We start from the raw sequence: 110394 nt of genomic DNA on the forward strand, positions 1-110394 counted from the left end.
TGGAGCGCAACCACGCGCCCACGAGCCAGGCCATCGCGGCCGGACTGCTCTCCATGTAGGGGCACGCGGCCAGTGCCTGCTCGCCTTCGCAGCGTTCGGCAGAAAAGCCATCTTGTGGTAACCGGCCAGTGATCCCATCTTGAGGCCAGAGGCCAAGGCGCTGACCATGATGTCCATCTAAGTTTGATGGACGCCTATGCATGTCAACAGGAAGCCGCGCCGTCGGCACAGCGAAGAATTCAAGGCACGCGTGATGGCCGCGTGTTCGGTCCCCGGTGCGTCGGTGGCGGCGGTGGCGCAGTCGTTCGGCGTGAACGACAACCTTGTTCACCAGTGGCGCCGAGGTCGTGGCTTCTCTGTCGATTCACGCGTCGCTACTGCGCCCGTACTGACAACGGCGTGTGCACCGGACTTCGTTGCGTTGGCGATGCCGGCCACGTTGCCCGCGCCGGCAGAACTTCCTCCTGCTCCAGCTGCGCCGGTGCACGTCGAGAAGATCCAGTTGGAACTCAAGCGCGGCACGCTCGCGGTGAGCGTGGCGTGGCCGCTGTCGGCGGCGGCGGACTGCGCCGCTTGGCTGCGCGAGTTGCTGCGATGATCCGCATCGATGCCTTGTGGCTATGCACCCAGCCGCTGGACATGCGCTGCGGTGCCGAGCGCCTGATGGCGCACGTCGTGCACGCCATGGGCAGCGCCCGTGCGCATCACGGGTATCTCTTCGCCAATGGGCGCGCCACGCGCGTGAAGCTGCTCGTGCACGACGGCTTTGGCGTTTGGTGCGCTGCCAGGCGACTGAACTCCGGCCGGTTCATCTGGCCGCGCGAGATCGACGGTACGGCGCCGCTGGCGTTGACGCAGGTGCAGTTCGATGCGCTGGTGGTAGGGCTGCCTTGGCAGCGGCTGCCCGAGATGAGCGTGATCACGCGGCTGTAAGTCGCGGCGTCAAGGACTTTGAAGGCGAGTCTCGCCGTCGCAGGAGCCGCACGGCGCGTTGACAGCACAACCCCCAGTGGCATGAGGCCGGCAGGACTTGCATGATTCACCCCCATGCCAGCCCTGCACGATCTCAAGGACGAGGACCTTCAAGGTCTCGCACCCGAGGCCGTCACGGCACTTGCTCAGCAGATGCTGCAGCGCATTCGCCAGCAGGCACATGAGATCCAGTTCAAGGACGCCAAGATCGAGAAGATCATGTTCCAGCTGGCGCAGCTGAAGGCGTGGAAGTTCGGTGCGAAGACTGAGGCGATGAACGCCGAGCAACGTCGCTTGTTCGAGGAGACCGTTGCCGAGGACGAGGCCAGTCTGCAGGCGCAGCTCGGTCAGCTGCGCGGTGCGACGCCGTCACCCGAGACCACGGGAGAGAACAACGACAACAAGCGCAAGCCGCGTCGTCGTCCGCTGCCTGAGCACCTGCGCCGTGTGGAACACCACCACGAGCCCGAGGACACGAGCTGCCCGAGTTCCGAGATCGAAGCCGTCCTCGCTGCGCCCGATCGGACGACGTGGCTCGGCCGGCGCGATCACACATTGCTGCTGCTCGCGACCCAGACCGGCTTGCGCCTCTCCGAACTGATCGGCTTGAGCAGAGAAGCCATTCATCTCGGTACCGGTGCGCATGTGCGGTGTGTGGGCAAGGGCCGCAAGGAGCGATGTACCCCATTGACAAGATACGCCCGGATCGCGCTTCAGGCGTGGCTCAATGAACCCGCGCGCCGCGATGCCAAAGTCTTATTTCCCAGCTTGCATGGCGGTCAGCTCAGCCCGGACAGCGTTCAATCGTTGCTGGCTAAGCATGTAGGCGTCGCCAGCAAGACATGTTCATCGCTGGCAACCAAGCGGGTATCACCGCACGTCCTGAGGCACAGCGCCGCAATGGAACTCCTACAGGCGGGAGTCGACAGTTCGGTGATCGCGTTGTGGCTCGGTCATGAATCGATCGAGACCACGCAGACCTACCTTCATGCCCACCTCGGCCTCAAAGAGGCAGCGCTCGCGAAGCTCGAGCCGTACAAGCAGCACAAGCGACTTCGATTCCGCCCTGACGATCACGTGCTCGCCTTTCTCGAGGCACTGTGAGCGGTCAAACTATGCCGACTGGATCAACTGCAGCTTTCAGTGCATCCGGGGAGAAGCAAGGCCGCTCGGCATAGTTCGGCGGTCGGCATAGTCGGCCCTATGCCGCACGCGGCATAGGGCTGACTGCACCAGGCTCATCACTACGGCGACGCGCTGGCCCGCCAACTCGCTGCTGCAGAAGAGCCATGCTTTCCTGTTATGTGCAACTGTACAGTGAGCGTCCAGTCCGACCATCTTGACCGGCCGCACGCGGGTCACTTGGACTGCAGCTGTGCTCCGACGTAGGCCACACACTCCACGAGGCTGAGGGCGGCCAGCAGCAAGAACTTCTCGGCGTCAGTTCTCACGCGCAACAGATCGTGCTCGCCGAGATAGCCGTACACGAACGCAAGCAGGTAGCGCTCAGGGTGGTCGACGCAGGACTTCGTGATCATCTGCTCGACGAGGGCTGGCGGCACGCCTTCGGTGAACTCCATCGTCGCCGTCAGCCGCCGCAAGGAGGTTTCCTGGACGTCTTCAGAGATCGTCGGCACGGCGTGCCCGCAGTGCTTCATGGCCTGGAAGGCGACCAGCAGAACGTGGATGGGCACTTCAAGCTGCAGCATGTCGACCCCGTAGCGAGGCAACACAAGGATGGAGGCCAGCAGGTTGGGCTGCTGGACGTGGATTTCGTCAGCCAGATCAACCTTCTGCTGCGCGCTCATGCGGTCGACGTCGATGTTCGCCCGGACCATCACGGTCTGCGTGAGCAAGGTCATGGTGCTGCGTCGCACGCGGGCTGCCATCGGTGCGGCAGCAAGTCCTCGATCTGGCTGGCGCGCTGCGTCGGCAGGCGCTGCAGCACGTCGCGCAGGTAGGCCCAGGGTCGTGGCCGTTCAGGCGCGCCGACTGCACCAGGCTCATCACGATGGCCGCTCGCTGGCCGGCCAGTTCGCTGCCCACGAACATCCATGCCCGGCGACCCATCGCCCACGGTTTGATTTGGCGCTCCAGGTGGTTGTTGTCGATGGCGACCGCGCCGTCGTTCAGGTGGCGCGTCAGCGCGGTCCAGTGCCCCAGCGTGTAGTCGATGGCCTTGGCCGTCGGGCCGCCGTCGGCCACCAGCCTGCGCTCCAGTTGCAGCCAGTGCTTGAGCTCTTCCCACAGCGGCCTGGCGAGCTGCTGGCGTTGTGCCCGGCGATCATCGTCGCTGAGGTCTTGGAGCTGCGCCTCGACGCCATAGATGCGCGCGAAGCGACGCACCGCCTCCAGGCCCACCACGCTGGTGCCGTCGTGCGTCAACTCTTCGAAGTTGCGGCGCGCGTGCGCGGCGCAGGCGGCGCCCAGGCGGTCCGGATACAGCCGGGGATCGACCACAGTCTCGTAGGCGCTGTAGCGGTCACTCAGCAGCGTGCCCGACCATCGTCTGCCGTGTCTCTCTCGGCCTCCCAGGAAGGCCAGCGGGTACTGCGCCCCGCGTCCCGGGCAGAACTCGTAGATCACCCCAGGCACCTTGTCGTGCCAGCTTCTGGCGTAGGCCCAGACGTAGGCTCTTCGCGTCTTGCCCGCGCCTGGGTCCAGCAGGGACACGGGTGTCTCATCGGCGTGCAGCACCGCACAGCTGAGGATGAAGCGCCTGTGCGCCTCGTGCAGCGGCTGCAGCGCCGCGCCGGCCTGGCCGGTGATGGACGCCAGCGTGGAGCGCGGTGTGTGCACGCCGCTGCGGGCGTTGATGGTCGTTTGCCGGTAGTACGGCATGTGGTCCACGAAGCGGCTGATCAGCGTGTGCGCGACGAAGCCGCTGGCAGCGATACCGCCTTCGATGACCTCTGCCACGCTGGGCGCCTGGCGCAGCACCTGGCAGCAGCGGCAGGCCCACTTGCCATAGATGTGGCGGTGCACGAAGAACTCGGCCGGCACGATGTCCAGGCGCTCGCTGACCTCCTGGCCGATGCGCGTCATCGGGCGCCCGCAGCCGGGCTCCAGGCAGTCGGTGCGCTCGGGCTCGTGGTGGTGTTCGACACGGCGCAAGTGATCGGGGAACGGGTTGCGGCGCGGCCGGCGCGAGGGCGCCTTGGTCGTTGTGTCCGAGGCTGCTGCGGCGGCCGCAGCCGCGGCGGCTTCACGCCGAAGCCGCTCGAGCTGCTCGCGCAGGCCCGCCTCGTCCTCGGCCAGCGTCTCCTCGAACAGGCGGCGCTGCTCGGCGTTCATGGCCTCGGACTTGGCGCCGAACTTCCAGCGCTTGAGCCTGGCCAGCTCGAAGGTGATCTTCTCGATCTTGGCCTCGCGCAGGGCGATCTCGCGGTCCTTGCGCTGCAGCAGCGCGTCGCGCTCGGCGAGCGCCTGGTCGCGCTGCGCAAGGACACGGCCATGCTCGGCCAGTTGCTGCTGCTGGTCTTGCACCCGCTGGAGCAGCTGAGCAACCAGCGCAGCTGTCTCGGCGGACAGTCCCGAAGGATTCGCTACAGGAAGATCACGCGCACCAAGCATGCGTTGAATGATGCCAGTGCACGCCGATGCCAACATCGGCACATCCCCCGTCAACGCTTGGGGCAGGTGGCGTTGGCGTTGGCGCCGGCTCCTCAGGCTCGCGTGATGACGCTCAGCTCGGGAAGCCGCTGCCAGGGCAGGCCCAGGACCAAGGCGTCGAACTGCGCAGGTGTGAGCGACAGCAAAGGCGTCGCATCGGTCGTGCTGGGCCAGACGAAGCGCCCCGCGTTGAGCCGGCGCGCCGCGCACCACACGCCGAAGCCGTCGTGCACCAGCAGCTTGACACGCGTGCCGCGGGCGTTCGCGAACAGGTAGCCATGGTGCGCCTGCGCTGCGCCGAAGACTTGCACAACGCGCGCCAACAGGCGCTCGGCGCCGGCGCGCATGTCGATAGGGTCTGCGGCCAGCCACATCGCGTCGATGCGGATCATCGAAGCAACTCGCGCATCCAGGCCGCGCACTCGCTTGCGGCGCTCGCCGGCCAGGTCACGGTGACCGCGATCGGCCCACGTCGCAGCTCGATGCGAACGTCCGGGCTATGAGCCGGCTGCACTGGTGGCGGCAAGCTGACCGGGACGAACACTGTCTTGGCTTCTTGCGCCTTGGGGCCCTCGACGGTGGTCGCGCTGACGACGGTGGTTGCCGAGTTCATCTCTGCGTCGCGAACCCATCGGCGCAGCAGATTCGCGTTGACGCCGTGGGCCATTGCCACCGCCGCCATCGACATGCCCGGCTGCATGCAGCTGGCCACAGCGTTTGCCTTGAATTCGTCGCTGTGAATGCGACGTCGCCGGCGTGTGCCGGCTTGCTGATCGGGGATAGTGCTCACGTGTCCACCAAGAGTTGTTGATGGGGACTAGGCTCCTATGCTCCGAGCAGGCTTTCAAGATGGTTGGACTGGACGCTCACACTGTACATAACATGCAGCGGTATGGGTGCCGGCGGACGGGCCACAGAAGCAGGAATGGCCTTTTCAGGCTGCCATTGCCACTTGGTTCGCTACCCCTCCTGCCTTGGCACGCATGCCGAGTGGGGCCACCACGCCTAACTGCTATTTCAATATTTCAAAAATTCCGTATGCCCTGCTTCGTCGACTAGATATCTCGACGATGGGTTTCTTCTTCATGTGAAATTCATCGTCTATTTGCGCAACACTCTCAGGTATATCATTGGCAAATCTAGAAAGGAACAATGATGCGGCGTTTGAAGCCAATATAATCGAAATTGGATCGATTTTCCTGCGCTCTAATTCTCGTTTTCCGCTTAACATTCGCTCCAGTGGCCTTTGCTGGTCGAGGCGGCATCCGCACAGAAGCAGCACGTCGTGCAGATCAGGCGCATTCCAGGCCGCGCAAAAGAACGCGAGCGGGTCAGTTTTAATTCGCGCAGCTGTTAGGTGCATCAAAGTTTGGTCTACAAGTCGCTTGCGAGGCCGAAAAAGGGATTCGCAACCCGTAACCGCTTCGAAGAGTGATTGACTAAAAATGGCATAACCCTCGGAGAGTGGGCGTGTAATGTCTTCCCCCGCTGTGCGCCCGCAAAGCTTGCACCGTTCAAGGTCCTCGGTCGAAAAACCTCCTTTCGTTGATCCAAATTGTGGTCCGCAATGGGCACAAGTATCCTGAATAGGGGAGTCATGCCAAGCACAATGAAGCACGCCTCTGAATTGATGCAACACACGAGAATATGCAAATCCGTAATGTTCTAAGTCTTCTGCCACGCAAAAGACGCATCTTCGTTCTGATCGTGAAAAATTCTTTGACCTGTTTCCCCAGCCTTTGTCTTGTTGAAATCTGCTAATAAAAGCATCTTCGTCTGCCTCGGCAATCAGTATGCGATTGATCGTTGCGGCGGCATGACGCAGACCGTTCCCTCGCTTTATCGGGAAAGAGCCGCTAAGCTTCTCGACATTTTTTATTATTGATCTTCGAGGGTGCTTAAATCGTCCTTCCGGCTCGATATGGTTGTGCAGAGCAAATGTGGCCGCGCAAATGGAATGGGAAGTGGCGAACAAAGGATACGCTGGCGTCATATCGAAGAAGTATGTAAATTGCGGTCGATATAAGAGAGTTATTATAGGTCCTGCTAATGCGCTAATGCGCTAATGCGCTAATGCGCTAATGCGCCAATGCGCTAATGCGATGTCGAAGCGTGGTGCTCAATTGCCTTTTTACGCATGCTTCGACGTGATTCTTCGGCCATCCAATTACGTTGTAACCACGCTATGGGCTGATCGCCCCATTTCATAAGTGCGTCGATGTTGTGATCGGCATAGGCAGCGCCGAGTGCGTGCAACGGTCTCATCGCTGCGGATCCCCACGCTAGTGAAAGATCCACTTGCTCCACACGTTTTGCAGAGCGCCTCAAGGCGCTGATGAGACACTCGCGCCGATATGTAGTCAGAACGTCGAGAATCGCACCAGTTCGTTGAAAAAGCAGTCCAACAAGGTCGGCTGCCGGAATTTCGTCAGGCTCGGAAAAAATCGTCCAAGACCAAATCTGAGGGACCAAAACTTGCGACCAATCCTTGTCGTCAACTGCATAAGCCGGGTAAAAATCGAAAATTCCCCCTTGAGAAAAACGTCGCAAATCTTGCGAAAATTCAAGAACTTTTTGCATTCCCAAAGGATTTCCAACCAAGACAACGGGAATTCCAGCATTCAATAGCCGCAAAAATGTACTGACAAATTCTTTTCCCAGCACTGGAGAGGAGACGTTCCTTTCTTGGATCTCTTCTATGATTATCAGCCCGCATCTATGGATCGAAAGAATATGAAGCAAAAGCAACAACATCGGCCCATTCTTCGTGCGCTCTTTAAACAAAGCTATGTAATTGGTTCCAAGTAGACGATCAATCTCACGAATAATGGTTAAATACAACGTTCGTCGATTAGCATCGTCAGGCATAAAAACTCGGAGCCAAACGAGTTGCTTTAGGCTGAGCCAGCCGCACGCCTCGTTTTCTCCATGTTCTATCACTTGCGGCAACTGCCGAGTGATGCACTCAAGTGAGCGGGTTTTTGAAACGCCCGTAGGTCCTTGCACAATGGCGCCGGCCGCTCCTTCAGTGAGCTTTGGGAGTTCCTCAAGGTCATCCGTCAGATTGGTTTTTTTCGTAAGGCGCGCCATTTCAAATAGATGCCTACGATTCTCTCCAACTCGAGGGTCGCGTGTTCGCAGCGACTTTCGAAGCATGCTCTGCAGGCGCATGGCGACATCGGCGGCCGCTGTTGAAGGGACATAGAGGTCTTTGACGAGTTCTGCGTGGCTTTCCATCAAAATCGAGGGGAGCTTGAAATGCTTTAATGGATCTTCGCCAAGAGATTGATACCACTCGCTATGGGTACGCTCTTGAGGTAATCCTCGCAGTAGCGGATTTTCGTTATCGTGCACGCCTAAGTCGATTCTAATGTTCACGGGTAATTCAGACATTGAAGTTGTAGACGCAGTGCTCTATTTCCGGCCCGCGGCGCGAAGTTCGTCCATCAAGGCTTCCGCAGCTTCTGCGGCTTCGACGGCCGCCTGACTGCTCAGTGTGAAGGGCTTAGGCTCGTATGCGCCTCCAAATTGCTCGGCGGAAACTGCCGAATCTGCGCTCGCAGCGATCCGCGAAGACGGTTTTTTCTTCGTGCGGGCAAATTCGGGATTCAGTCCGAGGTTTTCATAGCGAGCCGCCTCAAGCTCGCGCGCTTTTCCCTCTGTCTTGCTTAACGCGGGCGACTTTGTGTTGCCGGCAGCCGCTTCGTTTTCTTGCGCCGCTTTCCGGGCTTTCGTTGCATCACGATTCGCCTTGCGGTTGTCCACGATCCGATGCACATCTTGTTCATCGAGATTTTCTTTAAGCGGTTCCACTAAATCTTTGTCCGAATCCGTCATAAGCAAGTGCTCACAAAGCGTCAGTTCGTTCGCGAGCGAGTCGTTCGTGCGCCGTTCCAGACAACGGAGTTGCGCGTCTCTAAAAAAGAAAATTCGAGACAAATCGTTTGGATCTATCATGGCCTCGATGTAATCGCTTTTGCCAAAAGAATCCTCGCAATAGCCAGACTCAATAAGCCATTCGCTCGAATAGACAAGTCCTTTGATTAAGCGTTCGTGGTGCCCGAATCGCGGATCAAAGAGGTAGACGCCGTCACGGTGGAGTACAGCCTCAAGTCGAGGCAAGCATTGGCTGCGCAAATCATCAAGATTTTGGGGCTCGCTTGCTGCGTATCCTCGGTTAACGTGCCACTCGTAAATGGCGCGTCGCGTTGGTTGAACATTTTCCTGTCGCATTTCGACCGTTAAAAGATGGGGAACTGGGACCTCATTGTTATGCCGCAGAATGCTGCGAATAACAAACTCCATATTGGTAAAATGTGTCCTACTGGCACTCTTGTTTTTATCCGGTTCACCACGACCTCTTTTCTTCCCTAGTGTTGAGCCGACATTTTGATGATCCGCGTGAGCATGCGCGCTGCGATGATGTGCCTCGAGCAATCCCTTCGAGGAGCCAGAATAGGATCGTACAAATTCAATTGTGACTTCAGCTGTGTTCAATGTCCTAATGCCGTTCATGCTTTTGAGTTCGCCGTTGTCGGCGCGAACTCGTTTTGCCACGCGGTGGTGCCACTCTCCTTCAACAATTGAAACGTTGTGGCGGGCGCAAAATTCGATCTTCGGAGTTCCTGCGTTATTGAGTGCCAAAAGCGACGTTAGGGTGCTAGGCGACTCGAAGCCTGAATACACCCCGAAGATATACTCAGTTTTGACGTCAAATACCACCGTTCGCCACGTGCTTGGGAGGACATCGTTGATGTTGAATCTAGACACTGGCGTTTGATCCTCGCTCGTGCTATCAATCAAAACGAGCTGCCCGGCCAACACTACGTTGTCTTTCGCTGTGCCACGTAGAGCACGGCGGCACTCCTTAAAGACACGTTCGCCCATATTGACGCGCGTTGCGTCTGCCTTTTCTTTAAGAGCGGCACTACGAAACTGTCGGAACGACGGTCGCATCAGCTGAGGCGCCAGCAAAAAACGTTCTCCGGTTTCCTTCACAGCTTCATTCCCAGGCCAGTGATCGAGACATGTGAGAAGGTAGGCTCGGCGCTCGGATACTCCCGCCTTCTTGTAGGTCCGCCAACCGCGTGCAAGCCAACGTCTATCCTGTGCAGTGCATTTGTAGCCGTTATTTGTTGACTTTCCACGACGAACGGCGTCTCGCTGTCTGCCAGGTTTGGTTTTGAAATTTTTCTCTGCGCCTTTTCCTCCGCGAATTCCAAAGGCCGGCAGATGAGCATTTCGGTGATCATTGCCAAGGAAATGCCGAAGCACTGCCTGCGTAAGTTTGCGACGAGAAATGCCGATGGCTTTCGCCTGCTGAGCAACGATCTCGTTAAACAGGCCGCACTCCAAAAGTTCGTACGCCCCCTGATCTTTAAAGATTGGCTCAATCCATAGCTTGTGCAGTTCGCGGTACTCCAACCAACCTTTTAAATTTGTACGAGAACCTACTATGTTCGATTTTGAGATCCCAGTCGCTAGCTCTTCTTCGCTAACGTACCAGTGGACCGGCTGCACGAATTCCACGAATGAATAATCTTGTGGCAAACTACTGAGCGAAATGCGCCTCGGCATGCGCAGTGCATGGTCTAAAACAGGCTTCGCGGAGAAATTCGCCCCATCTGGCTTCGCACGATTGTCGCCAGCTTTTTCTGGGCTCCGCCGCGGTGGTGGAAAAGGCAAATACCATAAAGCGTTATCGTCAGGCACGATAAGAATAACTCGTCCTTCGTCGTGATAGCCAACGTCTTTAAAGTACCTCAGCACTGATCCCATAATTGGAAGTTTCATACGTTAGAGTAATTCGTTTCGCAGTTTGGACTTGACCATCCGCGTATCGATTTGCAGCAGGCGGGACATCACAATGGGTTTTTCCATATCTATATCAATTCGACCACACCAAGCTGCAGCGCGGAAATATGTTTCCCGATCTTTCTCGTCGAGTCGAGTGAGGCGTGCAGCATGCTCCTTTGCGTCGCTCACAGTTGCTTCATGTGCCACATCCATAAACGCGCTGCCGTAGTCGAGGAATCGGGACGAGTCTTTCAAGGTGAGGTATTCGCTTCGTAGTGGGCATAGAGCATCTAAATTCGCGGCCAAAACCCCGTTGAAATGACTGCCATCGATAACCACGTGCTTTCCGCCGACACTATGGCTGTAAAGCTGCTCCATCAATATTCGTTCTTTCATGCGCTCCCGATTCGGAGCGGACTCCAGCAAGCCGCGCGGTTTGCAACTCCAGTGGATGAGGCGGTTAGTCGACCAGTGGCCAGTGCCCAAGGTAAAATCGATCGTCGCAACGAACGGAATTTTTGTTCCTGGGTAAACTCCGTGGTTGATGCCGGCATCTTTGGCGATCTCGAGGAGTCCGGGCACTGTCCCAAGTTGCCGATCGAGGTCAGGATTTATTCCCGAAGCTGGATGCCGGTGTGGATAGGGCCAGGCGGGATGCTGCTCCCGTACCTCGGTGACTCCTAGCCATACAGCTACATTCGCGGTCGTGTGCTCTAGACCGGAGAGCAGTTGAAGCGCGCGGGTATGCAACGGGTTGGGCCAAGAGTACTGATTGGATACAGGTGAAGATGCCCTCCGCCGAATGCGGATCCACGATTGGTATGTTTCCATTCGCCCCGAGCCGCACCCATTGGCAATGCTCGAGTCGAGTTTTTTTTGGCTCATCGCGCGACTCATGCGAAGAGACCTTTCCACTTGTGCGGAGCAACAGGAGCCTCCCCTGCTTGCCCAGAGAAAAAATGGGTGCGCGCGGTCTGATGGGCGATTACCAAATTGCCACGCACGCAGACGACACAGCGAAGCTGATGTTTCATAGATAAGCTGCTCGGACGCAAAATTAGAGAAAACGATGCGCCGGTGATTCCAAAAGGCGAGCATCGGCCTTGACCCGTGCCGCTTGGGCAGCTAACCTATGGGTGTCTACTCCGTTTCGGTTATGCCGTGCGGGCAAGAGCCATCAGACTCGCGAGGGTTTGATGGTTTTTGTTTTTTTAAGTTTTCAGTCTGTTTTTCACTCCCTTTGAATCAGATCTTGTCTTTCTGAAGTGAAAAATTAGTATGGCTCTTCAGCCGGCTGACTGGTTTTGGAGTTTCGGACTACATCGCTCCTCAGCCAGTGCCCGACATCTTTAGTCGACCAAGCAGTTATATTCTGAGAGATTTTCTGAGGGGCGGGAAAGGTCCCCGCTCTCACTTTTCTCCATAAAGTGGAGTGCGAAAATGGGAGGCGCTGCAATAGTGTTTTCTCTCTTATGTAGGCTCTGTCCGGGAATTGCGACTTTTCGGATGTACCGGAACTAGAAAAACTTCTTCCGCACGCGACACAGAAATCGTCGCCGTAGATGAGTGCTGGGTGAGTCGTTGACATGCGCTGGTACGGGGTGAAACAACCTGCAGTGTCAGCTGGTTTTATCTGACATCAAAATTTTTTTGCTTGTCGAAAAGTTTTGCTTGGCAGGGTAGTTACTTTGCCTGGCAAAGTTGTCGTCAAAGTGCTGAACGCTCTTCCATCTCGTCGAACTCCTTGAGATATTTCAATACTGTTGATCGTGCCAGCGCGCCGCCTTCTTGAAGCAACAAAGCGTAGATTTGGTCTGCCGCGGCACTACGTGACTTGTAGGCGGAGCTTCTGTACAGAGCGTGGATTCGTCGACGCTGGGGCAGGTAGATCGCCGCGCGGGCCTCTGCCCCTGCTTGGGCGGCCAACTTTCTTTCCTGTTTGTGACTCGTCCCAGCAACCGCCAATGTGCTCGCACGGCAGATTTCGCCGGCGATTTCCATCAGCTGTTCGAATTGAGGTACAAGACCGACAACGTATTCGGCCCATGCTCGCCGAAGGACTTCGGGAGAACGTTTATGCCCGAAATCGGTTTCTGGTGCCGCCAGGACCATGTACTCTCCGATCCCACCGCCCATTCGAAGGTGCAACTGTCCCTTCCACAGTGCTAGGACAGCCAGCATTTCGGAGTTCGTAGCGGGTCGATCCTTCACATCAATCTGATCAACCGTCTGGATCCACAGGTTCAAATCGCCTGCCTGCCAGCGCAGATGGTATGCGCGCTCCGCTAATGTCGGTTGTCCCTCGCCATTGGTGTCGATTTCTTCTAGACTGCACCGAAGAATCTCGATGGCCGATAGCTGAAGCTTTTCCTCTATAAAACACGCAACCCGATGAAGCTTTTCAAGCGAAAAATCGCCGATGACCTTGACGGCGCTTTTGAGAGCCTGCTGCGCTTCGAAGCCATAACCAATTACATATAATCCTTTCCTATCAGGCCGAATGTTTTCGAGCAATGATGGGGTCGAATGCAGCAGGCTCTGCAACTCTTGCTGTGCTTGCCGCTCCTGCTCAATCAACGTTGGGTTAATAAAAAAATCTTGGTAGTGAGACTGAGGCAAAACACCCCCCCGAGGCAGGAACTAAAAAATCAAAAACTATTTGATGAGCGGCCCGTCATTGCCAATTGAATGAAAGCTGTACTTGAGTGCTCGGGCTACGGCTTGGTGGAAGGGCGTTTTCTAAAGCCTCCGGCGCGTGGATTCGAAGCCACCTGAAGTGCAGCGCGCAGGCCGACATAATTTCCAATCTGCCGTAGTGAGGATGATTCTGCACAACCTGCTTGAGCGTGGAAAGCGAATGTTCGAGTCGCCGAGCCCGTTTGTAGTATGTCCAATGTGCGACAAGCGCCTTGTCCTTTCTTAACCAATGGGTGATCTCATACTCGGTCAAAGTGACTTCCTTTAAAATCTGTGTTTTAAGGTCGCAAGTTTCAAAAGCGTCGTACAGCGCTTGCGGCGCCCTTGTAAGCCTCGGAGTCAAAATTGCAGGGGGAAAAAGTTCAGCCAACGGTAAGCGCGTCGCGGCATGCGAATACTCATCCTCTAAATTACCTCGTTGGGTCGCTCCAATCCAGGCAAAAGCCATTGCCCACGGCAGCGGGTTGTATTGCGCAGTTTTAAACAGAGGGCTCAGCCAGTTTCTTTGATTAACCCACGCGACGTCAACCGCGGGCAAATCGCTAAAATATGCGCTTGCAAGGGCTGCCAAATGCTTGGATTCATCGGTGCGAAGCTTTATTTCGCTTCGACAAAATCCTGCTGCTCGACACCGACTCCTAAGCATCACTTGCAAAACGGTAGTGTCTAGGGCGTTTTTTCCGACGATCCATGAAATGACTTCATAAAGTCTATGGAGTTTTAGAAAATTCTCTGTAGAAACCACATCTAATTTCGCGTCGGCTGCAAAGTACTCCGGAAGAGCCCATCCGACGTTACGACTATTCTGTTCAATATGAGACAGTATTGAGAAGTGCAAATCACACACCCATACGCCTGGATATTGATGGGAAGTTCTCCAGTAGGTGAAATGGCTGCGGGCTAGGCTCTCATCCACGCATCTTGGGCACCATTTCAAGAGCCGAGCACTCTCGGGGCTGCAGTTCAAGCCGGATGCCGCTCGACTCGCGGCCGAGTTGCTCGAGAGCTTGCACGCGCTTAAGAGTTCACGGCGTCGCACCTCGGGTAGAAGCGGAATGTAAGCACCCAGCAGGCTCCGAAATCGAAGAGTGGATTCGTGGGTTGGAATTACCCCCTTCGATGCGAGCGTGAGGCTAGATAGAGCGGAGGGCACAGCAACGTGCCTGGCCTCCCGGCGGCCGAACAGGTGCGCATCCAGCGAAGGCTCGCCAGACCCGTTTGCATGAAGCACGAGGCGCGCGTATATGCTGTAGATGGTCTCGTCGTCGAAAACGGAGGGAAAGAACGCCGCAGGCATGACTGCATTCGCGTTGGCTAGGTCACCGCTCGTGCAAGCTCGGACGCGCTGTCGTTGTGAGCGAAGGATGGGTTCTGCGGGGCGCTCTTGAGCACGGCGGGGCAGGAGCCGTCGACGCCAGCGAGCGACTTGTCGCCGCCTTCCTTCACAAAATCGAGCAAGCGAGTGAAGCGCAAGCCCTTGCGCACGTCAGTGTCCAAGATCAGTTCGGCCCCGCCCGGATACGCCTCGATGTCGCGCACAAGGATGAGCAGGTGGCTAGTGATGTCGTCTGTCGATTTCGTTGCGCTGCACAGGCCAATGGCCTCTTTCTCGGGATGGGTGATCATCGCGTCAGCGTAACCGCGAAGTGCGGACGTCGCTGAGAACAGGGTTGCACGCGTATGAAGGCAGGCACCGGCCGGGCGGTTTTGTGAATCGTCGCCGTGCTGTCGCACAATAGCCGATCGGCTGCGGTCTGCGTAGTCGCAGAGGCTGCCAGCACGGCAGCAGCTGCCAGAAGCACACAGAACCCAGCCGACTTCGCGGCGAGATCGCAAGAGAAACGAACCGCGTCGGCAGCGAACCAGAGCATGTTTTCAGATTCGGGAGTGGGTAACGGATCGTAGCGGGCTCACGGTCGCTTAAACCGCTTCGCCAGCAGCGCTCCTTTCCGCTTCCCTTTGATCCAGTCCGTGCCGCGCATACCTGCCCGGTAGGCACCGTCCAATCGCTTCATTCGAGTGAGCTTTCGTTCTTCAAGTAGCGAGCGCCTTTGAACTTCTTCAAGTTCGGTCCGCGTCGCACGTTGTTCATCAGGCGCCAGAACCACTGGCGCGGAATCTTGCCCGTAATCGACGGCGGGTAGTCGTAGCGATACATGTCATCAGGCTCCCGCTGGATGGACGCATCGAAGGTGGGCTGAAGGTAAGTCTGCAGGCCCCATCGGATGTTGTTTAGCAACTCGGCAAGCCACGTGCTGTAGTAGAGAAAATAGTTCTCGGCCAAGTGGTTGCGAAAGTCATCAAGAGCCAGAGGCAACATCTCATCGTCGACTTGGTACCCGTGATCCTTGAGCGCTGAGGCAGCGATCCCTGAAACGCCCGTTAACCGCGACAGGTTGTGCTTTGAATGATTGCCGGAGATCGTGATGAGAACAAGGTTGGAGATCGACAACTTCGCCTGCAGGTCGAGGGTCGGGAGCCACAGGCTGACCGTCGGCTTGGCATCCAGCCACTCCTCGAGCTCGATCACCGCTCGTGCAAGCTCGGACGCGCTGCCGTTGTGATCAAAGGATGGGTTCTGCGCGGCGCTCTTGAGGACAGCGAGGCAAGAACCGCTAACGCCAGTGAGCGACTTGTCGCCGCCTTCTTTCACAAAATCGAGCAAGCGAATGAGGAACAAGTCCTTGTGCACGCCAGTGTCGAAGATCAGCTCGGCCTCGCCTGGATACGCCTTGACGTCGCGCACGTGGAAGATCAGGTGATTGGCGATGTCGTCGATCGCTTCCATTGCGATGCATAGGCCAATGGCCTCCTTTTCGGGATGGGTGGTCATCGCGTCAGCGTAACCGCGAAGCGCGGCCGTCGCTGAGCACTGGGTCCAGTCGTCCAAGAAGAGGCGGGGCAAGCCCAGACGTTGGTTAGAGAGTCATCCAACCGATGTCCGTGCTGTTGATTCAACGACTTCGACAGCGACCGAAACACCGCCGATGGCGCGTCGACATGGTCAACCTCACCAACGACTCAGCGTCAAGCATCCCTCCGATGCATCGTGTGTGCGAGCTGACGATCAAAATATTGTGAGAGCACACAGTGATCGCGAGTTATTCTGTATTGCTAATCGCTATACAAGCGAGCCCAGCCGGCCCAGTGCGTGGGCCCGGCGATCAAGCAGGCAACGAGGAGATCAATGGCCGCAGAGAAGAACGTATCCGTGAGCTTCCGAGTCACCCCCGAGTTCAAGTCTCTTTTGGAACTGGCGGCAATGCGCGAGCAGCGTAGCCAAACCAACCTGTTGGAGCGGCTGCTCTTCGACCACTGTCGCAAGCAAGGCATCGCAGCTCCCGTTGCCAGCAAATTGGTGACGCGCGAGAAGGCAGGTGCGTGAGATGAGTGCAGCCGACCTGATGAAGAAGTTGCTCGACTACGTTCTCGAGCAAGCCAAGACCGTCGATCCGAAAGCTTTCAAGCTGGCCGGACACGCCGGGTTCTTAAAGGGGTACGCCGACCTGCAAGGCCTGCCTGGCGTCGACTTCGACGTGCAGGAGGATGGCGACCACATCTGGCTCAAAACGGCCCGGCTGGAAGCACATCCACCACCGGCACTTCCGCCGCTCGCATTGCTGGGCGCTTCGAAGGCAACTCAACCGCCCATCATCGTGAGCGCGGCACCCCATGGGACCCGGCCAAACATCGATGAGGCTGCGTTCCAGCGCCTTGTGGCCCTTCTGCCGCCCGCTCAGCCCGAGAAACTGGCCGAACGCGAAGAATTCATTGACATCAACCGCTCGAAGCTCGTGAGTGCCCTCAACCAGTACGTCCCGCTCTGGGAAGCCTGGGCTGAAGGTGAAAAGCCCCGGCGCCGGACCATCTCGCTCTATGGCGACCTCTTCGCCCTAAAGCACCAGTTGGAAGCAGAAGAGACCGCCAAACCGCAGGAGCTCGTCTGGGGCCTTGGCGTTTCGGCTTGGAAGCTTAGCTACGCCGCGCGCCTTCAAACGTCCATCATCGACTTCCAATACCCGCTCATCACCCAGGCCATGGAGATTGGCATGGATGACCGCACACTGGCATTGGAAGTTCGACCCCGCTCGGTCGGCCCGCAGTTCTCTTTCGATGCCTTCGCGGCATGCCAATTGATGAGCGCACCGGAAGTCGAGAAGGCCGCGCGCGAGGCCTTGGTCAAGGGTGCGGACCGTCCAGTCAGCCCATTCGATCCGGGCAGCTTCGAACATCTGCTCAAGCTCATTGCCGGAAACCTGCACGACAAGGGGCGCTACGAGCAGAACTTCGAGGGTTTTCCCAAGGCCAACGATGAGCTTGTGGTCACCGACGCATGGGTTCTCCTGTCCCGCCCGAAATCCGTCAACTTCTTGCAGGAGGACATCGAGCGCCTCAAAACACGCCTGACACCGGACGTCTCGATTCCGCTTGGACCACTGGCACTCGTGACACCGCCCTCAGACGATCCATCGACGCACGCCTCGTCTGCGTTTCGCGGGCTCTCTGGCACGTCCGGTGGTCACGGCGCCACCGGCAAGGTGCAGGAGCTGTTCTTCCCCCTGCCCTACAACCACGAGCAAGTCACCATCGTCGAGCAGCTTGAGCGCGCTGCGGGGGTCACGGTTCAGGGGCCGCCCGGCACTGGCAAGACGCACACGATCGCGAACATCGTTTGCCATTACCTGGCCACGGGCCGCAAGGTGTTGGTGACCTCCAAGGGCGAGCAAGCACTCGAGGTGCTTCAGTCGAAGATTCCCGAGATGATCCGGCCGTTGACGGTCGCGCTCCTCTCCGGGGACCGCGAGGGCATGCGCCAGTTTCAGGGCTCCATCGAAGCCATCATTCACAACGTCTCGCAGCTCAACCTTGAAGTGGTTCGAGATCAGATTCGCAATGAGCACAGTGGCATCGACCGCGCGCATTCCGAGCTCGCAACCATCGACCGCCGCGTGGACACCATCGCGATGGCGCAACTCTCCGACATCGAAGTCGATGGGATAGGCATGCGGGCCCAAAAGATGGCGGAGCTCGTCATCTCTGGCGAAGAGAAGCACGCTTGGTTCGACGACGTGCTGTCGCTCGACCCGGCCCATGCGCCCCCTATCGACGCGGGGGTGGCGGCCCAGACGCGCGAAGCTCGCCGCCGGCTCGGCAAGGACCTTGGCTACGCGCTCTCCCGCATCCCGGCGAGCGTGAACATGTTGGCGGCCGAGCAGGTCTCTCAGCTGCACGACGCGCTGGTGAGCCTTCGTCAGATTGAAGCGGCGGAGGCGGACGGTGGCCTTCTGGCGTTGCGCGCCATGACGCCCGACGTCCTGGAAGATGCCCGCAAGTTGCTGAGCAAGGTCGAGTCGGCTCGCCAGCTGGCGCACGAACTTGAAGAGACAGGCGAGATGTGGACTCGCGAGCTCCGCAAGAAATGCGGACAGGCCACGTTTGCCAGCGAGCGCGCGGCTTTCGAGGCCCTCTTTGGTGACATTGACAAACTGGTCGCAGCGCGCGCTGAACTCCTGAAGACGCCCATCGATGTGCCCGAACTCGCACTCGCCTCGGCCAAGGTCCGGGAAGCTGTGCAACGCGCGGCGGAGACCGGCAAGCCATTCGGCCTCATGAGCTTCGGCGGTGGCGACGTCAAGGAACTGGTCGCAGGCATTCGCGTCAGCGGTCTTGTGCCATCTTCCGTCGAGCACTGGAAGCACGTGCAGCGCTACCTCGTCCTCCACGAACAGATCCTTTCATTCGGGGTGCGCTGGAACCAGGTCGCAGACCTTCTGTCTCTGCCCAGCCTCCAGGGCGGCGTGGTCGCGCTGCGCCAGGTCGAGCTGGTCACCACGATGGCACGCAAGGTCCACACGCTCGCGACCGTCTACGACGGCCATACGCCCGGCCTTGGAGAACGCGTTTTTGCGAAGCCGCCGACGGCCCAATTGCTCGGAACGTCCAGTCAGCTCGGAGAAGTGCAACAGCACCTGCGAAGCCACCTGACCCGCGTCGAGCTGGCGAGGGCTGCGACCACGTTGGTCATTCTCCAGGAAAAACTGGCAGGCACCACCGGGGCGGTGGCGGACGCGTTGCGAGAGTTTGTCGACAAGGACCTGGGCAATGTCGCCATGCCAGGCGAGCGCGCCACGGCCCGCTACGCCGAACTCGTGGGCGAAATCCGTCGCGTCGAAGCTTTGGTGCATGACCTCGCTCTGGTCAACGACGTGTCCGACCGCCTTGAGCAAGCCGGCGCCGCGAAGTTGTCGGTGCGTGTTCGCAGCCAATTGGTCGATGCATCCGGGGAGGATTTGGCGCTGCCGGTCGGCTGGCGCGAGGCCTGGACCTGGTCCCGTGTGCGGGCCCACCTCGATGCCATCGAGTCGCGCGAAGAGCTGCGCACCCTTGCTGCGCGACGGCGTGACCTCGAAGCGGGCCTGGCGCGTCTCTACGAAAGCGTGGTCTCGAAGTCGGCCTGGCTGTCGACAAAGCTGAGCGCATCGCCGAAGGTGCTGGCGGCACTTGGCAAGTACAGCACCGCGATGCGGCGCATCGGCCAAGGCACGGGCCCCAACGCGACCCGATACCGCCGTGATGCTCAAGCGGCCATGATGGAAGCCCAAGGTGCCATCCCCTGCTGGGTGATGAGCCACTCGAAAGTCTCCGAAACCTTGCCGGCGCACCTTGGCGCGTTCGATCTGGTCATCGTCGACGAGGCCAGCCAGTCCGACTTGTGGGCGCTGCCCGCGGTGCTGCGAGGCAAGAAGATTCTGGTGGTGGGCGACGACAAGCAGGTCTCGCCGGATGGCGGGTTCATCTCGTCGGTCCGCATTCAGGAGCTGCGCGACCGGTTTCTGAGCGAGCAGCCCTACGCTGCGGTTCTAACGCCGGAGATGTCGCTGTACGACATCGCGTCGGCCGTGTTCGCTTCCAACAAGGTGATGCTGCGAGAGCACTTCCGCTGCGTGCCGCCCATCATTGGCTACAGCAACACGTTCTACGACCATCAGATTCAACCCTTGCGCATCCCGAAGGCGTCGGAACGCATCGACCCGCCACTCGTGGACATCTTCGTTCCTGGTGGAACGCGCGGCGCGAAAGCCGAGAACATGATGGAAGCCGAGTGCATTGTTGAGGAAATCGCCGCCATCGTGGCCAACCCTCAACTGGTTGGCCGGACCATCGGTGTCGTCTCGATGCTCGGTCTCGAGCAGGCCAAACGCATCGACTCGATGGTGCGCCAGCGCATGGATGCCAAGGAGCTCATGCGCCGGAAGTTTGACGTCGGCGATGCCCGCCTCTTCCAGGGCAGCGAGCGCGACATCATGTTTCTGTCGATGGTCGTGGGCCAGGAGGGCGCCAAGGCGGTTTCGGGCAATGCCTTCGAACAGCGATTCAACGTCGCGGCGAGCCGGGCGCGCGACCGGATGTACCTTGTGCGCTCGGTGCAGATGGCAGACCTTTCACACTTGGACTTGCGTCGCGGGCTGCTGGAGCATTTCAGCAAACCGGATGCAGGGCCGCAAATGGAGGGAGATGCCAAGTCGCTCATCGACCTGTGCGAGTCGGGCTTCGAGAAGCAGGTCTATTCTGAGCTCTACAGCCGCGGTTACCGCGTGGTCCCGCAGGTGAAGGCTGGTGCGTTCCGCATCGACATGGTCGTTGAGAGCGCCGATGACGCTCGCTTGGCGATCGAGTGCGATGGCGACGAGTATCACGGGCCTGATCGGTGGCAGGCCGACATGGGTCGCCAGCGGGTCCTGGAACGCGCGGGCTGGACCTTCTGGCGCTGCTTCGCGTCGGCTTGGTCCCTGCAACGCGAAGCCATCGTCGAAGAATTGCTGGCAAGGCTGAGTGCAATGGGCATCGAGCCGCTTGGCAAGCTGGAGCGCGTGCCGTCCCTGGTTGAGTATCGGGAATGGCGCCCGGCGGAGTTCGCAAAGACAGCGGAAGGCGCATCCGCGGACGCTTTGGAGGATGCCATTGCAGCGGCATTGACTACGCCAGACATGAACACGGGGGCCGTCGCGGACAGCATATCGCTCAAGGCCTGAACGACAGCATGTGGTGGGGCGGATCGCGTTGCGGCGACGGTCCACGCGCACGGTACATAACGAAGGTTCCTGGAAGGGGAGATCGGCGTGGGATTCAAATTCATTCACACAGCGGACATTCACCTTGACAGCCCGCTCCGCGGGCTGAGTGCCTACGAGAATGCACCCGCAGAGCGTCTGCGCAATGTTTCGCGCGAAGCACTCAAGGAACTGGTGACCAGGGCCATCGATGAAGAGGTCTCCTTCGTCGTGATCTCCGGTGACCTCTACGACGGCGACTGGCGGGACTACAACACGGGCATCTTTTTCGCCGGCCAGATGGGTCGGTTGGCGAAGGCCAACATCCGTGTGTTTCTGCTGCATGGCAACCACGATGCGGAGAGCGAGATGACAAGGAAGCTCGCACTTCCCTCCAACGTCACGGTGTTCTCTTCGAAATCGGCGCACGTTCACAAGATTGACGATTTCAAGGTCGCGCTGCACGGACAGAGCTTTGCCAATCGCGCCGTGCTCGAGAACCTGGCCTCGGGTTACAAGCCGAAAGTGGACGGCTACTACAACATCGGAATGCTGCATACCGCGCTCGAAGGGTATGTGGCCCACCCGACCTACGCGCCATGCACGATCAATGAACTGCACGGGAAGGGCTACGACTATTGGGCGCTCGGCCATGTTCACGATTACCAGATGTGGGAAGGTGCTTCGACCATCGTGTTTCCTGGCAATCTTCAGGGTCGGCATGTGCGTGAGACGGGTCGCAAGGGTGCCGTGTGCGTCTCGGTCGACGATGCGGGGCATGCCACTGTCGACCGGCTTTACCTCGACATCCTGCGCTGGGAAAAGCTCGGGGTGGACGTCGGCGCGTGCGCCAACATCGACGAGGTCGCTCACGCGGTGGGAGCGGGACTGACGGGCCTGCTGGAGGCGGACAGCGTTCCGCGCGCCGTGCGCGTCGTCCTTGAAGGACAGACCCGGCTCCACGGCGCGCTTGTCGGCGCACCGGCCTTGGTGCGCGCACAGGTTTTGGCGCAGGTCGAGGCCATCGATCCGGAGCAGTTCTGGATCGAGAAAGTGAGGGTCGCGACCACCGCGATGGACGCGCCCGCGCCGGGGGAGTCTCGCGAGGCGATGGCCGATTTGCAAGCCATCTTTGCCGAGGCGAGTTCCGACCCCGACTTCATGGCGCACCTACAGCAGCAGCTGCAGCCGTTCCTGAACAAAGTTTCCGACGAAATGAACGAGGACGTGCCGCTGCTGGAACTCGCGCGTCAGAAGCGCTTTTCGGAAATGGTCCTGGAGGTCGCGCCCGCGCTTCTCTCCCAGTTGAACGCAAAGGGGTTGTGATGCGACTGGCCGAACTCGATCTGCTTGCCTACGGCAAATTCACCGACACGAAGCTGCCGTTCCCCAAGGCCGAGCACGACTTCCACATCGTCATCGGCCCGAACGAGGCCGGGAAGTCCACCGTACGCCGCGCCATCACCGAGCTGCTCTTCGGCATGGAGGTGCGCTCCCCACTGGGCTTCAAGCATGCGCAGAGTGACCTGCGACTGGCTGGCGTGCTCGAGGGCGGACCGTCCAGACTCGCCTTCATCCGCACCAAGCAGCAAAAGTCATTGCGCTCGATGTCCGACGAGGTGCTCCAGGAAAGCTATCTGGCAGGCACTCTCGGCGCATTGACCCAGGAAACCTTCGAAGAGCTGCACTGCCTGGACCATGGAAGATTGCTCAGGGGCGGACAAGGCATCGTCGACCCGAAGAACTCCGTCAGCCAGATCCTGTTCCAGGCGGCCTCGGGCCTCGAGGACTTCGCCGTCATCCGCGAGGCCCTCGGGGAACGCGCCAGCGCGCTCTTTGCCAAGACAGGAAAAAACAATCGGTTCGCCAAGGCCTCGGAAAAATTCACCTCCGCGCATCGAACGCTGAGGGAAGTGCAGGTGCGCACCAAGGTATGGGTCGACACGCGAGAAGCGCTGCAGGCCGCAGAGGATGCGCTTGAGAGTGAGCGCGACAGAAGACGAGCTCTGGAACTGCAACGAACGGCCTGGGATCGGGCAAGGCGCCTGGCACACCTGATCTCGGCCCTGGATCAGTTGCAGGCCGAGGACGCGCAACGCGGCGAGGTGACTGTCTTTGCGCCAGGTGCGAGGGAGGTGCTCGAGAGCGGCATCGAGCAGATCAACGCGGCGTCGGCCACCCATTTGACCCGCGAGGAAGATGCCATCCGGGCGCAGACGGCTTTCGATGGGATAGACACCAACGAGGACATCCTCCAGGAATCCGCTTTGATCACCCGGCTGGGCGCCCTGTGCGGCCTGCATCCCAACCACGCCCGCGACCTCCCGCTGCGCCGTGCGGAAGTCAACGCTTGGTTGGCCGACATCATCGAGCGCAGCGAGCAGTTTGGCTGGGGGGTGAGCGAAGCCGAGGTGCGCGCCAGTCTTCCGCAGGACAAAGTCGTGCGATCGATCGATGCGCTCCTGAAGAGCCGTGGTGCCTACGTGGCGGAGGAGCGCGCAGCGCGCGACACCCTGGCGGAGCGCCAGACAACGGTTGATACATTGAAGGAGAAGCTTGCCGCGTCCGCAAGCCAGGGCCCAGATGCGCTGCTCGTGGAGTCCCTCGAGATGGCGCTCCCGTTCAAAGCGAGCGACGCGAACTTGAAAGCTTTGGCGGCCGCCGCGCAGAGCGCACGGACCCTTGCGCGCAACGCCTTGACGAGCTTGGGAAGGCCTGCGCTCACCGAAGACCTCCTCCGGTCGCTGCGCCTTCCGTCCCTTGAGCGCGTGAACGCCTACCGTCAGGGCCGGCAGGATGTGGCTCAGGCCTTGGAGCTCGGGCGATCCCTCGCAACGCAGAGTCAGACCACCGCGGACGGCATTGCGCTGAGCCTGAAACAGTTTGAGCGCTCGCACCAGGTTGTGACCGTCGCACAAGTGTCGGACGCCCGCCGCGATCGGGATCACCATTGGGCCGGCATCAAGGCGGGAAGCTTGTCGCTCACCGAAGGCGCACCTCGGCTGGACACTGCCATTCGGCTGGCCGACGAGTTGGGCGACTCTCGCACACGATCCGAAGCCGACGCTGCGGAGGTGCAGGCCCTGCGCGACCAGATCGAACGGGCAACGCAGGAGCAGGCCCGGCACGACGGCGTCGTCGAACAGAAGGGCATCGAACTCGACGCGCTCGATGCACGATGGCGCGAGACCGCCGCCGCCATGGGCCTTGAGGGCATGGAGCTCGACGATCTCCCTGAATGGCTCAGCCTGAGGGATGCCGCCTTGCGCGCGGCCGACACGGCCGAGCAGAAAAAAGGGGAATGCGACGACGCGCAGGAGGCTGCGCGTCTGGCCCAGGAGGCACTTGCCCAAGCCGTGAGCGCTGCGGGTCTCGTCGTGACCGGCGCCTCAGGCATCGCAGCGCTTTGCGCAATCGCGGACAACCACGTCCAGGCTGCGAACGTCAATCGCACGCGTCGTCTGGATCTGCAGCAGCAGCTGGAAAGCGCGGAGACGGCGTTGCGGGTCGCCACGACGGCCAAAGAAGCGAAGGGGCAGGCCCTGCTCGAATGGAACACGAAATGGGAAGCGACGCTCGCCCGTGCCAATCTCACTGGCCTCGGTGGCGACATCGGCGAAGCCGAGGCCGCCATCCGGGCTTGCGAGTTCATTCGCCAGCGCATGGAGCGGGTCGACACGATGCGGTTGGAGCGAATCGAAACGATGGAGGCCGACCTGCGCACAATGCAAGAGGCTGCTGCGACTCTGACCGAGAAGATGGCTCCGGAACTGGCAGGAAACGCGCCTGAGGAGGTGTTCGGCATCCTGAATGCGAGGCTCGAGGAGGCGAAGCGGGGGGCGGATCGCAAGTCGCATGCGCAGAAATACCTCGACGACGCCTTGCGTCGCCGCGACGACGCGAACTCGGATCTGCTGCAGGCCAGACGGAGTCTGGCGCCTTTGCTCGGTATCGCGGGCGTCGATGAGCCGAAGCTTGCGCTGCCCCTGATTGAGCGATGGGAGACAAGCAACAAACAGCAGGCGGAGATCAGCCGAATCCAGAAAGAAATCGATTCGCACTCCGACGGCCTGCCGCTCTCAAAAATTCGACAGGAGGTCGCCAGTCATCCGGCCGACCAGGCGGCCGATCAGGTCCTGCGCTTGAAGGACCTGCTCAGCGATTCCGATCTCAAGCTCACGTCGCTCGTAACGAGCCAGATCCAGGCGAGGGCCGCATTCGACACGATCAACGGCGGCGACAAAGCAGCCGTTGCCGAAGCCGAGCGGCACGAAGCATTGGCCGAGATGTCGGAAGTGAGTGAGGAGTACCTGCAGCTTGCAACCGCAGGCAGCTTGCTGAAGTGGGCGGTGGACCGCTACCGCGACCGGAAGCAAGGGCCGCTTTTGGACCAGGCCAGCGAAATTTTCAGGGACCTGACGCTCGGTGCCTTCCAGAAGCTGCGTGTCGATTTTGAGCAGACGCCTCCAGCCCTCGTCGCCTACAGGCCGAACTCGCTGGCGGTCAAGGTTTCTGGCCTGAGCGACGGGACGCGAGACCAGCTCTTCCTGGCGCTGAGGATTGCCGCGCTGGAGCTTCAGTCGGATCAAGGAACACCGGTCCCCTTCATCGCGGACGACCTCTTCATCAACTTCGATGACAGGCGATCGCAGGCGGGTCTGGAGGCCCTGTTCGCTCTCTCGGCCAGCACCCAAGTGATCTTCCTTAGCCATCAGGAACACCTGCTGCCGGTGGTCCAAAAGCTGTTTCCGCAAGCGAATCTGCTCCAGTTGAGCGCCGATGAGGTTGCTGCGTAATGTGCGGTACGAAATGACGACGGCTCAAAAGCGGCGGCGACCGGCCAGGAGGGTGCAATGTTCATCAAACGATTTCTGACTGGCCTGTTCGGTGGCCGCTCACAACGGCCGAACTCGCCGGCGAATCTCTCTGCAAACCCCTCCGGTGGAACGGCGTCAACTCGGCCGGCGGCGCGACCGAAAAAGACTGACCGTGACACCCGCTTCGATCACTCCGTGTTGACGGTCGGCTCGCTGCGCTTCGTCGGGCAAGGTGTCCGTTCGCCCAACAAGCGGTGGGTGGTTGGCTGTTCAGACCGCTTGCCTGGCATGAACGCACGCCTCGATGAACTCGACGGATCTGCCGTGCTCGTGGACTACTTAGAAGACCGCATCCTGGCGAGGTTGACAGGGCTGTATCGTCCAATGGACGCTGCGGTGGCAGACGATGGCACGTTCGTGGTGAACGACGCCAACTTCGGCAACCGGTTGAGCGCCGAGGTTCAGGCATTCGACGTCAAGGGGCGCAAGCTGTTCGGACGGAAATACAAAGCCAACGTCTTCAACCTGGCCATTTCTAAGTGCGGACGCTACGCCGTTGTCCAAACAGCCAACGCCGACAACCAAGACGGTCACCTGCTCGAGTTGTTCGACTTGCAGGCAGGAGGCCCCATGTTCTCGCGCACCCCGGCGACGGGCTGGGCAGACCAGTACAGCTTCGTTGTCGACGACCGCGGCAACTTGAAGCATCTGACAGTTGTCCACAATGACATCGGTCGCTTCAACTATTCGCCAGAGGGAGAGTTCCTTGAGGCCGCCGCCTATCAGAATGCTCGCCTGAAAAAGGGAGCGCCGGAGATGCGTATTTATGCGGCCAAGGAGGCGCAAAAGGCTGACCCCGAGAACCACCAACTTGCGCAGGAACTGATCGCTGTCCTCGATGCTGCGCTGGGTGAGCTGACCATCGATCGCACAGACTATCGTGCGATCGGACTGCGTGTGAAGGGCGAAGCCATGGAGTTGACAGGTCGGCCGGGTGACGCTCTTGCTGCTTACGCAGAGGCCGTGAAACTGAATCCAAAAATAGGTGTGGCCAAACGGCTTGCTGCGCTGAAGAAGGGAATGCCGTGATCAGGAAGCGCTATGAGGGGCCCGTCGAGCGTTCGCTAGTACCCATCCGAGATGCTGCGCAGGACGCTCGAGCCGAGCGCAAGATCGCAACAGAGCCTCTTCTGATGGACGCGCGCTGGGTGACGGGCTGAATGGGACCAAGCTTTTGCCTTTATAGAGATTTGGCTCTCAGGGCTTCATGGCCTGCTCCGCTTCAGCTACGAGATGCGCTGCCCCCGAGTTCATCTGCACCTCATGTTCATCGCGCAAGCGTTTGAAGAGGAAATCGAAGACCAGTGGATTGCGCTTCCGCCCATCAAAAATCTCTCCTTGCAAAGCTCGTGACTCATTTTCTAGCGTACGGTCGTCTGCTCCGCTGAGCGCGGCCTTCCAGGATTTCTCTGCGCACGCGCGGAGAATGTCCAGCCTGTTGGCGGCCTCACGGTTGTCGCTCCATTGTTGATAGGCTTGCTTTAAAGTCGACAACATGGGGAACAGCACAATCAAGATCAACTCATTGACCGAAAGCTTTGCAAAGACGCCCAGGGCAAGGACGACGAGGAAACTCGTGAGCAGAATTCCGCCCATGACGGACGCGTATTTGCGGCGCTGCTCGGCATCCCACCAGCAGTTCGTGCGCTGACAGATTAGACGGGCCATTGGCATGGGCAGGCTGCCCACCACCACCGAGTACCAGTCCTCCAGCGACGTCATCGTGTGGGCGATCTTTTGATAGCGGGCAGACTGTCGGATCACGTTTTCATGCGGCTCCTGGCTGCCCACTCGCGTTGCATCCCAACTCAGGTTCAACACCTCGCAGTCGAAGCGTTCCTGGATTCGGGCACCGGATTCACGAAGACGTTTTTGCTTTGGTGTGAAGTACGCGAGATCGAGCACAAGGACGATCACTCCCCACAGCGCAACAATGATCTTCCAGTCGGGCACGAAGATGCTCACCATGGCCGTCGCTGCTGCCAGTGGCCCAATCAGCACCAGTTGGAAAGCCAGCAAGCACTTGGCGTCCGAATAAGTTTGCCGTTGCGCGCTGAGTAGCTGCAGTGAATACCGCTCGTTCTGCTTCGTGATGATCTGGTTCATGCGATCCCTCTGCTCCCATTGTTTTTGACTGACGTAGTTCAATTTGGCGGCGTCACCGCCACCGCTTCTTCTTCGGCACTGGATGCTCGCCGCCGCCCGCCCACTGGTCGGTCACGAGCCACTCTTCAAAATAATTCAGCCACTCGCTGGTCCACGCGATGTAGGTCTCCAGCAGTCGCATGTGAGAAGACCATTCGCTCTTGCGAGGGAGCCAGAGGCAGAGCTTGGTGCCACCACCATCGTGTCGGTAGATGTGCGGAAGCGTTCGTCCATCTGACAGTTCGAGCAGATTGGGCGACAGGATGAACATTTCCGGGAAGCCAGTCCGCGTCATCACCAGCAGGCATTGATATTGACGGGAGAAGGCCGTCGGCGAGATCGCAAACCGGAAGCGCAGCTCGCGACCTTGAACCAGTTGCACTTGCGCATCGGGAAAGCGTAGCGCCCGCAGCTCGTAAGCCCGCTCGGGCAGGGTCGGCGCCGGCATGCTCGGTCTGCGACCCATCAATCACCGAAATTGGTGTGGGCGCGGCTCGGTGTGGAAATCGCAGCAGATCCGCCAGCGATGAAGACAGCCTGGCCCGACGTCCTCTTTTCCTCGCGCCGTGCGGCGTTGTCCTCGAGCACCGCGTTCTTTGCACGGTCTCCGAATGCGCGTTCGGCAGCCTTGGCAATGACGTCGAGGCCGGCGCTTTGATCGATGGCATCAACGAGGGCGGTCAGGTCCGTCTGCAGGCGTTCGTGCCAAGCATCGAACGCCTTCTGCTTGGAGCTCGTGTCCATGCAACCTGCCAGGTTGTCGTTCAGGGCGGTCGGGTTGCTGAGATACCAAAACTCCCTGCCTTCAGGCAACTGGAGGCGCTGGAAAAGCTTGGGCATCAGCGACACCATGTCCAGCAGCAGGTCCATGGGGCCATCGTGTGGCTTGGGCGCTTCAATCGCGTAGGCATTGGCGACAAGGGTCGTGAGGAAACTCGAGGGCGGTGCCAGATCCAACGTGCCCGAGGGTGCACCGAACCGAATGTTGCGATTGATCTTGGTGAGCTGCACCAGACGCGACAGCAGGCGGCCAAAAACTTCGTCCGCATCAGGCAGCGGCACCAGTTCGGACTTTCGCATCGAGTCGAATGTCATGTGCATCGCGGTGGAGCGTTCGAACGCCGGCGAGATCTGCGCGATGAGGTCGAAGGCTTTGCAGTACCCACGCGGGTTGGTTGAGATGTAGCGCTGCAGGTCGCGGTCGGGGATGCTTGCGTGCGTGTCGCCGTGCATCACCACCTGCGAGGGGTCGTCGATGATCGGCGCGAAGTCGGCCGTCATGCCACCGGCGTAGGTCAGCGTGACGCACCGTTCGTGTCGCTTGATTTCCAGACCGTGCCGGTCGGCGTAGCGCTTCAACGCGACGTAGAGGTGTTCAATGAGGAGTGCGGGGCCGGTCGAGCCACTGTAGCGGCGCATGCCGGCTGCTTCCAGGCAGGCGGCCAAGTCGATGTCGTAGCCGGTCCGGCATGCGTCAATGGGTCGAACCATCGTTCCGAGCTGCCGGGAGCCGTGCGCATGAACCCGGTACAGCAAGCCATCGAATTCCGGGCAAGTCGCCAGGTAGTCGCCTGTGCTCCCGTAGGCTCGGTCGAGCTCCTCGAGTTGGGTGGTGGTCGGCTCGTAGACCCGCGCGATCTTCTCGGCGAGGTAGAAGAATTTCGCAGACGCCGCATCGGAAAAACGGCGGCGGGTCGGAAGCTGGGGAAGATCGCGTTGCATGTGTAGGTCTCCGTGCGAGGGGGTGGAGACCGCAAGCGCCGGTCCTTCCCGCCCGCGTTAGTTGCTGGGTTTTTCCTTGCGAACGCCCTTGAACGGTTCGCCGTCTGCCTTCTGGTCCATGAAGCGCCCGGAGTCCGAATCGCGCTTGGTCCAGACCTGGTTGGTCGGGTTGAACACTTGGGAGCGGTCTTTCACCGCGCCGACGCGAGCGTCGTCACCGATCGGTTTGTTCTTCGCCATGGAAGCTCCTGTTGCTGTAATGCCTAAATCTTAGGCGATCATTTTGGGTATGTCAACGGATCTTAGTGGTTCTGTATTCTGATCGAATATGATTGCCCCATGCCATACCTCGATCAAGAAGCGCGTCGCCGTGAGGTCGACGAAATTCCGCGCACTCAACGTGAGCGTCTGGCATTCATCGACTTCCAGCTCTACTTTTTGGGTGAGCTTCGGCGACAGGACCTGATCGATCGATTCGAGTCCGGACCCGCCGGTGCAACGCGCGACATCGCTCAGTACAAGGAGATCGCCTCCGAAAACCTGGAGCTCGACAAGGCAGCGAAGCTCTATCGACCTACCAAAGCCTTTGAGCCGCTTTTTGACCACGCGCCCCAGCGCGTGCTGACAGCGCTTTCGCAGGGCTTTGGTCAAGGTCTTGATGCGCAGTCGCAACCCATGGTGCGATGCGAATACCCGACTGCGTTGAATCTGCCAGCGGCTTCCGTGATCGCGCCGATCACCCGGGCGATCCGTCTGGGGAAGGCTGTGCGGCTCCACTACACCTCCGTCGCAAGTGGCCGGACCCTCAAGGAACTGGTACCTCTGGCACTGGTCGACATCGGTCTGATGTGGCAGGTGAGGGCGTTCGACCGGAAGCATCGCCAGTTTCGAGACTACGTACTCACGCGCATGCAAGATCCCAAGGTGCTGGATGACCGCCCTGTGCTCAAGGAAGAGACCGTAGAGCAAGACGTGCTGTGGAATCGTGTCATCGAGCTGGAACTGGTCACGCACCCGAATCATCCAAGATCTGAAATCGTCGAGATGGACTACCCAATGGTGGACGGTATGCTTAAGGTACGAGTGCGCGCTGCGCACTCGGGCTACATGCTCCGACGCTGGTGCGTGGACTGTTCTCCAGACCACAGCCTTGCCGCTCGCGATTTTCCACTGTGGCTCAAAGAACCGTTGGATTTGTACGGGAGCGAAGCCGAGCTTGCTCCCGGCTATGTCGATCCTCGCGCAGGCAACGGAAAAAAGATTCGCGCAATGTAGGGGATGATTGGGTTGAGGCAGTTTCGCAACCGGCCAACAACGTAGATTGTCGAGCGAGCCAGCTCGCAACGCAGCGATAGTTGCAGTGGCCAACTCATTGTGCGAGCCTTGGCGCATGGACATCGAACACCTCCTGCGCCGATCCGATGAACTCGACGACACCATCGTTCGAATGCTCGAGCTCGACCGGTACCCCGAACACGGTGAAGATGCGGAAAAATTGGCACTCAGCGTCACTGCCGCGTCTCTCTCAATCGACCACGCACGCGCGCTGCGATCGCTGATTGCCGACGGGTTTGTCTCGTCGGCGGTGCCCCTGATGCGACTTCAGTTTGAATCGACAACGCGCTCGGCATGGCTTCTGTTTGCAGCTTCAGATGGGCAAGTGGCCTTGGCGGCGGCGCCGCTCAGCACAGCGGGTGACGAAGCTGCACGAAAGCTGCCGGCAGCGCGAGAAATGATCAAACAGCTGCGTGGCGCCTCGATTGCCGTGCCGGCCGCTGCGCCACCTGCAGCGATGTTGGGCCGGTTCGAGGACATGCAGCGGCATGCCTTGAACTCCTTCGTCCATGTCGGCGTGCATGCACTGCGACGCCATCAAGACGGCTTTCCGGTGCAGCTGGTCTGCCAACTGATCGAATGCTCAAACGGCCTTGTTACGATCGCTGCGATGATGTTGGCAATACTGACCGGGGACCGTGTTCTGGCAGCTCGGATGAACCGCGTGCATGTCGGATTTGAGGACTGTCTCACGCCATTACTGCCATCCTACTGAAGCCTAAAGCGGCGCTTCCCAGGGAGTGTTGGCACAATCATCCGAACAACAAGACGACACGCGAACTACCTTTACCCAGTCAGTGCTTTGCGGCATGACTCAACGCTTAGGGTAGGAATTGGATGCATTATTTCAATCGCTAGGATCTGCGGGGAGCAGTGAGCGAATGCAAGTATCCTTGCCTTTTTACCGAGAGGAATCTCAGCAATGGCAAAGAAGACATTCATTGAAGTTCAGAAGCAAATTGAACAACTTCAGAAAGAGGCTGAACTGCTACGCAAACAAGAGGCCCACGAAGTCTTGGCGAGGATCAAGGAGGCGATCGCTGTCTATGGATTTACTGCCGCCGAACTCGGTTTCGAGGGGGGTGCTGGAAAGCGGTCTGCTAGGCCGGTCAAGAGCCCGAAGCGTGGTCTTAAGGCAAGCGGGAAAGCTGCGACGACTGCGGCTGCGAAGTTTCGTGATCAGAACGGCAACATCTGGAGCGGCCGTGGTCCGCGGCCAGCATGGTTTAAGGCCGCGCTTGAAGCAGGCAAAGCCCCAGAGGACTTTCTCGCCAAGTAAATCTCGTCTCCCGCGCACTTTGTACCAAGCCCTGGGTTGAGTCTCGATGGTCGAGACCGATGATGCGAAGAGTGCCTCCGGCTTCGTCGAGAAGACTTGCTCTGCGATTTGAGGAAGGCCGAGGAGCGACCGCCAGAGCAACCTGCTTCAATGGTTGGACGCAGGACGATAGAGACTTCGATCAATCGTCACGAGAGAAAGGACCTATAACTTTTCCTTCTGGATCTTGAAGAGCTCAAGTGACTCGATTGGGGTCCCGGAAAGAGAACTTATGCGCAATGTACTTCGCCGAATTCTCGATGTACGGGAACACGGTGCTTTCGTTGATATTCAGCTGATCCAGTTGCTTCAAGACGGCGCCCTTGTTCTTGACCGAAATCCGCTGCACAGAAATCTCGGGGCTACCGCCTTCGTCCAGGGTGGCGTCGGAGCCGAATAGAAGGAATGCACCCGACTGGAAGGCAATCCGGTTATTGGTGTGCTTGCCCTTGACGCATACGATAGAGCGGAGGTGCTTTGGCTCCAGCCGCGGCTCGAAGAAAGGCTTCTCTTCTTTGACGAAATGAAGGAGCTGCTTTACAGGCTGAAGCTTGTTGAACTTGCGAACATCCAGGCTGCTGAAGTCCAACGCGTCTTTGGAAGACTTTGGCAGTCTGGTCAAATTGGCGATGCAACTCGCGGTATCGGAATCGAAGTACTTGATTTTCTCGCGCTCCATCGAGAAGACGATAACTTCACCGTCTTGGTCAAGGTTACTCTTGCAAGCAAAGTACAAGGCAATCAGAGGGTTCGAAGTGATGTCTAGCAAGCGCGTCGGCAGCGAATAGTGCTGCATCCGCACAAGCCGGTCTAGCGTGTAGACATCGCCTTGGAAGTCGATTGAATTCGAAACCAACAGCTCCCGATACATCCGATCTTCGGCGTCCCGGTACATGTAGTTCCCGTGCTCGTCCTTGCGAAGAATGGATGGCTCAAGGCGGTACTTGGTTCTGTTTGAATGGCCGCGGTAGAACACTTCCTTGCCACCATGGTTCAGCCCCAGGACGTGGCCGATAAATGCTCCCACGGTGTCGGCCTGAAAAGGGGCGTCGGCCGGTGGAGGAAGATCTGTCTTGGCAACCTTGGGCGTGGCGGCGGCCTGCAGGCCGATGCCAGCATGTGTCAACGCCTGATTAAGGTCTTCGTCCTTGATGGCCCAGTGGGTACGGTTCAGCTCCCACGTTCGAATATCAAGTGCGGCTTGGAGTGGCTTGATAGCGTCAAAAGGGATAGGCGGAACGGCCGGATCGAACTCAGGCGCAACGAAGAGCAGGCGACCATCGTTGCGCAGCTTGACGCTTTTCAAGCGGCCGACCCGCATCGGCTCATTAGTGCCCTCATACGCAAAGAGACAAGGCAGACTCAGCAACGTCTCGATTTGCGCCGCCTTCAGCTCACGAAAGCTAGCCGCAATGTCGTCGCTCGTGTATTCGAGAAACCTGCTGCGTTCGTACTCGTAGCCCGGCTGGTCCCAAGCGCCCTCAGCGGAGGTGACAAGAAAGTTGAACATCTATTTAGCGAAGGAGAGTTGGGAGCACTGTAAACGCTGGTGCCGGTGCTGAGAGCCGGGACGACGAGGGCTGCGACAGCGCAACAAACTCCGGCGGCGACTCTTGATAGCCGCATTGCAGGCGCAAGTTGCCCCGATGGAGCCTCTACGGATCAGCGAAGCAACCGAGCGGGGCGAGCAACGCGCCGCTCGGTTGGTCTGCTCACCTGCGGCGGAAAGCGTGGGCCGTTGAAAGATGCGTCCAGCGTGTCGACCCACACAGCGGTGGTTACGTCTACATAAAGGACTTGCGAAAGGCCCAAAAATACGGTTGCTCGGTCGACCGCATGACTATAGTTGACGACTCTCCGGAAAAGGTAGCCCGACAGCAGCGCAATCATCTGCAAATTGCTCCTTTCGAGGGGCAAGCCGGTGACCGAGAACTTCTTTCACTTAGTGACCAGCTTCTCGCTCGACGCAGAGGGACCGCCCAATGACTGCCTTCGCGGACAAGCTTGTTACCGCCCGCGCCCGGGGCGTTCAAGATGGAGCGGCCAGCCCGTTATGCGCAATGCATTCGTGCCGCGTTGGAGACAAGGTGCCCAAGCAGCGAGTCTGGTTGCTGTCGCCAAAACTCGTCGAGCAAATCAAGCGCCCCGGAGGTTCTTGCAGGATCGCGCATTGATGGCTGCCACCTTCAAAAGTATTGAGTAAACGTCTAACCCTACTGTTTCGGCAGTTGGGCAGTAAGCAATGGGATGAACGCCCTCGCAGGCCGCATTGTCGGGCGAACAGCCTTTGGGGGACATCGAACGCGTCAGCTCGGCATCCGCGATACGTGCCAGCCATCCCGGCCATCGATAGTGGGCACCGCGAGCCGAATGCACAACAGGCCGGTTGCTGATGTCGATCGTCTCGATAGCGACATCCAGCATCGTGTTCACGAGCTGCGCGTCCGGGCGCATGCTGATCGTCCAACTGACCACCTTGCCATCGAAGCAGTCGATCACAGGCGACAGATACACCTTGCCTGCCGGAATGTGGAACTCCGAGATGTCGGTGAGCCATTTCTCGTTGGGAGCACCAGCGGTGAAGTCGCGGTTGACGAGGTTCTCTGGCGCTGGACTGATCTCGCCCAGATAGGAGCCATGCCGACGCCGCTTGGGCGTCGCGGCGACCAAGCGAGAAGTGCTTCATTAACCATCGCGAGGCTCGGGCGCAGCCGGTGATCCGCGGGTGTTGGATTCCGCCGATTACTGATCCTGGATGGACAGAGAGCAAGCCCAATAAGAGTCCTTCTTCGTGGCGAGCGCTTGAAACTTTTTCACCAGGACGGCTGCCGGAGATTTTTTAGTTGGCGTGTTCTGGTGCGCCGATTTCAGTTTTCTGGCATTCCCGCCTAGGTCGGGCTCAAGCAGCAAATCTTCCAAATCGGTATTTCATTTGGCGGTTCATCGGTGACTACGGTCCGTCGACCGATAACCGCAAGATGTTGCATCAGCCCAAAGTCGAGACCGTTTGACCGCACGGCGCTTCGCTCACGCTGAGTTTGGGTCCGTCGAAAGCCGCATGGGGCCGTGGGTTGCTAACCGCACTTTGTTGGAAAGGACCATCGCGGGCTTCCTTGACCTCGGTTTCCGCCAGGCCGACCAGCGTGAAGCTGGGCAGACCGTTGGCCAGATGCACCTCGACCGTGACACTGGCCGCTTCCAGCCCCAGCAAGGCTCGGCCCTGCACCAAAGACAAACTCATTTCTCTCCCTGTCCCCAAGATGGTGCAACCATCTTTGGTGTGTCCGCGGTGGTGCGATGCCGGTGAAAGCTGCAACCGCTCGAAACAAGCGTTGTAACGATTTGGCTCACAAAGCGACGCTCGCGAGTCGCATGGGGCACAGGTATTTGTGCAGTTTGGCACGCTCCCTGCTTTGAGCCTCTCAGGTCCAACAACACACTTGCGAGGAGTTTCCCGATGACGCACCGTACCGCCGCCAAGGCGATGATCGTTCTGGCCACTGCATTGACCGCTTCGGGCGCAGCCCTGGCACAGGCAACGACCGACGCCGCCGCGGCCGCGCCCGCCCCGGATCTCACGGGCAACATCTCGCTGACCACGAACTACAAGTTCCGCGGCCAGGACCAGGACATGCTGGGCAAGAACGACTACGCCAAGACCAAGGCCTTCAAGCCGGCCATCCAGGGCGGCTTCGACTACGCCTTCGGCAGCAGCGGCTTCTACGTGGGCAACTGGAACTCCAGCGTCAACTGGCAGAAGGGCAACAGCATCGAGAGCGACCTGTACGGCGGCTACAAGTTCAAGGCCGGCCCGCTGGACATGGACGTGGGCGCGCTCACCTACATCTACCCGGGCAACTCGGCGGGCAACACCACCGAGCTGTACGTTGCCGGCACCTATGCCAACGAGACCTTCGGCTCGTTCACGGCCAAGTACTCGCACACCGTGTCGAAGGACTACTTCGGCTACGCAGGCAACAAGGCCGGCTCGGGCCTGAAGGGCACCAACACCGGCTACCTGAACCTGTCGTACAGCAAGGAAATCGTGCCCAAGGTCACGCTGAAGGCTGCGGTGGGCTACACCAACATGTCCAGCGACATCCGCAGCCTGGGCTACAAGAGCTACGTGGACTACAACGTGGGCGCGAGCTACGACTTCGGCAACGGCCTGTCGTTGACCGGCTCGGTGCAGGGCGCCAACAAGCAGAGCTCGTACCTCGCGGTGGCCAACCCGGGCGTCGACCTCGGCTTCGGCCCCATCGGCCAGACGACCTACTCGCCGAACAAGGCGCGCTTCATCCTCACGCTCACGAAGACGCTGTAAGCGACAGAACAACGAGGCGCGGCCCAAGCTGCCGCACCGTTTCATTTCCATCCAAAGGAGAAAACTCATGAAGCTGGTCACAGCCATCATCAAACCGTTCAAGCTCGACGAAGTGCGCGAAGCACTGTCGGCCATCGGCGTGCAGGGGATCACCGTCACCGAAGTGAAGGGCTTCGGCCGCCAGAAGGGCCACACCGAGCTCTACCGCGGCGCGGAGTACGTGGTCGACTTCCTGCCCAAGGTCAAGATCGAGGCGGCCGTCTCCGACGACCTCGTCGACCGCGTGATCGAAGCCGTCGAAGGTGCAGCCCGCACCGGCAAGATCGGCGACGGCAAGATCTTTGTCTACAACCTCGAACAGGTCGTTCGCATCCGCACCGGCGAAACGGGCCGCGAAGCCCTCTGATCGAGTCCTGGCCCGAAAGAACAACGACTATGAAAAAACTGCTTGTCTCTCTTGCGCTCGGCTTGAGCGTGCTCGCCGCCGGTACTTCCGGCTTCGCACAGACCCCGGCAGCGCCTGCTGCCGATGCACCCGCCGCAACGGCTCCCGCAGCTGCTGCGGCAGCACCCGCTGCGGCCCCGGCCGCCGATGCGGCAGCTCCGGCCGCGGCAGCGCCCGCAGCCGCGCCCGCCGCGGCCCCGGCACCGAAGATCGACTCCGGCGACACCGCCTGGATGCTGACTTCGACCCTCCTCGTGATCCTGATGACCATCCCCGGCCTCGCGCTGTTCTACGGCGGCCTGGGCCGCTCGAAGAACATGCTGTCGGTGCTGATGCAGGTCTTCGTGATCTTCTCGCTGATCAGCATCCTGTGGGCCGTGTACGGCTACAGCCTGGCCTTCTCTGGTGACGGCAACTTCTTCGGCACCTTCGACAAGATCTTCATGAAGGGCATCACGCAGGAGACCTTCGGCGCGCTGACCACGATTCCCGAATACGTGTTCGTCGCCTTCCAGGGCACCTTCGCGGCCATCACCGTGGCGCTGATCGTCGGCGCCTTCGCGGAACGCGCCAAGTTCTCGGCCGTGCTGCTGTTCTCGGTGCTGTGGTTCACCTTCAGCTATGTGCCGATCGCCCACATCGTGTGGGGCGGCGGCCTGCTGGGCAAGGACGGCGCGCTGGACTTCGCCGGCGGCACCGTGGTGCACATCAACGCCGGTGTGGCCGGCCTCGTGGGTGCCTACATGGTCGGCAAGCGCGTCGGCTACGGCAAGGAAGCCTTCACGCCTCACTCGCTCACGCTCACCATGGTCGGCGCCTCGCTGCTGTGGGTCGGCTGGTTCGGCTTCAACGCCGGCTCGGCGGGTGCCGCCAACGCGCTGGCCGGCCTGGCCTTCATCAACACGGTGCTCGCCACCGCTGCCGCCGCGCTGTCGTGGATCCTGGGCGAGAGCCTGCACAAGGGCAAGGCCTCGATGCTGGGCGCCGCGTCCGGTGCTGTTGCCGGCCTCGTGGCTGTCACGCCCGCCGCCGGTTTCGTCGGCCCGATGGGTTCGATCGTGCTGGGCCTGCTGGCCGGCCTGGTCTGCCTGTGGGGCGTGGGTGGCCTGAAGCGCATGCTGGGTGCGGACGACGCATTCGACGTGTTCGGCGTGCACGGCGTGGGCGGTATCCTGGGTGCCATCCTGACCGGCGTGTTCGCTGCCAAGGGCCTGGGCGGCACCGGCGGCGCGACGCCCGACACCTTCTCGATGGGCGCGCAAGTCTGGATCCAGATCAAGAGCGTGGCGCTCACGGTCGTGTGGTCCGGCGTGGTGGCCTTCATCGCCTACAAGATCGCCGACCTGACCCTCGGCCTGCGTGTGTCGGAAGAAGAAGAGCGCGAAGGCCTCGACATCTCCTCGCACGGCGAAACCGCATACAACAGGTAAACCCCAAGCCCCCTTGCAGGGGGCGGCACCTGCGGCTCGGCGAAGCCGGTTCCGCGGTGCTTACCGACTGACTGAAAAAAGTTTTTCAAGCGAGGTCTCCTTTGGATGTTCAGCCCGCAAGCGCTCCGGCGCCGGCGGGCTTTTTTTTGCCCGTCGGGAGCACAATCGGCCCACCATGTGGACCTCCATCGAAGACAGCCTCTGCGAGCTCGGCGAATCGCCGTTCTGGCACCCTCAGGAACGATCGCTCTACTGGCTCGACATTCCGGGCCGCGCCGTGCTGCGAACGCGCGGCGACATCGGAACGCCGGACGCCACCGTCGAGCGCTGGGCGCTGCCCACCGAGCCCGGCTGCATGGCGCCGGCGCGCCGCGGCGGCCTGGTGATCGCGCTGCGCGACGGCATCTACCGCGCGCGGGAATGGGGCGGCCCGCTGGTCGCGATGGCGCGCGTGGAGCACGACGTGCGCACCATGCGCTTCAACGACGGCAAGTGCGACGCGCTGGGCCGCTTCTGGGGCGGCTCGCTCAACGAGGCGAAAGACCGCGCCAACGCCGCGCTCTACTGCCTCGACGCGCGCAGCGACACCGGCATCTCGCCCACCATCACGCAAATGGCCAACCAGGCCACCACCGCCAACGGCCTGGCTTTCTCGCCCGACGCCCGCACGCTCTACTGGGCCGACACCGCGGCCCATGTGGTGCATGCGTGGGACTGGGACGCCGAGGCCAATTCGCTCTCGCACGCCCGCGTGTTCCAGCAGTTCGGCGCCAAGCCCGAAGGCTGGACGCCCGCGTCGCCGCTGCACTACGACGGCCGCCCCGACGGCGCCACCATCGACGCGCAGGGTCACTACTGGGTGGCCATGTTCGAAGGCGCGCAGCTGCTGCGCTTTTCTCCCTCGGGCGAACGCGTGGCTTCGGTCGCGGTGCCGGTGCAGTGCCCGACCATGCCCTGCTTCGGCGGCGACGACCTGAAGACCCTGTTCGTCACCAGCGCCCGCAAGGGCCGGCCGGCCGACGAGATCGCGCAGCGCCCGGCTTCGGGCATGGTGATCGCGATGCGGGTCGACACGCCGGGCCTGCCCGTGAGCTTCTTCGAAGACTGAAGGCGAAAAAGAGGGTTTCCAGCCGCGCATGGCTCTGCAACACATTCCGCCGATCCAGTGCCTGCTGACCTTCGAGGCCGTGGCGCGGCTGCGGCATGCGGGCCGCGCGGCCGACGAGCTGTGCGTCACGCCCAGCGCCGTGAGCCACCGCATCCGCCAGCTCGAGGCGCATGTGGGCTTCAAGCTGTTCGGTCGCAGCGACTTCAGCCTCACGGCCGACGGCGCGGCCTATCTCGCGAACGTGCGCACCGGCCTCGCGGCGCTGCAGGCCACGCCGCTGGGCGCCAATGCGGCCCAGCGCGCGACGCGCCTGCGCATTGCCGTCACGCCGACCTTCAGCCGCCAGTTCCTGATGCCCCGCCTGGAGCTGTTCCGCAACATCTACCCCGACATCGAGCTGGTGCTGCAGGTGTCGATCCCGCTGCTCGACGTGACGGCCGAACAGGCCGACCTGGAAGTGCGCTACGGCCCCGGCGGGTACGCCGACTGCGAGCATCGCCTGGTGCTCGAGGAGCAGGTGGTGCCCGCCTGCAGCCCGAGCTATCTCAACGAGTTCGGCCCGTTCCAGGGCTTTCGCAGCGCGGCCGAAATTGAGGGCGCGCGGCTGATCCGCAGCCCGCTGGAGCCCTGGGGCACCTGGTTCGCGAGCTGCGGGCTCGACCAGCCCGAGCCGCACGTCGGCTCGCAGTTCAACGACCTGGGGCTGGTGTACGACGCCGCCGCCAGCGGCTTCGGCGTGGCGCTGGTGCGGCAGAAGATGGGCGCGGCGTGGTTCGAATCGGGGCGGCTGGTGGCGCTGTCCGACCAGGCGGTGCCCTCGCCGCACCGGCACTACATCTGCTGGCAGCCGGGCACGCTGGAGCGCTGGGAGTGCGCTGCCTTTGCCGACTGGCTCGAACAGAGCCTGCGCTGACCGGCCGGACTCGCGAATTTCTCTCAAGCACCCGGCAAAAAACCATCAACCCGGGGCGGCGGGAATGTCCGTAGAGTGCGGTACACCCGAGACATCCGCGAACAGAAGAAAAGAAAGGGCCCGCCGATGAACGCGCCGCTCACCCCCACGCAACACGATTCGCTACAGAAAACGGAGCGCCAGTCCCATGTGGTCCGCGCGCTGCAGGTGCACCTGCCCACACACGCGCTGATCTGGCACGACGAAGACACCACGCCCTACGAGTGCGACGGCCTCACCGCCTACCGCGCCCGCCCGCTGGTGGTGGCCTTGCCCGAGACCGAGGCGCAGGTCGCCGCCGTGCTCAAGACCTGCCACCAGCTCGGCGTGCCCGTGGTGGCGCGCGGCGCGGGTACCGGGCTCTCGGGCGGCGCCATGCCGCACACCATGGGCGTCACGATGTCGCTCGCCAAGTTCAACCGCATCCTGAAGATCGATCCGGTGAGCCGCACGGCGGTGGTGCAGTGCGGCGTGCGCAACCTCGCCATCAGCGAGGCGGCCGCGCCCTTCAACCTCTACTACGCGCCCGATCCTTCGAGCCAGATCGCCTGCACCATCGGCGGCAACGTGGCCGAGAACTCGGGCGGCGTGCACTGCCTCAAGTACGGCCTGACGCTGCACAACGTGCTGCGCGTGCGCGGCTTCACGGCCGAGGGCGAGGCGATCGAATTCGGCGGCGACGCGCTCGACGCGCCAGGGCTCGACCTGCTGGCGCTGGTCATCGGCAGCGAGGGCATGCTGGCCGTGACCACCGAGGTGACCGTCAAGCTCGTGCCCAAGCCGCAGCTCGCGCGCTGCATCATGGCCAGCTTCGACGATGTGCGAAAGGCCGGCGACGCGGTGGCGGCGGTGATCGCGGCGGGCATCATCCCGGCGGGGCTGGAGATGATGGACAAGCCCATGACCGCCGCGGTCGAAGACTTCGTGCGCGCGGGCTACGACCTCGATGCCGCCGCCATCCTGCTGTGCGAATCGGACGGCACGCCCGAGGAGGTGGAAGAAGAAATCGGCCGAATGACCGCCGTGCTGCGCGGCTGCGGCGCCACCGCCATCACGTGCAGCAACAGCGAAGAGGAGCGCATGAAGTTCTGGAGCGGGCGCAAGAACGCGTTCCCCGCCTCGGGCCGCATCAGCCCGGACTACATGTGCCTCGACTCGACGATTCCGCGCAAGCGGCTCGCCGACATCCTGCTGGCGATCCAGGAAATGGAGAAAAAGTACGACCTGCGCTGCTGCAACGTGTTCCACGCGGGCGACGGCAACCTGCACCCGCTGGTGCTGTTCGACGCCAACGACCCCGACGAGCTGCACCGCTGCGAGCTCTTCGGCGCCGACATCCTGGAGACCAGTGTCGCGATGGGCGGCACGGTGTCGGGCGAGCATGGCGTGGGCGTGGAAAAGCTCAACAGCATGTGCGTTCAATTCACGGCGGCGGAGAACGAGCAGATGTTCGGGGTGAAGCGTGCGTTCGATCCCGAGGGAATGTTGAACCCCGGCAAGGTGATTCCCACGTTGCAGCGATGTGCCGAGTACGGCAAGCAGGTGGTGCGCGGGGGGAAGTTGTCGCATCCCGATCTGCCGAGGTTCTGATGGCGATGGGCAACGACACCGCACTCCACCAGATAGTCGAGCGCATCCATGCGGCCACGACCGACGCCACGGCCCTGCGCATTCGCGGTGGTGGCACGAAGGACTTCTACGGCGAAGCACCGCAAGGCGAGTTGCTCGACACGCGCTCGCTCACCGGCATCACGAGCTACGAACCGAGCGAACTGGTCGTCACCGTGCGCGCCGGCACGCCGCTCGCCGAACTCGAAGCGGCACTTGCCGAGAAAGGCCAGTGCCTGCCTTTCGAGCCGCCTCGCTTCGGCGACGGCAACGGCACCGTCGGCGGGATGGTCGCGGCGGGGCTCAGCGGGCCCGCGCGAGCCAGCGTGGGTGCCGTGCGCGACTACGTGCTCGGCGCCACGCTCGTCAACGGACGCGGCGAGGTGCTGAGCTTCGGCGGGCAGGTGATGAAGAACGTCGCGGGTTATGACGTGTCGCGCGTGCTCGCGGGTTCGCTGGGCACGCTGGGCGTGATCGCGGAGGTGAGCCTCAAGGTGCTGCCGGTTCCGCCGGCCGAGGTCACGCTCGAATTCGCCTGCGGCCAGGCCGATGCGCTGCGGCTGCTCAACGAATGGGGTGGCCGGCCGCTGCCGCTGAATGCGAGCTGCTGGTTCGAATACGCCGGCGCGGGCGCGTTGTACCTGCGGTTGCGGGGCGCGGTCGCTGCCGTGGAAGCCGCGTGCGCGCATCTCGGCGGCGAGCGCAAGGACAACACACGCGCGGCCGCCGACTGGCAATCGCTGCGCGACCAGCAGCTGCCATGGTTTGCTACCGATGAAGGCGGCGATGCGCTGTGGCGCCTCTCCGTGCCCCAGACCGCACCCGCGCTGGCGCTCGACGGCGCCGCGCCGCTGATCGAATGGCATGGCGGCCAGCGCTGGTACAAGGCGCCGGTCGAACAGGCCGCGCGCATCCGCGAGATCGCGCGCGCGGCGGGCGGCCACGCCACGCTGTTCCGCCTGCCCGGCTCGGGCACGCAAAGCGGAGTGCCGCGCTTCGACGCCATGAGCGCGCCCGTCGAACGCATCCAGCGCGCGCTGATGCGCGAGTTCGATCCGCACGGCCTCTTCAACCGCGGCCGCCTGCTCGCCACCGACTAAGAACAAGAACCGAAGACATGCAAACCGAGCTCGCCCCCGAATTCAAAGGCACCGACGAAGGCCGCGAGGCCGAAGCCATCCTGCGCAAGTGCGTGCACTGCGGCTTCTGCACCGCCACCTGCCCGACCTACCAGCTGCTCGGCGACGAGCTCGACGGTCCGCGCGGCCGCATCTACCTCATCAAGCAGGTGCTCGAAGGCAAGGAGCCGACGCGTAGCACGCAGGTGCACCTCGACCGCTGCCTCACCTGCCGCAACTGCGAAAGCACCTGCCCGAGCGGCGTGCAGTACGGCCACCTGGTCGACATCGGCCGCAAGATCGTCGACGAGAAAGTGCCGCGTCCCGCGGGCGAATCCGCGCAGCGATGGTTGTTGAAAGAAGGCCTGCCGTCGCCGCTCTTCGGACCCGCGATGAAGCTCGGCCAGGCAGTGCGCGGGCTGTTGCCCGAGGCGCTGAAGGCCAAGGTGCCCGCGAAGCAGGAGGCCGGCGCATGGCCCGCCGCCACGCATGCGCGCAAGGTGCTGATGCTCGCTGGCTGCGTGCAGCCGTCGATGATGCCGAACATCAACAGCGCCACCGCGCGGGTGCTCGACGCGGCCGGCATCCAGGCGGTGGTCGCGCCCGAGGCCGGCTGCTGCGGCGCGGTGAAGTTCCACCTGAACGACCAGGACGGCGGCAAGGCGCAGATGCGCGCCAACATCGACGCCTGGTGGCCGTACGTGGAGCGCAACGAGGTCGAGGCCATCGTCATGAACGCATCGGGCTGCGGCGTCACCGTGCGCGAGTACGGCCACATCCTGCAGCACGATGCGGCCTATGCGCTGAAGGCCGCGCGCATCAGCGAACTCACGCGCGACCTGGGCGAGCTGCTGCCCGACCTCGTGCCAGCGCTCAAGGCCCGCGTGAAGGCGCCTTCCGGCGTGGTGGCCTATCACCCGCCCTGCACCCTGCAGCACGGCCAGAAGCTGCGAGGCGGCGTCGAGACGCAACTGCGCGCACTGGGCTTCGACATGCGCGTGGCCATGAACGAATCGCACCTGTGCTGCGGCTCGGCCGGCACCTATTCGGTGTTGCAGCCCGAGCTGGCCTATCCGCTGCGCGACCGCAAGCTCGGGCACCTGAAGCAGCTCCAGCCGAGCGTGATCGCCTCGGCCAACATCGGCTGCATCACGCACCTGCAAAGCGGCAGCGGCGACACCCCGGTGCGGCACTGGATCGAGCTGCTGGACGCCGCGCTGGACGCGGCCTGATCGCACAGCAGGGGAGGGCGCGGTCCGACTCGCGCGAAAGCCGCTGGCGGCGCATCATGGCGGCACCGAACTCGCAAGGAGCCAGTGCCATGTCCCATGTTTCCGCCTCTCTCGTTTCCTCCAGGCTGCTGTTGCGGCGCGTACTGCTCGCAGGCATCTGCGCGGCCGGCGCCGTGGCGGCGCAGGCGCAGGGCGCCATGCCGGCGTGGCAGGGCGCGGGCTCCGCGCGCTACGTGTGCGGCGGCATCGGCTCCGACGAATCGCAAGCCATGCGCGCGGCCATGAAGGACCATCCGCTGGCGCTGCTGTTCGCGCGCGCCGACGGTGCCTATCTGGCAAACGTGGAAGTCACGATCAAGGGCGGCGACGCCAACAACGCCGCCGCGCTGGCGTTCCGCGCCAACGGCCCGATCTGCCTGGTCGACGTGCCCGCCGGGCGCTACGTCATCGATGCTTCCACGGCCGGTGGAGCCGCGAAGACCGAGACCGTGACGGTGGGTGGCGGCTCCAAGACCGCCGACTTCCGCTTCTAGTGTCTTGCGGCCGGGTCAGCCGGCGGCCAGCGCCGCTTCCACGTCGCGCGTGAGCGATGCCGGCGTGTCGAGCGGCGCATAGCGCTTGAGCACCGTGCCGTCGCGCCCGATCAGGAACTTGGTGAAGTTCCACTTGATGGCCGTCAGCCCCAGCAGGCCCGGCTTTTCCTTGGTGAGCCACTGGTACAGCGGCGCGGCATTGCTGCCGTTGACGTCGATCTTTTCCATCATCGGAAAGCTCACGCCGTAGTTCTTGGTGCAGAAGGCGCCGATTTCCTCGTTGGTGCCCGGGTCCTGCGCGCCGAACTGGTTCGACGGGAAGCCCAGCACCGTAAGGCCCTGGTTCGCGTATTTTTCGTGCAGCGCCTCGAGGCCGGCGAACTGCGGCGTGAAGCCGCATTTGCTGGCGGTGTTCACGATGAGCAGCACCTTGCCCTTGAAGGCGGAGAGCTTCACCGGCTTGCCGTCGATCTGGTTGGCCTCGAAGTCGTAGACGCTGGTCATGCGGTTTCCTCAGGTGGGAGCGGAAGCGCGATCATCGCGCGGCACAGGCGTTCGTGCAAACGCCGACCAGAGGGCGCCCGCCACGATCAGCGCGCCGCCCATCAGGATGCGCGAGTCCAGCGTGGCCGCACCGAGCGCCACCGACGAGACGCTGGCGAACAGCACCTCCGACAGCATGATCACCGAGGTCGCGCTGGCCGCGAGCCGCGGCGCGCCGTATTGCAGGCACACGTTGGCGACGATGAAGCCGGTGCCCAGCAGCGCGGCCCAGCCGAGCCAGCCGGGCGAGGCCAGCATCGGCGAGTCGACGGCGCCGAAGGCGGTGCCCGTCAGCGCGGCCACGCCCGCCACCGCGGTGCAGCCGCAGAACATGGCGAGCGCACGCGATTCGCCCGGCGCCGCGCGCAGGCGGCGCAGCACGATGTTGGTCACCGCGAAGCTGAAGCCGGCGCCCACGCCCAGCCAGTCGGGCAGGCTCGACGGCACCGGCCAGTCGGTACCCGGCGCCTTCAGCACCACCACCACGCCGCTGAGCGCCAGCGCCACCCGCGCCAGCGCGCCGCCCGTGGGCCGCTCGCCCAGCAGCAGCCAGCCCAGCAGCACGCTCCACAGCGGCATCAGATAGAAGAGCAGCACCACGCGCACCACGTCGCCCTGCGTCACCGCCCAGTTGAAGCCCACGTTGGTGATGCCCGCCGCCAGCCCCAGCAGCACCAGCCCGGGGAAAGCCACGAAGCCCTGCCAGGCATGGCGCCGCACGAGGCCCATCACGACCGCGATGGCCAGGTAGATCAGGCAGGTGGTCCACAGCGGATGCAGCCCGTGGCTGGCCATCTGGCGGAAAGGAAACCAGGAAACGCCCCACACGAAGGCGTTGAACATCAGTGCGAGCGCGGGCATGGTGGCGTTGGAAAAAGGTGGGCGCCCGGCGCGCCGGCCATTTCACCAACGCGATCGCGCGAGATCAGTGATGCTTGTCGCTGCGGGCGATGGCCAAGAGGTGTTCGACTTCCTCGGGATACTTCTTCAGGTTGTTCTCGTGCCAGCGCTTGATGATCCACATGCAGCCGGCCACCACGAGGCCGAATGCGCTGATGGCGCCGTAGGCCGACAGGCCCAGGCCGGTGCACACGCTGTAGAAGCCGCCGAGCAGAAGAATGCAGGCCTGCTCGTTGAAGTTCTGTACCGCGATGGAGCGGCCCGCGCCCATCAGGTTGTGGCCGCGATGCTGCAGCAGCGCATTCATCGGCACCACCAGGAAGCCGCCCAGGCCGCCCAGCATGATGAGGAAGGGCACCGCCAGCCAGACGTTGCCGATGAAGTTCATGGCAATCACCATCAGCCCCATCGCGATGCCCATGGGGATCACGCGGGTGGCCATGTCCAGCCGCATGCGCATCGACGCCACGACCGCGCCCACGGCCGTGCCGATGGTCACCACGCCGGTCAGCGCCGAGGCCTGGGTGGTGTTGTAGTCCAGCGCCAGCGCGGCCCAGGCCAGCACGATGTACTTGAGGTTGCCGCCCGCGCCCCAGAAGAGCGTGGTGGTGGCCAGCGAGATCTGGCCGAGGCGGTCGCGCCACAGGCGGGCGTTGCAGTGCCAGAAGTCGGGCAGCAGCGCCGCGACGTTGCGCACCAGGCCGTGCTCGGGGTTGGCGCGCAGCGGGCGCATCTCGACGCCGGTGTGCGGAATGCGCGTGTTGAACCAGGCGGCCAGCACGTAGACGAAGATCAGCACCGTGATCGCGGCCTCGGCGGGCGAGTTGATGCCGGTGTCGATGAACGGGAAGTCGAAGGCCAGCAGCTTGCTGGAAACCGCATGCCCCACCAGCGCGCCGCCGAGCACGATGCCCAGCAGGATCGAGGCGATGGTCAGCCCTTCGATCCAGCCATTGGCCTTGACCAGCTGGGAGGCCGGCAGCAGCTCGGTCAGGATGCCGTACTTGGCCGGCGAATACGCCGCCGCGCCGAGCCCGACGATGGAATACGAGAGCAGCGGGTGCGAGCCGAACAGCATCATCAGGCAGCCGAGCACCTTGATGGCGTTGCTGATGAACATGACCTTGCCCTTGGGCAAGGCGTCGGCGAAGGCACCCACCAGCGGGGCCAGCACCACGTAGAAGACGGCGAAGATCGGGACCAGGGCGGCCCGCTGCCATTCGGGGGCGCCCGAAGTTCGCATCAGGTCGACCGCAACAACGAAGAGCGCTTGGTCGGCCAGCGACGAAAAGAACTGGGCCGACATGATCGTGTAGAAACCGCGCTTCATCGATGGGCTGGCTGGCCAGAGGGTCTGCTGGCGGTAGTGAAAAAGTGTCGCGTCCGGGGCGAATGGGCGGTTATAGCACGGGGGTGCGACGCGCAATTGCGCATCCCCACGGTGTTCGACCCCATTCCCGAAGGTGCTAAAACGTGGTCTGCATTTTCTCCGACTTGCCAGAGCCCCCATGCCGCGCCCCATTCTCGCCACCGTCCACACCGACGCGCTGCGTCACAACCTCGAGCGCACACGGCGCTCGGCCCTCGAAGCCCGCGTCTGGGCCGTCGTCAAAGCCAACGCCTATGGCCATGGCATCGAGCGGGTCTATGAAGGCCTGCGCGGCGCCGACGGCTTCGCGATGCTCGATCTGGCCGAAGCCGAACGCGTGCGCGCGCTCGGCTGGCGCGGCCCGGTCCTGCTGCTCGAAGGCGTGTTCGACGCGCGCGACCTGGAGCTGTGCTCGCGCCTGGACCTGTGGCACGCGGTGCACTGCGACGAGCAGATCGACATGCTCGCCGCCCACAAGACGCTGAAGCCGCAGCGCGTGTTCCTGAAGATGAATTCGGGCATGAACCGCCTGGGCTTCACGCCCGAGCGCTTCGGCTCCGCCTGGACCCGACTGAACGCGCTGACCCAGGTCGACGAGATCTCGCTCATGACGCACTTCAGCGACGCCGACGGCGCGCGCGGCATCGCCCACCAACTCGAGGTGTTCGAGCATTTCACGCGCGACCTGCCGGGCGAGCGCTCCGTCGCCAACAGCGCGGCCACGCTGCGCCACGCCAACCTCACGCGCGGCGACTGGGTGCGCCCCGGCATCGTGCTGTACGGCAGCGCCCCCGACTACCCCGAGCACGACGCCGCGCACTGGCAGCTGAAGCCGACCATGACGCTGTCGACCCAGCTCATCGGCGTGCAGACGCTGAAGGCCGGCGACACCATCGGCTACGGCTCCAACTTCACGGCCGAGGGGCCGATCACCATCGGCGTCGCGGCGGTCGGCTATGCCGACGGCTATCCGCGCCACTGCACCACCGGCACGCCGGTGCTGGTGAACGGCGTGCGCACCCGCATGGTCGGGCGCGTGAGCATGGACATGATCACCGTCGACCTCACGCCGGTGCCCGACGCGAAGTTCGGCAGCGAAGTCACGCTGTGGGGCAACTCGGCGAAGACGGGCGCGGTGCTGCCCATCGACGAGGTCGCGCGGGCCGCCGGCACCATCGGCTACGAGCTGATGTGCGCCGTGGCGCAGCGCGTGCCTTTCGCCCCCGCCGCCGAAGGCGAATGAAGGTTCTTTCCAACTGGCGCTCCGTGCGCCTTTGGGAAACGCAGGTCGAACGCGACCTGCATCGCAATTACAGCCTGCGCACGCACGGCATCCTGATCGGCACTTTCACGCTGCTGCTCATGTGGTGCGTGTCGGCGCTGCAGATGCACCTGTTCCATGTGGACTCGCTGGCGGTGCGCTACTTCCTCACGCTGGGCGTGGGATACCTGGGCTACCTGCTGGTGCTGCGCTGGTGGGCCAAGCGGCTGGTCGAGGGCCGCGAGCTGGACATCGATGTCGATGCGCCGGACGTCGACTTCGGCGGCGGGCGCGGCGGCAGCGGTTCGCACGGCCATGTGAACCTGGGTGACGGAGGTAACGGGGGCGGTGGCGACGGCGGCCTTTCCGACGTGGCCAGCGGCGCGCTCGACATCGCGGGCGGCGCCGACGAGGGCGCCATCATCGTCGTGCCGATCCTGGCGGTCTTCCTGATCTGCGTGGCCGTGGTGCTCGGCGCCGGCTCGCTGGTGCTGCTCTACTTCAGCTGGGACGCGCTGCTGGCCGTGGCCATCGAGGTCGCGTTCTCGTATGTGTCGGCCCGGGCGGCGGTGCGCGTGGCACGGGAAGGCTGGCTCATGGCCGCCGTGCGGCTCACCTGGAAACCGCTGCTGGGCGCGGTGATCTGCGCGGTCGCGCTCGGCGCGCTGCTCGACCACTTCATGCCGCAGGTCAACTCCTTGCCCGAGGCCGTGCGCGTCCTGACGAAGACCCGCTGAGCGCGCCCAGCAGGTGCTCCACCAGCACCTTGCACTTGGGCGCCATGAAGCGGTCGGGCGGATACAGGATGAATGCGTGCCCGTGGTAGTTGCCCTGGAACTCCCAATCGGCCAGTACGCGAACCATGCTGCCGTCGTCCAGCGCCGGCCGCGCGATGAACGCCGGCACGCAGGCCACGCCCAGCCCCGCGAGCGCGCCGTCCAGCCGCACCTCGCTGTGGTTCGACACATAGCGTCCGCGCACCACCACCTCGGTTTCTTCGCTGCCCTGCCTGAAGCGCCAGTGGTTGTCGCGCTCGTGCTCGCCCAGCGACAGGCAGCTGTGCGCCAGCAGATCGAGCGGATGCGCGATGGCGCCATGCCGCGCCAGGTAGGCCGGCGTGGCGCACAGGATGTGCTCGACCGGCATCAGCCGGCGCGCCACCAGCCCCTCGGGCGGCTCGGTGGTCAGCCGCACCACCAGGTCCACGCCCTCGCGGATCGGATCGACGTCGCGGTCGGCCACGATGAGCTGCACGTCGACCTCGGGGTAGTGCTCGAGAAAGTCGAGGATGTGCGGATGCAGCACGCGCCGCGCGAAGGCCTTCGGTGCGCTGATGCGCACCAGCCCGGCCGGCTTCTTCGAGAAGCGCTGCGCGATGTCCATCGTGCCCTGCGCCGCCAGCACCAGCTCTCGGCAACGCGCGAAGGCCTCGGCGCCGGGTTCGGTCAGCCGCAGCTGGCGCGTGGTGCGCTGCAGCAGCTGCACGCCGATCTCCTTTTCGAGCCGCTTCACCTGCCGGCTCGCGGCCGACGGCGTCATGCCCAGCAGATCGGCCGCGGCCGAGAAGCTGCCGAGTTCGGCGACCCGCAGGAAAGTCACCATCTCCGGCAGCACTTTGAGAAATGAATTCGTTCCCACCACGCAAGAGTCCTGTTCCGGCCGATGGCTACCCGGCCCGTGTGATGCCCAGAACAATTCTTCCTCGTGTGTTGTTCATGGACGGCGGCTGGAGAGTATGGATTCAAAGCAGGGAAACGGCACGGCCGCATGGGGCGGCCCGGGCGCCAGGAAGCGGGCGGGCATCGGCCTTGCCGAAGTCATGCTGCTGCTCGTGGCGGCGGTGTGGGGCGGCAGCTACGCGGTGGCCAAGCAGGCGACGCAGCAACTGCCGGTGCTGGAGTTCATCGCGCTGCGCTTCGGCCTGACCTTCGTTGTGTTGCTGCCCGCGCTCGGCCCGCTGTTCGGCGCCCGATGGCGCCAGGGCCTGGCGGTAGGCGGCCTTCTTGGCGCCAACCTGCTGGCGATCTTCGTGTGCGAGACCTTCGGCGTGTCGCTCACGAGCGCGAGCAACGCGGCCTTCCTCATCAGCCTGTGCGTGGCGATCACGCCTTTTGTCGAATGGTGGCTGCTGGGGCAGCGGCCGGCGCGTCGCGTGTTCTGGGCGGCGGGCCTGTCGGCGCTGGGCGCCGCAATGCTCTCGGCCGCCTCGCCCACGGACCTGTCGCTCGGCTGGGGCGACGGGCTGATGGTGGCCGCGGCCTTCCTGCGCGCGGTGATGGTGTGCATGACGCGCCGGCTGGCCGGCCGCCACGCGCTGCCGGCGCTCACGCTGACGGCGCTGCAGTCGGGCGTGATGGCGCTCGGCGCGGCGGCGATCTCGCTGGTCGCGTCGCCGCCGAACGGCGCCTGGCACATGCCGCCGGCCACCGCTTCTTTCTGGTGGGGCATGGCGTACCTGGTGCTGCTGTGCACCGTGTTCGCGTTCTTCGCGCAGAACCACGCGGCCTCGCGCTCCAGCCCGAGCCGGGTGTCGCTGCTGATGGGCAGCGAGCCGGTGTTCGGCGCGCTCATTGCGGTGTACGGCTTCGGCGAGCGCATCGGGCCCTGGGGATGGGCCGGGGGCTTGCTGATCGTGGCGGCGGCGTGGTGGGTGACGATGCCGCGGGCGGACGGCCGCTGAGGCTCGCGCGATAAATCAGGCGGCTTTCCTTTCCGGCCGCCAGGCGATGACGCCTTCCGTGCGCGCCCTCACTTCCGGCGTGGCCAGGCAGGTCGCGACGGCTTCGTAGCCCGCGGCGCCAGGGTACGGCGCGACGAGCGTCGGCGGGCTGTGGTTGGCGGGGCAGAGGATGATCGATTCGTCGTCGCCCACGGCCGCCAGGTCCAGGATCACGCAGGAGCGCGTGAGCATGAAGAGCGGCCTGCTTCCGGGCCCGCGCCGGCGCAGGTGCGCGATCAGCGCCTGCTGGGTGGCGTGGTCCAGCCCCTGTTCCACCAGGTCGACCACCAGCGCCGACGGCCCCTCGGCAGCGAGCCCGGCCAGCAGCGCGACCAGTGCCTCGGAGGCCGTGGCGCCGTCTTCCTCCAGCCACGACAAGGCTTCGGCGACAGCCGGCGCGCGCGCCGCATCGGGGCTCGCCGTCCGGTCCAGCCCGAGGAACGCGGCGCCAGGAATGGTCTCGGCCAGGCGCAGTGCCAGCCGCGTCTTGCCGCTGCCCAGCGGGCCCACGATGTAGTTCAGCGGCCGGATGTCGCGCAGCTCGAAGCGCTCGCCGCCCCAGGGCCACGGCAGCTCGAAGGCGATGCCGAGCCCCTTGGCCGGCTGCAGCAGTCGCGCCAGTTCGCCGGCTGCCGGTGCCTGGCCACGCGCGAGGTCGGCCCGCAGGCCGCGCACTTTCTCGATGGTGCCGCCGAGCTGGCGGACGCGGCCTTCGAGCAGGGCCTGATGTGCCGCCAGCGCCGGCTCCAGCCCCGCGGCGTCGCCTTGCAGCACGCGCGCCACCTGCGCGAGGCTCAGGCCGAGCGTGCGCAGCGCGACGATCTCGGCGCCCTTGGCCATCTCTTCGGGGCCGTAGGAGCGCCAGCCCGCGGCGGTGCGTTCCGGCGCGAGCAGGCCCCGCTGTTCGTACAGGCGCAGCGCCTTGGCGGAAACGCCGAGCCGCTGGGCGGCTTCGGCAGGGTTGAGGAATCGGGCGGCGGGAGAATTCACAAAATCACCTCTTGGCTTGGAGCGGACACAGCCTTTATCGAGGCGGCCGCAGGGGCCGGGTCAAGCGATCTTGCGACCGGGGTTCTCCGCGCGGTTCAGTACAGCCCGAGTTGCCGCGTCCGCAGGCGCGCCAGGCCCAGCAGCGCATCGGTGAACGGCGTCGCCACGCCGGTCAGCTCGCCCAGCTCGCGCACCACGGTGACGAGCGCGTCGAGTTCCACCGAGCGGCCGGCCTCCACGTCCTGCAGCATCGAGGTCTTGAACGCGCCGAGCTTCCTCGTGACCGCATGCCGGTCTTCCGGGCTCTGCGTGATCTCGATGCCGATGCGCCGGCCGATCTCCTTGGCCTCCAGCATCACCGCCGAGATGAAGCCGCGCACGTAGTCGTCGCCCATGATCAGGTCGGTGGTGCAGCCCGTCAGCGCGCTGATCGGGTTCACCGTCATGTTGCCCCACAGCTTGAACCACACGTCCTTCTGGATCTGCGGCGACAGCGTGGTGTCGATGCCCGCGGCGTTCAGCAGCTCGACCAGCTTGCGCACGCGCGGCGTGGCCTCGCCCGAAGGCTCGCCCACGATCAGCCCGTTGCCGAAGTGGTGCCGCACCACGCCGGGCCCGTCGAGCGAGCAGCTCGCGTGCACCACGCAGCCGATCACGTTGCGCGCGGGAATGGCCTTGGCGATGGCGCCCTCGGGGTCGACCGCCGCGAGCCGGTGGCCCGTGATCTCGCCGCCGAAGCCGCCTTCGAGGAACCACCACGGCACGCCGTTCATCGCCACCAGCACGATGGTGTCGGCGCCGATCAGCGGCCCGATGCGCTCGGCCACGCCGGCCAGCGCGGGCGCCTTCACGGCGATGACCACCAGGTCCTGCACGCCGAGTTCGGCCGGATCGGCCACCGCGTTGACGGGCACGCGCGTGCGCACCTCTCCACCCGTGCTGCCGCGCATCAGCGACAGGCCGTCGCGCTGCAGCGCCTCGAGCGTCGCGCCGCGCGCCACCACGTTCAGCCGCTGGCCCGCCTGCGCCAGGCCGGCGCCGATCCAGCCGCCGATGGCGCCGGCGCCGTAAATGCAAATCTTCATGGAAAAGCTCGCCTCAGTTTCTGTAGCTCGGGTCGATGCGGTCCACCTGCCGCACCAGCGCGTTGAACACGTCCTGCCCGGCGCCGTGCTCGGGGCTGAACTGCAGCGCGTCGCGCGTGCAGCGGCGGGCGATTTCCTCGCTCACCGGAATGGCCTGGCCCATCGAGAAGGTGGCCATCTGGATCTCGCAGGCGCGCTGCAGCGTCCACAAAATCGCGAAGGTCTGCGGCAGCGTCTGCCCCCAGGCCAGCAGGCCGTGGTTGCGCAGGATCACCGCGTTGCGGTCGCCGATGCTCTTCAGCAGGCGCGGGCCTTCGTCGGCATGGATGGTGATGCCCTCGAAGTCGTGGTACGCCACCATGTCGTGCAGCTGGGCGGTGTAGAAGTTGGTCTGCTGCAGCCCGCCCTGCAGGCAGGCCACCGCCACGCCGGCCGTGGTGTGCGTGTGCATCACGCAGTGCGCGCCGGGCAGGCCGTCGTGAATGGCGGCATGCACCACGAAGCCGGCCGGGTTCACCGGGTACGACGAACCGTCGAGCACCTTGCCCTGCAGGTCGATCTTCACCAGGTTGCTGGCCGTGACCTCGCTGTAGTGCAGGCCGAAGGGGTTGATGAGGAACTGCTTCTCGCCGCCCGTCACGCTGTCGGGCAGCCGCACCGTGATGTGGTTGTAGATCATCTCCGTCCAGCCCAGCATCGCGAACACGCGGTAGCAGGCCGCGAGCTCCTCGCGCGCGGCGCGCTCGTCGGGGTGGATCGAGGGATGGACCAGCGCCGAGGGCGCGGTGGTGGCGGGTGAGTTCATGGCAGTTCCTTCATGTGTTTCAACCTTCCGCTGTGAAGCCGACGTCTTTCACGATCGGCGCCCACTTGGCGGTGTCCTTCTTCAACAGTTCCGTCAGCTCGGCGGGCGTGGAAGACATCGCTTCCAGGCCGAAGGTGCCGAGGCCGTCGATCACGTCCTTCTGCGCGAGCGCGTTCTTCATGGCCGTGTTCAGCTTCGCCACCACCTCGGGCGAGGCCTTGGCCGGCAGGAAGAAGGCGAACCACTCGCTGTGCGCCATGTCCTTCAGGCCCTGTTCGCCGAAGGTGGGCACGTCGGGAACGAAGCGGCTGCGCTTGGCGCCCGACACGCCCAGGATGCGCACCTTGCCCGTGGCAAGGTGCTGCGTGATGTCGCCGATGGGCCCCGACACCGCCGAGATGTTGCTGCCCAGCAGGTCGAGCATGGCCGGCTGCGTGCCGCGGTAGGCCGCGTGCTTGAGCTCGACGTCGCCCTTCTTGCCCAGCAGCGCGCCGATGAAGTGCGGCGTGGAGCCGGACGCCGGCGAGCCGTAGTTGGCGCCGGCCGGGTTGGCCTTGGCCCATGCCAGGAACTCCGGCACGGTCTTCACGCTGGCCGGCACGGCGGGGCCCACGGCGAAGCCGAAGTCGAACACGCAGGCCAGGCTCACGGGCGTGATGTCGACCATCGGGTCGTACGGCAGCTTCTTGTAGATGTGCGGGTAGATCGTGAGGATCGAGGTCGGCGTCTGCAGGATGGTGCTGCCGTCGGCCGGGCGTCCCTTGACGTAGCCCACGGCGATCTGGCCGCCCGCGCCGGTGCGGTTCTCGACCACGGCGGTCTTCGCGTACTCGGGGCTGAGCTTGGTCGCCAGGCGCCGGCACGTGGTGTCCGAGGTGCCGCCGGCCGCGAAGCCGGTGACGATGGTCGCGGTCTCCAGGTGCGTCGTCGCCTGCGCGAAGACGTTCTGGCCAAGGCTGGCCATCAAGGCGGATGCACTGGAGGTCTGCAAAATCTGGCGGCGCGTGAAGCTCATTTGTCTCTCTCCGGACGGTGGTTATGGAGGGTCGATCAAGACTCGTCGCGCAGCCAGGTGACCGCGCCCGAGTGGGTCACGGCGCCCTGGTGGGCAGGGCGCACGGTGAGCGCGTATTTTTCCAGCACGCCGCCGCGCGCGACCCCCGCGTTTACCTCACGTACGGCGAGCCGCGCAGCAATTTCCTCCGCGCTCAGTTCGACCGAAATCGAGCGCGCCTCGGCCCGCGCGTCGATGGCGATCAGGTCGCCGTCGCGCAGCGCCGCGATCGGGCCGCCGTCCGCCGCTTCGGGCCCCGCGTAGCCGATGCACAGCCCGCGCGTCGCGCCCGAGAAGCGCCCGTCGGTCAGCAGCGCCACCTTGTCGCCCATGCCCTGGCCGTAGAGCAGGGCGGTGATGCCCAGCATCTCGCGCATGCCGGGGCTGCCCTTGGGGCCTTCGTTGCGGATCACGATCACGTCGCCGGCCTCGTACAGGCGGTTCTGCACGGCGGTCTGCGCTTCTTCTTCCGAATTGAAGACACGCGCCGGGCCGCGGAACACCAGCCCCTTCAGGCCCGCCGTCTTGAGCAGCGCGCCATCGGGGCAGAGGTTGCCCTTGAGCACCGCCAGCCCGCCGTCGCGCGTGATCGGGTTGCCGGCCTCGCGCACCACGCGGCCGTCGGGCGCCAGGGCGCCGGCCAACTCCTCGGCCATCGTGCGGCCGGTGAAGGTGAGCACGTCGCCGTGCAGGAAGCCCTGCTCCAGCAGCGTGCGCAGGATGACGCCCGCGCCGCCGATGTAGAACACGTCGCGCGCCAGGTACTGGCCGCCGGGGCGCAGGTCGGCGATGAGCGGCGTGCGCGCGAACACCTCGGCCACGTCGTCGAGGTGGAACTTGATGCCCGCCTCGTGCGCGATCGCCGGCAGGTGCAGCGCCGCGTTGGTCGAGCCGCCCGTGGCCGACACCACCGCGCAGGCGTTCTCCAGCGCCTTGCGCGTGACGATGTCGCGCGGCAGCGGGCCGTCGCCCAGCACCGCCTTCATGAGGTTCTTTGCGGCACGGCGCATCAGCGGCGCGCGTTCGCTGAACACCGCCGGCACCATGCTCGAGCCGATCGGCGCCAGGCCCAGCGCCTCCGACACCATGCCCATGGTGTTGGCCGTGAACTGCCCGGCGCAGGCGCCGGCGGTGGGCAGGCAGGCGCGGCTCATGGCGTCGAGCTCGTCGTGCGTGGCGGTGCCGGCCAGCACCTTGCCGATGGTCTCGTAGGTGTCGACCACGTTCAGGTCGCGCCCGTCCGGCCCCGGCATCTGGCCCGGCAGCGCCGAGCCGCCGTGCACGAACACGCTGGGCACGTTGCAGCGCAGCATGCCCATCATCAGCCCCGGCAGGTTCTTGTCGCAGGCGCCGATGGCGAAGATGCCATCCCACTGGTGGCCGCGCGTGGAGGCTTCCACACTGTCGGCGATGAGCTCGCGCGAGACCAGCGAGAAGCGCATGCCCGAATGCGCCATCGTCAGCCCGTCGCTGATCGACACTACCGGGCATTCGTGCGGCGTGCCGCCGCCGGCGTAGATGCCGGTCTTGGCGTGCTGCGCCTGCTCGCGCAGGTTGAGGTTGCACGGGCTCATCTCGCCGCCGGTGTGGAACACGCCGATGTGCGGGCGCGCGATGTCCTCGTCGTCCTGGCCCAGCGCGTGCAGGAAGCTGCGCGTGGTCGCGCGGATCGTGCCCTCGCGGATGGTGGCGGAGCGGAAGCGCTTGCTGTTCGGATCGGTGGGCGTGGTCATCGGCTGGCGTGGGGGCTGGCTGGGTTGCGGGAGGCGGTCAGAACATGCCGTTCTTGTTCGCGGCAGTCTCGGGCACGGGCTGCACCACGTCCCAGTGCTCGACGATCTTGCCGTTCTCCAGCTTGAAGATGTCGACGATCGCGCTGCCGCGCGTGCCCGGCTCGCGCACCGCGTTCACGTGCAGGATCACGTAGTCGCCATCGACGAAGCTGCGCTTGATCTCGCTGTGCGACTTGGGAAACTTCTCGCGCAGGAAGGCGACGAACTTGCGGAAGCCCTCGGGGCCGTCGGCCGCCGTGGGGTTGTGCTGCACGTAGCGGTTGCCCACGTACTGCAGGGCCGCGTCGGCGTCCTTCTGGTTCAGGCCCTTCTCGTAGAAGGCCAGCACGGCCTGGCGGTTGGCTTCCTGCTGCGCGGTGGGGCCCGGCTTGCTCGCGCCCATGGGCGCGCAGGCGGCGAGGAAAAGGGTGGCGGCGGCGGCCGTGGCGGCCCAGGTGATTCGCTGCATCGGATGGCTCCCTTGGTTGACGGATCGGATCAGTAGCTGCTGGCGCCGCCGGTCTTTGCCGAACTCTTGTACTTCGCGAGCAGCTGCCTGGCCGCCGCCGCCAGCACGATGGTGTCCACCCCCACCGCCACGAACAGCGCGCCGGCCGCGAGCCACTTGCGCGCCTGCTCTTCCGTGGTCGACAGGATGCCCGGCGCCTTGCCGGCCTTGAGGATGCGCGCGATGGCGTCGGCGATCACCGCCTGCACCTCGGGGTGGTTGGGCTGGCCCACGAAGCCCATCGAGGCCGACAGGTCGGCCGGGCCGATGAACACGCCGTCCACGCCCGGCGTGGCCGCGATGGCGTCGATGTTCTTCATCGCTTCCACCGTCTCGGCCTGCACCAGCAGGCAGGTCTGCGCATTGGCTTCGTGCAGGTAGTTGGGGTAGGCCTGCCAGCGCGAGGCGCGGGCCAGCGCGCTGCCCATGCCGCGAATGCCCTCGGGCGGGTAGCGCATGCCCTGCACCAGCCGCGCCGCCTGCTCGGCGGTGTCGACCATCGGCACCAGCAGCGTCTGCGCGCCGATGTCCAGGTACTGCTTGATCAGCGTGGTGTCGCCCACCGGAATGCGCACGATGGGGTGCGAGCGCTCCGACTCGGCCTGCGCCGACCATGCGCTGGAGATGCCTTGCAGTTGCTGCAGCACCGAGCGCACGTCGTTGGGCGCGTGCTCGCCGTCGACCAGCAACCAGTCGTAGCCGGTGCCGGCCAGGATCTCGGCCGCGTAGCCGTCGGCCAGGCCGACCCACAGGCCGATCTGGGGCTTGCCGGCCGCGAGGGCCTGCTTGAAGGTGTTGATGGGTGTTTGCATGAAGATGGCTTTCAGACGAAGCGGAAGGCGATGGAGCCCAGGGGGCCGTAGTCGGCATGGAAGGTGTCGCCCGGCACCGCGTTGGTGGGCCGCGTGAACGAGCCGCCCAGCACCACTTCGCCGGCTTCCAGGCATTCGTCCCAGGGCGCGAGCTTGTTCGCGAGCCAGGCCACGCCGGTGGCCGGGTGGTTCAGCACGGCGGCGGCCACGCCCGATTCCTCGATCACGCCGTTCTTGTAGAGGAGCGCGCTCACCCAGCGCAGGTCCACCGCGTCCGGCTTCACCGGCCGCCCGCCCATCACGATGCCGGCATTGGCCGCGTTGTCGGCGATGGTGTCGAACACCTTGCGCATGGCCTTGGTGTGGCGGTCGAACTGCTCGATGCGCGCGTCGATGATCTCGATGGCGGGCACCACGTAGTCGGTGGCGGCCAGCACGTCGAAGATGGTCACGTTCGGGCCCTGCAGCTTCTTGCCGAGGATGAAGGCCAGCTCCACCTCGATGCGCGGCGCGATGAAGCGCTTGAACGGGATGTCGCCGCCCTGCTCGAAGAACATGTCGTCCAGCAGCGTGCCGTAGTCGGGCTCGGTGATCTGGCTGGCCTGCTGCATCGCGCGCGAGGTCAGGCCGATCTTGTGGCCGCGCACGATGCGGCCTTCGGCGATCTTGTTCTTCACCCATTCGCGCGAGACGGCGTAGCCGTCCTCGATGGTCATCTCGGGAAAGCGCTTGGAGAAGTGCTCGACCTGCACGCGCGACTTCTCGCTTTCGTGCAGCTCGGCGGCCAGTTGGGCGATGGTGGCTGTGGAGAGCATGGGCTGTCGTCTCAGGTCTTGTTGAACAGGGGGTGCAGGTTGCTGTGCTTGCCGTCGTACACCTGGCCGGGGCTTTCGTCGATCTGCAGCGTGATGCCGATGTGGCGCTTTTCGAAGACGGGCGCGAAATGCGCGCGCACGTCGGCCAGCAGTTCGTCGCCAGCCCTCTTCTTCACGGCCTCGGAGCGCCCCGCGGCCATGCGGATGTTCAGGTAGACGAAGGCGTAGTCGGCCTTGCCGTCGGCCACCGCGTAGTGCGCGGCGGGGTAGGCCAGCACGCGCGTGCCGCCGATGGGAAACACCGGCTTGTCGGCCTCGTCGCGCTGCTTCAGCATGGTGTCGGCCAGCGTGCGGCACAGGGCCGACATGTCGGTCTCGGGCTCGACGTTCGGCGTGTAGAGGATCACCAGATGGGGCATCGTCGTTCTCCGTTCATTCCACCGACATGGTCGCGGCGGTGCAGGTCACGGCGAAGATCGGGATCGCCTTCATGTGGAAGATCTCGCCCTTGCCGCGCGCGGCCGCGGCCACGGTGATGAAGGTGCGGATCTCGAAGCCGCCCTGGCCCGCCTCGCGGTAGGTGGCCTCGTCGCCGTAGTCGTCCTGCGAGAGCAGGCCGTCGCGGTCGTTGGCGCACCAGCGGCGCATGAACTCGGCGTCCCACTCGGCGTTGACCTTGCCCGAATCGGGCGTGGCCGGCCAGTGCGAGATGCCGCCCGTGCCCACCAGCGCGATGCGCTCGGGCGCCTTGTCGCAGGCGCGGCGCAATGCCTCGCCGAAGGCCCACGCGCGGTGCAGCGGCGTGAGCGGCGGGCCCTGGCAGTTGATGTTCACGGGGATGACCTTGGTGTCGAACTTCGGCGTGAGGAAGTTCAGCGGCACCATGATGCCGTGGTCGAACTTCCACTCCTCCGCGTAGGCCACGTCGACCGTCTGCATTACCTCGCGGATCAGCCGCTGCGACAGCGCGGCGTCGCCCGGGACGGTGTGCTTTTCGATGCCCAGCCACTTCGGGTCCTCGATCGGACCTTCGTAGCTGTCGGCCATGCCGATGGCGTAGGCCGGCATGTTGTTCATGAAGAAGTTCGCGAAGTGCTCGGCGGCGATCACGATGACCGCGTCGGGCTTCGTCGCGCGCATCGCCTCGCCGAAGCGGTGGAACTGCGCGTGGAACTCGTCCTTCACCGCCGGGTCGGCAAGATGCGCGCGGCCGGTGATGCCGGGGGCGTGGCTGCACACGCCTGCGAATACGAGGCTCATCTCGATGCCCGCCCGGCCGCCCGAAGGGCATCGAGCGCCCCCTCGGGGGGCAGCGAACCACACAAGGTGGGGAGCGTGGGGGTCTTCATATTCCTGCCACCTTCTCGTCGGTTCCTGTCGTCATTGCATAGATGCCCGCGCGCACCGGGCCGTACTTGCGCACGCCCTCGCGCATGGCCTCGAGGTAGTCGGCCCATGGAATGCCCAGGAGCGGCGCGAAATGCATCAGCAGCTGGCCGTTGCATCCGAGCACATAGAGCTTGCCGATGTCGCCGGAGTCGATGGCCTCGCGCTCTTCGGCGGTGAAGTCGTAGGCGCCCAGCAGTGCGGCGCGCGTGTCGCCGCCTTCGGCATAGCGCCGCTGAACGTCCTGCTCGCGGTTGAGCGCGAACAGGAATTTCTGCATCGCATAGAGGCTCATGCTTCAGCCCTCGATCTGGATGTTGGCCTTGCGGATCACGTCGCCGTACTTCGCGATCTCGCTCTGGATGAAGGCCGCGAAGCGCTCCGGCGTGCCCGACAGCGACGCGATGCCTCCCTTGTGGAAAGCCTCCGTCACAGCCGGCCCCGCGAGCGCGCGGTTCACCTCGGCGTTCATGCGCTGCACCACGGCGTCGGGCGTGCCGGCCGGGGCCAGCAGGCCGTTCCACGAATTGGACTCGATGGGTATGCCCTGTTCGGCCAGTGTGGGTATGGCGGGCGCGTACTGCGAGCGCTGCGCGGTCGCCATGCCCAGCGCCACCAGCTTGCCGTTCTGCACGTGGCTGCGGAATTCGGGCCAGTTGCCGAACATCATCGTCACCTGGCCGCCGAGCAGGTCGGTGAGCGCGGGGCCCTGGCCCTTGTAGGGCACGTGCACGATGTCCAGGCCCATCTGCAGCTTGAGCATCTCGCCCGAGAGGTGTGCCGAGGTGCCGTTGCCGAAAGAAGCGAAGCTCAGCGTGCCCGGCTTGGCCTTGGCGGCGTTGCGCAGGTCGGCCAGCGTCTTCAGGCCACTGTTCGGATGCGTGGCGAGCACGTGTTCCGACATGCCCATGAGCGCCACCGGGCGCAGGTCTTTCTGCGTGTCGTAGGGCAGCTTGCGGATCAGCGTCTGGTTGGCCGCGAAGCTGTTGGCCACGCAGACGAAGGTGTAGCCGTCGGGCGCGGCCTTGGCCGCCGCGTCGACGCCGATCACCGTGCCCGCGCCGGGCTTGTTGTCGACGATCACCGGCTGGCCCAGCGCCTTCGCCAACTCCACGCCCACGAGGCGCGCGACAAAGTCGGTGGTGCCGCCGGGCGTGAAGGGCACGATCACGCGGATCGGCTTGTTGGGCCAGTTTCCTTGTGCACGGGCCAGAGAGGGCAGGGCCGCGAATGCGGCCACGCCTTGCAACAGCGCGCGGCGTTGCATGCTCACGCCACGCCCCAGTGCGGAATGTGGTGCGAACCCAGCGACACCGCCACGTTCTTCGGCTCGCAGAACACCTCGTAGCTCCAGGTGCCGCCTTCGCGGCCGGTGCCCGAGGCCTTGGTGCCGCCGAAGGGCTGGCGCAGGTCACGCACGTTCTGGCTGTTGACGAAGCACATGCCGGCCTCCACGGCGGCGGCCACGCGGTGCGCCTTGCCGATGTTCTCGGTCCACACGTAGCTGGAGAGGCCGTACTGGATGTCGTTGGCCAGTCGGATCGCATCGGCCTCGTCCTTGAACGGAATCAGGCAGGCGACCGGGCCGAAGATCTCGTCCTGCGCGATCTTCATGCGGTTGTCGACATCGGCGAACACGGTGGGCACCACGTAGTTGCCCTTCTTCACGCGGTCGGGCAGGTTGCTCGGCGCTTCCAGCCCGCCGCACAGCAGCGTCGCGCCTTCCTTCGGGCCCAGCTCGATGTAGCTGCGCACCTTGGCCAGGTGGGCCTGCGAGATCATCGGGCCGACGATGGTCTTCTCGTCCAGCGGGTCGCCCACGGTGATGCGCTTGGCGCGCTCGGCGAACTTCGCGGCGAAGTCGGCGTAGATCGACTGCTGCACCAGGATGCGCGAGCCGGCCGTGCAGCGCTCGCCGTTGTTGCTGAAGATCATGAACACGGCCGCGTCGAGCGCGCGGTCGAGGTCGGCGTCGTCGAAGATCACGAAGGGGCTCTTGCCGCCGAGCTCCATGCTGAACTTCTTCAGGCCCGCGCTCTTCACGATGCGGTTGCCGGTGGCGGTGGAGCCGGTGAACGAGATGGCGCGCACGTCGGGGTGGCTCACCAGCGGCTCGCCGGCTTCCTTGCCGTAGCCGTGCACCAGGTTCAGCACGCCGGGCGGAATTCCGGCTTCCAGCGCCAGCTCGCCCAGGCGAGCGGCCGTGAGCGGCGAGAGTTCGCTCATCTTCAGCACGGCCGTGTTGCCGAAGGCCAGGCAGGGCGCGACCTTCCAGGTGGCGGTCATGAAGGGCACGTTCCATGGGCTGATGAGCGCGCACACGCCCACGGGGTGGAACAGCGTGTAGTTCAGGTGCGTGGGCGTGGGGTAGGTGTGGCCGTCCACCCGCGTGCACATCTCGGCGAAGTAATAGAAGTTGTCGGCCGCGCGCGGCACCAGCTGCTTGCCGGTCTGCGCTATGACCTGGCCGCAGTCGTTGGTTTCGGTCTGCGCGATTTCGGGCACGTTCTTCGCGATCAGGTCGCCGAGCTTGCGGATGAGCTTGGCGCGCTCGGGCGCGGGCATGCCGGCCCACTTGGGAAAGGCTTCCTTGGCGGCGGCCACGGCCGCGTTCACTTCGGCCTCGCCGCCGGAGGCGACCTCGGCCAGCGTTTCCTGCGTGGCGGGGTTGACGGTCTCGAAGTAGTCGGTGCCGGCAACATTCTTGCCGTTGATCAGGTGATCGACTCTCATGCTTTTCCTTGGATGGTCTCGATGGTGTTCATGAGCGCGCCGATGCGCTCGATCTCGGTGACGACGACGTCGCCCGGCTTGCAATCGACCACGCCGTCGGGCGTGCCGGTGAGGATCAGGTCGCCCGGAGAGAGCGTCATGAAGCGGCTGAAGTACTCGATGAGGAAGGGCGCGTCGAAGATCATGTCGCGCGTGTTGCCCTGCTGCGTGACCTGGCCGTTGACGGTGGTGCGCAGCGCGAGCGCCATCGGGTCGGGGACATCGGCCGCATCGACGAACCACGGGCCCAGCGGCGTGCAGGTATCGCGGTTCTTCACGCGCAGGTTGGGGCGGTACCAGTTCTCCAGGTAGTCGCGGATGGCGTAGTCGTTGGCCACGGTGTAGCCGCCGATGAAGTCGTAGGCGTCGTCGCGCTTCACGTTCCTCGCGGTCTTGCCGACCACGATGGCCAGCTCGCACTCGTAGTGCATGAACTGCACCCCGGCCGGGCGGTGCGTGTGCTGGCGGTGGCCGATGAGCGCGCTCTGGCCCTTGACGAACACCAGCGGTTCCTCGGGTGCCTTGAACTCGAGTTCCTTGGCGTGGTCGGCGTAGTTCAGGCCGAGCGCGAGGATGGTGCGCGGGCGCGCCGTGGGCGCGAGCGGCGGCAGCCAGGTGAGCTGTTCCTGCGGCACGATGCGGCCGTCTTCCAGGCGCACGGCGGCGTCGGGCTGGCCGTTGAATTCGTGGGCGGTGCCGCTGTGTTCGCGGCCTTCATAAATGACGCGTGCGTGCTTCATGCGGCTTCCTTCACCAGCGTGTTGCTCAGGGTCTCGAAGCCCGGCGCGGAAATGTCGATGCGGTCGCCCGCGCGTGCCAGCGGCCGGCCCGGGCCGCAGCCCAGCATCAGCACGTCGCCGTGCGCGAGCGTCATGAAGTCGCCCACGTCGGCCAGCAGTTGCTGCGCGGGGCGCACGAGTTGCGAGAAGTCGAGCGACTGCTTCAGTTCGCCGTTGACGCGCACCTCGACGCGGAAGCCGGCGGGGTCGGCCACGTCCTGCGCGTCGCGCAGCGCCGGCCCGATGCCGAGGAAGCCGTCGACGCACTTGAACTTGACCGGCGGGCGGAAGAAGCTGGCATGCGGGATCGACAGGTCGTTCAGCAGCACGAAGCCTTCGACGTCGCCCTCGGCGCCGATCACCATGCCGATGCTGGCGCCGATTTCCACCTCGGGCACGTCAGCGGGCACCGCGATGGCGCTGCCGTGGGGGCTCCAGGTGTTGGCCGTTTTCACGTAGAGCACGGGCGCCTTGGGCGGTGCCTTGTAGGGCGGCTGCGTCATCTGCGGCGCGAGCGCCTCGGCTTCGGCGCGGAAGTTCAGCAGCGTGCCGTACACCGTGCCCGTGGGCAGGAAATGGGGAGTACTCATGGCGAGGGTTGTTCCAGTGCGATCAGTTCGTCGAGCAGCCCGTAGAGCTGCGTGAGCTTGGCCTTGCCGAGCGATGTCTCCATCCACTCGTAGTGCGCCTCGATGCTGGTGGACAGCCGCTTCACCAGCTTCATGCCGTGCGGCGTGGCCTCGACCACGGTGCGGCGCTGGTCGGCCGGGTCGCGGGCGCGGGTGATGAGGTTGTCGCGCTCCATGCGCGCGAGCACGCCGGTGAGGCTGGGGCCGAGGATGAAGGCCTCGCGCGCGACCCGGCCGGTGTCGACCGCGCCGTGCTCGCCCAGCACGCGCAGCACGCGCCATTGCTGGTCGGACAGGGCGTGCTCGCGCAGGCTGGGCCGGGTGTGGGCCATCACGGCTTCGCGGGCCTGCAGCAGCAGGCGCGGCAAATTGCGGTGCGTGAATGTCGTGCTCAAGGCTTGTCTCTTCCGAAATTACTTAACATGTTAAATGATTCGCCGAAGCTTTCCTAGTGGCTGGTTCCGTCGTTTCGAAAACCTAGGGTATGCACGGATGAGGCGCGCGGCGCGCGCGCCTGGCCCGGCTGCGCATCGAGGCGCTTCAGCGTGCCGCGGATGGCTCGCGGCGGCGCCGGTCGGCCCTGGGCAGATCGGCCGCGGCCGCGACCATCGCCTCGCTTCGCGCGTGCAGGCGCTGCAGCATGTCGTCGAGCAGCGCCACCTCGTCGTCCTTCAGCGCGCCCAGCAGTTCCGTGTTGATTGCCGAAACCAGCGGATAGAGATTCGCGTGCAGCTTCTTGCCCGGTGCGGTGAGGCGCAGGAGCACGTGCCGCTGGTCGCCCGCGGGCTGCTCGCGCGAGACGAGCCCCTTCCTGACCAGTGAAGTCACCGCGCGCGATGTGCGTGCCCGATCCAGTTGCGCCTGTTCTGCCAGTTGCGACGAGCCCAGCGCGCCATGGCCCGCGAGCGTGGCAATGAGCCGCCATTCGCGCCGCGTGATGCCGAAGCGCCCTTCGCACAGCCGGATCACCAGGCTGCCCGCCACCGACAGCAGCCGGCTGGTGCGGTAGAGCAGCAGGTCGTCCAGCGTGCGCGGCGGTACGTGCATAGGGTTTGTCCCGGCGATGATTGATTTGATGAATCAATTGTCGGCGCTCTACATTGGCCGCGGCCACTGCAGCAGACCCAGTGCCGACGACAACGGAGACAAGACGGATGACAGCAACCCCCCACCCCCTGTATCAACCGAGGCGCCGCGGCGTGCTCGCCGCGCTCGGCGGTGTGGCCCTGGCGCCGCTCGGCGGCGCGGCATGGGCGCAGCAGGCGCAACCCGCGATCGCGCCGGGAACCCCCATTCGCGTGCTGATCGGCGTGCCCGCCGGCGGCACCCAGGACGTGCTCACGCGCGCCATCGCGCAGGAAGTGCGCGAGTCGCTCGGCCCGCTCATCGTCGACAACCGTTCCGGCGCGGCCGGGCGCATCGCTGTCGAAGCCGTGAAGACCGCGGCGCCCGATGGCCGCACGCTGCTGCTGGGCACGGCCAGCATGATGACCATGTTCCCGAGCGCCTACAGGAACCTGTCGTACGACCCGATCAAGGATTTCCAGCCCATCGTCAACGCGGCGCGCTTCGAACTCGCGCTCGTGGTGCACAAGGACGTGCCGGCCGGCACGCTGTCCGAGTTCATCGCCTGGGCCAGGAAGCAGCCGGGCGGTGCGAGCTTCGCGTCTTACGGCGCGGGCACGCCGTCGCATTTCCTCGGGGAGATGCTCAACCGCGCGGCCGGGCTGTCGATGGTGCACGTGCCCTATCGCGGTTCCACGCCGGCACGCCAGGACCTGATGGGCGGCTCCGTGCCAGCCTACTTCGACACCGTGGGTGGCGCGCTGCAGATGTTGCCGAGCGGCCGCGTCAAGGTGATCGCCACCAGCGGCGAGAAGCGCTCCCCGCTGATGCCCTCCGTGCCTACTTTCGTGGAGAACGGCCTGAAGGACGTGGTCGCGACCGCATGGTTCGCCTACTACGCGCAGGCGAAGACGCCCAAGCCGGTGCTCGACCAACTGCGCGCCGAGTTCACCCGCGCCGTGAACTCGCGCGAGGTGCGCCAGCAGTTGCTGCAGAACGGCATGTACCCGGTGGGCGACGGACCCGACGCGCTGCTGAAGACCATGCGCGAGGACATGGCGCGATGGGCGGCGATCATGAAGGCGGTGAACTTCCAGGCGAACGACTGAGCACCCCTGTCCGGCCACCTAAACTCGAAGGATGGCCAAGGACAAAACAACTTTCGTCTGCAGTGAATGCGGCGGCACCAGCCCCAAATGGCTCGGCAAATGCCCGAGCTGCGGCGCCTGGAACACACTGATCGAGCAGGCCGCGGGCGCGGCCGGCGGCGGCCCGGCCAACAACCGCTTCGGCACGCAGTTCGCGTCGCTCGCGGGCGCGTCGGAGCTCGCCACGCTGTCGGAAATCGAGGCGACCGATGTCGCGCGCACGCCCACCGGGCTCGACGAGCTCGACCGCGTGCTGGGCGGCGGCATCGTCTCCGGCGGCGTCACGCTGATCGGCGGCGACCCCGGCATCGGCAAGTCGACGCTGCTGCTGCAGGCGGTCGATGCGCTGCAGCGGGCGGGGCAGAACGCGCTCTATGTCACGGGCGAGGAAAGCGGCTCGCAGGTCGCGCTGCGCTCCAAGCGGCTGGGGCTCGACCACTCGCAGGTACAGGTGCTGGCCGAGATCCAGCTCGAGAAGATCATCGCCACGCTCGACGCCACGCGGCCCGCCATCGCGGTGATCGACTCGATCCAGACGGTGTACTCCGACCAGCTCACCTCCGCGCCGGGCTCGGTGGCGCAAGTGCGCGAATGCGCGGCGCACCTCACCCGCTTCGCCAAGACCAGCGGCACGGCCGTGGTGCTGGTGGGCCACGTCACGAAAGAAGGCGCGCTGGCCGGCCCGCGCGTGCTCGAGCACATGGTCGACACGGTGCTGTACTTCGAGGGCGACACGCATTCGAGCTTCCGCCTGGTGCGCGCCATCAAGAACCGCTTCGGCGCCGTGAACGAGATCGGCGTGTTCGCCATGACCGAGCGCGGCCTCAAGGGCGTGACCAACCCCAGCGCCATCTTCCTGAGCCAGCATGCCGAGCCGGTGCCCGGCAGCGTGGTGCTGGTCACGCTCGAAGGCACGCGGCCGATGCTGGTGGAAATCCAGGCGCTGGTCGACAACGGCGGACCGAGCCCGCGCCGCCTGTCGGTGGGCCTGGACCGCGACCGCCTGGCCATGCTGCTGGCGGTGCTGCACCGCCACGCGGGCGTGGCCTGCATGGACCAGGACGTGTTCGTCAACGCGGTGGGCGGCGTGCGCATCAGCGAACCCGCGGCCGACCTGGCGGTGATGCTCGCCATCACCTCCAGCCTGCGCGGCAAGCCGATGCCCAAGGGCTTCATCGCATTCGGAGAAGTGGGCCTGGCCGGCGAAGTGCGGCCGGCGCCGCGCGGGCAGGAGCGCCTGCGCGAGGCCGCCAAGCTGGGCTTCAGCGTGGCGGTGGTGCCCAAGGCCAACGCGCCGCGCAAGGGCACGAAGGAAATCGAAGGGCTGACAATCCACGCGGTCGACCGCATCGAGGAAGCCATGGACGTGGTCCGCCGCCTCGACTGATTCATCCGCCGGCCAACCCCCGAGAGGAGCCAAAGCCATGCAACTCGTCGTTTCCGCCGGCCTGATCGCCGCGGTGGTCCTGTGGGGGCTGCTCTCTCCGGCCTCGCTGGACAGCGTGTTCAGCACCGCGCTGTCGGGCATCACGCGCAACTTCGGCTGGTTCTACCTGTGGGTGGTGCTGGGGCTGGTGGTGCTGGCTTTCTTCCTGGCCTTCAGCCGCTTCGGCGACCTGAAGCTGGGCGAGGAAGACGACGAGCCCGAGTTTTCTCTCGGCGCCTGGTTCGCGATGCTGTTCGCGGCCGGCATGGGCATCGGGCTGGTGTTCTGGGGCGTGGCCGAGCCGATCTCTCACTATGCGAACCCGCCGCCGGGCGTGGTCGCCGGCACGCCCGACGCCGCCGGCGTGGCCATGCGCTATGCCTTCTTCCACTGGGGGCTGCATCCCTGGGCGATCTACGGCATCGTGGGGCTGTCGATCGCCTTCTTCACCTTCCGCCGCAAGACGCTGGCGCTGGTGAGTTCGGCCACCGAGGCATTGCCCTGGCGCTTCGTGCGGCGGCTTTCACCGGCCTTCAACGTGCTGGCGGTGGTGGCCACGGCCTTCGGCGTGGCGGCCTCGCTGGGCATGGGCGCCACGCAGATCAACAGCGGCCTGCACGCGGCCTTCGGCACCGCGATCGGGCGGGGCACGCAGGCGGCGATCATCGTGGTGACCACGGTGCTGTTCGTCACCTCGGCGGTCTCCGGCGTCGAGCGCGGCGTGAAGTGGCTGTCGATGGGCAACCTGGTGCTGGCGGCGTTGCTGGCGCTTGTGGTGCTGGTGCTGGGGCCGACCGTGGCGATCGTCGAGACCTTCACCAACACGCTGGGCGCCTACATCGCCGAGTTCGTCCGCATGAGCCTGCGCATGAACCCGTTCCGCAACAGCTCGTGGGTCGGCGACTGGACGCTCTTCTACTGGGCCTGGTGGCTGGCGTGGTCGCCGTTCGTGGGCCTGTTCATCGCGCGCGTGTCGCGCGGCCGAACCATCCGCCAGTTCATCCTGGGCACCGTGATCGCGCCCACGCTGGTGGGCTTCGCATGGTTCTCTGTGTTCGGCGGCGCGGCGCTCAACTTCCAGATCTTCCAGGGCGTGCCGCTGGTCGAGGCGGTGAAGGCCGACGTATCGACCACCATGTTCGTGATGTTCAAGGCCATGCCCATGGGCGCACTGCTGTCGATGGTCGCGACGCTGCTGGTGTTCGTGTTCTTCGTGACCTCGGGCGACTCCGCCACGCTGGTGCTGGGCACCATGAGCACCGGCGGCAACCCGAACCCGCCGGCCCGCGTCAAGATCACCTGGGGCGTGCTGGTGGCGGCCATCGCGCTGAGCCTGCTGTTCGCGGGCGGCCTCAAGGCCATACAGACGGCGACCATCGTGTTCGCCCTGCCGTTCGCGTTCGTGATCCTGCTGATGGCGCTGTCGGTCACGCTGGCCATCCGCGACGACTGGAACGCCGAGCAGAAACGCGAACGCGAGCTGCGGCGCAAGATGCGGCAGCTCGTGTCGTGATCCGGCCCTGTCGCCGGAAAAAACGCCCGGCGCGCCAGCGAGGCGCGCCGGGCCTACCCTCCCTAACCCCCGATGTGCATCGTGAACGCCGGTCCGCTGTTGAGCACGCATTGACCGCTGCCCAACGTGGCCGAGTTCATCGTGTACTGGCAACTCAGGTTGCCGCCGCGGCTGCCGGCGGCATTCGCCAGGCCTGCTCCCCGTGAGCCCGCGACCCGTGTTGCCTCTCCCTGAAACTGTTCATTGCCGATCTGTGCACTGAAGTGGCCGCGGCCGTTCATGTCGTTGGTCACGGTGCCGGCGACGGTGCCGTAGCGCGCGGCTTCGGCATTCGACGGGTACAGCCGCGCGCTGAAAGTCTGCGCGACCGGGCCCGGCGGCACGGCATATGCCTGCGAGGGCGGCGCCACGGGGGCGGGCTGGCCCAGCGGCACCACGTAGCAGCCGGTGAGGGCGGTGCCCGCGAGCGCGGCGACGAGCGTGAGACGAACGAAAGTGACGGAGCGCGGAATGTTCATATGCTTTTCAGTGGCCCGGGCAGATGCCCGTGCGGTGAAATGTGCCGGCGCCGCCCGCCGCCGGAGGCGCTTTTCGGGGCGAGTACCGCCTTGCGCGCCCGGCGGTAGCCACGGCGGCTACCGCTATCGCCTGCGCGGCCCCGCCTGAGGACTTTTGCCGGACACCCCTGGCCGGGCGGCGACAATGCGCGCCATGAATTTCAAGAAATTTCTGGTGCCCGTGGGCGCCATCGTCGTTCTCGGGCTGGCCTGGCGCAGCGGTGGCTGGGGCGGCGTCGCCCTGGCCGGCGGCGCGATCATGATGTTCCTGCTGCTGCACTTCAACCGCGCCATGCAGGTGCTCAAGCGTGCGGCCGAGCGGCCGGTGGGCTACGTCGGCAGCGCGGTGATGCTCAATGCCAAGCTCAAGCCGAACGCGACGCTGATGCACGTCATTGCCATGACCCGCGCCCTGGGCGAACTGCGCTCGCCCAAGGACACGCAGCCCGAGGTGTACCGCTGGACCGACGGCGGCGGCTCGTACGTCGATGCGGTGTTCAACGGCGGCAAGCTGCAGAGCTGGACCATGACGCGGCCGGAGAACCCCGTCGACGAGCAAGACGGCGCCAACCCGGCCGCCTGATCCCGACCTAAGTTCCTGCGCCGCCCTTGCGCCTGGGCTGCCGCCACGGCGGATTGGCCTTCGCGTGGTGGCGCGCTTCCTTCACGAATTCGGCGCACACGTGCGTCATGAGGTCGGCCGAGCGGTAGACCAGGAACACGTCGAAGTCCGGCAGTTCGTCGCTGATCGGCAGTTTTTCGAGCAGGCCCGGCTGCAGCCGCAGCGGCCCGGCGCCGTGGAACACGAAGTCCGACCACATGCTGATCAGGTCGGTCTGCGTGGCCAGTTGCAGCCCCAGCAGGTTCGACGCGCTGTGCACCATGCGCCGGGGCATCTGCAGCCCATGCATGTTCATCGTGCTCACCAGCGGGCTGCCCGCGTCGTCGATCGGGTCGAGCACCAGCCAGTCGGCGTCCAGCAGGGGTTGCAGCCGGCGCACGCGCCGCAGCGGATGGCCGGCACGCACCGACAGGTGCATCGCCACCGAGAACAGCGGCTCCCACTGCAAGGCGCCGGTACCCGGGCCGTTGCAGGTGGAGATCAGCCCCAGGTCGAGCCGGCCTTCGCGCAGGCCCTCGAAGATCTGCTGCGGCCGCAGCTCGAAACCGCGCATCGCCACGTTGGGAAAGCGCTGGCGGAACGACGCCATCGCGTCGGGCAGCGGTCCGCTCGACGCCACCGCGGTGAAGCCGATGTGCAGCTGCCCTTCGTCGTGCCCGCGGATCGCCTCGATGTCTTCGAGCGCATGCCGCAGCTCCTGCTCGACCAGGCTCGCGCGCTTGACCAGCGCCGTGCCGTAGGGCGTGAGGCTCACGCCGCGCGTGGAGCGCGACATCAGCGTCACGCCCAGTTCGCGCTCCAGTTCGGAGATGGTCTTCGACAGCGCCGGCTGCGTGGTGTGCAGGCTGCGCGAGGCCTCGTGGATGCTGCCGTGCTGCGCCACCGCCAGCAAGACGCGCAACTGTTGCAGCTTCATCGTGGTGCCGGTTTCACGGAAACGGGCGTCCTGGGGATTGTCCGGATGGCTTCTCGTGCCTGTTCATGACGGGGATGCCATTTGGTTATCAGCATGAAAATTTGTGATTCTTCGCCACGGCGCTTTGCCTGAATACTCCGCCGCGAAGGGGCCGGTCCGACCCCCCGCAACCTGTTCGTGGAGTGACATTAGATGAGCGAAGCCGCATTGCCCGCAAGCCCGATCCGGGGCTCCTCACCAACCGCCACGGCGCAAGGCAAGGGAAAGCAGAGCCAGTTCCGCCTGATCGCCGCCTGCTCGCTGGGCAATGCGCTGGAGATGTACGACTTCACCGTCTACAGCTTCTTCGCGCTGCTGATCGGCAAGCTGTTCTTCCCCTCCGACAGCCCCTACGGCTCGCTGCTGCTGGCGGTGGCCACCTTCGGCATCGGCTTCGTGATGCGCCCGCTGGGCGGCGTGATCATCGGCAACTACGCCGACCGCAAGGGCCGCAAGGCCGCGATGACGCTGACCATCGGCCTCATGGTGCTCGGCACGCTGTGCATCGCGCTGGCGCCCAGCTATGCGTCGGCCGGCGTGTTCGGCTCGCTGATGATCGTGGCGGGCCGGCTGCTGCAGGGCTTTTCGCTCGGCGGTGAAGTGGGCGCGGCCACCTCGATGCTGATGGAGGCCGGCGGCGTGAAGGGCCGGGGCTTCCGCGTGAGCTGGCAGCTCGCGAGCCAGGGCGTGTCGGCGCTGCTGGGCGCGCTCACCGGCGCGGCGCTTTATGCGGCACTGCCGCAGGCTTCGCTCGAAAGCTGGGGCTGGCGCCTGCCGTTCCTGCTCGGCCTGCTGATCGCGCCGGTGGGCCTGTACATACGCTCGCAGCTGGAGGAAACGCACGTTGCCGAAAGCCACGAGTCCAGCCCCATCGGCCGGCTGCTGCGCAACCACGGCGGCCTGGTGCTCAAGGGCATCCTGGCCACCACGGCGGGCACGGCGACGATGTACCTGGTGGTGTTCTTCATGCCCACCTACATGATCCGCGTGCTGCACATGCCGCCGTCGCTGTCGCTGCTGTCTGGCTGCGTCACCGGCATCACGCTGTTCCTGGTGTCGCTGGTGGCGGGGCGGCTGGCCGACCGGTTGCCGGCGCGCAAGCCGCTGGTCATCGGCTCGCTGCTGTTCAGCGTGGTCGCGGTGTACCCCGCGTTCTGGCTGATCAGCCACTACCCGAGCGTGCCGCTGGTGCTGGGCCTGTCGGCGCTGCTCACGGCGAGCGTGAACATCGGCACGACGCCGATGTTCCTGATGCTGCTGGAGATGCTGCCGACCGGCGTGCGCGCCAGCGGCATCTCGGTGGTCTACAGCATCGGCGTGACGGTGTTCGGCGGCTCTTCCCAGTTCATCGTGACCTGGCTGCTCGCGAGCACCGGCAACCCGATGTCGCCGGCCTTCTACATGATGGCCTGCGGGCTGCTGAGCCTCGGCGCGCTGCTGAGCCTGCGCGAGCACAAGGCCGATTGACTCTCCCCCACGAACAACGACCTTTTTCAAATGACACGAGAACTCAGCCCCCAGACCACCAAGCTGCTGTCCCGGCTGCTGCCGCAGGCCGACATCGACACCCAGGCCTTCGTCGACATCCGCCGCCGGATCCACGCCAATCCGGAGCTGGGCTTCGAGGTGAGCGCCACCAGCGAGCTGGTGGCCAACCTGCTGCGCAGCTGGGGCTACGAGGTGCACACCGGCATTGGCAAGACCGGCATCGTGGCGCAGCTCAGGCTCGGCAGCGGCACGCGCCGGCTGGGCATCCGCGCCGACATGGACGCGCTGCCCATCGTCGAGGCCACGGGCCTGCCGTATGCGAGCCGCAACCCCGGCCGCATGCACGCCTGCGGCCACGACGGCCACACGGCCATCCTGCTGGCCGCGGCCAAGGCGCTGGCGGCGGCGCGCAGCTTCGACGGCACGCTAAACCTGATCTTCCAGCCCGACGAGGAAAACCTCTGCGGCGCGCGCGCGATGATCGAGGACGGCCTGTTCGAGCGCTTCCCCTGCGATGCGGTCTATGCGCTGCACAACGCGCCCGGCGTGCCGGTGGGCACGGTGCTGGCGGTGGAAGGGCCGGTCACGCTGTCGTCCGACGTGGCCGACGTCACCATCAAGGGCGTGGGCGGGCACGGCGCCATGCCGCACCGCGCGCGTGACCCGGTGGCCGCCGCGGCCGCCGTTGTGACGGCGCTGCAGACAGTGGTGGCGCGCAACGTGGCGCCCGACGACACGGCGGTGGTGTCGGTCGGCTTCATCCGCGGCGGCGCCACGCACAACGTGATTCCGCAGTCGGTATCGCTGGGCCTGAACGTGCGCGCGGCCCGGCCCGAGACGCGCGCGCTGGTCGAACAGCGCATCCGCGAGATCGTGAGCCTTACCGCGCAGGCGCACGGCGTGGAGGCCGAGATCGACTACCGCCAGCTGGTGCCGCCGGTGGTCAACACCGCGGCCGAGACACGGCTGATGGCGCAGGTGTGCACCGAGATCGTGGGCGAGGCGAACGTGCTCACGCAGGTGCCGCGCGGCTTCGCGGGCAGCGAGGACTTCGCCTGGATGCTCGCCGCGCTGCCGGGCTGCTACTTCATGCTCGGCAACGGGGAGGGCGAGTTCGGGGGCTGCATGGTGCACAACCCCGGGTACGACTTCAACGACCAGGTGCTGCCGTTGGGAGCCGCCTGCTGGGTCCGCCTCGCGCAGACTTACCTGGTCGCCTGAGCTTCCCGCACCGCGTCAGAAAGGCGCGTCTTCTTCCTCTGCGGCGTCGGCCGGTGTCGTCGTGGTGGGCGCTGCCGGTGCTGCGCCAGCAGCAGGCTTCACCGTGTCGTCCGGCGGCGCTGCCGAGAACGCGGCTTCGCCGCCCAGCGCGTCGAGCAGCGCCGGCACCAGTTGGCCCAGCTCGCCCGTGGCGATGGCCACGTCGGCGTCGTAGTTGTCTTCCTTCTTGCCACCGGCCGCGCCATCGCCCGTGCCTTCCAGGAAGGTGATCTTGCGGATCAGCAGGCCGTGCGTGAGCTCGAAGGACACGCGGTCGTCCCAGGTCAGCGCGAGCCGCGTCGGGCGCTTGCCGTCGGTGATGTGCTGCTTGACTTCGTCGATGTCCAGCGGGTGCTTGGCATAGCGCACCACGGCCTTGGAGTCGTCGGAGGCCTTGAGCTCGCACTCGCGGTCGATGGTGAAGCCGGCTGGCGGCTCCTGCGTCAGCAGCCAGTTGGCCATGGCCGCGGCCGGCTCGATCTGCGTGTTGATGAGTGCCACCGCGAAGCCGTCGAGCGACTTCACCAGGCTGGTGACGACTTCGTCCGCGCGCGAGGCATTGCCGCTGTTGATGACCAGGCGGTTCTCCGCCTTGTCGATCCACACGGCCACGCGCGCGCTGCGGGTGAAGGCCATCGGCAGCAGCTCGAGCGTGATGTCTTCCTTCAGCTCTTTCTTTTCCTTCTTGCCGGGCTTGCGGCCGGTGGTGGCCTCGATGTTGGCGCAGCGCTCGTCGAGCTTGCGGCGCACCACGGAGCCGGGCACCTGCTTGCTCTCGATCATGTATTCGACCAGCCACTGGCCGTCGATGGATTCGACCAGCGGGCCGTTGGCTTCGCCGCGGGGTTCGACCCAGCCTGCGGACTTTTCCTGCGAGGGGCCGCAGGGCACGAAGCGCTGCTTGCCGAGCCCTTCTTCCGCCTCGGCCAGTGTTTGGGACCAGGCAGGTTCGATGCGATAGACGATGACGTTCTTGAATACGGACACGGAAACCCTTTTTTCCACTGGTTTGGACAACCGGCCATTGTCGGGCACCCCGTTCCGGGGCCGGCCGTAAAATCGAAAGCTTTTGCGACTTCCCCCATCGCTCCCAAAGGAATCAGGAAATGAGCTCGATCCCCCCCTCGCTGGACGACCGTGACGGCAAGATCTGGATGGATGGCGAACTCGTGGACTGGCGCGACGCCAAGATCCACGTGCTGAGCCACACGCTGCACTACGGCTGCGGCGCCTTCGAGGGCGTGCGCGCCTACAAGACGGCGGACGGCGGCACGGCCATCTTCCGCCTGGCCGAGCACACCGAGCGCCTGTTCAACAGCGCAAAAATCCTGCGCATGAAGATCCCGTTCACGCAGGAACAGCTGAACGAGGCCCAGAAACAGGTGGTGCGCGAGAACAAGCTCGAGAGCTGCTACCTGCGCCCCCTCATCTGGATCGGCTCCGAGAAGCTGGGCGTGAGCCCCAAGGGCAACAAGATCCACGCCATGGTCGCGGCCTGGTCCTGGGGCGCCTACCTGGGCGAAGAGGGCATGAAGCGCGGCATTCGCGTGAAGACCTCCAGCTACACCCGCCACCACGTCAACATCACGATGACGCAGGCCAAGACGGTGAGCAACTACACCAACTCGATCCTGGCCAACATGGAAGCCCTGGACGACGGCTACGACGAAGCGCTGCTGCTCGACGCGAGCGGCTTCGTGTCGGAAGGCGCGGGCGAGAACATCTTCGTGGTCAAGGGCGGCGTGGTCTACACGCCCGACCTGTCGGCCGGCGCGCTCAACGGCATCACCCGCAACACCATCCTGCACGTGTGCAAGGACCTGGGCCTGGAGCTGGTGCAAAAGCGCATCACGCGCGACGAGGTCTACATTGCCGACGAGGCCTTCTTCACCGGCACCGCCGCTGAAGTCACGCCCATCCGCGAACTCGACCGCGTCGAGATCGGCAACCGCGGCGACGGCGGCGCCCGTGGCCCGATCACCGAGAAAATCCAGGCTGCCTTCTTCGACATCGTGAACGGCAAGAACCCCAAATACGCCCACTGGCTCACGAAAGTCTGAAAGAAACCATGTCCACCAATGCAGTCGTCGAACTCCTGGCCAAGGAACTCAACCATCAAGGCGGTGTGTTCTGCCCCAGCCCCAAGGCCGACATGAAGCTCTGGAACAGCCACCCGAAGGTCTACCTCGACGTGGCGCGCACCGGCGAAGCCAAGTGCCCTTACTGCGGCACGCTGTACCGGCTGAAGGCCGGCGAAACGGTGTCGGCGCGGCACTGACGCTTGCGCGGAGCCGCCGCACGGCGCGCCGGCTCCGGCCTGCTGACTCTCCGGTTTGAACCGCGGGTGTTCCCGCCTTCGAACTACGGATCTCGGTGATGGTGCCCTGCGGGACCCGTTTCTAGCATCGACCCACTGGCGTTCAGACCAGGTGAGGAGTCGATTGTGGGGATCAGATCTTTCAGATTTGCCGCTGGCACGCTCGTGCTCGCGTTGGGCCTTTCGGCTTGCGGAGGCGGTGGTGGCGGCGGCGGCGGTAGCGGCTTCAGCCTGCTTCCTTCCGGTGGTGGCACCCCCACCACGCCGCCTGCGGCCGAGACCAGCGTCGCCGTCTCCGGCACCGTGGCCACGGGCGCGCCGGCATCCGGCAGCAACGTGGCGCTGCGCTGTGCGAACGGCTCCTCCGGCACGGCCACCACGGCCGCCGACGGCACGTGGTCCGCCAAGCTCGATGCACCCGTGTTCCCCTGCCTGGCCACGGCCTCGGGCGGTTCGCTGGCCGCCGGGCAGAAGCTGCACTCCATGCTGCGCGCGGCGGGCTACGTCAACATCACGCCGCTGACCGAACTGATCCTGGCGCGCGCGGCCGGCATGGCGCCCAGCGGCATCGAACAGGCCGGGCTCGCCGCGCTGGCAGCGCTGGCCGGCAAGCTCGACGCGGCCCAGGCCGATATCGTCGCGCTGCTGAACGAGTCGGGCTACGGCGCATTCGCGCCGAACCCCTTCATGGGCGAATTCAAGGCCGTTGCGGGCGACGCCTACGATGACCTGCTCGAGCACCTGGCGCAATCGCTGGCCGATGGCGACACCACGCTCGACGGCCTCGTCGCCGCGCTGATCGCCGCAGCCGAAGACGACGGCTTCGACCTGCCGCTCACGCACACCTTCAAGCCGGCCGAGCTCGCGGCGCAGCCGCAGCTCAACAAGGCGCACCTGGCCAGTGCCGCGGGCGTGCTGTCGATGAGGCTGGACGCGGGTTCCAACGCGGTCGGTGCCTATGTAGGCGGCGGCGCGGGCAACAAGGCCGTGCTGCAACTGTCGGGCCTGGCGGGCACGAAAGTGAGCGATCTGAAGCGCATCGAGCTCGAGCTCAAGGGCGACGCCGGCGGCATCGGGCAGGGGCTGCCGTATGCATACCTCAACTTCACGGTCGACCTGCACTGCGACGCCACGCCCCTGCCGGCCAACGCCACGCTGGCGGACGTTCGCGCGCGCCGTCGCATCCTGATCTTCGACACGTACTACCACTTCATGCAGGCGACGAACGCGATCTCGACCAGCGAGTTCAGTTCGATCGCCATCACGCCGGCCACGCCGGGCTGGCGCATCTCCGGCGGCACGCCGGTGGGCACTGTGGCGGTCAACCCTGCCTACAACGGCAGCGAGACGCTCGAAGGCTTCGATTACACGGCCTACCCCGACGCCTGCATCGTCGACGGCATCACGGGGGATGGCGGCATGCCGCGCAACGCCTCGGCCGACGCCAGCTGCGCCACCAACGCGGCACTGCCGGGCTCGGCACCTGCGGTGTGCGGCGCGGCTTACACGGGGCCAATCCTGGTCCTGGGCGACAGCAGTAGCACCACTGCGTCGCAATGGAGCTTCAAGCGCGTGAAGGTGGAGGCGAAACGCAAGCAGACCTTCCGCTTCGGGTAGCGAACTTCCGGCCGGCCGAATCCCGTGCTTGCCGCGGGAGGGCGGCGGGAGCACTCGAATGGGTTACGGTGTTTCGCTCGGGTTCGGCAGTCGCTGCGGCCACAGGCCGCGCCACGGGTCCGGATCCTGCCTTTCCTGCGCGAGCCGCAGGTAGACCATCGAGATGAACAGCAGCGCCAGGCCGATCTGCGCGTCGCGCATCGCCGAATTGACGCTCGACGCAATCAGCGCGATCAGTGTGGCCGCCAACGCATAGCGGCCCGCGATGTCGGGCCGTTTCCATGCCTGCCAGACGGCGGCGACCATGATGACGAGCAGGCTCAGCAGCGCGGGCAGGCCGCCTTGCGAGCCGACCCACAGGAAATCGTTGTGCGGCATGTTCGAGTCGGCCAGCAGCGCCGGGCCGCGCTTGTGCCACTGGTCGGTCCAGCCGCCGATACCCCAGCCGGTGAGCGGCCGGTCGGCGATCATGAGGCCGGTGTCGCGGTACATGTAGTAGCGGATGGCCCAGCTGCCCTTGAAGACCGCGCCGGCCTGCGCCTCTTCTATTTCCTGCACGCCGGTCTCGACCTTGTGCTGCAACTGCGGCAGCTGGTAGAGGCCGGCGCCCATCACCACCGCTCCCAGCACCAGCGCGCCCACCAGCATCTTCAGGTGGCTGCGCCACTGGTGGATGCACACCACCGGAATCACCAGCAGCAGCGCGAGCACCGAGGTGCGCGAGGTCAGCGGCAAGGCCACCACCAGGCCCAGCCCGAGCATCAGCACGAAGGCGGGAATGGCGCGCAGCGGCTTGTGCGCCGCAATCTGCGCGATGCCCCACACGGCGGCGGTGGAGGCCACCACGCTGAACAGCAGCGCATTGCTGATCGACTTGTTGCCCACTTCCATGACCACCGCGCGTAGCGGCGACCAGATATGGAAGCCGCCCACCGCGTAGAAGACGACGACGAGCAGGATGTTCAGCGCCGCGATGAGCAGGAAACCGCGCAGCGCCCAGATGGCTTCTTCGCGCGTGAGCGCCATCGCCATCAGCATCGTCAGGCCGATGCGTATGCCGTGGAACAGGTTGGAGCCGGTCTCGGGATAGTGCGGCCCGATGGCCAGCACGATGAAAGTCCATGCGAAGTAGGCCATGACCGGCCACCACAGCGGATTGGCGCGCAGCCGCGCGTAGCGTTCGCGGCCACCGCCGGCCACCAGCATCGTGGCGAGCAACAGGAGGGCCGAAAGGTAGGTGACGCCGACCGGCATGAACACCACCAGCCCCCAGAACATGGCCGCGGGCCGAACGATGTGCGATCTCTGCATAGGGGCGGGATTTTAGGTGGCCCCCGTCAGGGCAACCTGACTTCGCCCCGGCCGCGCCGGGCTCAATGGATTCAGTGCCCGCGCGCGGTGGGCAGGCGGATGACGAAGCTCGCGCCGCCGCCCGGGCGGTCTTCGCAGCGCACCGAGCCGCCGTGCCGCTCGGTGATCGACTTCACCAGCGCCAGCCCCAGCCCGACGCCGCCGTTGCGCTCGCTGGCGCCGGGCAGCCGGTAGAAGGGCTCGAAGATGCGTTCGCGCAGCGCGGCGGGCACGCCCGGCCCGCGGTCGTTCACGCGCACCGTGGCAAAGCCGTCGGCGCTGCCCAGCTCCACCGAGATTTCTCCGGCGCCGTAGCGGCGGGCGTTTTCCAGCAGGTTGCGGATCGCCCGGCGCAAGAGGCGCGACACGCCCGGCACGGTGAGGCTGGCGTTGTCGGTGCCTTCGGCCAGGTCGAGCTCGGCGTTCACTTGGGCGCATTCCTCGGCCGCCAGGCCGATCAGGTCGACCGGCTCGATGGTGCCCATGTCGGCCTCGCTGGCGTCGAGCCGGCTGGCCAGCAGGATCTCGTCGATGAGCTGGTCGAGCTCGCCGATGTTGCGCGAGATTTCCTCGCGTGCCGTGGCGCTCGGGCGCTCGCCCATCAGCTCCAGGCCCATGCGGATGCGGGTGAGCGGCGAACGCAGCTCGTGCGAGGCGTTGGCCAGCAGCGACTTGTGCGAACGCACCAGCTGTTCGATGCGCTCGGCCGACGCGTTGAATCGTTTGGAGAGATCAGCCACTTCGTCCTGCCCTTCTTCGGTCACCCGCACCGAAAGATCGCCTTCGCCCCATCGCTGCACGCCGCGCTGCAGCGATTCCAGCCGCTGCGTGATGCGCCGCACGATCGGGTAGACGCCCAGCGCCACCGCCACCCCCACCAGCGCGATCATCCAGCCCAGGCCGAAGGGCGTGCGCCACGGCGCGAAGCCGCTGGGGCCCGAGGGGCGCTCGCGCGGTGCCACGCGCAGCGTGAGCTCCTTGCCGTCGCTGAGCGTCACGTCGAACTCCAGCCCCTGGCCCGGCACGCGCAGTGCCTTGCCGGTGCCGATCTGCTTGTCCTGCGCGTCGAGCACGATCACGTCGCGCGGCACGGGCGCCAGCCGCTCGCGCTCGGCCTGCGCCGCCTCGCGCACGATCCAGTTGGCCATCAGCGTGAGGATGACGACGCCGCCCACCACCGCGAGCCAGATGCGGACGTAGAGGTGGCGGGAATAGAGGCTGCGCAGCATCGGCCGCCGCTCAATCTTGCTGCTTGGCGAACACGTAGCCCACGCCGCGCACGGTGAGGATGCGCTTGGGGTTCTTGGCGTCGACCTCGATGGCGGCGCGGATGCGGCCCATGTGCACGTCGATCGAGCGGTCGAAGGCTTCCAGCTCGCGGCCGCGCACGGCTTCCATGATCTGGTCGCGCGTGAGCACGCGGCCCGCGCGCTCGGCCATCGCCACCAGCAGGTCGAACTGGTAGGAGGTGAGGTCGGCCAGCGCGCCGGCCACCGACACGGTGCGCGCGTTGCGGTCGATTTCCAGCGTGCCGAAGCGCATCACGGTGGAGACCTCGGCCTCGGTGGCGTTCTCGCTGCGGCGGCGCAGCACCGCCCGGATGCGCGCCAGCAGCTCGCGCGGCTCGAAGGGCTTGGGCAGGTAGTCGTCGGCGCCGATTTCCAGGCCGATGATGCGGTCCATGGGGTCGCCCTTGGCCGTGAGCATCAGCACCGATACCTTGGAAATCGGGCCGGGCAGCGCGCGGATGCGGCGGCAGACCTCGAGGCCGTCGGTGTCGGGCAGCATCAGGTCGAGGATCACCAGGTCGGGCGCGTGCTGCTGCAATTGCTCGAGGCCGGCGGTGCCGTCACCGGCGTGGCTGAAGCCGAAACCCGACTGCGTCAGGTATTCGCCCACCATGTGCGCCAGGCGGGTGTCGTCTTCGATCATCAGGAGTTGGGGGGTGCTCATGCGCTTCATGGTCGTCCACAGGGAGCAAGCGGGCTTGAACGCTCCGTAAAGTTGGGTAAACCTCGCGCCGGGCTGTCAACCTCGCGCGCTGCGAAAAGCATAGCGCCCCACCCGCTGTTCATGGGCGCCATGGATTCGTTTTGTCGCACGCCCGCCGGTGCGGGCGCGTCTTCATGCCGTGGGGCTCAGCCGCAGGCGCAGGGCCAGCGCGCTCGACACCGGCAGCTCGATCGGCACGCCCTCGCTGCCTTCGGCCTGCGCCAGCGCCTCGAACAGGCTCAGCGCGTCGGCCATCGGGTTGATGCCCACCAGCGTGCGCGCGGCGGCCGAGCGCGGCGCGGTCGGCTTGGGCGCCGCATCGCCTTCCAGCGACCATTCGAACGACGCCACCGTGCGCTCGGTACGCTCGGGCGCCACCACCAGCGCCACGGCCAGCAGCCCGCGGCTGTCGGTCACGGAGGTCAGCGGGCCCATCGTGGGCGTGTCGTAGCCCACCAGCAGCACCGGTTCGTGGTCGGCGGCGCATTGCACCGCGGCCTCGAACAGGCCGGCGGCAAAGCTGTGCTCGAAGGCCGAGACGGCGTTGCTCGCCGCCATGCAGCCGGTGCCGATGGTCCAGTAGCCCACGGCGGCGTTGTGCACCGAGTTGTGGAACTTGGTGGGCGACAGCATCTTCGGGTCGGTCGCGAGCGTGCTGCACATGTAGTCGTTGATCGACAGGTCGCCGTGCGCCGATGTGAAGAGGCAGGGCACGTCGGCGGCGTTGCGGCCTGAACTGGCCATGGCCGCGGCCGCCACTTCGAGCGCCAGCGCCACGGTGTCGGGCGCGCGGCGGCGCTCGGCCGGGGCCAGCACCTGCGGCGACGGGCGCTTGGCGGGCGGGTCGGTCAGCGTGCCTTCGCCACGGAAGGCGGCGCGCGCGGCTTCCCAGCCCGGCATGGTGGGCGTCCAGAAGGCCGGGCCTTCGATGTAGAGGGTGGGGGGCGTGGGGGCTTGGTTCATTTCGCTCATGCCGCTTTGCCGAAAACGAGCGAACAGTTGTTGCCGCCGAAGCCGAAGGAGTTGCTCAGCGCATAGCGCACTTCGCCGCGCGCGGGCTCGAGCCTGATCTGCGGGCCGAAGCCTTCGTCCAGCGTGTGGGTGTTGACGGTGCCCGGCATCAGGCCGCGTTCGATCGCCAGCAGGCTGATGACGGCCTCGACGATGCCTGCCGCGCCCAGCGTGTGGCCGACGAAGCCCTTGGTCGAGCTGGCATGGGTGCGCGCCGGGAAGCGGCGCGCCACCAGCGCGCCCTCGACCTCGTCGTTCTTCTGGCTTGCGGTGCCGTGCATGTTGATGTAGTCGATGGCGTCGGGCGCGAGGCCGGCGCGCGCCAGTGCCTCGTCCAGCGCGCGTTCGGCGCCCAGGCCCTCGGGGTGCGGGGTCGACATGTGGTGCGCGTCGCTCGCCTCGCCGTAGCCCAGCAGGTGCAGCGGGGACGCATCGGCGCCGGTCTGCACGCGTTCCACCAGCGCGAAGCCCGCGGCCTCGCCGAGGCTGATGCCCTTGCGGCCGGCGTCGAAGGGCCGGCACGGTTCGCTCGACACCAGTTCGAGCGAGTTGAAGCCGAACAGCACGCTGCCGCACAGCGTGTCCGCGCCGCCGACCACGGCCGCGTCGGCCAGGCCCAGACGGATCATCCGCTCGGCCGAGGCAAACACCTTGGCGCTCGAGGAGCAGGCGGTGGAAATGGTTTCGCTCGGGCCGCTGATGCCCAGCACCTGCTGCGTGAACATGGCCAGCGAATGCGGCGTGTGCACCGCGCCGCGGCGCTGGTTGACCGGGAACATGCCGTCGGCGTCGAGCTGGGTGTAGGCCAGCTCGGTCTCGCCGATGCTCGCGGTCGAGGTGCCCAGGATCAGCGCGATGCGCGACGCGCCGTACTTCTCGCGCGCCGCCGCCACTGCCTCGATGAAGCCGTCGGCATGCAGGCCCATCCATGCGAGCCGGTTGTTGCGGCAGTCCCATGGGGCGAGCGATTCGGGCAGGCGGATGTCTTCCACGCCGTCGACGCGGCCGATCCACGTGGGCAGCGGGGCGTCGCCGAAGTCGTTGGCACGCAGGCCGCTGCGCGACTGCGCCAGCGCGTCAGCAAGCGCTTCCTTGCCGACACCGACGGCCGAGGTCGCCGTGAAGGCGCTGATTTGTAGAGGGGAGATTCGGGACGGCACGATCTTTTGCAGGCTCGCTGACAACTGGAGACAAATGTGAAAGAGCGAATGTAAACGGGGCACAGCCTAACAGTTGCAGGCGCCGTGCCGCGTCGGCGGATTCCTATAAGGCCCGCGCCCTATTGACGTTCCGCGGGACTCGTGATGGCCGTGAGCCGCGAGGCCAGCGCCACCAGCACCAGCACCGGCACGCCCAGCAGCGCGGTCGCGACGAAGAAGTTGCTGTAGCCGTAGGCGTCGACGAAGGCGCCGGAATAGCCGGCGATGAACTTCGGCAGCAGCAGCATCAGCGAGCTGAACAGCGCGTACTGCGTGGCCGAATAGCTGATGTTGGTGAGGCTCGACAGGTAGGCGATGAAGGCCGCCGAGGCGATGCCGCCGGCCAGGTTGTCGGCCGACACCACCGCGATCAGCGCCGTGGTGTCGTGGCCGCGCGTCGCCAGCCAGGCGTAGAGCAGGTTGCTCGCGGCGCTGAGCACCGCGCCCATCATCAGCACCCGCATCACGCCCAGGCGCATCGACAGCACGCCGCCGACGAAGGCGCCCACCAGCGTCATGACCACGCCGTAGATCTTGCTGACCGTGGCCACCTCGTCCTTGGTGAAGCCCATGTCCACGTAGAAAGGGTTGGCCATGATGCCCATCACCACGTCGCTGATGCGATAGATGGCGATCAGCGAGAGGATCAGCACCGCCTGCCATTTGTAGCGGTGGATGAAATCGGCAAAGGGCTCGATCAGCGCGCTGCGCAGCCACTCGGCCGCATTGCGGGCCTTGGGCAGTGCGCGCGGCAACGGCTCCGGCGACAGCAGCACCGTGAGCACCCCCACAGTCATCGACGCCGCCATCACCAGGTAGGCCGTCTTCCAGGCGCCGTTCTGGTAGGCGGCCGCGCCGGTGGCGGCCACGGCGGGCGCCACCTCGGCCCAGGTCGCGACCCACAGCACGCCGGCGCCGGCCCAGATCATCGCGAGGCGGTAGCCCGTCTGGTAGGCGGCCGCCATCGCGGCCTGCTTGCGCGGCTCGGCCGATTCGATGCGGAAGGCGTCGAGCGCGATGTCCTGCGTGGCCGAGCCGAAGGCCACCAGCAGCGCGCACCAGATCAGCGGCGTGAGGCCCAGGCGCGGGTCGTTCATGGCCATGCCGACCAGTCCCGTGATCACCAGCCCCTGCGCCAGCAGCAGCCAGCCGCGCCGGCGTCCCAGCAGCGTGGTCAGCGGCGGCAGCGGCAGCCGGTCGACCAGCGGCGCCCAGACCCACTTGAAGCCATAGGCCAGCCCGACCCAGCTCAGGTAGCCGATGGTGGTGCGGTCGATGCCGGCCTCGCGCAGGCGAAAGCTCAGCGTGCCCAGCACCAGCAGCAGCGGCAGCCCGGCCGAGAAGCCCAGCGCCAGCATGCGCAGCGTGGCGGGCTCCAGGTAGACCTTGAGGGCGTCGCGCCAGGGTGGGGAGGGGGTGGTGGGGGTTTCGACGGGCGAGGCGGACATGTGCCCGGATTGTCCATGAGCGGGAGAGGCCCTCGGGCTGCCCCTTTGTCTTCATTTGTTCCTATGATCCGGCCCCTATGTGCATACGATGCGAGCGCTCTTCCTCCGGCACCGCCGCCGGCCCGGCCCTTCCTTCCGCGGCTTCGCCCTGGAATCCCCGGCGCGCCTTCCTGCTGGCCGCCGCCGGCGCGGCGCTCGGCGGCCCGGCGCTGGCGCAGGTCGACGTGGGCAACGCCTCGGTGGCGCGCAACCTCGTACCCGCCGACAAGATCGAGGCAGCCGGCGTGCAGCAATACGGCGAGCTGCTCGAGCAGGCCCGTGCCAAGGGCGCGCTCGCCGGCGACAACAACCCGCAGCTGCAGCGCCTGCGCGCCATCGCGACCCGGCTCATTCCGTTCGCCACGCCGTGGAACTCGCGCGCCCGCGGCTGGAAGTGGGAGGTCAACCTGATCGGCAGCAAGCAGATCAACGCCTTCTGCATGCCCGGCGGCAAGATCGCCTTCTTCACCGGCATCCTCGACCAGCTGAAGCTCACCGACGACGAGGTCGCGATGGTCATGGGCCACGAGATGGCCCACGCGCTGCGCGAGCATGCGCGCGCTCGCATGGCCAAGAGCGCGGGCACCGGCGCGGTGCTTTCGCTTGGTGCGCAGATGCTCGGCTGGGGCCAGGTGGGCGACCTGGCGGCGCGCGCCGGCACCCAGCTCATCACGCTCAAGTTCAGCCGCAGCGACGAGACCGAGGCCGACCTCGTGGGGCTGGAACTCGCGGCGCGCGCGGGCTACGACCCGAAGGCGTCGGTATCGCTGTGGCAGAAGATGGCCGCCGCATCGAAGAACCAGGGCGGCCTGAACTTCCTCTCGACGCACCCGAGCGGGCCCGACCGCATCACCAAGCTCGAAGCGAACCTGCCGAAGGTCGAGAAGCTCTACCGCGAGGCGAAGAAGGGCTGAGGCTTCGGCCCGAAGGCCGGCCGCCGGCCGATCATTCGGCGCTGATGTTCCCGCGCTTCACCACGGCAGCCCAGCGGTCGGCGTCTTTCCGCATCAGCGCGCCGAACTCCGCCGGCGTCGAGCTCGCCGGCACCATGCCCTGCGACTCGAACGATTTCGCCACCTCGGGCTGCTTGAGCACCGCGGCGATCTCCTTGTTCAGCCGCGCCACCACGTCCGGCGGCGTGCCCTTGGGCGCCAGCACGCCGTACCACATGTCGACGTTGTCGGCCGTCACGCCGGCCTCGGCCAGCGTGGGCACGTCGGGCAGCTGCGGCAGGCGCTTGCCGCTGCCGGTGGCAATGGCCTTGAGCTTGCCGACCTGGATGTGCTGCAGCGCCACGTGCACCGGCAGGAACATGTAGTCGATGCGCCCGCCGAGCAGGTCGGTCACCGCGCCGGCCGTGCCCTTGTACGGCACGTGCAGCATCTCGGTGCCCGTGCCCTGCATGAGCAGCGCCATCGACAGGTGGTGCGGCGTGCCCACGCCCGGCGTGGCGTACGTCAGCTTGCCGGGCTCCGCCTTGGCCGCGCTCACCATCTGCTGCACCGACGTGGCCTTCTGCACGTTCGGGTTGGTCACCAGCAGCAGCGTGCCCCACGAGGTGAGCGATACCGGCGCGAAGTCGGCCACCGGGTCGTAGCTCAGCGAGCGGTAGAGGCTGCGGTTCATCACCAGCGTGTTGACCTGCACCATCAGCGTGTAGCCGTCGGGCTTGGCGCGCGCCACGCGCTCGCTGCCGATGTTGCCGCTGGCGCCGGCCACGTTCTCCACGATCACCGGCTGGCCCAGCTTCGCGGGCAGGCGGGCCGACAGTTGGCGCGCCACCAGGTCGATGCCGGTGCCGGGCGTGTAGGGCACCACCAGCGTGATCGGCTGGTCGGGCCAGGCGTGCGCGGCGGTGGCGGTGCCGGCCGCGACGAGCAGGGTGGCGAGGGTCTTGCTGATCAGTGAGCGCATGTCTCTTGTGTCTCCGGTTTCTTGTGATGGGGGCAGGTCAAAGGTAGGAAGGGCGCGCCTTCAGCGCGACCGGGTCGTAGCCGGCAACGCGCTTGTAGTTGTCCGAGATGGCCTGCAGCGCGGCCGTCGGCACGACGTCTTCGATCTTCTCGAAGCGCTTGCCGCCCGAGCGCTCGAACACCTCGCGCAGGATCGCGTCGGGCGGGTTGCTGCGGTTGGTCAGCACCACCTCGGTGGTGGCCTTGACGCGCACGCGGTCGTAGTCTTCGAGCGCCGCGGTGCCCACGCCCTGGTCCTTGAGCGCGCCCGCCAGGAAGCGCGCGTCGATGATCGCCTGCCCGGCGCCGTTGGAGCCGCGCGGCACCATCGGGTGCGCCGCGTCGCCCAGCAGCGTGAGGCGGCCGTGGGTCCAGCGCGGCAGCGGGTCCTGGTCGACCATCGGATATTCGAGGATGGTGTCCGACGCGAGGATCAGCGCCGGCACGTCGAGCCAGTCGAAATGCCAGTCGGCGAAGGCGGGCAGGAAGTCTTCGAGCCGGCCGGCGCGGCTCCAATCGCGCATCGAGGGCTGCGGCGCATGGATCTCGGCGACCCAGTTCACGAGCTGGTGGCCTTCGGCGTCGATGTCGTTGCGGATCGGGTAGATCACCATCTTGCCGACCGACAGCCAGCCCGCGCGCACCATGCTGCCGCCCGAGAGAAAAGGCTTCCAGCGCGCGGTGCCGCGCCACATGTTGATGCCCGAGTAGCGCGGCGCGCCTTCGTTGGGGTAGAGCTGCTTGCGCAATGCCGAGTGGATGCCGTCGCAGCCGACCGCGATGGCGCCGCGCACCGAAGGCGCGTCGGCGAAGTGCACGGTGACGCCGTCGGCGTCCTGCGTCACGCCGGTGCAGCGGCGGTTGCACACCACGCTGTCGGTGCCCAGGCGCCTGAGCGTCTCTTCGTACAGCACGGTCTGCAGGTCGCCGCGGTGGATCGAGAACTGGGGCCAGTCGTAGCCCGCGTGCTGCCCGGCCGGCTCGCTGAACACCAGCTGGCCGTGCTCGGTGAAGAACACCGCCTCCTGCGTGCGCACGCCGACCTTGTCGAGCGCGGGCAGCAGGCCGAGTTCGCTGAGCTCGCGCACCGCGTGCGGCAGCAGGTTGATGCCTACGCCCAGCGGCTTCAGCTCGGGCACGGCCTCGTACACGCGGCAGGGGATGCCGGCCTGGTGCAGGCTCAGCGCCAGGGTCAGGCCGCCGATGCCGGCGCCCAGGATGATGACTTCGTTGCTCATGGTCGTTCGTGGTGATGCGTTGTGCCCCGGCGCGCATTAGGAACGCAGCCGAACCATTTGGGAAATTTAGATGTGATATGGATTTATCATGAATCCTTATGAACCTCTCGACCCGCCAGATGCGCGCGTTCCTGCATGTGGCGCGCATCGGCAACTTCACGCGTGCGGCCGAGCAGGCGCACATCACTCAGGCGGGCCTCAGCATCCTGATTCGAGAGATGGAAAAGCAGCTCGGCTGCCGGCTGTTCGACCGCACCACGCGCGTGGTGAGCCTCACGCCCGAGGGACGGCGGCTGCTGCCGGTGGTCGAGCGGCTCATGACCGACCTGGACGACGTGGCGGCCGAACTGGGCGCGGCGGGCGACGCGGCGCGCCACACGCTGCGCATCGCGGCCACGCCGCTGGTGTCGTCGCACCTGCTGCCCCAGGTGTTCTCCACCTTCCGCGCGGCGCACCCGCAGGTCAGCCTGCGCCTGTTCGACGCCGACCTTCGCGACGTGGAGGCGATGGTCACGGCCGGCGACGCCGACGTGGGGCTGGGCTTCTTCTTCAAGGCCGCGCCGGGGCTGGAGCGCACGCCGGTCGGCCGCTTTCACCTGATGCGGGTGAGCCGCCTCGATGACGACGCCGACGCGGCGCCGGGCGTCGGCACCGCGCCGTGGTCGGCCCTGCGCGGCGCGGAACTGGTCGGCCTGCCGCCCGGCAACCCGATCCAGAAGGTGATCGACCAGCACCTGGCCACCATCGGCCGCGCCGACGCGCAGCGGCCCGCGTTCAACTTCTTCGGCACGCTGATCTCGATGGTGGAGGCCGGCTTCGGCACCGCCGTGATGCCGACCTTCGCGCTCGCGGCCTGTCGCCGCCACAGGGTGCGCACCGACGTGCTGACCAAGCCCAAGGTGGGGCTCGATTTCTACCGCGTCACCAAGCGCGGCGCGCACGAGACCGAGGCCATGCAAGCCTTCGTCGCGACGCTGGTGAAGGCGCTGCCCGAGTTGTCGCGCTGACCGGCGATACGGGCTGGCTTAGGCTTACAGCGTGAAGTCGTATTCGACCGTGATCGGCGCGTGGTCCGAGAACTTCACGGTCTTGTAGATTTGCTCGGTGCGCGCCAGCGCGCCGATGGCCGGCGTGGCCAGGTGGTAGTCCAGCCGCCATCCCACGTTGTTGGCGTAGGCCTGGCCGCGGTTGCTCCACCAGGTGTAGGCTTCGTCGGTGGTGTCGGGCTTGAGCTTGCGATACACGTCGACCAGGCCCGCGCCTTCGGTGCCGGCGTCGAGCAGCCTGGTCATCCAGGCACGCTCCTCGGGCAGGAAGCCGCTGTTCTTCTGGTTGCCGCGCCAGTTCTTCAGGTCGATCTGCTGGTGGGCGATGTTGATGTCGCCGCACAGGACGAACTCGCGCTCTTTCTTCAGCGCCACCAAGTGCGGGAAGAAGCCCTTGAGGAAGCGGAACTTGGCCTCCTGCCGCTCCTCGCCCGAACTGCCGCTCGGAAAGTAGCAGCTGATGACCGAGAACTTGCGCTTGGGCGTGTCGAAGCGAAGCTCCAGGTAGCGGCCCTCGGCGTCGAACTCGGCGTCGCCCCAGCCCACCACGACCTGGCTCGGAGCGTGCTTGGTGTACACGGCGGTGCCGGCGTACCCCTTTTTCTCGGCGAAATGGAAGTGGCCCTTCAGGCCCGCCATTTCCTCGAAACGGCCTTCGACATCGCTGGCCTGGACCCGGATCTCCTGCATGCAAATACAATCCGGCGCAAGTTCGGCCACCCAGTCGGCCACGCCTTTGGTAGCGGCCGAACGCAGGCCATTGAGATTGAGACTGGTCAGTTTGAACACAAGGAAATTCCGATGGCTGTAGATGGTCAGAAAAGCAGCGCGGTCGCACAGGACTTCGTCCAGTTCGCGTTGGATGCCGGCGTGCTGCGTTTTGGCGAATTCAAGACAAAAGCCGGCCGAATGAGTCCTTATTTCTTCAATTCGGGGCTCTTCGACGACGGCGGCAAGATCGCCCGTCTCGCGGGATTCTATGCAGACCGATTGATCGAGAGCGGGCTCGAATTCGACATGATCTTCGGCCCCGCCTACAAGGGCATCCCGCTGGGCGCCACGGTGGCCGCCGAGCTGGCCCGCCGGGGCCGCAACTATCCCTTTGCCTATAACCGCAAGGAAGCCAAGGCGCACGGCGAAGGCGGCAACCTGGTCGGCGCGCCGCTCAAGGGCCGCGTGCTGATCGTCGACGACGTGATGTCCGCCGGCACCGCGGTGCGCGAGTCGATCGCCGCCATCCAGGCGGCCGGCGCCACGCCGCATGCCGTGGCCATCGCGCTCGACCGGCAGGAAAAAGCCACCGAGAACGGCGTCGACGTGGACCACAGCGCGGTGCAGTACGTGCGCAACCAGCTCGGCCTGGCGGTGATCGCCATCGCCACGCTGGACGACCTGCTGAGCTACCTGTCGGGCAGCGCGGCGGCCGACCTGGGCACGCACCGCGACCGCGTGCTGGCCTACCGCACGCGCTACGGCGCGAGCTGAGGCGTACAGCCGATGCACGACGCACGCGACAACGGCAAGCCGATTCGCCTGCTGGCGGCGGCATCGATACTGGCGGCTTCGGGTTTTTGCGGCGCGTTGCATGCGCAATCGCAGAAACCGGAAGGCGCCTCTCCCGGCATCTTCACCTGCACCGACGCCCGCGGCCGCACGCTGACGGCCGACCGGCCCATTGCCGAGTGCAGCGACCGTGAGCAGCGCGAGCTGAACCCCAGCGGCTCCGTGCGCCGAAAGGTCGAGCCGACCTACACGGCGCGCGAGCTGCAGGAGCGCGAAGACCGCGCCCGCGAAGCCGCCATCCAGGCCGCGCGCCTGACCGACGAGCGCCGGCGCGAGCGGGCCTTGCTGGTGCGCTACCCGAACGCCGCCACGCACGATCGCGAACGCGCCGAGGCGCTCTCGCAGATCGACGCGGTGACGCAGGCGGCGCGCAAGCGCATCGTCGAGCTGGGCGAAGACCGCAAGAAGATCGACGAGGAGATGGAGTTCTACAAGCAGGACCCGACCAAGGCTCCCGGCGCGGTGCGGCGCAGGCTTGACGACAACGCGCAGAGCGTGGCGGTGCAGAACCGTTTCATCGGCGAGCAGGAAGAAGAGAAGAAGCGGGTGAATGCGCGCTTCGACGAAGAGCGCGCGCGCCTGAAGCTGCTCTGGTCGCCCCAGAACGGCGGCACCAACCGCTGAAGCAACCGGGGCCTTGCGCAAGGCCCCGGCTTCATTCGATCAGGCCAGCTTGGCCTTCAGCAGTTCGGTGACCTGCGCTGGGTTCGCCTTGCCGCCGCTGGCCTTCATGACCTGACCCACGAGGGCGTTGAGCGCCTTTTCCTTGCCGCCGCGGTATTCCTCGACGTTCTTGGCGTTCTTCGCGATCACCTCGTCGAGGATCTTGTCGAGCGCGCCGGTGTCGGCCATCGGCTTCAGGTCTTTCGCTTCGATGATGGCGTCGACATTGCTGCCTTCGCCGGTCCACAGCGCTTCGAACACCTGGCGTGCTGCGTTGTTGGGCAGCGTGCCGTCGGCGATGCGCTTCACCAGCTGGGCCAGTTGCTGCGCTTTCACCGGCGCGGCCTCGATGCCGATTTCGGCGGCGTTCAGGCGCCGTGCCATCTCGCCGGTGATCCAGTTGCTCGCGAGCTTGGGCGTGGCGCCCGCGTTCACGGCTTCGTCGAAGTAGCCGGCCAGCGCCGCGCTCTGCGTGAGCTGCGCGGCGTCGTATTCCGACAGGCCGTGGTCGCGTACATAGCGCTCGGCCATCGCGCGCGGCAGCTCGGGCATGGCGCCCTTCACGCGCTCGATCCAGTCGGCGGCGATGACCAGCGGCGGCAGGTCGGGGTCGGGGAAGTAGCGGTAGTCGGCCGAGTCTTCCTTGGCGCGCATGGCGCGCGTCTCGCCGGTGTCGGGATCGAACAGCACGGTGGCCTGCTCGATGGCGCGGCCGTCCTCGATCTCTTCGATCTGCCAGCGGATCTCGTAGTCGATCGCCTGCTGCATGAACTTGAAGCTGTTCAGGTTCTTGATCTCGCGGCGCGTGCCGAGCTTGTCGCCAGGGCGGCGCACCGACACGTTGGCGTCGCAGCGGAAGCTGCCTTCCTGCATGTTGCCGTCGCAGATGCCGATCCAGGTCACGATCTTGTGCAGCTCCTTCGCATAGGCCACGGCCTCGGCGGTGGAGCGCATGTCGGGCTCGGTCACGATCTCCAGCAGCGGCGTGCCGGCGCGGTTCAGGTCGATGCCGCTCTGGCCGATGAAGTCTTCATGCAGCGACTTGCCCGCGTCTTCCTCGAGGTGGGCGCGCACCAGGCGCACCGTCTTCTGCTCCTCGCCCACGAAGAACGACACCGCGCCGCCCTGCACCACGGGGATCTCGAACTGGCTGATCTGGTAGCCCTTGGGCAGATCGGGGTAGAAGTAGTTCTTGCGCGCGAACACGCTGCGCGGCGCGATGTGCGAGCCCAGCGCCAGGCCGAGCTTGATGGCGCGTTCGACCGCGCCCTTGTTCATCACGGGCAGCGTGCCGGGCAGCGCCAGGTCGACCGCGCAGGCCTGCGTGTTGGGCTCGGCGCCGAAGGCGGTGGAGGCGCGGCTGAAGATCTTGCTCGCGGTGGAGAGCTGCGCGTGCGTCTCGAAGCCGATGATGACTTCATAGCCGCGCACCAGTGGGCCGGTCGGGCGGCCCTGTTGTTGTGCTTCGAATGTGTTCACGGTCTCGCTCATCTCAAAAGCCCTCCGGCGTGCGCGAATGCCAGTCGGTGGCCTGCTGGAAGCGGTGCGCCGCGTTCAGCAGCTTCGCTTCGCCGAAGTAGTTGCCGATCAGCTGCAGGCCCACGGGCATGCCGCCGTCGAAGCCCGCGGGCACGCTCATGCCGGGCAGGCCGGCCAGCGATGCGGGCAGCGTGAAGATGTCTGCAAGGTAGTCGGCCACCGGGTCGTCGCCGTGTTCGCCGAGCTTCCATGCGGTGGTGGGCGCGGCGGGGCCGGCGATCACGTCGCACTGCCCGAAGGCCTGCTGGAAGTCGTCGGCGATCATGCGGCGCACTTTTTGCGCCTGCAGGTAGTAGGCGTCGTAGTAGCCGTGCGATAGCACGTAGGTGCCGATCATGATGCGGCGCTTGACTTCGTCGCCGAAGCCTTCGGCGCGCGTGCGTTCGTACATCTGCGTGAGCGCGCTCTTCTTGCTCGCGGGGTCGATGAAGTCCTTGGCGCGATGGCCGAACTTCACGCCGTCGAAGCGGCTCAGGTTGCTCGAGGCCTCGGCCGCGGCAATGATGTAGTACACGGGAATCGACAGCTCGGTGCGCGGCAGCGTGACCTCGACGCGCCTGGCGCCGAGCTTTTCGTACTGCGCCAGGGCCGCGTCGATGGCCGCGCGCACGCCGGGTGCCACGCCTTCGCCGAAGAACTCCTTGGGCACGCCGATGCGCAGGCCTTCGAGCGAGTCGTTCAGCGAGCGGCCGAAGTTCTCGGCGGGCTTGTCGAGCGAGGTGGAGTCGCGGTCGAGGTCGGGGCCGCAGAAGGCCGACAGCAGCAGCGCGCAGTCTTCGGCCGAGCGGGCCATCGGGCCGGCCTGGTCCAGGCTCGACGCGAAGGCCACCATGCCGTAGCGCGAGGCGCGGCCGTAGGTGGGCTTGATGCCGGTGATGCCGCAGAACGAGGCGGGCTGGCGGATCGAGCCGCCGGTGTCGGTGCCGGTGGCCGCGGGAGCCAGGCGTGCCGCCACTGCCGCCGCGCTGGCGCCGGACGAGCCGCCCGGAATGCGCTCGCGGTTCCAGGGGTTCTGCACGGGCACGGCCTTGTCGTGGCCCACGGCGGGCACGGCGATGTTCTCGTTGGCCGAGCCCATCGCGAATTCGTCGCAGCTCAGCTTGCCGAGCGTGACCGCGCCGGCTTCGGCCAGACGCTTGACCACGGTCGCGTCGAAGGGCGAGCGGTAGCCCGCGAGCATCTTCGAGCCCGCGGTGGTGGCGAAGTCGGTGGTGACGAAGATGTCCTTGTGCGCGATGGGCACGCCGGCCAGCGCCGGGGCGTTGCCGGCGGCGATGAGCGCGTCGGCGGCGCGGGCCTGGGCCAGCGTCGCTTCTTCATTGACGTCGACGAAGGTGCCGAGGGATTCGTGGGCCTTCATGCGGCCGAGGAATACCTGGGAGGCCTCGACGGCCGAAACCTTGCGGTCGGCCAGCGCCTGGGCCAGCGCGACCACGCCCATCTGGTGCAGTTCGGTGTTGCTGCTCATTATTCGATCACCTTGGGCACGAGGAACAGGCCGGCTTCGACGGCCGGGGCGCTCTTCTGGTTGGCTTCGCGGTTATTGGGCTCGCTCGCCACGTCGTCACGCAGGCGCAGCGTGATGTCTTCGATGGCCGCCACGGGGTGGGCCAGCGGCTCGACGCCGGTGGTGTCCACCGAACGCATGCGTTCGACCACGTCGAAAAAGCCGTTGATCTGGCTGAGCATGCGCTCGCTTTCGTCGGGAGCCAGCTGCAGCCTCGCCAGCGAGGCGATGCGCGCGATATCGGAAGCAGAAAGTGCCATAGGGTCGAAACGCTAAAAAAAGCAGGGGGAATCGCACCGCGAAGCCGGTGCTAATACGGGAATCAGAGGGGATTCGGTTATTATCCCGCCTTTGCCGCAACCCCCGCGAACGCGCCGGCTTTTGCGCCAAAAACGATCAATTCACCCCGTCAAACGACCCAAAAAATAGAGCGACGACCTGCCGATGCGCAGGCCGTGCTCAGAGGATTCCGCACATGTTTGGAGCTTTCCGTCGGTACTTTTCCACCGACCTTGCGATCGACCTCGGCACCGCCAACACCCTGATCTTCGCCCGCAACAAGGGCATCGTGCTGGACGAACCGTCCGTCGTGGCAATCCGCCATGAAGGCGGCCCCCACGGCAAGAAGGTGATCCAGGCTGTCGGCCGCGAAGCCAAGGCCATGCTGGGCAAGGTGCCCGGCAACATCGAGGCGATCCGCCCGATGAAGGACGGCGTCATTGCCGACTTCGTGATCACCGAGCAGATGATCAAGCAGTTCATCAAGATGGTGCACCCGCGCACGCTGCTCACGCCGAGCCCGCGCATCATCATCTGCGTGCCCTGCGGCTCGACCCAGGTCGAGCGCCGCGCCATCAAGGACGCGGCCGAGGCGGCAGGCGCCACCTCCGTCTACCTCATCGAGGAACCCATGGCCGCGGCCATCGGCGCCGGCCTGCCCGTCAGCGAAGCCTCGGGCTCGATGGTGGTGGACATCGGCGGCGGCACCACCGAAGTGGGCGTCATCTCGCTGGGCGGCATGGTCTACAAGGGCTCCGTGCGCGTGGGCGGCGACCGCTTCGACGAAGCCATCATCAACTACATCCGCCGCAACTACGGCATGCTGATCGGCGAGCCGACGGCCGAAGTCATCAAGAAGAACATCGGCTCGGCCTTCCCGGGCTCCGAAGTCAAGGAAATGGAAGTCAAGGGCCGCAACCTTTCCGAAGGCGTGCCGCGCAGCTTCACCATCAGCAGCAACGAAGTGCTGGAAGCCCTGACCGATCCGCTGAACAACATCGTCTCGGCCGTGAAGAACGCGCTCGAACAGACGCCGCCCGAACTGGGCGCCGACATCGCCGAGCGCGGCATGATGCTGACTGGCGGCGGCGCGCTGCTGCGCGACCTCGACCGCCTGCTGGCCGAGGAAACCGGCCTGCCGGTGCTGGTGGCCGAAGACCCGCTGACCTGCGTGGTGCGCGGCTGCGGCATTGCGCTGGAGCGCATGGACCGCCTGGGCAGCATTTTCACGAGCGAGTAAGCAGGCAGCTGCATCATCGGCCGGCCTCTGCTTGCGCAGGCCGGCTTTTTGTTATTTGATTCCGCACCACCGCCGGGTCTGAATTCATGCCTCTGGGCACGCTCGATCGCACAGCGCCACCCCTGTTCAACCAGGGGCAGTCGGCGCTCAGCAAGCTGATCTTCTTCGGCGCGCTCTCCCTGTTCCTCATGGTGGCCGACGCGCGTTTCCACATCGTGCAGCCCATCCGCGCGGGCATCGGCGCGGTGCTGTATCCGGTGCAATGGGTGGCGCTGAAGCCGGTTCAGGCCGTGCTCGGCGGCGGACGCTACTTCGAAGACCTGCAGGTCGCCCAGCGCAACGAGGAAGATGCTCGCAAGGCACTGATGATGCAGGCCGAGCGCGCGGCCCAGGCCGACACCTTGGCGCAGGACAACGCCCGCCTGCGCGAACTGCTCGAGCTGCGCCAGGCCACGACCACGCCGGGCCGCGCGGCCGAGGTGCTGTACGACGCGGCCGACCCCTACACCCGAAAGATCGTGATCGACCAGGGCATGACCCAGGGCGTGGTGGCCGGCTCGCCGGTGATCGACGCGCGCGGCGTGCTGGGCCAGGTCACGCAGGTGCTGCCCTTCACGAGCGAGGTCACGCTGGTGATCGACCGCGACCTGGCCATTCCCGTGCAGAACACCCGCACCGGCGTGCGCAGCGTGGCCTTCGGCGACGCCTCGGCCCACGGCGGCGGCCTGGAGCTGCGCTTCATGGCCGCCAATGCCGACCTGCAGGAAGGCGACCTGCTCTCCACCAGCGGCGTCGACGGCATCTACCCCACCGGCCTGCCGGTGGCGAAGATCGAACGCATCGAGCGCCGCGCCGATTCCGCCTTCGCCCGCATCTACTGCGTGCCGCTGGCCCATGTGACGGCCGCGCGCTACGTGCTGGTGCTCGAACCCACGGGCGCGCCGACCGCGCCGCCGCCAGCCCCGCCCGCCACCACCCAGCGCAAGCGGCCGGAAGGCAAGCCCGGCGCGGGCAAGAACGAAAAGAAGCCGGGAGAACGTCGATGATCAAGCGTCCCGGCCAGCAGCAGCTCCTGCTGCCCGTCAGCCCCTTCTTCATGTGGGCCAGCCTCGTGGCGGCGCTGCTCGTCAACATGGTGCCGATCGGCCGGGCCGTCTGGATGCCCGACCTGCTGGCGCTGGTGATCGTGTTCTGGGGCGTGCACCAGCCTTCGCGCGTGGGCATCGGCGCGGCCTTCGTCTTCGGGCTGTGCATGGACGTGCACCAGTCGTCGATGCTGGGCCAGCATGCGCTGTCCTACACCACGCTGGGCTTCTTCGCGATCACCATCCACCGGCGGCTGCTCTGGTATCCGGTGCTGTCGCAGGCGCTGCAGGTGCTGCCGCTTTTCGCGCTGTCGCAGGTGATCGAGGTCATCACGCGGATGATCGGCGGCGGTGTGTTTCCGGGCTGGACGGTGCTGATCTCGCCGGCCATCGAAGCTGCGCTCTGGCCCCTGGCCACGGCACTGTTACTGGCCCCGCAGCGCCGCACTCCGGAACCCGACGAGAACCGACCCCTCTAAGCCCAGCCAGCCGCATTTGCCATCGCACCTGCGCGCGCCTAAGCTCCCATCGCCATGACCGAAATCCGCAATGTCGCCGCCGATCTCGCGCGCTTCAAGCGCCGCGTGATCGTCATCGGGCTGGCGGTGCTGTTCGCCTTCGGGCTGCTGTGCGCGCGGCTGGTGTACCTGCAGGTCACGCGCCATGAAGACCTGGCCGAGCAGGCCGAGAGCAACCGCACGGCCGTGGTGCCGGTGGTGCCGAACCGGGGGCTGATCCTCGACCGCAACGGCATCGTGCTGGCCTCCAACTATTCGGCCTACACGCTGGAGATCACGCCCTCCAAGGTGGGTGACGTCGAGGAAACCATCGACAGCCTGACCCAGGTGCTCGAGATCTCGCCGCGTGACCGCCGCCGCTTCAAGCGCCTGCGCGAAGACTCGCGCAGCTTCGACTCCATTCCCATCCGAACCCGCCTGAGCGACGAGGAAGTCGCGCGCTTCGCGGCCCAGCGCTACCGCTTTCCGGGCGTGGAGATCAAGGCGCGCCTCTTTCGCAACTACCCGCAGGGCGAGCTGGCCTCGCACGTGCTCGGCTACATCGGCCGCATCAACCAGCGCGAGAAGACCGCGATGGAAGACTGGGACGAGGAAGAGCAGGCCAACTACAAGGGCACCGACTACATCGGCAAGCTCGGCATCGAGCAGAGCTACGAGAAGACGCTGCACGGCCAGACCGGTGTCGAGCAGATGGAAACCTCGGCCGGCGGGCGCGCCGTGCGGCGGCTGGCCAGCCATCCGGCCACGCCGGGCAACACCGTGATGCTGTCGCTCGACATCAAGCTGCAGAAGCTGGTGGAAGACATGTTCGGCGACCGCCGCGGCGCGGTGGTGGCCATCGACCCCAAGACCGGCGAGGTGCTGGCCTTCGTGAGCAAGCCCACCTTCGACCCCAACCTGTTCGTCGAAGGCATCGACAACGAAAGCTGGGCGGCGCTGACCGAATCCATCGACAAGCCGCTGCTGAACCGCGCGCTGCGCGGCACCTATCCGCCCGGCTCCACTTACAAGCCCTTCATGGCGCTGGCGGCGCTGCAGACCGGCAAGCGCGGCCCCAGCGTGGTGGTGAACGACCCCGGCTACTTCAACTTCGGCGGCCACCGCTTCGGCAGCCCCGAAGGCAACCTCGGCGGCGTCGACATGCGCCGCGCGATCCAGCTGTCGAGCAACATCTATTTCTACTCGCTGGCCAACGAGATGGGCGTGGACCTGATCCACGACTCCATGAAGCCGCTGGGCTTCGGCCAGATCACCGGCATCGACCTGGGCGGCGAAGTGCGCGGCGTGCTGCCGAGCACCGAGTGGAAGCGCAACGCCTACAAGCGCCCCGAGGCCAAGAAATGGTATGCGGGCGAGACGATCTCGCTGGGCATCGGGCAGGGCTACAACAACTTCACGATGCTGCAGCTGGCGCAGGCCACGGCCATCGTGGCGGACGGCGGCCTCAAGCACAAGCCGCACCTCGTGCTGGCCACGCGCAACACCGTGAGCGGGCAGGTGGTGCCGATGCCGCAGCCGCCGGCGGAAAACCTCGGCTACACGGCGTCAGCCATTTCTGTGATCCGCGAGGGCCTGACCAGCGTGGTCACCAGCGGTACGGCGCGCGGCGTGTTCGCGGGCGCGGCCTACCAGGCGGCCGGCAAGACCGGCACGGCGCAGGCCGTGACGCAGGCCCAGAACACCAAGTACAACGCCCGCGCGCTCGAAGAGCACCAGCGGGACCACGCCTTGTTCATGGGTTTCGCGCCGGTGAACGACCCGAAGATCGCGATTGCCGTGATCGTCGAGAACGCCGGCTGGGGCGCGGGCGCCGCGGCGCCCATCGCGCGCCGGGTGTTCGACTACTGGCTTGCCGACCAGTACCCGAGCGAGGCCGACATGGCCGCCATCAAGATCGGCAAGGCGACCGCGCCGATCGGCAAGCCGCGCGTGGCGAGCGAGGTGGCGTGGCCGGCTGCTGCGGCGCCGACGCCTGCTACTGCGCCGTAATGTCTTGCTCCCTCTCCCCTTGGAGAGAGGGTTGGGGTGAGGGTGAGCGGCGGTGAAGACAGCGCGATGTTGGGAGGCCGTCTGCCCTCACCCTGGCCCTCTCCCGGAGGGAGAGGGGACAACACCACTCAAACTACCGTGCCGCTGACTTCCCCGAGCCCGATCCTCACAGCGCCAACGCGCTCGCAATAGCCGCGAATCACCAGCGTGTCCCCGTCTTCCAGGAACGTGCGCTTCTCGCCGTTCGGCAGCGTGATCGGCTGCTTGCCGCCCAGCGTCAGCTCGATCAGCGAGCCGGCTTCGTCGGGCTTCGGCCCCGACAGCGTGCCCGAGCCCAGCAGGTCGCCCGGCTGCAGGTTGCAGCCGTTCACCGTGTGGTGCGCGATGAGCTGCGCGGCGGTCCAGTAGGCGGCTTCGGTCGTGTTGCCGCGCGTCAGGCGCACGGGCGCAACGCCTTCGGCGCGCATCTTCGCGGTCTGCAGCAGCACTTCGAGCGTGATGTCGAGCGCGCCGCGTTCGCGGTTGGCGGGCGAGTCGAGGTAGGGCAGCGGCTGCGGGTCTCCGGCGGGCCGTTCGAACTTCGCGCGGAACGGCGCCAGTGCCTCGGTCGTCACGATCCACGGCGACAGCGTGCTCGCGAAATTCTTCGAGAGGAAGGGGCCGAGCGGCTGGTATTCCCAGGCCTGCAGGTCGCGCGCCGACCAGTCGTTGAGCAGCGTCACGCCGAACAGGTGGTCTTCGGCCTCGCCGATGGCAATCGGCTCGCCCAGGGCATTGCCCTGGCCGACCAGGAAGCCCAGCTCCAGCTCGTAGTCCAGCCGCTTCGACGGGCCGAAGCTCGGCTCCGCGGCATCGGGCGCCTTGGTCTGGCCCTGCGGGCGCTTGAAGGTCTGGCCGCTCACGACGATGGACGAGGCCCGGCCGTGGTAGCCGATGGGCACCCACTTGTAGTTGGGCATCAGCGGCTGGTCGGGACGGAACAGCTTGCCGATGGTGGTCGCGTGATGGATGCCGGTGTAGAAGTCGGTGTAGTCGCCGATGCGGCAGGGCACCGTCATCTCGGCCTTGGCCTGCGCCAGCAGCGCCTTCGACCACGCGGCCTGCTTGTCGCTGCCTTCGGCCAGGCCGGCCGAGATGGCCGCGCGCAGGGCCTGGCGGTCCTTCACGCTGGCGTTCATCAGCACGTTCATGTCGTCGGTGTCGACGAGGCCGGTGGCGCGCAGGTCCAGCACCTGGTCGCCGATGGCGACGCCGATGCGGAAGGCTTCGCTGCTGCCCGCGGCGCGGAAGCGGCCGAACGGCAGGTTCTGGATCGGGAAGTCGTTGCCGGCCTCGTTGGCCGAGTCGACCCAGCTGCGCAGCTTGGGGTCATGGGTGGCGTTCAGTGCGGTCATGGATATCTTTCTTTGAATCTGTTCAGTCTGCCGACATGCCGGCCTTCTTGGCGACGTCGCCCAGGCGCTTGTATTCGGTGTCGCTCAGCTTCGCGAGCTCCTGCGGCGTCGAGCCGCGCGGCGAGAAGCCGGCCTGTGCCAGCTTGGCCTTCACGTCGGGCATGGCGAGCGCTTCCACGAAGGCTTCGTTCAGCGCCTTGACCACCGGTGCCGGCAGGTTGGCCGGGCCGTACACGCCGAACCACGGCTCCAGCGCGTAGCCCTTCAGGCCCGCTTCGGCCATGGTCGGCACGTCGGGCAGCGAGGGCGAACGGGTCGGGCCCGCCACCGCCAGCGCGCGCAGCTTGCCGGCCTGGATATGCGGCAGCGAGGCCGGCAGGTTGTCGAACATCACGCCGATGTTGTTGCCCAGCATGTCGGTGATGGCCGGGCCGCTGCCCTTGTAGGCCACGTGCACGAGGTCGGTGCCGGTCATCTGCGCGAACATCACGCCGGCCAGGTTCATCGAGGTGCCGGCGCCAGCGGTGGCGTAGGGCAGGCCGGGGTTCTTCTTGGCAGCGGCGATCAGGTCGGGCACGGTCTTGATGGCCGAGGCGGCCGGCACTTCCAGCACGATGGTCGAGGTGCCCAGCAGGCTGATGGCGGTGAAGTCCTTGCGCGGATCGAAGCCCATCGACTTGTAGATGTGCGGGTTCAGCGCATTGGTCGAGATGGCGCCAAAGCCGATGGTGTAGCCGTCCGGCGCGGACTTGGCCACCACGTCCATGCCGATGTTGCCGCCCGCGCCGCCGCGGTTGTCGATCAGCACCGGCTGGCCCAGCTTCTCCGAGACCTTCTGGCCCACGGTGCGCGCCACCAGGTCGGTGGTGCCGCCGGGGGTGTAGGGCACGACGAACTTGATGGGCTTCGACGGATAGTCGGCCGCGTGCGCAAAGAAGGGCACGGCCAGCAGTGCGACGGCCGCCGCGCGACGGGTGAGGGTGAAAACAGTCTTCATGCTTTGAATTGATCTTTCAGGCCGGCCCAGCAGTCGGCGTAGTCGGTGTCGAGTGCGCTGCTTTTCAGCGCGAAGTTGGTGGGAATGAAGCGGTAGCGGCTCTCGAACATGAAGGCCAGCGTGTTGTCCAGCTTGTGCGGCTTGAGGTCGGCACGGGTGGCCTTGTCGAAGGCTTCCTCGTCGGGGCCGTGCGGCACCATGCAGTTGTGCAGGCTCGCGCCGCCGGGCTTGAAACCGCCCGGCTTGGCGTCGTACTCGCCCAGCACCAGGCCCATGAATTCGCTCATGAGGTTGCGGTGGAACCACGGCGGACGGAAGGTGTTCTCCATGACCATCCAGCGCGGCGGGAAGATCACGAAGTCGCAGTTGGCGGTGCCGGGCGTGTCGCTGGGCGAGGTCAGCACGGTGAAGATCGACGGATCGGGATGGTCGAAGCTGATCGAGCCGATCACCATGAAGTGCGCCGTGTCGTACTTCACCGGCGACAGGTTGCCGTGCCAGGCGACCACGTTGAAGGGCGACTGCTTCATCGGCGCCTGCCAGAAGCGGCCGCCGAACTTCTTGACGATCTCGTAGCCGCCTTCTTCGGTTTCGAAGGCCGCCACCGGCGCCTGGAAGTCGCGCGCGTTGGCCAGGCCGTTCGAGCCGATGGGGCCGAGTTCGGGCAGGCGGAAATGCGCGCCGTAGTTCTCGCACACGTAGCCGCGCGAGAGGCCGTCGGGCAGCGCCACCTTGAAGGCCATGCCGCGCGGCAGCACCGCGATCTCGCCGGGCTTCACGTCGAGCACGCCGAGTTCGGTGGTGATGACCAGGCGGCCCTGCTGGGGCACCAGCAGCATCTCGCCGTCGGCGTTGACGAAGGCGCGGCGCTCCATCGAGCGGCCCGCCAGGTACATCAGCGAGCCGATGCCCACCTGCGACTCGGCGTCGCCGTTGGCCGCGATGGTGTGCATGCCGTCGATGAAGTCGGCGCCTTCCGCGCCGTCCAGCGGCTGCGGATGCCAGCGCAGCGGCTCGGGCGGCAGCGCGATCTCGCGGTCGGCGCCGGTGGTCCAGTGCGGCTGTGCATACGGCTGGTAGCGGCCCGACACCACCGAGGGCTGGCGGCGGTACAGCCAGGTGCGGCGGTTCTCGTGGCGCGGCGCGGTGAAGGCGGTGCCGGAGATCAGCTCGGTGTAGAGGTCCAGCGGGCCGCGCTGCGGGTTGTTGCGGCCCTGGGGCAGGGCGCCGGGCACCGCCTCGGAGGCGTACTCGTTGCCGAATCCGCTCTGGTAGCGCCGTTCGGAGGGCGGGGTTGCTTGGGTCATGTGTTTTCTCTTTCGAAAAATCGCGATGAGGTTGGAATGCGTGAATGTGGGTGAAACGCTCAGCCGGCGCGCGCCGCGTCGAAGGCTTCGCGCAGCACGGCCAGCGATCCGACGTGGTTGGCCAGCACCAGCACCAGGCGCGCGTTGAAGGCGTGGCTCTCTTCGTTGGAAAGCCCCTGGTGCGCTTCGATGAGCGCCTCGTAGAAATCGTCGGGCGCCTCGAGGTTGGGCGTGGTGATCAGTGTTTGCGGTTGTGCTTGCATGGCGTTCATGCCTTGGCCAGTGCGCGGTCGACGGCCGCGCGGATGAGGGTGGGCGTGGGCCTGCGCCAGCGCGCGCACACGTGCTGGTCGGGCCGCAGCAGGTAGACGGTGCCGGGCTGCGCGTCGTAGCGCCGGGTGGCGAGCTCGCCGCCGGCAGTGGCGCTGTCTTCCACACGCACCACGTGCAGCGGAAGCTCGCATTCCTTCAATGCCCGCAGGCTGCGTTCGGCGGCTTCGCCCTGGCCGAACACCAGCGCGGTGAAGCGCTCGGCATGGCACTCGCGCAGCAGCCAGCCGGTGCTGCCGTCGGCGCGCACCACGGGCGCGTCGGCCGCCGCGGCGCCGGGCACCATCGCGCCGGCGAAGGCCTCGGCGTCCGGCGTGTTGAGCGGCGAATCGCGCAGCACCGTGGCCACCGACAGCCGCCCGCTGTTGACCAGCGTGCGCGCGAAGGCATGGCGCCGGGTCAGCTCCAGCACCGCGTCGCGGAACAGGCGGCTCACGTCGCTCTTGGGCGTGATGAAGTCGGTGGCGCGCGTGGAGTTGCGGATGTTCTCGTCGGCCGCGAACTCGCGCTCGCTGGCATAGCTGTCGAGCAGCGCATCGGGCGCCTGGCCCTGCACCACGGCCGCTAGCTTCCAGGCGAGGTTGTCCGCGTCCTGCACGCCCGAGTTGGCGCCGCGCGCGCCGAACGGCGACACGCCGTGCGCCGAATCGCCCGCGAACAGCACGCGGCCGTGGCGGAAGTGCGCCATGCGCTGGCAGGCGAAGGTGTAGACGCTGGCCCAGCCGATCTGGAACTGCACGCCCTCGAAGCCGATGCTGTCGAGCAGCGCGCGCACCCGCGGCGTGATGTTCTCGGGCTTGCGCTCTTCCGCCGGGTCGGCGTCCCAGCCGAGCTGGAAGTCGACGCGCCACATGCCGTCGGCCTGCTTGTGCAGCAGCACGCTCTGGCCGGGGTGGAACGAGGGATCGAACCAGAAGCGGCGCTCTGTGGGCAACTGCGCGTCCATCGTGATGTCGGCGATCAGGAAGCGGTCGCGGAACACGCGGCCCTTGGCTTCCTGGCCCAGCAGCTGGCGCAGATTGGAGCGCGAGCCGTCGCAGGCCGCGACGTAGCCGGCCTGCAGCCGGTAGTCGCCGTCGGGCGTTTCCACCGTGAGCACGGCGCCGTCTTCGCGCTGCTCGATGCCGGTGACCTTGCTGTTCCAGCGCAGGTCGATCAGCGGCAGCGCGGCCACGCGCTCGACGAGATAGCCCTCGACGTAGTACTGCTGCAGGTTGATGAATGCCGGGCGCTCGTGGCCCGGCTCGGGCAGCAGGTCGAAGCGGTAGACCTGCTCGTCGTGGAAGAACACCTTGCCCACGTTCCACGACACGCCCTTGTCGACCATGCGGTCGCCGCAGCCGAGGCGGTCGAACACTTCGAGCGTGCGCTTGGCGAAGCAGATCGCGCGCGAGCCGCTCGAAAGGGTGTTGTCGTTGTCGAGCAGCACCACGGGCACCTGCCGCAATGCGAGGTCGATGGCCAGCGTGAGGCCCACCGGGCCGGCGCCGACGATCACGACGGGATGGTGCGCCGGTGCCGCCGCGTCCTGGTCGGCGTGGTGCTTGTAGTCGAAGCGCAGGCTTTGGTAGTCGATCACGTACTTGTCTCCGTGTCCTTTGTCCTTGTCTTGCTCCTTCCCCCGCTGGGGGAAGGTTGGGATGGGGGCAGGCGGCTGTCGATGCCGCGCGGCGTTCAAGGCCGTCAGCCCCCACCCCAACCCTCCCCCGGAAGGGGAGGGAGAAATACCGATCAGCCTTCGAGGGCCTTCCACATCTCGATGTCGCGCTCGGCCGTCCACACGCGCGGATCGGCGTGGCCCGAGGCCTCGTCGTACGCGCGGCTCACGTCGAAAGGCATGCAGTGGTCGAAGATCACCCACTGGCTGTACTTGGGCTTGAGCTTGGCGTAGGTTTCCTTGTAGACCGCGTTCAGGTCGCGGCCGGCCTTCACGCCTTCCTGCACGCTGGCGTACACGTCGGAGATGAAGTCGCGCGTGCCCGTCAGGCCCTCGGCGACGGCTTCGGGCGTGGTGAGCGCGGCGCCGCGGCCCGGCACCAGCGCCACGGGCTTGAGCGCGGCGATGTTGTCCAGCGTCTGCGGCCAGTCCTTGAAGTAGGCGTCGCCCGCGTACGGCGTGGCGCCGAACTCGACCAGGTCGCCCGACAGCAGTGTGCGTTCCTGCGGCAGCCAGACGACGGTGTCGCCCTTGGTGTGGCCGCGGCCCAGCTGGATGAGTTGCACCTCGAGCTTGCCCAGCCACAGCGTCATCTTGCCGGTGAAGGTCATGGTGGGCCAGGTCAGGCCCGGGGGCACGGTCTCGACGTTCTGGAACAGGCGCGGGAAGCGGCCGATTTCGCTGGCCTTGTCTTGCTCGCCGCGCTCGACGATCAGGTCGCGCGTGTCCTGGCTGGCCAGCACGTGTTCGGCGCCGTAGCCCGCCGCGCCCAGCACGCGCACCGCGTGGTAGTGCGTGAGCACCACGTACTTGATGGGCTTGTCGGTCACCTCGCGGATGCGGCGCACCACGTCGGCGGCCATGGCGGGCGTGGCCTGGGTGTCGGCCACCAGCACGCAGTCGTCGCCGATCACGATGCCGGTGTTGGGGTCGCCTTCGGCGGTGTAGGCCCAGGCATGTTCGGAGATCTGGCTGAAGGTGATCTTCTTCTCTTCCATGTCGGCCTGGCTGGCGAATTTCTTGGCTTGGCTCATCGGGTGTCTCCGTCGGTGGGGTGGAATTTGAAATTCGTTTAGGTCGAACGAATTTGCGGTTAACGAATTTTTGAAGTGTAAGCGCCGGATCAGTTAATGTCTAATCCCTTCTTCATGAACGAACAACCGGACGCCAAAGGCAGCCATGGCCACTGACACCGACCGCGCCCAGCGCGGCATCCAGAGCATCGAGGTCGGCGGCCAGCTGCTGCGGGCGCTGGTGCACCACGGCCGTCCCATGGCGCTGAAGGACCTGGCGCGCGAGGCCGACATGACGGCCGCCAAGGCGCACCCGTACATGGTCAGCTTCGGGCGCCTGGGTCTCATCGAGCAGGACCGCGCCAGCGGCCACTATCTGCTCGGCCCGCTCGCCTTGCAACTGGGGCTCATCAGCCTGCAGCAGGCCGACCCGGTGCACATCGCCACGCCGCTGATCGGCCAGCTCGCGCAGCAGATCGGCCATACCGTGGCGCTGGCCGTGTGGGGGGCGCGCGGCGCGACCATCGTCCGCACGGCCGAATCGCCGTCGCCGGTGCACGTGAACATGCGGCACGGCACGGTGTTCTCGCTGACCAACACCGCCTCGGGCCGCGTCTTCGCCACCTACCTGGACGCCGAGGTGGTGCGCAGCCTGCTCGAGGAAGAACGCCAGCGCCAGAAACAGCGCAAGGGCGGCGAGCCACCGCCGCCGGCCGGCATGCCGCCGGTGCAGCCGCTGCCTTCATGGAGCGACTTCGAGCGCCAGCTGAAAGAGGTGCGCGACCACGGCATCAGCCGCTCCGACGGCGAGGTCATCGAAGGCGTGAGCGCGATGGCCGCGCCGGTCTTCGATCACACTGGCGCCATCGTGCTGGCCGTCACCGCCATCGGCCCGGCCGGCATCTTCAACACAGCGTGGGACGGTGAGATTTCCCGCGCGCTCAGGGCCTGCGCGGACACCGTGTCCCAGCGCCTGGGCGCCACCGCCGTTCCCGCCCCCGCGAATTCCCCCAAACCAGAGCGATGACGCCCGTCACACCAGAAAACACCTCCACCTTCGAAGCAGTACAGGCGGCCGCACGGCTGCTGCGCGATGCCCGGCGCATCGTCGTGTTCTCCGGCGCCGGACTGTCCCGCGCCTCCGGCATCCCGACCTACCGCGACGCCGACGGCCTCTGGAAGAGCCAGAACGCCCTGCAGTTTTCCCACGCCGAAGACCTGGCGCGCGACCCGTCGGGTTTCACCAAGTTCTGGGCGCAGCGCATGTCGGTGATCGAATCGGCGCAGCCCAACCCTGGCCACGCCGCGCTTGCCACGCTGCAGCGGCTGCGCCCCGCCACCCGGCTTGTCACCCAGAACGTCGACGGCCTGCTCTCGCTGGCGGGCGGGCAGGACGTGCTCGAACTGCACGGCTCGCTGCGCCGCTGGCGCTGCGACCGCTGCGGCAACCGCAGCGGCCCCTGGCCCTTCCACCGCTGCCTGCGCTGCGGCTCGCACGCACGGCCCGACGTCGTGATGTTCGGCGAGATGCTGAATGCCGGCGTGCTGCTCGACGCGCAAGTGGCCGCGCAGGAGTGCGATCTGTTCATGGTGGTGGGCAGCACCACCATCGTCTATCCCGCGGCCGAGTTGCCGCAGACGGCGCTGGCGCACGGCGCGCGGTTGATCACGCTGAACCTGGAGCCGCTGCCGCACCTGGACGATGCGGCCTCCGTGGTGCTGCGGGGCGCGTCGGAAGACCTGTTGCCGAAGTTGCTGGCGGGTTGGGGCTGAACTCAAGCAGGCCTTTGCCGGGACGAAGGTCTAAACTCTCGCGCCCGTGAGGCACCGCCAGCTCGCGCTTCCGCATACCCTTTTTCATAGATGGCTCCCGCAAAACTCTGGTTGTCGATATTTCTGACGGGCTTTGCTGTCTATACGGGCTTGTTGTTCCAGACTCTGATCACGCCCATTCCCTACGGTGACCTGGCGCGCATCGGCCGCATTTCAGACCATGAATTCGGCTGGCGCATCGAGCCGCCGCGTGTCGCGGCCACGCTGCTGGATGCAGCCCCCATCGAGCAGGCCGAGATTCTGGTGATCGGCGACAGCTTTTCGGCCACGCATCTATGGCAGTCGCGGCTGGCAGAAAAGGGTCATGCAGTGACGACGATATTCTGGGATTCGATCGACAACAGGCTGTGCGACAACTTCGACGATTGGCTCGCGGCGGCGGGTTTCCGCGGCAAGCTGGTGATCGCAGAAAGCGTGGAGCGCCTTCTGGCGCTGCGGCTTACGAACTCGCAAAAGTGCGGCGACATGACGGCGCCGCTCGCCGCCCGTGTCGAACCGCTCTCCCCACCGCCGGATCACGTACCCGGATTTGCCCTGAACTGGGACGCGCAAATCGTTTCAGGCTGGCTGACGGCCCGCTGTACTCGCGCGGCCATCGCCGGGAAGGTGCGCCGTGACTGCGATCAACAGACCCAAGCCTTGCCTGTTGAAAACGGATGCCTGCTTTTCAGCCATCGACGCTGCGACATGGCGTTGTTTCTGAGGGGCGACCAGCAACTGGGAGAGATCGCGCCAATGCATCTGACGCAGATGCAGGCATTCA

The 110394-nt window shown here is 65.5% G+C and carries 104 protein-coding genes and 3 pseudogenes (2 of these 107 only partly in view); 44 read left to right on the plus strand and 63 right to left on the minus strand.

The window, feature by feature from the left end:
• On the minus strand, window positions 1-55 hold the start of the coding sequence (locus tag L3V85_RS03600; RefSeq protein WP_237678044.1) for a hypothetical protein. The gene continues 110 nt to the left of window position 1, outside the view; only the first 55 of its 165 coding nucleotides appear in the window; its start codon is at window positions 53-55; its stop codon lies beyond the left edge, outside the window.
• A gap of 141 nt (window positions 56-196) precedes the next feature.
• Between L3V85_RS03600 and tnpA (L3V85_RS03605) the strand changes: the two genes are divergently transcribed.
• From tnpA (L3V85_RS03605) to L3V85_RS03615, 3 genes are all read left to right on the plus strand, one after another.
• Window positions 197-598 (plus strand): IS66-like element accessory protein TnpA, encoded by a 402-nt coding sequence (gene tnpA / locus L3V85_RS03605; protein WP_272934724.1) that lies wholly within the window; start codon window positions 197-199, stop codon window positions 596-598.
• Window positions 595-933: an IS66 family insertion sequence element accessory protein TnpB gene (gene tnpB, locus L3V85_RS03610; protein WP_237678046.1), complete on the plus strand. Its 339-nt coding sequence runs from the start codon at window positions 595-597 to the stop codon at window positions 931-933. Before tnpA (L3V85_RS03605) ends, tnpB (L3V85_RS03610) begins: the two co-directional genes overlap by 4 nt.
• Window positions 934-1047: 114 nt before the next feature.
• Window positions 1048-2076: a tyrosine-type recombinase/integrase gene (locus L3V85_RS03615; protein ID WP_237678047.1), complete on the plus strand. Its 1029-nt coding sequence runs from the start codon at window positions 1048-1050 to the stop codon at window positions 2074-2076.
• Between the two features lie 254 nt (window positions 2077-2330).
• Here the strand turns inward: L3V85_RS03615 and L3V85_RS03620 are convergent, their stop codons facing one another.
• From L3V85_RS03620 to L3V85_RS03680, 13 genes and pseudogenes are all read right to left on the minus strand, one after another.
• The gene (locus tag L3V85_RS03620; RefSeq protein WP_237677815.1) at window positions 2331-2834 is read right to left on the minus strand and encodes a hypothetical protein; all 504 of its coding nucleotides are present in this window, start codon (window positions 2832-2834) and stop codon (window positions 2331-2333) included.
• A complete protein-coding gene (locus L3V85_RS03625) occupies window positions 2831-3028 on the minus strand; it encodes a transposase domain-containing protein (RefSeq protein WP_237677816.1) in 198 nt (65 codons plus the stop codon). Before L3V85_RS03625 ends, L3V85_RS03620 begins: the two co-directional genes overlap by 4 nt.
• Window positions 2998-4581, minus strand: a pseudogene (gene tnpC / locus L3V85_RS03630) (IS66 family transposase); the annotation flags it as partial. The pseudogene tnpC and the gene L3V85_RS03625, both read right to left, overlap by 31 nt.
• A 56-nt stretch (window positions 4582-4637) precedes the next feature.
• Window positions 4638-4976 (minus strand): IS66 family insertion sequence element accessory protein TnpB, encoded by a 339-nt coding sequence (gene tnpB / locus L3V85_RS03635; RefSeq protein WP_237677819.1) that lies wholly within the window; start codon window positions 4974-4976, stop codon window positions 4638-4640.
• A complete protein-coding gene (tnpA, locus tag L3V85_RS03640) occupies window positions 4973-5374 on the minus strand; it encodes an IS66-like element accessory protein TnpA (RefSeq protein WP_237677820.1) in 402 nt (133 codons plus the stop codon). Before tnpA (L3V85_RS03640) ends, tnpB (L3V85_RS03635) begins: the two co-directional genes overlap by 4 nt.
• Window positions 5375-6678: 1304 nt before the next feature.
• Window positions 6679-7962: an ATP-binding protein gene (locus tag L3V85_RS03645; protein ID WP_237678048.1), complete on the minus strand. Its 1284-nt coding sequence runs from the start codon at window positions 7960-7962 to the stop codon at window positions 6679-6681.
• 36 nt (window positions 7963-7998) lie between these two features.
• Window positions 7999-10377, minus strand: coding sequence for a hypothetical protein (locus tag L3V85_RS03650; RefSeq protein ID WP_237678049.1), 2379 nt, complete (start codon window positions 10375-10377; stop codon window positions 7999-8001).
• A 3-nt stretch (window positions 10378-10380) separates the two neighbouring features.
• Complete coding sequence (locus tag L3V85_RS03655) at window positions 10381-11265, minus strand: hypothetical protein (protein ID WP_237678050.1); 885 nt, start codon at window positions 11263-11265, stop codon at window positions 10381-10383.
• 388 nt (window positions 11266-11653) lie between these two features.
• On the minus strand, window positions 11654-11968 hold the full coding sequence (locus L3V85_RS03660) for a helix-turn-helix transcriptional regulator (protein WP_237678051.1): 315 nt from the start codon (window positions 11966-11968) through the stop codon (window positions 11654-11656).
• 119 nt (window positions 11969-12087) lie between these two features.
• On the minus strand, window positions 12088-12957 hold the full coding sequence (locus tag L3V85_RS03665; protein WP_237678052.1) for a hypothetical protein: 870 nt from the start codon (window positions 12955-12957) through the stop codon (window positions 12088-12090).
• A 97-nt stretch (window positions 12958-13054) separates the two neighbouring features.
• Complete coding sequence (locus L3V85_RS03670; RefSeq protein ID WP_237678053.1) at window positions 13055-14374, minus strand: TniQ family protein; 1320 nt, start codon at window positions 14372-14374, stop codon at window positions 13055-13057.
• A 17-nt stretch (window positions 14375-14391) separates the two neighbouring features.
• On the minus strand, window positions 14392-14703 hold the full coding sequence (locus tag L3V85_RS03675; RefSeq protein WP_237678054.1) for a hypothetical protein: 312 nt from the start codon (window positions 14701-14703) through the stop codon (window positions 14392-14394).
• Between the two features lie 385 nt (window positions 14704-15088).
• On the minus strand, window positions 15089-15910 hold the full coding sequence (locus L3V85_RS03680) for a hypothetical protein (protein ID WP_237678055.1): 822 nt from the start codon (window positions 15908-15910) through the stop codon (window positions 15089-15091).
• Window positions 15911-16264: 354 nt separating this feature from the next.
• On the opposite strand from L3V85_RS03680, the gene L3V85_RS03685 reads away from it, so the two are divergent.
• From L3V85_RS03685 to L3V85_RS03705, 5 genes are all read left to right on the plus strand, one after another.
• On the plus strand, window positions 16265-16462 hold the full coding sequence (locus tag L3V85_RS03685) for a hypothetical protein (protein WP_237678056.1): 198 nt from the start codon (window positions 16265-16267) through the stop codon (window positions 16460-16462).
• A 1-nt stretch (window position 16463) separates the two neighbouring features.
• The gene (locus tag L3V85_RS03690) at window positions 16464-21110 is read left to right on the plus strand and encodes an AAA domain-containing protein (RefSeq protein WP_237678057.1); all 4647 of its coding nucleotides are present in this window, start codon (window positions 16464-16466) and stop codon (window positions 21108-21110) included.
• Window positions 21111-21197: 87 nt separating this feature from the next.
• Window positions 21198-22454: a metallophosphoesterase family protein gene (locus tag L3V85_RS03695; protein WP_237678058.1), complete on the plus strand. Its 1257-nt coding sequence runs from the start codon at window positions 21198-21200 to the stop codon at window positions 22452-22454.
• Complete coding sequence (locus L3V85_RS03700) at window positions 22454-25924, plus strand: YhaN family protein (protein ID WP_237678059.1); 3471 nt, start codon at window positions 22454-22456, stop codon at window positions 25922-25924. Before L3V85_RS03695 ends, L3V85_RS03700 begins: the two co-directional genes overlap by 1 nt.
• 57 nt (window positions 25925-25981) lie before the next feature.
• Window positions 25982-27034, plus strand: a complete 1053-nt coding sequence (locus tag L3V85_RS03705) for a hypothetical protein (protein ID WP_237678060.1) — start codon at window positions 25982-25984, stop codon at window positions 27032-27034.
• A gap of 168 nt (window positions 27035-27202) precedes the next feature.
• Here the strand turns inward: L3V85_RS03705 and L3V85_RS03710 are convergent, their stop codons facing one another.
• From L3V85_RS03710 to L3V85_RS03725, 4 genes are read right to left on the minus strand one after another with little or no spacing between them, the layout of a single operon-like run.
• The gene (locus tag L3V85_RS03710; protein WP_237678061.1) at window positions 27203-28111 is read right to left on the minus strand and encodes an S-4TM family putative pore-forming effector; all 909 of its coding nucleotides are present in this window, start codon (window positions 28109-28111) and stop codon (window positions 27203-27205) included.
• 52 nt (window positions 28112-28163) lie between these two features.
• Window positions 28164-28598 carry a hypothetical protein gene (locus tag L3V85_RS03715; protein WP_237678062.1) on the minus strand — a complete coding sequence of 145 codons (435 nt, stop codon included), beginning with the start codon at window positions 28596-28598 and terminating at the stop codon, window positions 28164-28166.
• Window positions 28599-28615: 17 nt separating this feature from the next.
• Window positions 28616-29872: a cyclic GMP-AMP synthase DncV-like nucleotidyltransferase gene (locus L3V85_RS03720; protein ID WP_237678063.1), complete on the minus strand. Its 1257-nt coding sequence runs from the start codon at window positions 29870-29872 to the stop codon at window positions 28616-28618.
• A 57-nt stretch (window positions 29873-29929) separates the two neighbouring features.
• Entirely contained in the window at window positions 29930-30112 is a 183-nt protein-coding gene (locus L3V85_RS03725) for a hypothetical protein (RefSeq protein WP_237678064.1), read from the minus strand.
• Between the two features lie 99 nt (window positions 30113-30211).
• On the opposite strand from L3V85_RS03725, the gene L3V85_RS03730 reads away from it, so the two are divergent.
• The 3 genes from L3V85_RS03730 to L3V85_RS03740 all read left to right on the plus strand — a co-directional run bounded on the left by L3V85_RS03730 (window position 30212) and on the right by L3V85_RS03740 (window position 32486).
• Complete coding sequence (locus tag L3V85_RS03730) at window positions 30212-31147, plus strand: WYL domain-containing protein (RefSeq protein WP_237678065.1); 936 nt, start codon at window positions 30212-30214, stop codon at window positions 31145-31147.
• Between the two features lie 115 nt (window positions 31148-31262).
• Window positions 31263-31922, plus strand: coding sequence for a DUF6988 family protein (locus tag L3V85_RS03735; RefSeq protein WP_237678066.1), 660 nt, complete (start codon window positions 31263-31265; stop codon window positions 31920-31922).
• Window positions 31923-32129: 207 nt separating this feature from the next.
• Entirely contained in the window at window positions 32130-32486 is a 357-nt protein-coding gene (locus L3V85_RS03740; RefSeq protein WP_237678067.1) for an H-NS family nucleoid-associated regulatory protein, read from the plus strand.
• Between the two features lie 235 nt (window positions 32487-32721).
• Here L3V85_RS03740 and L3V85_RS03745 read toward each other — a convergent pair whose 3' ends face one another.
• Window positions 32722-34035, minus strand: a complete 1314-nt coding sequence (locus L3V85_RS03745) for an FRG domain-containing protein (protein ID WP_237678068.1) — start codon at window positions 34033-34035, stop codon at window positions 32722-32724.
• A gap of 128 nt (window positions 34036-34163) precedes the next feature.
• On the opposite strand from L3V85_RS03745, the gene L3V85_RS37520 reads away from it, so the two are divergent.
• Window positions 34164-34511 carry an NIF family HAD-type phosphatase gene (locus tag L3V85_RS37520; RefSeq protein WP_366492395.1) on the plus strand — a complete coding sequence of 116 codons (348 nt, stop codon included), beginning with the start codon at window positions 34164-34166 and terminating at the stop codon, window positions 34509-34511.
• A 267-nt stretch (window positions 34512-34778) separates the two neighbouring features.
• Here the strand turns inward: L3V85_RS37520 and L3V85_RS03750 are convergent.
• Both L3V85_RS03750 and L3V85_RS03755 read right to left on the minus strand, forming a co-directional pair.
• Window positions 34779-35195, minus strand: a pseudogene (locus L3V85_RS03750) (transposase); the annotation flags it as partial.
• 400 nt (window positions 35196-35595) lie between these two features.
• A pseudogene (locus L3V85_RS03755) lies at window positions 35596-35766 on the minus strand (YifB family Mg chelatase-like AAA ATPase); the annotation flags it as partial.
• Window positions 35767-35982: 216 nt separating this feature from the next.
• Between L3V85_RS03755 and L3V85_RS03760 the strand changes: the two are divergent.
• The 9 genes from L3V85_RS03760 to L3V85_RS03800 all read left to right on the plus strand — a co-directional run bounded on the left by L3V85_RS03760 (window position 35983) and on the right by L3V85_RS03800 (window position 45275).
• Window positions 35983-36849, plus strand: a complete 867-nt coding sequence (locus L3V85_RS03760; RefSeq protein WP_237678070.1) for a TorF family putative porin — start codon at window positions 35983-35985, stop codon at window positions 36847-36849.
• A 67-nt stretch (window positions 36850-36916) separates the two neighbouring features.
• Window positions 36917-37255: a P-II family nitrogen regulator gene (gene glnK / locus L3V85_RS03765; protein WP_007833403.1), complete on the plus strand. Its 339-nt coding sequence runs from the start codon at window positions 36917-36919 to the stop codon at window positions 37253-37255.
• Window positions 37256-37284: 29 nt separating this feature from the next.
• On the plus strand, window positions 37285-38724 hold the full coding sequence (locus tag L3V85_RS03770) for an ammonium transporter (RefSeq protein ID WP_272934736.1): 1440 nt from the start codon (window positions 37285-37287) through the stop codon (window positions 38722-38724).
• Window positions 38725-38899: 175 nt separating this feature from the next.
• Window positions 38900-39832, plus strand: coding sequence for an SMP-30/gluconolactonase/LRE family protein (locus L3V85_RS03775; RefSeq protein WP_237678071.1), 933 nt, complete (start codon window positions 38900-38902; stop codon window positions 39830-39832).
• 28 nt (window positions 39833-39860) lie between these two features.
• Window positions 39861-40745: a LysR substrate-binding domain-containing protein gene (locus L3V85_RS03780; protein ID WP_237678072.1), complete on the plus strand. Its 885-nt coding sequence runs from the start codon at window positions 39861-39863 to the stop codon at window positions 40743-40745.
• A 126-nt stretch (window positions 40746-40871) separates the two neighbouring features.
• Window positions 40872-42374, plus strand: a complete 1503-nt coding sequence (locus tag L3V85_RS03785; RefSeq protein ID WP_237678073.1) for an FAD-linked oxidase C-terminal domain-containing protein — start codon at window positions 40872-40874, stop codon at window positions 42372-42374.
• Window positions 42375-42379: 5 nt separating this feature from the next.
• Window positions 42380-43492: a glycolate oxidase subunit GlcE gene (gene glcE / locus L3V85_RS03790; protein WP_237678074.1), complete on the plus strand. Its 1113-nt coding sequence runs from the start codon at window positions 42380-42382 to the stop codon at window positions 43490-43492.
• 17 nt (window positions 43493-43509) lie between these two features.
• Entirely contained in the window at window positions 43510-44742 is a 1233-nt protein-coding gene (gene glcF, locus L3V85_RS03795) for a glycolate oxidase subunit GlcF (RefSeq protein WP_237678075.1), read from the plus strand.
• 89 nt (window positions 44743-44831) lie between these two features.
• Window positions 44832-45275 (plus strand): carboxypeptidase regulatory-like domain-containing protein, encoded by a 444-nt coding sequence (locus L3V85_RS03800; protein ID WP_237678076.1) that lies wholly within the window; start codon window positions 44832-44834, stop codon window positions 45273-45275.
• Between the two features lie 15 nt (window positions 45276-45290).
• Here L3V85_RS03800 and L3V85_RS03805 read toward each other — a convergent pair whose 3' ends face one another.
• The 3 genes from L3V85_RS03805 to lplT all read right to left on the minus strand — a co-directional run bounded on the left by L3V85_RS03805 (window position 45291) and on the right by lplT (window position 48048).
• Window positions 45291-45779, minus strand: coding sequence for a glutathione peroxidase (locus tag L3V85_RS03805; RefSeq protein ID WP_237678077.1), 489 nt, complete (start codon window positions 45777-45779; stop codon window positions 45291-45293).
• A gap of 9 nt (window positions 45780-45788) precedes the next feature.
• On the minus strand, window positions 45789-46679 hold the full coding sequence (locus L3V85_RS03810; protein WP_237678078.1) for a DMT family transporter: 891 nt from the start codon (window positions 46677-46679) through the stop codon (window positions 45789-45791).
• Between the two features lie 64 nt (window positions 46680-46743).
• Window positions 46744-48048 (minus strand): lysophospholipid transporter LplT, encoded by a 1305-nt coding sequence (gene lplT / locus L3V85_RS03815; RefSeq protein ID WP_237678079.1) that lies wholly within the window; start codon window positions 48046-48048, stop codon window positions 46744-46746.
• Between the two features lie 178 nt (window positions 48049-48226).
• On the opposite strand from lplT, the gene alr reads away from it, so the two are divergent.
• Together alr and L3V85_RS03825 are read left to right on the plus strand one after the other, a co-directional pair.
• Window positions 48227-49330 carry an alanine racemase gene (gene alr / locus L3V85_RS03820; protein WP_237678080.1) on the plus strand — a complete coding sequence of 368 codons (1104 nt, stop codon included), beginning with the start codon at window positions 48227-48229 and terminating at the stop codon, window positions 49328-49330.
• The gene (locus tag L3V85_RS03825; RefSeq protein ID WP_237678081.1) at window positions 49327-50085 is read left to right on the plus strand and encodes a hypothetical protein; all 759 of its coding nucleotides are present in this window, start codon (window positions 49327-49329) and stop codon (window positions 50083-50085) included. Before alr ends, L3V85_RS03825 begins: the two co-directional genes overlap by 4 nt.
• Here the strand turns inward: L3V85_RS03825 and L3V85_RS03830 are convergent.
• On the minus strand, window positions 50039-50986 hold the full coding sequence (locus L3V85_RS03830; RefSeq protein ID WP_237678082.1) for a LysR family transcriptional regulator: 948 nt from the start codon (window positions 50984-50986) through the stop codon (window positions 50039-50041). The genes L3V85_RS03825 and L3V85_RS03830 overlap by 47 nt on opposite strands.
• Before the next feature lie 97 nt (window positions 50987-51083).
• On the opposite strand from L3V85_RS03830, the gene L3V85_RS03835 reads away from it, so the two are divergent.
• Window positions 51084-52028 carry a DMT family transporter gene (locus L3V85_RS03835; RefSeq protein ID WP_237678083.1) on the plus strand — a complete coding sequence of 315 codons (945 nt, stop codon included), beginning with the start codon at window positions 51084-51086 and terminating at the stop codon, window positions 52026-52028.
• Window positions 52029-52043: 15 nt separating this feature from the next.
• Here the strand turns inward: L3V85_RS03835 and L3V85_RS03840 are convergent, their stop codons facing one another.
• The 17 genes from L3V85_RS03840 to L3V85_RS03920 all read right to left on the minus strand — a co-directional run bounded on the left by L3V85_RS03840 (window position 52044) and on the right by L3V85_RS03920 (window position 66521).
• Window positions 52044-53057 (minus strand): MerR family transcriptional regulator, encoded by a 1014-nt coding sequence (locus L3V85_RS03840; protein WP_237678084.1) that lies wholly within the window; start codon window positions 53055-53057, stop codon window positions 52044-52046.
• Window positions 53058-53152: 95 nt separating this feature from the next.
• Window positions 53153-54142, minus strand: a complete 990-nt coding sequence (locus L3V85_RS03845; protein WP_237678085.1) for a 2-dehydropantoate 2-reductase — start codon at window positions 54140-54142, stop codon at window positions 53153-53155.
• Window positions 54143-54155: 13 nt separating this feature from the next.
• A complete protein-coding gene (locus L3V85_RS03850; protein ID WP_237678086.1) occupies window positions 54156-54947 on the minus strand; it encodes a class II aldolase/adducin family protein in 792 nt (263 codons plus the stop codon).
• A gap of 19 nt (window positions 54948-54966) precedes the next feature.
• A complete protein-coding gene (locus L3V85_RS03855) occupies window positions 54967-55962 on the minus strand; it encodes a Bug family tripartite tricarboxylate transporter substrate binding protein (RefSeq protein WP_237678087.1) in 996 nt (331 codons plus the stop codon).
• 35 nt (window positions 55963-55997) lie between these two features.
• A complete protein-coding gene (ilvD, locus tag L3V85_RS03860; RefSeq protein WP_237678088.1) occupies window positions 55998-57734 on the minus strand; it encodes a dihydroxy-acid dehydratase in 1737 nt (578 codons plus the stop codon).
• Window positions 57735-57771: 37 nt separating this feature from the next.
• Window positions 57772-58242 (minus strand): nuclear transport factor 2 family protein, encoded by a 471-nt coding sequence (locus L3V85_RS03865; protein WP_237678089.1) that lies wholly within the window; start codon window positions 58240-58242, stop codon window positions 57772-57774.
• 29 nt (window positions 58243-58271) lie between these two features.
• A complete protein-coding gene (gene hpaI, locus L3V85_RS03870; RefSeq protein WP_237678090.1) occupies window positions 58272-59093 on the minus strand; it encodes a 4-hydroxy-2-oxoheptanedioate aldolase in 822 nt (273 codons plus the stop codon).
• A gap of 11 nt (window positions 59094-59104) precedes the next feature.
• The gene (gene hpaH / locus L3V85_RS03875; RefSeq protein ID WP_237678091.1) at window positions 59105-59908 is read right to left on the minus strand and encodes a 2-oxo-hept-4-ene-1,7-dioate hydratase; all 804 of its coding nucleotides are present in this window, start codon (window positions 59906-59908) and stop codon (window positions 59105-59107) included.
• A gap of 11 nt (window positions 59909-59919) precedes the next feature.
• A complete protein-coding gene (locus L3V85_RS03880) occupies window positions 59920-60327 on the minus strand; it encodes a 5-carboxymethyl-2-hydroxymuconate Delta-isomerase (protein ID WP_237678092.1) in 408 nt (135 codons plus the stop codon).
• A 13-nt stretch (window positions 60328-60340) separates the two neighbouring features.
• Window positions 60341-61168, minus strand: coding sequence for an extradiol ring-cleavage dioxygenase (locus L3V85_RS03885; RefSeq protein WP_237678093.1), 828 nt, complete (start codon window positions 61166-61168; stop codon window positions 60341-60343).
• A gap of 85 nt (window positions 61169-61253) precedes the next feature.
• Window positions 61254-61589, minus strand: a complete 336-nt coding sequence (locus L3V85_RS03890) for an aromatic ring-opening dioxygenase subunit LigA (protein WP_237678094.1) — start codon at window positions 61587-61589, stop codon at window positions 61254-61256.
• Window positions 61590-61592: 3 nt separating this feature from the next.
• On the minus strand, window positions 61593-62561 hold the full coding sequence (locus L3V85_RS03895; protein ID WP_237680489.1) for a tripartite tricarboxylate transporter substrate binding protein: 969 nt from the start codon (window positions 62559-62561) through the stop codon (window positions 61593-61595).
• A 2-nt stretch (window positions 62562-62563) separates the two neighbouring features.
• Entirely contained in the window at window positions 62564-64027 is a 1464-nt protein-coding gene (gene hpaE / locus L3V85_RS03900; RefSeq protein WP_237678095.1) for a 5-carboxymethyl-2-hydroxymuconate semialdehyde dehydrogenase, read from the minus strand.
• Window positions 64024-64806 carry a fumarylacetoacetate hydrolase family protein gene (locus tag L3V85_RS03905; protein ID WP_237678096.1) on the minus strand — a complete coding sequence of 261 codons (783 nt, stop codon included), beginning with the start codon at window positions 64804-64806 and terminating at the stop codon, window positions 64024-64026. The genes hpaE and L3V85_RS03905 overlap by 4 nt, the downstream gene beginning before the upstream one ends.
• Window positions 64803-65435 (minus strand): fumarylacetoacetate hydrolase family protein, encoded by a 633-nt coding sequence (locus tag L3V85_RS03910; RefSeq protein WP_237678097.1) that lies wholly within the window; start codon window positions 65433-65435, stop codon window positions 64803-64805. Before L3V85_RS03910 ends, L3V85_RS03905 begins: the two co-directional genes overlap by 4 nt.
• Window positions 65432-65869 carry a homoprotocatechuate degradation operon regulator HpaR gene (hpaR, locus tag L3V85_RS03915; RefSeq protein WP_081270024.1) on the minus strand — a complete coding sequence of 146 codons (438 nt, stop codon included), beginning with the start codon at window positions 65867-65869 and terminating at the stop codon, window positions 65432-65434. Before hpaR ends, L3V85_RS03910 begins: the two co-directional genes overlap by 4 nt.
• A gap of 145 nt (window positions 65870-66014) precedes the next feature.
• Window positions 66015-66521, minus strand: a complete 507-nt coding sequence (locus tag L3V85_RS03920; protein ID WP_237678098.1) for a MarR family winged helix-turn-helix transcriptional regulator — start codon at window positions 66519-66521, stop codon at window positions 66015-66017.
• Between the two features lie 107 nt (window positions 66522-66628).
• Here L3V85_RS03920 and L3V85_RS03925 point away from each other — a divergent pair, with 107 nt between their 5' ends.
• From L3V85_RS03925 to L3V85_RS03935, 3 genes are read left to right on the plus strand one after another with little or no spacing between them, the layout of a single operon-like run.
• Window positions 66629-67648 (plus strand): Bug family tripartite tricarboxylate transporter substrate binding protein, encoded by a 1020-nt coding sequence (locus tag L3V85_RS03925; RefSeq protein ID WP_237678099.1) that lies wholly within the window; start codon window positions 66629-66631, stop codon window positions 67646-67648.
• Between the two features lie 31 nt (window positions 67649-67679).
• Window positions 67680-69074, plus strand: coding sequence for a DNA repair protein RadA (gene radA, locus L3V85_RS03930; protein WP_237678100.1), 1395 nt, complete (start codon window positions 67680-67682; stop codon window positions 69072-69074).
• Window positions 69075-69111: 37 nt separating this feature from the next.
• Window positions 69112-70626: a BCCT family transporter gene (locus tag L3V85_RS03935; RefSeq protein ID WP_237678101.1), complete on the plus strand. Its 1515-nt coding sequence runs from the start codon at window positions 69112-69114 to the stop codon at window positions 70624-70626.
• Window positions 70627-70688: 62 nt separating this feature from the next.
• Here L3V85_RS03935 and L3V85_RS03940 read toward each other — a convergent pair whose 3' ends face one another.
• Window positions 70689-71144, minus strand: a complete 456-nt coding sequence (locus tag L3V85_RS03940; protein WP_237678102.1) for a hypothetical protein — start codon at window positions 71142-71144, stop codon at window positions 70689-70691.
• A 184-nt stretch (window positions 71145-71328) separates the two neighbouring features.
• On the opposite strand from L3V85_RS03940, the gene L3V85_RS03945 reads away from it, so the two are divergent.
• A complete protein-coding gene (locus L3V85_RS03945; RefSeq protein ID WP_237678103.1) occupies window positions 71329-71766 on the plus strand; it encodes a glycerate kinase in 438 nt (145 codons plus the stop codon).
• Window positions 71767-71773: 7 nt separating this feature from the next.
• Here the strand turns inward: L3V85_RS03945 and L3V85_RS03950 are convergent, their stop codons facing one another.
• On the minus strand, window positions 71774-72721 hold the full coding sequence (locus tag L3V85_RS03950) for a LysR family transcriptional regulator (RefSeq protein ID WP_237678104.1): 948 nt from the start codon (window positions 72719-72721) through the stop codon (window positions 71774-71776).
• 192 nt (window positions 72722-72913) lie between these two features.
• On the opposite strand from L3V85_RS03950, the gene L3V85_RS03955 reads away from it, so the two are divergent.
• Both L3V85_RS03955 and L3V85_RS03960 read left to right on the plus strand, forming a co-directional pair.
• Window positions 72914-74227 (plus strand): MFS transporter, encoded by a 1314-nt coding sequence (locus tag L3V85_RS03955; RefSeq protein WP_237678105.1) that lies wholly within the window; start codon window positions 72914-72916, stop codon window positions 74225-74227.
• Between the two features lie 30 nt (window positions 74228-74257).
• A complete protein-coding gene (locus L3V85_RS03960) occupies window positions 74258-75469 on the plus strand; it encodes a M20 aminoacylase family protein (RefSeq protein WP_237678106.1) in 1212 nt (403 codons plus the stop codon).
• Window positions 75470-75484: 15 nt separating this feature from the next.
• Here L3V85_RS03960 and L3V85_RS03965 read toward each other — a convergent pair whose 3' ends face one another.
• The gene (locus L3V85_RS03965) at window positions 75485-76495 is read right to left on the minus strand and encodes a recombination-associated protein RdgC (protein WP_237678107.1); all 1011 of its coding nucleotides are present in this window, start codon (window positions 76493-76495) and stop codon (window positions 75485-75487) included.
• 119 nt (window positions 76496-76614) lie between these two features.
• Here L3V85_RS03965 and L3V85_RS03970 point away from each other — a divergent pair, with 119 nt between their 5' ends.
• The 3 genes from L3V85_RS03970 (at window position 76615) to L3V85_RS03980 (ending at window position 79442) form a co-directional block, all read left to right on the plus strand.
• Complete coding sequence (locus L3V85_RS03970) at window positions 76615-77568, plus strand: branched-chain amino acid transaminase (protein ID WP_237678108.1); 954 nt, start codon at window positions 76615-76617, stop codon at window positions 77566-77568.
• Between the two features lie 8 nt (window positions 77569-77576).
• Window positions 77577-77786 carry a zinc-finger domain-containing protein gene (locus L3V85_RS03975; RefSeq protein ID WP_237678109.1) on the plus strand — a complete coding sequence of 70 codons (210 nt, stop codon included), beginning with the start codon at window positions 77577-77579 and terminating at the stop codon, window positions 77784-77786.
• Window positions 77787-77951: 165 nt separating this feature from the next.
• Window positions 77952-79442, plus strand: coding sequence for a hypothetical protein (locus L3V85_RS03980; RefSeq protein WP_237678110.1), 1491 nt, complete (start codon window positions 77952-77954; stop codon window positions 79440-79442).
• A 63-nt stretch (window positions 79443-79505) separates the two neighbouring features.
• Here L3V85_RS03980 and L3V85_RS03985 read toward each other — a convergent pair whose 3' ends face one another.
• From L3V85_RS03985 to L3V85_RS04010, 6 genes are all read right to left on the minus strand, one after another.
• Window positions 79506-80753 (minus strand): O-antigen ligase family protein, encoded by a 1248-nt coding sequence (locus L3V85_RS03985; protein WP_237678111.1) that lies wholly within the window; start codon window positions 80751-80753, stop codon window positions 79506-79508.
• A gap of 71 nt (window positions 80754-80824) precedes the next feature.
• Window positions 80825-82021, minus strand: a complete 1197-nt coding sequence (locus L3V85_RS03990; protein WP_237678112.1) for an ATP-binding protein — start codon at window positions 82019-82021, stop codon at window positions 80825-80827.
• A gap of 10 nt (window positions 82022-82031) precedes the next feature.
• Complete coding sequence (locus L3V85_RS03995; protein WP_237678113.1) at window positions 82032-82754, minus strand: response regulator transcription factor; 723 nt, start codon at window positions 82752-82754, stop codon at window positions 82032-82034.
• A gap of 162 nt (window positions 82755-82916) precedes the next feature.
• Window positions 82917-83747, minus strand: a complete 831-nt coding sequence (locus L3V85_RS04000) for a beta-ketoacyl synthase chain length factor (protein WP_237678114.1) — start codon at window positions 83745-83747, stop codon at window positions 82917-82919.
• Window positions 83748-83752: 5 nt separating this feature from the next.
• The gene (locus L3V85_RS04005) at window positions 83753-84955 is read right to left on the minus strand and encodes a beta-ketoacyl-[acyl-carrier-protein] synthase family protein (RefSeq protein WP_237678115.1); all 1203 of its coding nucleotides are present in this window, start codon (window positions 84953-84955) and stop codon (window positions 83753-83755) included.
• Between the two features lie 119 nt (window positions 84956-85074).
• On the minus strand, window positions 85075-86442 hold the full coding sequence (locus L3V85_RS04010) for an AmpG family muropeptide MFS transporter (RefSeq protein ID WP_237678116.1): 1368 nt from the start codon (window positions 86440-86442) through the stop codon (window positions 85075-85077).
• A 77-nt stretch (window positions 86443-86519) separates the two neighbouring features.
• On the opposite strand from L3V85_RS04010, the gene L3V85_RS04015 reads away from it, so the two are divergent.
• The gene (locus L3V85_RS04015; RefSeq protein ID WP_237678117.1) at window positions 86520-87395 is read left to right on the plus strand and encodes a M48 family metallopeptidase; all 876 of its coding nucleotides are present in this window, start codon (window positions 86520-86522) and stop codon (window positions 87393-87395) included.
• A 31-nt stretch (window positions 87396-87426) separates the two neighbouring features.
• On the opposite strand, the gene L3V85_RS04020 is transcribed toward L3V85_RS04015, so the two are convergent.
• Together L3V85_RS04020 and L3V85_RS04025 are read right to left on the minus strand one after the other, a co-directional pair.
• Entirely contained in the window at window positions 87427-88395 is a 969-nt protein-coding gene (locus tag L3V85_RS04020) for a tripartite tricarboxylate transporter substrate binding protein (protein WP_237678118.1), read from the minus strand.
• Between the two features lie 37 nt (window positions 88396-88432).
• Window positions 88433-89671 (minus strand): flavin-dependent oxidoreductase, encoded by a 1239-nt coding sequence (locus tag L3V85_RS04025; RefSeq protein ID WP_237678119.1) that lies wholly within the window; start codon window positions 89669-89671, stop codon window positions 88433-88435.
• 98 nt (window positions 89672-89769) lie between these two features.
• Here L3V85_RS04025 and L3V85_RS04030 point away from each other — a divergent pair, with 98 nt between their 5' ends.
• On the plus strand, window positions 89770-90678 hold the full coding sequence (locus tag L3V85_RS04030) for a LysR family transcriptional regulator (RefSeq protein WP_237678120.1): 909 nt from the start codon (window positions 89770-89772) through the stop codon (window positions 90676-90678).
• Between the two features lie 24 nt (window positions 90679-90702).
• On the opposite strand, the gene L3V85_RS04035 is transcribed toward L3V85_RS04030, so the two are convergent.
• Complete coding sequence (locus L3V85_RS04035) at window positions 90703-91506, minus strand: exodeoxyribonuclease III (RefSeq protein ID WP_237678121.1); 804 nt, start codon at window positions 91504-91506, stop codon at window positions 90703-90705.
• A gap of 12 nt (window positions 91507-91518) precedes the next feature.
• Here L3V85_RS04035 and pyrE point away from each other — a divergent pair, with 12 nt between their 5' ends.
• On the plus strand, window positions 91519-92202 hold the full coding sequence (pyrE, locus tag L3V85_RS04040; protein ID WP_237678122.1) for an orotate phosphoribosyltransferase: 684 nt from the start codon (window positions 91519-91521) through the stop codon (window positions 92200-92202).
• Window positions 92203-92214: 12 nt separating this feature from the next.
• Entirely contained in the window at window positions 92215-92904 is a 690-nt protein-coding gene (locus L3V85_RS04045) for a DUF4124 domain-containing protein (protein WP_237678123.1), read from the plus strand.
• A 39-nt stretch (window positions 92905-92943) separates the two neighbouring features.
• Here L3V85_RS04045 and gatB read toward each other — a convergent pair whose 3' ends face one another.
• Genes gatB through gatC form a run of 3 tightly spaced genes read right to left on the minus strand, consistent with a single transcriptional unit; the run spans window position 92944 to window position 96249 of the window.
• On the minus strand, window positions 92944-94434 hold the full coding sequence (gene gatB, locus L3V85_RS04050; RefSeq protein ID WP_237678124.1) for an Asp-tRNA(Asn)/Glu-tRNA(Gln) amidotransferase subunit GatB: 1491 nt from the start codon (window positions 94432-94434) through the stop codon (window positions 92944-92946).
• A 1-nt stretch (window position 94435) separates the two neighbouring features.
• On the minus strand, window positions 94436-95950 hold the full coding sequence (gene gatA / locus L3V85_RS04055) for an Asp-tRNA(Asn)/Glu-tRNA(Gln) amidotransferase subunit GatA (protein WP_237678125.1): 1515 nt from the start codon (window positions 95948-95950) through the stop codon (window positions 94436-94438).
• Window positions 95950-96249, minus strand: coding sequence for an Asp-tRNA(Asn)/Glu-tRNA(Gln) amidotransferase subunit GatC (gatC, locus tag L3V85_RS04060; RefSeq protein ID WP_237678126.1), 300 nt, complete (start codon window positions 96247-96249; stop codon window positions 95950-95952). Before gatC ends, gatA begins: the two co-directional genes overlap by 1 nt.
• Before the next feature lie 215 nt (window positions 96250-96464).
• Here gatC and L3V85_RS04065 point away from each other — a divergent pair, with 215 nt between their 5' ends.
• The 4 genes from L3V85_RS04065 to mrdA all read left to right on the plus strand — a co-directional run bounded on the left by L3V85_RS04065 (window position 96465) and on the right by mrdA (window position 101100).
• Window positions 96465-97508 (plus strand): rod shape-determining protein, encoded by a 1044-nt coding sequence (locus tag L3V85_RS04065; protein WP_007833435.1) that lies wholly within the window; start codon window positions 96465-96467, stop codon window positions 97506-97508.
• An 86-nt stretch (window positions 97509-97594) separates the two neighbouring features.
• On the plus strand, window positions 97595-98554 hold the full coding sequence (gene mreC, locus L3V85_RS04070) for a rod shape-determining protein MreC (protein WP_237678127.1): 960 nt from the start codon (window positions 97595-97597) through the stop codon (window positions 98552-98554).
• The gene (gene mreD / locus L3V85_RS04075) at window positions 98551-99072 is read left to right on the plus strand and encodes a rod shape-determining protein MreD (protein WP_237678128.1); all 522 of its coding nucleotides are present in this window, start codon (window positions 98551-98553) and stop codon (window positions 99070-99072) included. Before mreC ends, mreD begins: the two co-directional genes overlap by 4 nt.
• Before the next feature lie 54 nt (window positions 99073-99126).
• Window positions 99127-101100, plus strand: a complete 1974-nt coding sequence (mrdA, locus tag L3V85_RS04080) for a penicillin-binding protein 2 (protein WP_237678129.1) — start codon at window positions 99127-99129, stop codon at window positions 101098-101100.
• 128 nt (window positions 101101-101228) lie between these two features.
• Here mrdA and fahA read toward each other — a convergent pair whose 3' ends face one another.
• The 6 genes from fahA to L3V85_RS04110 form a co-directional block, all read right to left on the minus strand.
• A complete protein-coding gene (fahA, locus tag L3V85_RS04085) occupies window positions 101229-102494 on the minus strand; it encodes a fumarylacetoacetase (RefSeq protein ID WP_237678130.1) in 1266 nt (421 codons plus the stop codon).
• 22 nt (window positions 102495-102516) lie between these two features.
• On the minus strand, window positions 102517-103491 hold the full coding sequence (locus tag L3V85_RS04090) for a Bug family tripartite tricarboxylate transporter substrate binding protein (RefSeq protein ID WP_237678131.1): 975 nt from the start codon (window positions 103489-103491) through the stop codon (window positions 102517-102519).
• On the minus strand, window positions 103488-104798 hold the full coding sequence (hmgA, locus tag L3V85_RS04095; protein ID WP_237678132.1) for a homogentisate 1,2-dioxygenase: 1311 nt from the start codon (window positions 104796-104798) through the stop codon (window positions 103488-103490). Before hmgA ends, L3V85_RS04090 begins: the two co-directional genes overlap by 4 nt.
• Before the next feature lie 59 nt (window positions 104799-104857).
• On the minus strand, window positions 104858-105061 hold the full coding sequence (locus L3V85_RS04100; protein WP_237678133.1) for a DUF2783 domain-containing protein: 204 nt from the start codon (window positions 105059-105061) through the stop codon (window positions 104858-104860).
• 5 nt (window positions 105062-105066) lie between these two features.
• A complete protein-coding gene (locus tag L3V85_RS04105) occupies window positions 105067-106707 on the minus strand; it encodes an FAD-dependent oxidoreductase (RefSeq protein ID WP_237678134.1) in 1641 nt (546 codons plus the stop codon).
• 152 nt (window positions 106708-106859) lie between these two features.
• The gene (locus L3V85_RS04110; protein ID WP_237678135.1) at window positions 106860-107819 is read right to left on the minus strand and encodes an MBL fold metallo-hydrolase; all 960 of its coding nucleotides are present in this window, start codon (window positions 107817-107819) and stop codon (window positions 106860-106862) included.
• A gap of 145 nt (window positions 107820-107964) precedes the next feature.
• On the opposite strand from L3V85_RS04110, the gene L3V85_RS04115 reads away from it, so the two are divergent.
• The 3 genes from L3V85_RS04115 to L3V85_RS04125 all read left to right on the plus strand — a co-directional run.
• Complete coding sequence (locus L3V85_RS04115; protein ID WP_237678136.1) at window positions 107965-108825, plus strand: IclR family transcriptional regulator; 861 nt, start codon at window positions 107965-107967, stop codon at window positions 108823-108825.
• Window positions 108822-109571, plus strand: coding sequence for an SIR2 family NAD-dependent protein deacylase (locus L3V85_RS04120; protein WP_237678137.1), 750 nt, complete (start codon window positions 108822-108824; stop codon window positions 109569-109571). Before L3V85_RS04115 ends, L3V85_RS04120 begins: the two co-directional genes overlap by 4 nt.
• 90 nt (window positions 109572-109661) lie before the next feature.
• Window positions 109662-110394 carry the 5' portion of a hypothetical protein gene (locus tag L3V85_RS04125; protein WP_237678138.1) on the plus strand. The gene runs 284 nt beyond the window's last position, so only the first 733 of its 1017 coding nucleotides appear in the window; its start codon is at window positions 109662-109664; its stop codon lies off the right edge, out of view.

This window comes from Variovorax paradoxus (assembly GCF_022009635.1).
Taxonomy (GTDB): domain Bacteria; phylum Pseudomonadota; class Gammaproteobacteria; order Burkholderiales; family Burkholderiaceae_C; genus Variovorax.

What these genes read in the sequence shown, in the direction of transcription:
- tnpA (WP_272934724.1), top strand. Translation starts at nt 197, where the DNA reads ATGCATGTCAACAGGAAGCCGCGCCGTCGGCACAGCGAAGAATTCAAG.
- tnpB (WP_237678046.1), top strand. Translation starts at nt 595, where the DNA reads ATGATCCGCATCGATGCCTTGTGGCTATGCACCCAGCCGCTGGACATG.
- L3V85_RS03615 (WP_237678047.1), top strand. Translation starts at nt 1,048, where the DNA reads ATGCCAGCCCTGCACGATCTCAAGGACGAGGACCTTCAAGGTCTCGCA.
- L3V85_RS03620 (WP_237677815.1), bottom strand. Translation starts at nt 2,834, where the DNA reads ATGACCTTGCTCACGCAGACCGTGATGGTCCGGGCGAACATCGACGTC.
- L3V85_RS03625 (WP_237677816.1), bottom strand. Translation starts at nt 3,028, where the DNA reads ATGGATGTTCGTGGGCAGCGAACTGGCCGGCCAGCGAGCGGCCATCGT.
- tnpB (WP_237677819.1), bottom strand. Translation starts at nt 4,976, where the DNA reads ATGATCCGCATCGACGCGATGTGGCTGGCCGCAGACCCTATCGACATG.
- L3V85_RS03650 (WP_237678049.1), bottom strand. Translation starts at nt 10,377, where the DNA reads ATGAAACTTCCAATTATGGGATCAGTGCTGAGGTACTTTAAAGACGTT.
- L3V85_RS03655 (WP_237678050.1), bottom strand. Translation starts at nt 11,265, where the DNA reads ATGAGCCAAAAAAAACTCGACTCGAGCATTGCCAATGGGTGCGGCTCG.
- L3V85_RS03660 (WP_237678051.1), bottom strand. Translation starts at nt 11,968, where the DNA reads ATGTCAACGACTCACCCAGCACTCATCTACGGCGACGATTTCTGTGTC.
- L3V85_RS03670 (WP_237678053.1), bottom strand. Translation starts at nt 14,374, where the DNA reads ATGCCTGCGGCGTTCTTTCCCTCCGTTTTCGACGACGAGACCATCTAC.
- L3V85_RS03675 (WP_237678054.1), bottom strand. Translation starts at nt 14,703, where the DNA reads ATGATCACCCATCCCGAGAAAGAGGCCATTGGCCTGTGCAGCGCAACG.
- L3V85_RS03680 (WP_237678055.1), bottom strand. Translation starts at nt 15,910, where the DNA reads ATGACCACCCATCCCGAAAAGGAGGCCATTGGCCTATGCATCGCAATG.
- L3V85_RS03685 (WP_237678056.1), top strand. Translation starts at nt 16,265, where the DNA reads ATGGCCGCAGAGAAGAACGTATCCGTGAGCTTCCGAGTCACCCCCGAG.
- L3V85_RS03690 (WP_237678057.1), top strand. Translation starts at nt 16,464, where the DNA reads ATGAGTGCAGCCGACCTGATGAAGAAGTTGCTCGACTACGTTCTCGAG.
- L3V85_RS03700 (WP_237678059.1), top strand. Translation starts at nt 22,454, where the DNA reads ATGCGACTGGCCGAACTCGATCTGCTTGCCTACGGCAAATTCACCGAC.
- L3V85_RS03705 (WP_237678060.1), top strand. Translation starts at nt 25,982, where the DNA reads ATGTTCATCAAACGATTTCTGACTGGCCTGTTCGGTGGCCGCTCACAA.
- L3V85_RS03710 (WP_237678061.1), bottom strand. Translation starts at nt 28,111, where the DNA reads ATGAACCAGATCATCACGAAGCAGAACGAGCGGTATTCACTGCAGCTA.
- L3V85_RS03715 (WP_237678062.1), bottom strand. Translation starts at nt 28,598, where the DNA reads ATGCCGGCGCCGACCCTGCCCGAGCGGGCTTACGAGCTGCGGGCGCTA.
- L3V85_RS03720 (WP_237678063.1), bottom strand. Translation starts at nt 29,872, where the DNA reads ATGCAACGCGATCTTCCCCAGCTTCCGACCCGCCGCCGTTTTTCCGAT.
- L3V85_RS03725 (WP_237678064.1), bottom strand. Translation starts at nt 30,112, where the DNA reads ATGGCGAAGAACAAACCGATCGGTGACGACGCTCGCGTCGGCGCGGTG.
- L3V85_RS03730 (WP_237678065.1), top strand. Translation starts at nt 30,212, where the DNA reads ATGCCATACCTCGATCAAGAAGCGCGTCGCCGTGAGGTCGACGAAATT.
- L3V85_RS03735 (WP_237678066.1), top strand. Translation starts at nt 31,263, where the DNA reads ATGGACATCGAACACCTCCTGCGCCGATCCGATGAACTCGACGACACC.
- L3V85_RS03740 (WP_237678067.1), top strand. Translation starts at nt 32,130, where the DNA reads ATGGCAAAGAAGACATTCATTGAAGTTCAGAAGCAAATTGAACAACTT.
- L3V85_RS03745 (WP_237678068.1), bottom strand. Translation starts at nt 34,035, where the DNA reads ATGTTCAACTTTCTTGTCACCTCCGCTGAGGGCGCTTGGGACCAGCCG.
- L3V85_RS03760 (WP_237678070.1), top strand. Translation starts at nt 35,983, where the DNA reads ATGACGCACCGTACCGCCGCCAAGGCGATGATCGTTCTGGCCACTGCA.
- glnK (WP_007833403.1), top strand. Translation starts at nt 36,917, where the DNA reads ATGAAGCTGGTCACAGCCATCATCAAACCGTTCAAGCTCGACGAAGTG.
- L3V85_RS03770 (WP_272934736.1), top strand. Translation starts at nt 37,285, where the DNA reads ATGAAAAAACTGCTTGTCTCTCTTGCGCTCGGCTTGAGCGTGCTCGCC.
- L3V85_RS03775 (WP_237678071.1), top strand. Translation starts at nt 38,900, where the DNA reads ATGTGGACCTCCATCGAAGACAGCCTCTGCGAGCTCGGCGAATCGCCG.
- L3V85_RS03780 (WP_237678072.1), top strand. Translation starts at nt 39,861, where the DNA reads ATGGCTCTGCAACACATTCCGCCGATCCAGTGCCTGCTGACCTTCGAG.
- L3V85_RS03785 (WP_237678073.1), top strand. Translation starts at nt 40,872, where the DNA reads ATGAACGCGCCGCTCACCCCCACGCAACACGATTCGCTACAGAAAACG.
- glcE (WP_237678074.1), top strand. Translation starts at nt 42,380, where the DNA reads ATGGGCAACGACACCGCACTCCACCAGATAGTCGAGCGCATCCATGCG.
- glcF (WP_237678075.1), top strand. Translation starts at nt 43,510, where the DNA reads ATGCAAACCGAGCTCGCCCCCGAATTCAAAGGCACCGACGAAGGCCGC.
- L3V85_RS03800 (WP_237678076.1), top strand. Translation starts at nt 44,832, where the DNA reads ATGTCCCATGTTTCCGCCTCTCTCGTTTCCTCCAGGCTGCTGTTGCGG.
- L3V85_RS03805 (WP_237678077.1), bottom strand. Translation starts at nt 45,779, where the DNA reads ATGACCAGCGTCTACGACTTCGAGGCCAACCAGATCGACGGCAAGCCG.
- L3V85_RS03810 (WP_237678078.1), bottom strand. Translation starts at nt 46,679, where the DNA reads ATGCCCGCGCTCGCACTGATGTTCAACGCCTTCGTGTGGGGCGTTTCC.
- lplT (WP_237678079.1), bottom strand. Translation starts at nt 48,048, where the DNA reads ATGAAGCGCGGTTTCTACACGATCATGTCGGCCCAGTTCTTTTCGTCG.
- alr (WP_237678080.1), top strand. Translation starts at nt 48,227, where the DNA reads ATGCCGCGCCCCATTCTCGCCACCGTCCACACCGACGCGCTGCGTCAC.
- L3V85_RS03825 (WP_237678081.1), top strand. Translation starts at nt 49,327, where the DNA reads ATGAAGGTTCTTTCCAACTGGCGCTCCGTGCGCCTTTGGGAAACGCAG.
- L3V85_RS03835 (WP_237678083.1), top strand. Translation starts at nt 51,084, where the DNA reads ATGGATTCAAAGCAGGGAAACGGCACGGCCGCATGGGGCGGCCCGGGC.
- L3V85_RS03845 (WP_237678085.1), bottom strand. Translation starts at nt 54,142, where the DNA reads ATGAAGATTTGCATTTACGGCGCCGGCGCCATCGGCGGCTGGATCGGC.
- L3V85_RS03850 (WP_237678086.1), bottom strand. Translation starts at nt 54,947, where the DNA reads ATGAACTCACCCGCCACCACCGCGCCCTCGGCGCTGGTCCATCCCTCG.
- L3V85_RS03855 (WP_237678087.1), bottom strand. Translation starts at nt 55,962, where the DNA reads ATGAGCTTCACGCGCCGCCAGATTTTGCAGACCTCCAGTGCATCCGCC.
- ilvD (WP_237678088.1), bottom strand. Translation starts at nt 57,734, where the DNA reads ATGACCACGCCCACCGATCCGAACAGCAAGCGCTTCCGCTCCGCCACC.
- L3V85_RS03865 (WP_237678089.1), bottom strand. Translation starts at nt 58,242, where the DNA reads ATGCAGCGAATCACCTGGGCCGCCACGGCCGCCGCCGCCACCCTTTTC.
- hpaI (WP_237678090.1), bottom strand. Translation starts at nt 59,093, where the DNA reads ATGCAAACACCCATCAACACCTTCAAGCAGGCCCTCGCGGCCGGCAAG.
- hpaH (WP_237678091.1), bottom strand. Translation starts at nt 59,908, where the DNA reads ATGCTCTCCACAGCCACCATCGCCCAACTGGCCGCCGAGCTGCACGAA.
- L3V85_RS03880 (WP_237678092.1), bottom strand. Translation starts at nt 60,327, where the DNA reads ATGCCCCATCTGGTGATCCTCTACACGCCGAACGTCGAGCCCGAGACC.
- L3V85_RS03885 (WP_237678093.1), bottom strand. Translation starts at nt 61,168, where the DNA reads ATGAGCCTCGTATTCGCAGGCGTGTGCAGCCACGCCCCCGGCATCACC.
- L3V85_RS03890 (WP_237678094.1), bottom strand. Translation starts at nt 61,589, where the DNA reads ATGAGCCTCTATGCGATGCAGAAATTCCTGTTCGCGCTCAACCGCGAG.
- L3V85_RS03895 (WP_237680489.1), bottom strand. Translation starts at nt 62,561, where the DNA reads ATGCAACGCCGCGCGCTGTTGCAAGGCGTGGCCGCATTCGCGGCCCTG.
- hpaE (WP_237678095.1), bottom strand. Translation starts at nt 64,027, where the DNA reads ATGAGAGTCGATCACCTGATCAACGGCAAGAATGTTGCCGGCACCGAC.
- L3V85_RS03905 (WP_237678096.1), bottom strand. Translation starts at nt 64,806, where the DNA reads ATGAAGCACGCACGCGTCATTTATGAAGGCCGCGAACACAGCGGCACC.
- L3V85_RS03910 (WP_237678097.1), bottom strand. Translation starts at nt 65,435, where the DNA reads ATGAGTACTCCCCATTTCCTGCCCACGGGCACGGTGTACGGCACGCTG.
- L3V85_RS03920 (WP_237678098.1), bottom strand. Translation starts at nt 66,521, where the DNA reads ATGCACGTACCGCCGCGCACGCTGGACGACCTGCTGCTCTACCGCACC.
- L3V85_RS03925 (WP_237678099.1), top strand. Translation starts at nt 66,629, where the DNA reads ATGACAGCAACCCCCCACCCCCTGTATCAACCGAGGCGCCGCGGCGTG.
- radA (WP_237678100.1), top strand. Translation starts at nt 67,680, where the DNA reads ATGGCCAAGGACAAAACAACTTTCGTCTGCAGTGAATGCGGCGGCACC.
- L3V85_RS03935 (WP_237678101.1), top strand. Translation starts at nt 69,112, where the DNA reads ATGCAACTCGTCGTTTCCGCCGGCCTGATCGCCGCGGTGGTCCTGTGG.
- L3V85_RS03940 (WP_237678102.1), bottom strand. Translation starts at nt 71,144, where the DNA reads ATGAACATTCCGCGCTCCGTCACTTTCGTTCGTCTCACGCTCGTCGCC.
- L3V85_RS03945 (WP_237678103.1), top strand. Translation starts at nt 71,329, where the DNA reads ATGCGCGCCATGAATTTCAAGAAATTTCTGGTGCCCGTGGGCGCCATC.
- L3V85_RS03950 (WP_237678104.1), bottom strand. Translation starts at nt 72,721, where the DNA reads ATGAAGCTGCAACAGTTGCGCGTCTTGCTGGCGGTGGCGCAGCACGGC.
- L3V85_RS03955 (WP_237678105.1), top strand. Translation starts at nt 72,914, where the DNA reads ATGAGCGAAGCCGCATTGCCCGCAAGCCCGATCCGGGGCTCCTCACCA.
- L3V85_RS03960 (WP_237678106.1), top strand. Translation starts at nt 74,258, where the DNA reads ATGACACGAGAACTCAGCCCCCAGACCACCAAGCTGCTGTCCCGGCTG.
- L3V85_RS03970 (WP_237678108.1), top strand. Translation starts at nt 76,615, where the DNA reads ATGAGCTCGATCCCCCCCTCGCTGGACGACCGTGACGGCAAGATCTGG.
- L3V85_RS03975 (WP_237678109.1), top strand. Translation starts at nt 77,577, where the DNA reads ATGTCCACCAATGCAGTCGTCGAACTCCTGGCCAAGGAACTCAACCAT.
- L3V85_RS03985 (WP_237678111.1), bottom strand. Translation starts at nt 80,753, where the DNA reads ATGCAGAGATCGCACATCGTTCGGCCCGCGGCCATGTTCTGGGGGCTG.
- L3V85_RS03990 (WP_237678112.1), bottom strand. Translation starts at nt 82,021, where the DNA reads ATGCTGCGCAGCCTCTATTCCCGCCACCTCTACGTCCGCATCTGGCTC.
- L3V85_RS03995 (WP_237678113.1), bottom strand. Translation starts at nt 82,754, where the DNA reads ATGAAGCGCATGAGCACCCCCCAACTCCTGATGATCGAAGACGACACC.
- L3V85_RS04000 (WP_237678114.1), bottom strand. Translation starts at nt 83,747, where the DNA reads ATGAACCAAGCCCCCACGCCCCCCACCCTCTACATCGAAGGCCCGGCC.
- L3V85_RS04010 (WP_237678116.1), bottom strand. Translation starts at nt 86,442, where the DNA reads ATGTCCGCCTCGCCCGTCGAAACCCCCACCACCCCCTCCCCACCCTGG.
- L3V85_RS04015 (WP_237678117.1), top strand. Translation starts at nt 86,520, where the DNA reads ATGTGCATACGATGCGAGCGCTCTTCCTCCGGCACCGCCGCCGGCCCG.
- L3V85_RS04020 (WP_237678118.1), bottom strand. Translation starts at nt 88,395, where the DNA reads ATGCGCTCACTGATCAGCAAGACCCTCGCCACCCTGCTCGTCGCGGCC.
- L3V85_RS04025 (WP_237678119.1), bottom strand. Translation starts at nt 89,671, where the DNA reads ATGAGCAACGAAGTCATCATCCTGGGCGCCGGCATCGGCGGCCTGACC.
- L3V85_RS04030 (WP_237678120.1), top strand. Translation starts at nt 89,770, where the DNA reads ATGAACCTCTCGACCCGCCAGATGCGCGCGTTCCTGCATGTGGCGCGC.
- pyrE (WP_237678122.1), top strand. Translation starts at nt 91,519, where the DNA reads ATGGCTGTAGATGGTCAGAAAAGCAGCGCGGTCGCACAGGACTTCGTC.
- L3V85_RS04045 (WP_237678123.1), top strand. Translation starts at nt 92,215, where the DNA reads ATGCACGACGCACGCGACAACGGCAAGCCGATTCGCCTGCTGGCGGCG.
- gatB (WP_237678124.1), bottom strand. Translation starts at nt 94,434, where the DNA reads ATGAGCGAGACCGTGAACACATTCGAAGCACAACAACAGGGCCGCCCG.
- gatA (WP_237678125.1), bottom strand. Translation starts at nt 95,950, where the DNA reads ATGAGCAGCAACACCGAACTGCACCAGATGGGCGTGGTCGCGCTGGCC.
- gatC (WP_237678126.1), bottom strand. Translation starts at nt 96,249, where the DNA reads ATGGCACTTTCTGCTTCCGATATCGCGCGCATCGCCTCGCTGGCGAGG.
- L3V85_RS04065 (WP_007833435.1), top strand. Translation starts at nt 96,465, where the DNA reads ATGTTTGGAGCTTTCCGTCGGTACTTTTCCACCGACCTTGCGATCGAC.
- mreC (WP_237678127.1), top strand. Translation starts at nt 97,595, where the DNA reads ATGCCTCTGGGCACGCTCGATCGCACAGCGCCACCCCTGTTCAACCAG.
- mreD (WP_237678128.1), top strand. Translation starts at nt 98,551, where the DNA reads ATGATCAAGCGTCCCGGCCAGCAGCAGCTCCTGCTGCCCGTCAGCCCC.
- mrdA (WP_237678129.1), top strand. Translation starts at nt 99,127, where the DNA reads ATGACCGAAATCCGCAATGTCGCCGCCGATCTCGCGCGCTTCAAGCGC.
- fahA (WP_237678130.1), bottom strand. Translation starts at nt 102,494, where the DNA reads ATGACCGCACTGAACGCCACCCATGACCCCAAGCTGCGCAGCTGGGTC.
- L3V85_RS04090 (WP_237678131.1), bottom strand. Translation starts at nt 103,491, where the DNA reads ATGAAGACTGTTTTCACCCTCACCCGTCGCGCGGCGGCCGTCGCACTG.
- hmgA (WP_237678132.1), bottom strand. Translation starts at nt 104,798, where the DNA reads ATGACCCAAGCAACCCCGCCCTCCGAACGGCGCTACCAGAGCGGATTC.
- L3V85_RS04100 (WP_237678133.1), bottom strand. Translation starts at nt 105,061, where the DNA reads ATGCAAGCACAACCGCAAACACTGATCACCACGCCCAACCTCGAGGCG.
- L3V85_RS04110 (WP_237678135.1), bottom strand. Translation starts at nt 107,819, where the DNA reads ATGAGCCAAGCCAAGAAATTCGCCAGCCAGGCCGACATGGAAGAGAAG.
- L3V85_RS04115 (WP_237678136.1), top strand. Translation starts at nt 107,965, where the DNA reads ATGGCCACTGACACCGACCGCGCCCAGCGCGGCATCCAGAGCATCGAG.
- L3V85_RS04120 (WP_237678137.1), top strand. Translation starts at nt 108,822, where the DNA reads ATGACGCCCGTCACACCAGAAAACACCTCCACCTTCGAAGCAGTACAG.